This is a genomic window from Paraburkholderia caledonica NBRC 102488, assembly GCF_000685095.1.
Taxonomy (GTDB): Bacteria; Pseudomonadota; Gammaproteobacteria; order Burkholderiales; family Burkholderiaceae; genus Paraburkholderia; species Paraburkholderia caledonica.
The window spans coordinates 1-115,343 of sequence record NZ_BAYE01000018.1 but is presented as its reverse complement, the minus strand read 5'-3'; the positions used below and the strand labels follow the sequence as shown (position 1 = coordinate 115,343).

Genomic DNA, 115,343 nt, shown 5'->3' with positions numbered 1-115,343 from the left:
AGCATTTCCTTCTGCATCGCCTGATAGAGCTGCGCGCGTTTTGCAGTGGACGATTCGGCGAGCGCCGCATTGGTCTCTTTCGTCAGACCGGCGATGTCCCACGAATTGCGCCATGCGAGCATCTTGTACGAGGACTTGTCGGAGTTGTCCGGGTTCCACGCGAAGCCCTGCGCATTGCTGTGCGGGTCGATGTAGTCGGCAGACCATTCGCCGATGTAGATGTCATGCTGGCGCGCGCGATACTTGGCGAGCGTCTGCTTGTTATCGCCGGGGATAATGTCGACCTTGATTCCGCCTTGAGCCAGATTGGCTTGCACCGCCTGCGCGATCTCGTTGTACGGATAGGCGCTACGCACGTCCATGGACACGTTGAAGCCGTTCGGCAAGCCAGCTTTGGCGAGCAGCGCCTTTGCCTTTGCGACGTCCTGGTGATAGGGATTGCTATTGAGCGCGCCGAGAAAGCCTTCTGGCAGAAACGTTTGATGAACCTTATAGGTCGTCTTCACCACGTTCGTCTGAATGCCGTTGTAATCGATCAGCCACTTCATTGCTTCCTGCACTTCGGGCTTCGCGAGATTGGGGTTCTTCACGTTCAAACCGAGATACAGCAACGTGGCTTGCGGCACGGCCGTCACGTGCGCTTTGTTCGACTTCGTCAATGCAGCGAGGTCGTCGGGGCTCAGATTGCGCGCGACGTCGGCATCGCCATTTTCGAGTAGCAGGCGCTGGCTCGATGCTTCAGGAACATGTCGCAGCACGATGCGCTTCATGGCGAGCGGCACGCGGTAATCGTCGTATTTCTGCAGGATGATGCTGTCGTTGGCGGTCCATTTGACCAGCTTGTAAGCGCCCGATCCGGCCTCGTTCGTGCGCAGCCATTCGTTGCCGAAGTCATTGCCTTTCTGATGGGACATCAGCAGTTTTTTATCGAGCACGGAAGCGGGCCACGCGCCCAGAACGTTCAGCACGAAGGTCGGCGCGTACTTCTGATCGGTCGTGATGCTGACCGTTGAATCGTCGATCTTTTTGACCTTGTCGAGCGCGTTCTCTTTGGTGAGCCCGATGCCCTGCAGCACGGCGGCAGCGCCTTTGTCGAGAAGCACGCAGCGCTGAATCGACCATGCGACGTCATCGGCCGTCAGAGGGTTGCCGGAGTGAAACTTGAGACCGGAGCGGATCTTGAAGGTGAATGTGAGTCCGTCGGGGCTCACGGTCCAGGATTGCGCGGCGTCCCCGTTGAATTTCGATGGGTCTTTCAGGTCGACCCGTACCAGGCGGTCATAGGTGTTCGCGACATATTCTTCCGGCACCAGCTCGTAGACCTCGCCGGGATCGAGCGTCGAAAATTCGTCGAGCGTCGTGGCCATGACAAGCATGTCTTTCGGCGTCGCCGCGAGCGCGCTGCCTGTCATCGAGAAGGAAAACGTCAGCGCGGATGCCACCGCGACCGCTGCCAGCGCATTGCGCAAAACCAGATTCATACTTGCTCCGCATGTAAAGGAAGAGAACCTGCAAACGGACAGCCAGAACCTACCAGGTCACATCAACTTCAACGGGCCGCTTTCGCTGTTGTCTATAACCGGCAGCGCACGCGAGCCAGGCAATTCGTAATGCCACCATTCGCTTGCGATATGCGCAAAGCCGGCCGCGTGCATGATGCCCAACAACAGCAGGCGATTGCGCTGCACAGACTGCGGCAGTCCTTGATGGAAATGCTCGGAAGCCTTCACCATCTCGTCGAAACCAGTGCCCATGTCTAGCGGTTGACCGTCGGCGTCTAGCAGCGTGAGGTCGATGGCCGTGCCACGGCTATGATTCGAGCCACGGCCCAGTTCGGCGATATATGTCGGGTCGGGCAGAAAGTCCCACAGCACCTTTTGCGCTTGCGGCGGCCGATAGGCGTCGAAGATACGCAACGTCATGCCTGCGCTGTCCGCGAGTTCGACGGCTTTGCGCAATGCAGCTTCGGCGGGTTCGAGCAGCAGGCAATGCGCTTCGCGGTAGATCGGCTTGCCCGTGAAGTTGCGGGACGTCGCATAAACGAGGTCGATATCCACTCGATGTGTGTCGGGGGTGATAGGTATCAGGCGAGGAGTGTCGGTCATGGCTATCAGAATTCGAATTGATCGAGTTCGCGCTGCAGTTCGCGATTGCGCGCAACGCGCCCGTCGATGGCGGGGCCGAGACATTCAACAATTGAACTCAGCAGAAGATTGAATAGACACGTGAGCGGCGCAAGCGAGTCCCAGAACTGGCCGACGTCCGTCTTGACTTGCAACAGATCGCAATCGAAATCGCGCGCCCAGGGGCAATAGAGATCGGTGACGAGCGCGAAGGCGATGGCGCGCTGCGTCGCGGCTTCGCAATAGCGGCGTGCGATGCGTGAATAGGCGCGCGTGTCCGTCACGATCAGGTAGGGCGATGCAAACTCGGAGTTCAGTGAATCCACATACGAGCCCGACATACCGTCGGAATAGAACACACGTGGTCGCAGATATTCGAGGTAGCTGAAAAACGCATTCGAGATGCCGCGAGTCGATTGAATGCCGACGACATACACGGCGTCAGCCGTGGCAACGCGCTCTGCGACCCGTCCAAATCCTTCGCTCCGTGCGAGCTGGTAGACGTAGCGTACGGCGTCGACCTCCAGCTCCATTGACCGTGCGTGTGAGTCGCCTTCCGAACTCGTGCCTTGCGTGTCTTCTTGACAGCGCTCGCTGCGATAGGCATCGAGGCGATCAGTAATGAACCAGGGACGTGTTTGCGCGCCGCGTAATTCGCGCTTCAGCTCATCGAGATTGCGATAACCGACGCTGCGCAGAAAGCGTCCAACGGAAATGCCGCTCGTTCCTGTCTGCTGTGCGATCTGATCGGCCGTTTCAAGACCGAGCCGGTCGAGGTTCGCCAGCATATAGCTGGCAATGCGCTTGGCCGTCGGCGTGAGCGTCGTAAAGCTCTCTTTGACGGTATGGGCGAACGCAGTGGGCATCGGATCTTGTGCGTTAGTGTGCGTTATTTATCTGTCAGGGCGACGTGCGCTGGTAGCTATCTGACAAGGACAATAAAGCGGACGCTACCTTATATTTTCAATCGAAGCCTTCCGGTCGATAGCCGGTTCGATGTGCGAAGGTGTACGGGCGGCGAAGCTGTTCAAGCATGCGTTCGGGTCGCATTTCGCGTATTGCCGTCCGGTTCAGTGCGTCCCAGATGTGTGACCAACCTGCGGGGTTGACCAGGTTCGGGATCGCGATCCACTGCAAACGCTTCGAACTCTGTTGCGTTTGCTTCGCGTCTGTGTGGAGCGCTTCGCGGCTGCACGTCGTATCTCGACAACGTCCGCTAGTCTTGACTCGCGCCCTCACGTGTCTGCGCTCGCTCTGCTGAGACTGCAGAACTGTCTGGAGGACTCGTCTCGAACAAGGAGCTAGCTGTGTCCAGTATTAAAACGAAACCGAATTTGACGATCAACACGTCGAGCGTCACGCAACGTTCGTCCAAGGGCTCGTCCGAGCCGTTGAGTGCATCACCGTCGGCGCGCGCCAGGAATCCGGCGCTGGCCGCCTTGCCGCCTTCACCAACCAGTCCGCGCGCTTCTGCTGGTCGCCTGTTCCGCGTTGCAGAGGCCGCGCAGAAGTTCAAAGGCAGCGGAAATGTGGGTGTCGAGACCAAGCTGCAGCCGAAACTCGAAGGGGGAAGGGGACATAAGGACGTTCCGTTCCAGGAGGGTGGCGGCTTTGTCGTCAAGAGCACATATACGCACAAGTTCTCCGCTGATGAGATGGCTCAGCGGAACGCAGAACATCAGGCTAAGCTGACAAAACATGAAGCGGATGTCAGCGCCTTTAAGGAGAAGAATCAGCAACTGGGAGGAAAGAAACTTGAGAAGGCCCTCGGCCAGCAGAAATTGGGCAGTGCGCCCAAGCCACCCAAGCCAACCAGACCGCTTGGATCGAATGAAGTCGAATATCACCCGCCTGGCGGCATACATTCGCTGAATCAGTCGGATCTTCCTGGCCAGCCCGGCGAGTTCGGCGGCTCCTATGCGCGCGTCAAGCGCAGTGATGGCGGTTCTTCCTCCGAGGTCGAACGGCTGAGTCGCTTTGGTAAGTTCGGGGACAACCAGACTATCGAGGGCAAGCCGCTCGACGGGCAGAGCAGAGCCGATGCATCCACTATCAGGCGGCAGGCCCCTGAACGACGCAATTCTGAGCCGCCGTCTCCGGCCACGGCCCAGGCCGTTCTGGACAAGTACTACAAAAAGCCCGTCGAGACGATGAAAGAACTCGAGTCGGGCAAGCCATATAAGGACATTGCGCAGGCGTCCTCGTTGGACGAGTAACTTTTCTCACCGCCACGCCTGGCTGTTCGCGGACACGGTGAACTGCGAGCAGACCCGAAAAAGAGAAGCACGATCGCCTCTCTCCGCCTGAACGTATCGACACAAGCAGTCAGCAGCCCCCGATTCTTGCTGCAATACTCGGGAAGCCGCTGTGCGCTCGCGATGTAATTGCGCATTTCAGGCGCCGCTCCCTCCCAGCGTTTTCATGCTCTTCCATTGACCCTGTTGAACCTGGAACAGCGTGTACGGCGGCTTGATCAGATCGCCATACGGGTCGAACGCGATCTGTCCGGTCACGCCCGTGACGTTGACCTTGGACAGACTATCGACGATCTTCGAGCGGTCGAGCGAATTCGCTGTGTGAATTGCCTTCAGCATCGCGAGCGCCGCATCATACGAAAACGGCGCGTACAGTTCCACGTCCTGATTGAAGCGTGCCTTGTAACGCTTGCCGAACTCGAGCGCAGCCGGCTGCTTGTCGAGCGCGGGACCGGGTTCCAGATCCTGCGTGCCGTCGCCCGCCGTGCCGGCGATCTGCAGGAACGCATTGCTCTTCAACGCGCCCGCGCCGAAGAGTTGCGCGTTCATGCCCAGAGAGCGCATCTGCTTGATCAGCATTGCGCCCTGTTCATCGAGACCGCCGAAGAAAATCAGATCGACGTTCCTGCTTTTCAACGTTGTCAGGATGGCGCGAAAATCGACCGCTTTGTCGTTCGTAAATTCGCGAACTACGATGTTGCCGTTCGCTTCCTTCGCGCCTTTCTCGAAGGCGTCCGCGAGGCCCTGGCCGAACGCCGTGCGGTCGTCAATGATGCCGATTCGCTTCGCCTTCATCTGCTCCACCACGAAATGTCCTGCGACCACACCGCCGATGCCATCGTGGCCCATCGTGCGAAACACGTTCTTGTAGCCCTGCTTGGTCAATTGCGGATTGGTCGAGCCCGGCGTGATCATCGCAACATTTGCCTGGTGATAGACCGTCGACGCCGGAATGCTGCAACCCGAGTTGTAATGGCCTATTACGCCGACCACGCCATCGTCGACCAGCTTCTGCGCGACCTGGATCGCAACGCGCGGATCGGCCTGATCGTCCTGCACGTCGAGCACGAATTTGACGGGCTTCCCGCCGACGGTCGGATGTCGTGCGTTTTCTTCGTCAATCGCCAGTTGCGCGCCGTACTGCAGGTCTTTCCCAACCCGTGCAACAGGGCCCGTTAATGGCCCGACAAAGCCGATCTTGACGACTTCCGGATCGGCTGCCGACGCGAACGGCGTCTGCGCGCCGAGTAGGCAGACGGCAAAATTCAACAGCCAGTTGCGGCGATTCATGATGAGCTCCTTGCGAGATGTCACGTCGCGCGTTATGTTGAACGAGCGGTTCGATGCGCGACGCGTCGAAACCGTCCCACGTATGGATAGATGAAACTGAAGCCTGTCGCTGCTGTGTCGGGTGAGTTGTCCGCAGTCTGGTCCTTCGCTAAATGCCAAAACGCGTCGCCGCATATGGCGCAAGATCAAGCGGAGGCGCACGACGCGCAACCAGGTCCGCGACGATTCGCCCGCTCACGCCGGCCAGCGTGAGCCCAAGATGCTGGTGACCGAATGCATAGATCACACGCTCGCTTGCACGCGAGCGCGCGAGCACCGGCACACCGTCGGGCAAGGTGGGACGAAAGCCAAGCCAACTGGTGTCCGGCGTTTCGAGCAGAGGCAACGCGCGTCGCGATGAGAACGTCAACAGGTCGAGCAACGAGCGGTTGCGCGTGTCGCTGAAGCCGCCCAGTTCGACGGTTCCCGCGACGCGGATGCCGTCGCTCATCGGCGTCATGTAAAAACCTCGCTCGGCCCAGCCGACAGGCCGCGAAATGAGTTGCTGCGCGCCCGGGTAACGCACGTGATAGCCGCGCTCGGTGTCGAGCGGCACCACATCGCCGCATTGCCGTGCGAACTGCGCTGAGCGCGCACCCGTAGCGATGACGACATGGCCAAAGCGCCGCGTGACTCCGTCGGCCGTCACGCTCGCGCCATCGCCGGAAGGCTGCACCGCGCTGACAGTTGAACGCTGCAGCGTCAGTCCCTGCGCCGCCAGTTGCTCAAAAAGCGCTTGCAGGAAGCCTTGCGGATCCGAGAAATGCCAGCTGTCGCTGAACAGCACGCCGCGCTCGAAAATCGGCGCGAGCGATGGTTCGAGCGCGCGAATATCGTTGCCGCCCAGCACGTCGAAAATGACACCGAGTTTCTTGCGTAGATCGAGCGCGGGACGCGCCGCGTCGAACGAAGCTGCGCTGGAGTAGAGATACAGGCATTCACGTGATCGCACGAAGCGGGCGAGTTCGGCATTCGCCAGCAACGGCGCATAGCCTTCCTGCGCTTGCGCGAGCAGCGCAGCGAGCGCGCCCGCACTCGCCTCATAGCGGCGCGGCAGCGAACTCAACATGAAGCGCGCGAGCCACGGCACCAGGTGCGGCAGGTACTGATAACGCAGCCTGAACGGGCTGTCGCCCGAAAACAGGTAGCGCGGCAGGTCACGGAACACAGACGGGTTGTTCACCGGAATGCACGCGTAATGCGCGAACGTCCCTGCGTTGCCGAACGATGCGCCTTGCCCGACGCCGGACGGATCGAACAGCGTGACCCGATGTCCGTCGCGCATCAATGAAGCAGCGCTGGCAAGGCCGATAAATCCCGCGCCGATGATGGCGATCTCAGACATTACTTGCGTCCTTCCATTGCCTGTTCACCGATCGGAGACAGGTAGCCCGTTGCGGCCGGCACGCCGACCATCGCGATCGCCACCGCATGCGAGAGCCACGGAAACAGCCGCAGGCCCGCGCCGATGATTCCGCCGAGCGCGATCATCGTGACGTGCCGTTGACGTAAAGCCGCGCCGAGTTTGGGCGTAGCGTCGGAGACCGTGGGATGCGTAACACGCACTGGAACACTCCTGCTGGCTGATTCCTGGACGATGCCGGGCGGCGTCGCGACACGCTCACCACCAGACAAACTCTGACAACTAGGATCACACAATAATTTTTTGTGTGCAATTAAAACGCTTGTTGTGTGGTCCTGGCACTTTCCCTGGATCAGGCGGGCACAATCTTCGCCCCGATCCGCCGCGACGTTGGGATCGTCAGGAAGGCATACGCTCGGGCCTGTCTGGTATAGAATCGCCACACCTCCGCACAATTGCGGACAAAGCCGGTTTGTATGGAGACAGTTGATCTTATGGCTTCTGGCAAAGACGCAGCCCGCGCGGCCAACGGCGCGCCGGAGCAGGCAAAGCGATCGACCTACATCGAAGTGTCAAGCTCGATCGAGAGCGAAATCCGCAGCGGCATCTATCCGCCCGGCAGCCGTCTGCCGCCCCAGCGGCAACTGGCGACTGAACTGGGCATCAACGTGTCGACGGTGTCGCGTGCCTACAAGGAATTGCAGTTGCGCGGGCTGGTGATCGGGAGCAAGCGGCGCGGCTCGCTAGTGACGGGCGGCGCGATGCCGAGCGTTGAACCAGCGCGCGCGACGAACAATGCCGCCATCGACCTGACGGTGAACCGGCCGGCCACGGGCGAATTTCTGGAGTGTCTAGCGCGCACGCTTGCCGAGTTGCCGCGCGATCCACGCTATGCGCAATTGCAGGAATATCAGCCGCCACAAGGCCCTGAATGGGCGCGCGCGGCTGGCGCACGCTGGATGGCGGCGCCCGGATTTACGCCGGATGCCGCGCACGTGGTCGTCACGAGCGGCGCGCAGCATGGCCTGTATGCCGTGCTGAACAGTCTGATCGGCACGGACGGCGTGATCCTCGCCGACCGGCTCACCTACTACGGGCTGAAGGCGCTTGCGCCCGTGTTCCAGTTCGAGATCGTCGGAATTCCGAGCGACGCCGACGGACTGCTGACAGATGAGATCGACGCCGCATGCCGACGCATGCCGGTGAAGGCGATCTTCACGGTGCCCAATCTGCAGAATCCGACTGTCACGACGATGAGTCTCGAACGCCGGATGGCGCTCGTGGATATCGCGCGCAGGCACGGTGTCGCGATCATCGAAGACGACGTATATGGACCACTGGTGTCTCAGCGTCTGCCGACACTCGCGAGCCTGTGTCCGGAGCTGACCTTCCATATCGCCGCGACGTCGAAGATTCTCGCGCCCGGGCTGCGGCTCGGCTATCTGGCGAGTCCGCCCGACAGTTCCGCGCTGTGCGCGGAGGCCGTGCGCACTACCGCGTGGATGCCCGCGCCGATGTCCATGCTGATCGCGTCGATCTGGATCGAGGACGGTACCGCGCGCCACATCATGGATGCGCAACTCGCAGAGATTCGCGCGCGTCAGGCGCTCGCGCGAGAGCTGTTGCCGCAGTCGTTGCTACAGACCGATCCCGCCTGCATGTTCGTCTGGCTCAAGCTGCCACCGCCCTGGCGCGCCGATGATTTTGCCGCCAACGCGAAGGCGCGCGGCGTGGTGGTCATGCCGTCGTCGGCGTTCGCCGTGGATCGCTCGGAAATCGAGCACGGCGTGCGTATCAATCTCGCGTGTGCATCGAGCCGCGATCAGCTCGTGAGCGCGTTGCGATTGCTGGCGGGGACGCTAAAGGATCGGCCGAGGGCGTTGTTCGGGACGATCTGAGTTCTGGCTCGTCGATGTTGCAAAGGCGATTTCGCTTCAAGCTATCTACGACTCGTGCAAACCGTCGAAGCTGACGAGAAGCACATGTTCAACCTCATTGTGCCTGCCGTGATCGCCGTCTCCCCGCGATGATGGGTAACACAACAACCTGCCGGACCATCAATGTGCAACGTGATTGCGTCGAGTCCGTGAACGTTGACTTTCACCTGGCTGTATTTCGCCGGGGTTGCACAAAAATTTAGATGAGTGCGAGAGGTCGAGGAAGCGACCCCATCGTCAGGCAGACGGTGCGGAATTAAAGGACCAGGAACTTTCGCCCAAGGCCGGGCTCAGCGCCGCTCATGGCAAGCGCCTCAGCAAGCGCGAGCCCATCTGGAGCCCGATTAGCGGAAGCCGTAGACAACGATCTTCTTCCCCTCGAAATTTTCTTGCACAGCTTGCTCGCAATACTGCGGGCACGTTACCGAGCCGTCTCCGCTCGAGCCCGAGACAGTGACCGCCCTGTAAACAACGGATTCGACGAGCGTCCCATCCGCAGCGATGACCATGTTCAGGTCAGTCTCGACACCCGCCGGCACGGCTCCTCCGGCGGTATAAATGATTTTCATGGTGCCGGTGCAATCGGAGTTCACCGAGTATGTTCCGTTCTGGTTTGGATTGAAGGTCGTCAGGCCCCCTTTCGGCAGCCCGCCGATCATGCCGAAGTCGGTGCGCGTGAAGCCGCCCGTGCCATCGAACGTCACGAGGGCGACGTCATCAAGAATCGACGTGGACGCATAGGGAGCGACTTTATTGTTCGGTCCTATCAATCCGATAATTTCACCGTGACCGGTAAATGCATACGGTCCTCTGAGTGTTGCGTTCGAACAAAGGCCGCGTGGGCCGCCGTGTCCGTCGTGTCCCTCGTGGCTGTCGTGTCCACCGGGACCCTCGGCCTGCGCGGCGCCGCTGAGTAAGAGAAGCGCCACGGCGGTTGCTGAGAGAATGCTGAATGGTTTGATCTTCACGATAATCTCCTTGTTACCCAATCTGGCGCGAACCATCTCAGCGCAGGGGCCCATTGCTGGCGGGATGAGACGCCCAATTCAAACGGAATGGAATTAGAGAATCGGTGCAGCGATAGCGCTGCCGCTGTTTGCGGAAACGAGCGATGGAGGAAAGAGGGCCGTCCGTGCTATTGGCTTTGGCGCACAGGATGCGAGGATGCTCGTCGTTCGGCAGGTAATTAACTGGCGAAACGCTTCACCAAGCAGTAGTTTTGCCCGGTGTCGGCAGGCACGTGCAGAAGGGGTGCACGACAGTCCGCGAATTTGTGACTTCGTGAGTCAGCCACGCTTTAATGTCGCATGGCAAAGGGGAGCGTAGTCCACAAACTTTGCCGATGCCAAACGAATATCGGACAAAACGCAGGCGCATTCAGAATCGCGTTGAGAGGACGATGGACTTTATCGATTGATTCCCGACGACTCCGAAGAGTCTTCGTTGAAGTGCGCTGTGCCCGAGCCCAAGGTGAATTTGCGCCGGCAGGTGCCTTGCCGGCGCAAACGGCTCTTGTGCGCTGACGGAGCTAGCTCGCTAATTTCTTGCGCCAGGCTTCCTTAGAAGCGGGTGAGTATACCGACCGAACCCATGACCTGATTGCCCGTCGATGAAGCGCCACCTGCGTTGTACATGACTGCGACGTTTTTGTTGCCGGTTGCATGCTGGTACATGGCTTCGGCATAAAGCTCCGTACGCGTCGACAGCGAGTAGCGCGCAATCGCGTTGACTTGATTCCACTTCGGATCGGCGCCGAACGACGTTGCACCACTCAGATGCGCATCGGTGTAGGCATAAGAAACGCCGAGCATGAGCGCTGGCGTAACTGCGTACTTGCCATTGAGTTCGTAGTTGTCGAAATGAGCGCCACCATTTTTCAGCCCGAACGCGTTCGTATTCTGATATTGGCTGTGCGTGTAAACAAAGCCGACCGTCGCAGGGCCGAAGCCGTAGCTCACGCCTGCACCAGCCGTACGCTGCACATCCGACGTCAGGCCACCCTTGAACTCGGTTGGATCAGCGGCACCCGTGGTATTCGGATTCGAAGCGCCCGAACCATTGATCTGCAGGTAGGCGGCAGCCACGTTCAAGCCGCCGAACTTGTAGCTGGCGCCCGCGCTGTACGCACGATCGACAGCAAAGCCTGTCTGGGTGTTACTGAACGCATACATACCGCCAGCCTTGAAGCCCGCATAGTCGAGGCTGGTGAACTTGACCGCGTTGTTGAAGCGAACGCTATGTTGCAGGTTGTCGTTGTCATACGGATGCGCAAAACCCGAGTCACCGAACGGGCCTGCCGTGGCAGACAGCGGTGCGACGAAATCAACCATGGAGTCATACTGGCGGCCCAACGTGACGGTGCCAAAACTGTTGCTGCTCAGGCCGACATACGCTTGACGACCAAACATCCGGCCACCCTGGCCGAGCGTGCCGTTATTGACGTTGAAGCCATTTTCGAGCACGAAGACGGCCTTCAGGCCGCCACCGAGATCTTCCGTGCCACGCAGGCCGAAACGGCTACCGCTGATGTTGCCGCTCGCCAGTGCGACCCGGCTGCTTCCGCCGACGTTATTCGTGTACGTGATACCGGCGTCGATGAGGCCGTACAGCGTGACCGAGGTCTGTGCGTGGGCGGCCGTCGCGCCAAGCGCAACGGAGACAGCGAGGGCGATGCGAATCTTTTTCATGAATTAACTCGAGCGTGTTGGGATTGCGTCAGAAGACAGCGGGGCGAGTATAAAACCGCCCAGGCGGCGCACTTCATTTCCGGTCTGGATTGGACCTTTGCGTATTTCCGAAGTAATTCGCCACAATTTCGCCACAATTCTGGTGGTGTCCCAGCCCGCAAGGCGCAGCGCTTCCGTGCTTCATCCCACGGCTCGAGTCGCTGTTGTATCGAAGTGACGGTATTGGGGTTAGCCGCCGCCGCGAACCAGAGAGAACACGCCCGCGTGCAGGCCCGACTCTCTGACGGCTTGACGCATTGAATGCGGCCTGCGACCGTGCAGTTCGCCGTCAGTGACTTCGCAGGTGCGCTTGAACTTCGCGCGCATCGAGGGCCGAGAGGTCTTCGTTGATCTCTTCGAAAATCATCTGACGCGTCTCCTCGCTCAGGCGCGCGCGCAGCATACCGAGAAACTTCGGCTCGGCGGCTAACCGCAATCGCTGATACCGCTGATGGAGCCGTCCCTGTTCGATATAGTCGGCGACGGTCTTCGCGAACTTTTCGCGATCCTTCTCGCTCAGCGCCGGTCCATGTGGGCCGACATTGACGAGGTCTTCGATTTCACGCAATTCCAGTTTAAGTCCCGGTGTCTCGAAGATTCGTGCACGGCTGCCGTCGGCAACGACAACCCAGGTAGTCCCAACCATGGTGCGCCTCTCAGCAATGATCGATCGCCGACTCTGCGGCCATCGCAAATCGTCGCGTGACGTCAGCGGGCTCGCCGGTCAACGACGGTCTATCTCCAACGCCCGTCGATGACGGACCGCGGGGCCTCCCCGCGCTCCTGCGCAAGCGACGGATAGTCGGTGTATCCGCGCTCGCCGCCGCCGTAGAACGTGGACGGATCCGGCGAATTGAGCGGAGCGTGCAACCGGAGGCGTTCGGGCAGATCGGGATTGGCGATGAACGGGCGTCCGAACGCGATCAGGTCCGCGTTGCCATCCTCGAGCCATCTTTCCGCACTGCTGCCGTCGAACCCGCCTGCGACCATCAGCACACCGCGATAGGTGCGCCGTATCATCTCGCTCATGCGTTTCGCATGCTCCGTGAAAGTGCCGTCTTCACCGGTCGCCGCCAGCGCAGGATTAACGATGTGCAAATAAGCGAGCCGGTATCGATTGAGTTTCTCGATGACGTAAGAGAACGTCGCCTCGGGATCGTCGTCATGCATGTCGTTGAAGGTGCCGAGAGGGGAAAGCCGCACGCCGACCCTATCGGGCCCCCAGACTTCGCAAACCGTCTCGATCACCTCAAACAGCAGCTTCGCCCGGCGCTCGCTCGACCCGCCATATTCGTCCGTGCGGCGGTTTGTGCCCGACAACAGGAACTGGTCGAGCAGATACCCATTCGCTGCGTGCACTTCGACGCCGTCCATACCGGCAGCCTTTGCGTTGCGCGCACCCCTGAAATACTGGCGCACGAGGTATGGCATCTCTTCGATCTGCAGCGCGCGGGGCGTGACGCAGGGCGCGAGGACACCTTCCCCGCGCTCGTTCTCGATGAACGCCTCCGCTTCCGGCTGGAGCGCAGACGGCGCAACAGGCAGCATTTCATCAGGCTGCAACGAAGGGTGCGATATGCGTCCGACGTGCCAGAGCTGCATGAACATCAACCCGCCTGCCTCGTGCACGGCGTTCGCCACGAGCCGCCAGCCTTCGACCTGCTCGCGACTGTGAATCCCGGGCGTCCACGCATAGCCCTGTCCTTGCATCGACACCTGCGTCGCCTCGCTGATGATGAGCGCGGCCGATGCACGCTGCGCGTAATAGCAGGCGTTGAGCTGAGACGGTATGTTGCCTGGCCGGCTCGCGCGCGAACGCGTCAGCGGCGCCATCACGGCACGATGTCGCAGGTTGTACGGCCCCACCTGGACGGGTTCGAACAGCTTGCTCAGCGGGATCTGATCGTCGTGCTGCCCGGCGGCAGCAAACGTGGTTTCCGTATCCGGCATGAATTCGCTCCTTGCGTTTTTGACTCGGCCCGAAAAGTACTGCCATGGACGTTTCCAGGCGTCGGCGTCGGATCACATTGTTCTGATTCCGCTTCTAGCCACTCTAGCCATGGTCCGCGCACGCTTCTTTCCGGTTTCTGCCCAGATCTGTCGCGATCCTGCCGCCACGCGGTCTATCGCTTCATCGGGCGGGTCTGGTCCTCTGCAACGACCCACCCCATGTCCGGCTGCGTTCCGGTCGAGTTCCACGCCGCCGTCATCAGCGTACAGCGTGAGTGCCGCGCACAGATCGTCCGCTTCACTCTCCGAACTCATCGCCCGACCATACAAGCCGTTGTGTGCCCGACCTCGTTCAAGGGAACCGCTCACGCGATCATGCGGCGTTGCAGCGTCAATCCGGCAGAACGAACTCGGTGCGCATGTCTTCGACAATGCGCCGGACCTCGTGGGTGAAGTCGGTGCCCTTCTCGTTGAGCGGCACCATATTCCAGTTCCTGCCGGCGGCATCGGGCGGGTGCCGTTCGGGCAGCGGTATGCGCACGCGCAGTTCTTCCGGCGTATTCGCGCTTATTTTTGCCACGCGACTTTGCGCTTCATCGCGAATCTGCTCGGCTGAGAAAACGGTCTTCGGCATGGGAGTTCTCCATCGCGACGGGCCGCACGGCTTTGTTCTCGCGGGCTGGCGGCCGACATTTCAGTCTAGCTCGTATTGTCGGAATGTTCGCCCGGACGTTCGCGCCGTTGCGCGCGTGTGAGTGCTCGACGCAACTGACGGCCTGCGTCACCGCCTATGGCGCGACGATCTGGCATGAGCAACGCGCAACGTCAATGAAGCGCGGCCAACGCGTCGTCGATCGGTTTGCTGCCACCAGAAAATCCGACGATCGTGTTGACAAGGCCGATCCTGAGTGCTTCGAGCGCGACATCGGCGACATCCTCGCGCGCAACGGGAGCACGAGCGGACTGCGCGTCGGCCACGATCTCAATCTTGCCGGTACCGGGCTCCATAGTCAGTGTGGCGGGACGCAGCACAAGATAATCGAGTCCACTGCCGATCAGATAATCGTCAGAAGCGCGCTTCATCTGGGCGTAATGCCGAAGCGCATCTGGAGCGGATTCAGGGGCGTATGCCAGCAACGTGCTGACGACGATGAAGCGGTCCGCGCCATACTGCTTCGCGCAATCGACCGCCTTGATGATTGCGTCCCGGTCGATCTGACGCTCCTGCTCGGCGCCCTCGGATTCAGCGGAGCCAGCGGCAAAGATAACCGTATTAACCCCCGCAAGCGCCGCGCAAAAGTCCTGCGTCAGGTCGACGATCACGGGGCTCCCGCCGAGGCTTTCGAAGTGGGCCCCCTGCGCCTCGTCGCGCAGCAATGCACGAAACGGAATGCCCGCACGGTGCAATTTTTCCGCGACTAACCGACCGGTGCGGCCGGTGGCGCCAATTAATGCAATGCTCATCGTGTCTCTCCAGGAAGGCATCCGCGGGATGCGCGAGCTTTCGGTGTGCTGACGCTTTCCCGCAAGCCATCAGATAGCGGGGTTGCGGTCAAGGGCGGCATGGTCAGCTTGCATGGGTTCGCGCGCGGTTGGAAGCGATGTCCGGATCGCACTTCAGTTCGTACTCCGCGTCCGGGTGTCGATCCGACCCAACTGCGAGCTTCGACACAACTCACGACCACGACCGTGATGCGGCGCAGTGATGCTCATGCTGTCGTGCCGCTGCTGTTCAGGCTCTCTAGTGCCTTTTTCAGGCGTTCCTCCTGATCGTTGGTGAGAGACGTTTTCAATACTTTTCCGCCGAAAGGCTTCAGCTCAGGCAGGACCTTGTCGAAATTCACTTGACGTACGAGGATGAAGAGTGCCGACGAACCCGGCTCGATGTTCTGGCCCGTCGAACGCATGAAATCATCATCGATTCCATAGTCCGAGAGCGCGCCCGACAGCGCGCCCGTACCAACGCCGATGGCCATGCCTGTAGCCAGTCCGGCGAGCGGATTGAGCAACATGAGACCAACCAGCGCACCAAACAGGCCACCCCACGCCGCGCCACTGAGCGCGCCGATCTTGACGAGATCGACGGCTTGCTTGAGGTGTACCTTGCCATTCGCGCTGCGGACCAGAACACAGGCATCCTCAAGGTCGATCAGGTGCTCCTTTTGCATCTGCTGGAGTTTGGTCAACACCTGGTCGGCCGTTTCTTCGCCTTTAAAGCTTACAACGACTAAATCGCTCATCGATTTGCTCCTTTTCTCTGGAAATAAGCGCAGACCGTTACGCGGCAAGACGGTTGAACTCATGCTCCGTGCCGCGCGCAAGACGTCGACCGCGCCGCAAAACAGCAGCGGTGCCAGCCAACCGTGCATGTCGCGCCCGGCACACACCCTGGAATGTGGACGGGTCATTGACGCGATGACGATGACATCAAGACTAGGTTCTTGACGGTTGCACTTCTTCCTCATTCCTGCGAAGACGTGTCGGATCTCTGCGCTGTGCTGCGCGGCTTTCGAATGTGAACGTAAGGTGGCATTCCGCAAAACTGCGCAGGCGTACGGAAGAAAATGGGCCCGGCGCGTCATACCGTTGCCCTACCGCGGAGCGATGCGTGTGGAGTAGGGCGTGGTCCGCGTGCGCGCGTTAGTCCATCAACAAACCGACGAGGAGCGTGATGAGCGCCGACGAAGACCTCAAGCGAGACGTAGAGAACGAACTGAAGTGGGATCCGGACGTCGATGCATCGGATATCGGGGTTGCGGTCAGGGACGGTGCGGTCACATTGTCCGGTTTCGCGCGCAGCTTCCGGCAAAGGCGCAAGGCCGAAGAGGACGCGACGCGCGTGCGCGGCGTGAGGGGTGTCGCAAACGATGTGGAGGTGCGGTTGCCTTTGATCAACAGGCCGCCCGATCCGGAGATCGTGCGCGAGATCATTGCCCAACTGCAGGTCGAATTGCCTGATGCGGCGGACACCATCAAGGTGGTTGTCAGGGACGGAGATGTGACGCTGAAGGGCGAAGTCGAATGGGACTACCAGCGCCGCCGCGCGGCAGATACGGCGCTACGGGCGAGCGGCGTAACCGGCCTGACGAACGAGATTGAGATCAAGCCGAAGGTCGAGCCCGACGACCTCAAGCGCAAGATCGAGGACGCGTTCAAGCGCAACGGGGAAGTCGACGCACAGAACATCACTGTGGAGGCCGAAGGCAATAATGTCGTCCTGCGCGGCACGGTCCGCTCGTGGGCCGAGCGCGAGGAGGCCGAGCGGGTAGCATGGCTTGCCCCCGGTGTGATGCGGGTCGACAACCGGATCACCGTCGATTACTGACAGGTTCGCGGGTCATAAATCAAGGCGAACCCGCATAGGTCCGCCGCTACGGGGGCATCAATCGCGATCGCGGAAGTACAGCGGTTGTTACCTGTTCGCAACTTCGCTAAACGAATTAATTACCGGAGCTCCGGTGCGAAAGCCGGAATGCGCGCGGCGTCACACCGGTATATCTATGGAACACGTCGGTGAAATGCTGCTGCGTCTGAAATCCCGCGCGTGCGCCAACGTCGACCAACGGAATGGTCTCCTCGCACAACATCGCTCTCGCGAATTTCACGCGTTCGAGTGTCACGTACAGATGGGGCGGGCTTCCTGTCGCCGTTTTGAAAACGCGTGCAAACTTTGAAACACTCATGTTCACCAGAACTGCGAGTTGCTCGACCAGAATGGTTTCGGCGATGTTGTCGTGAACGAAGGCTTGAATGCGAGCCAGCATTTGACGCGTAATAGGCATGTCCGGCTCGATCGCACCAGCACAGTGCCCGTAACGGACAGCGATGTGCACCGAAATGACATCGGCAAAAGCGTCGGCGCACGCAGCGTCGAAAAGATCCGCATTCGCTAAAGCACTCAATGTATCCGCAGCCTCGCGCAAAAAGGGATCCCAAGACTCGGACCATTTCGGGAGGGCCCCAAACGCATCTTGCGAGACTTGGCCCAGTACGCTCGGTCTAAGTGCGATAAGCCATCCGCTGGGATCGTTGTCAGCGTTCGTGGCCAACTGCGCCGCCCCAGTAATAACTGCGACAAATGGAGCACTTATGAGGACCGAGTGACTCGTTCCGAGGTCGTCGGAGCCCACAGCCTGCACAACAGTGTTGCCCGTGGGTATAACGAGCCGAAAACCATGCACCAGATTCAGCTCGCCATTGGTGAAAGCGACGTTCATCGGTTGGCAGCGTGACCCGTGATCAGGAGTCGAATCTATTGCTTGCTTCATGATGAGCAAAGTCTCCTTCTTGCCGCGGCGCATACCTAAGCTTACGCCGAATTGAAGGCTGCTTAAGGCGGGTTCGTAATATGGGCAGAAGCAACCGGCTTCGTTGACGGAGCGCAGTTTTATTGCTGGGCAACCCGGCACCACGTTTGACACGACGATTGAAAACGATACCGACCGGTCTGTGCCACAAGAATGTCATGAATGACGTAATGCACGGACCGTGCGCTGCAAAGTTCATGTTAGAACTCCTCACGGCGAACCGCTATAAGACGCGGCGATGGATCGGGTCATTTCGGTGCATCCGGGATACCAATCTGGATGCTGTTCGCCATGCGTCCTGACTCAACGCAGAATTGCGAAACACATGGCAGAAACGCGAAAGAATCGCGGCTGCGTGGAGCCTAGACTGAAGTTCGTTAACTGACGTTACGGCTCGGAGTCCCACATGGATGAACTACTTGGGCGCGCCTGGTGGATGCTCATTCTGCGCGGCACGGTAGCGCTGCTGTTCGGCATGCTGGCGCTGTTCTGGCCGGGTCTTACTCTGCTACTGCTCATCACTCTCTTCAGTGTCTACGCAATTGCCGGCGGCATTGTCACGATCGTTGCGGCCATCCGCTACCGCTCGACGCACGGCACATGGTGGGTGCTCTTGCTGCTGGGTATCTGCAGCGTCGCAGCCGGTGTGATAGCCGCGTTAGTGCCGGGACTCACCACGCTCGTGCTGATCGCCGTTATCGGCGCAAACGCGATTATCACCGGCGTACTCGATCTGATCGCGGCAACCCGGCTGCATAGGCGTCTGCGCAATGCGTGGATGCTGGTGCTCACCGGAGTGCTCGCCGTGCTGTTCGGCATCTTCGTGCTGGCCTTTCCGGGCGCCGGCGCACTGGCGCTTGTCTGGCTGATCGGCGTGTATGCGTTGTTCACGGGCGCGCTGCTTTTCGTACTCGGCATCACTGCGCGTGCCTGGCACCATGACGGCTTGACCGGCGAGCCACACGCGCCTTTACATCCGTAAGCGCACCGCTTGAGGGACTCGTCGTGGGTCAAAAGGTCTCGCCCGCGGCAAACCTCGCATCCGGAGATCGAGTGGACCGCCCGTCTCCTCCAGTGGTCCAGCCTCAGGTCTGGCACTGGCGTACCTCACGAAGGGAGAATCACATGCTTCTCGATCTCGACAAATGGAACCCGTTCCGGTTCTTGCGCTCGCACCCCGCGCAACAGAGCGCATCGGGGGGCGCCGGCGCGCCGAACACCAGTCAGCAAAGCGCGAGGTCAAATGCGCAACAGACTGGCGGCACGCAAATGGGTAACGGTGCACCGGCGGCAGCCGCTGCTGCGCCGGTAGCACTTTCAGCTGCCGCCTGGCCGCTGCCCGATCCGATTCATCTGTTGGCCGAATTGATACGCGATCCGTTCGGCGGCCGTGGACCGCTCGGAAGCTGGTTCGGCGACTTCAGCGCCAGCGAGTTTCAACCGCGGATCGATGTTACCGACGAAGGCGACGCACTGCGTATCGTCGCCGAATTGCCAGGCATGACCCGTGACGACGTCGAGCTTGAAGTGGTTGAAGACATGCTGATCATCAGTGGCGAAAAGCGCCTGGAATCGACGAGCGTAGAACAAGGATGCTATCGCGTCGAGCGGTCGTTTGGACACTTTCAGCGCGCGGTCCCACTGCCCGCAGGCGTCGATCTCGATCGGGTAGAGGCCAGATTCGAAAACGGCGTGCTGACGCTGCGCGTTCCAAAAGCGGCCGGAGAACCGGCACCGAAGCGGCGCATTGAGATCAAGTGAAGATCCGCACTCCGCAGTCATGCCTGTCGTGAACAACCGGTCAGCTTCCGCGGTCTCGATGAAGCCCGGCGCGCAAACAGGGGCGGCATCGGAATAAGCAGCGGAACAGAGATTTTCCACCCACCCATTACCCGCCCGCAAAGCGATGCGCTCTCGGACGGACAGGAGATCATCATGGCCGAGTGCAGTGTTTGTGGAAAGCCAGCAACCTCGCAGATCACGATCACCGAAAACGGCCAACGCCGTCAGCTGATGCTGTGCGATCAGCACTACATGGAGTTCATGGCGCGTAATCAGCGCCGCCTGTCGCCGCTCGAGTCCCTCTTTCACGGCGGACTTTTCGAAAGTCTGTTCGACGACATGTGGCCGCAGATGGAAGACGACCGCGGCAGCCGGTCACGCATTAGACGCGCGCCGGGACAATCCGGCGGCGCGGAGCAGGATACAGGCACCGGTAGCGGACAAATCGGCGATTCAGCGGGCGGACAGTCGGGCGGCCGGACACGCCGTCATCGCCGGGCGCGTGAAGCGGTGGACCTGCAGACGTACCTGAGCCAGAGCGGTCTGGACCGCCTGCAAGCTGCGGCGCAAGCAGCCGTCGAATACGGCAAGAACGAAGTCGATACGGAACACCTGTTGCTGGCGCTCGCCGATAACAATGTCGTGCAGGAAGTCCTGCGGGAATTCAAGCTCGATCCCGAAGAGATCAAGAAGACCATCGACCAGACGGCGCCGCGCGGCACCCGCAAGGAGCCGAGCGACAACGAGCAGATCGGCGTGTCGCCACGCGCCAAAAGTGCACTGGAAAACGCGTTGAAGGCGTCGCAGGAACTGGGGCACAGCTACGTCGGGCCCGAACATATTCTGATAGGGCTCGTCGAGGAAGAAGACGGCTTTGCAGGTGAATTGCTGCGCAAGCTTGGGCTGTCGTCGCCATCGCTGCGGCAAAAGGCAGTCAAGGTGGTCGGCCAGGGTGCCGAAGACGGCAAGATGGAGGGCCGCTCGACCACGCCCACGCTCGACAAGTACGCGCGCGATCTCAGCGCGCTTGCGCGTCAAGGCAAGCTGGATCCGGTGATCGGCCGTGACAAGGAAATTGAAACCACCATTGAAGTGCTCGCGCGGCGGCGCAAGAACAATCCGGTGCTGATCGGCGAGCCCGGTGTCGGCAAGACCGCTATTGTCGAAGGCCTTGCGCAACGCATTGCTCAGGACCAGGTGCCGGAAGTGCTGCGTGGCAAGCGGGTGGTCGAGCTGAATATCAATAGCGTCGTGGCAGGCGCGAAGTATCGTGGTGAGTTCGAGGAACGCGTCAAGCAGGTGCTGGACGAGATCATCGAGAACCAGGACCGTCTGGTTGTGTTCATCGACGAACTGCATACCATTGTCGGCGCTGGCCAGGGCGGCGGCGAAGGCGGTCTGGATATCGGCAATGTCTTCAAGCCCGCGCTCGCTCGCGGTGAGTTGCACCTCGTGGGCGCGACCACGTTAAACGAATACCAGAAGTACATTGAGAAGGATTCGGCATTGGAGCGGCGCTTTCAGCCAGTCATGGTGCCTGAGCCGAGCGTCGAGGAAACGATCGAGATTCTGCGTGGACTGCGCGACCGGCTCGAAGCGCATCACAAGGTGAAGATCACCGAAGAGGCGATCGATGCTGCTGCAAAGCTCTCGGACCGCTATATCGCCGCACGCTTTCTGCCAGACAAGGCAATCGATCTGCTCGATCAGGCCGCTGCACGCGTGCGCATTTCGTCGAATTCGCGTCCGCAGCCATTGCACGATGTCGAGGCGACCATCCGCCGCATCAAACAGGAACAGGACGCGGCCAGCGCTGCAAAGAAATTCGATAAAGCCAAGGAACTGGAAGAGAAGCTCGTCGCCGAACAGAAACGTTTGCATGAAGGCATTGACACGTGGAAGAAAGAGCGCGGCACCAGTTCGCAGGAAGTCACGGCGGAGGACATTGCGCAGATCGTTTCGTCGCTCACGGGTGTACCGTTGGCTGAACTCACTGCTCAGGACCGTGAAAAGCTGTTGCGACTGGAAGACCGCCTGAAGGAGCGCGTGGTCGGCCAGGATGAAGCCGTCTCCGCGGTCGCCAAAGCAGTGCGGCTTTCGCGCGCCGGTCTGACGGAAGCCGGCAAGCCGACTGCCAGCTTCCTCTTTCTGGGCCCAACGGGCGTCGGCAAAACCGAACTCGCGAAGGCGCTTGCCGCCTCGGTGTTCGGCGACGAGAACGCGCTGGTGCGCATCGACATGAGCGAGTATTCGGAGCGCCACACGGTGGCACGGCTAGTTGGTGCGCCGCCCGGATATGTTGGCTACGAGGAAGGCGGCCAACTCACCGAGCGCGTGCGGCGCAGGCCATATTGCGTAGTGCTGCTCGACGAAATCGAAAAGGCGCACTCGGAGGTGCACAACCTCCTGCTGCAACTGTTCGACGAAGGGCGCCTCACCGACGGCAAGGGACGTCTGGTCGATTTCACCAACACGATCATCATCGCGACCAGCAACGTTGGCTCACAGGTGATCCAGGACAACATGAAAGCCGACTCGAAGCAGCTCGACTATCCTGCACTGCGCGACCGGTTGATGGAAATCCTGAGGCATCATTTCAAGCCGGAGTTTCTCAATCGCGTCGACGAGGTGGTTGTGTTTCATGCTCTCGGCAAGGAGCAGATTCGCAGCATCGTCGACCTGCAACTTGCGCGCGTGCGGCGTACGGCGCTGGCCCAAGGCATCGATCTGTCGTTCGACGATGGCTTGCGCGATCACCTTGCGCAGATCGGCTATGACCCCGAGTTCGGCGCGCGGATGCTCAAACGTAAGATTCGGCTCGAAGTGGAATCGCAACTCGCCGATGCGCTGCTGCGAGGCGACGTGCGCGACGGCGACAAGGTCACAATGACCTACGACTCGGGTACGCATTCGGTGCGTGTGCAAAAAGGAGCAACGCCTGCAGAAGCGCCGAGCGAGGCGCCGAAACAGGCACCGGCGCATGCGTGACGCGGGCATGCCGAAGAACGCAAAACCGGCCGCACGTGCGGCCGGTTTTGCCGTCACGACTCAAGTTCACCTACGACGATCTCGTCGCGATAACACCAGATCCACGTTTCGCCGGGTTCGATTGAACGGACCAGCGGATGGCCGGTCGCGAGAAAATGTTTGCTTGCATGCCGGTTGGGCGACGAATCGCAACAGCCGACGTGTCCGCACGAAAGACAAAGCCTCAAATGTAGCCACGGCTGGCCGAGCTTCACACAGTCCTCGCAATAGTCAATGGGCGTGTGGAAAATGCGGGCCGCGCCTTGGTGCGTGCAACCAGGGGTCATGTTCGTACTCCTCGGACAAGGTACGCGCAGAGGCGCGTGGATCAAGGTTGCGCGTCCGCTCAAGCACTAGTTAGATAGCGATGCACCAGCGCCACAGCCATTGCGCCTTCGCCCACTGCTGACGCCACGCGCTTGATCGACGCGTGACGCACGTCGCCGGCTGCGAATACGCCAGGCATAGATGTTTCCAGATGCAGCGGCGCGCGTTCTAATGGCCAGTTGAACTGCGCCCGGTATTCCTGCAGGTCGGGACCGGTCACGAGGTAGCCGCCTTCATCGCGGACAATGCCGACCTCCTGCGCCCACTCAGTCTGTGGCACACCGCCAATGCATACGAATAGCCAGTTCGTCTTTACCGTGCTTTGCCGGCCGGTACGGATATCGGTCAGCGTGACCTCCTCCAGCATGTCACTGCCTGCGAGCGCGGTAACTTCGGTGCACGTGCGTACTTCGATGTTCGGCGCGGACGTAATGCGATCCACCAGGTAATGCGACAACGTGTTCTTGAGCGATGTAGCACGCACGAGCATGTAGACGCGGTTGGCCGACTGCGAAAAATGCATGGCGGCCTGTCCTGCCGAATTGCCGCCGCCCACCACATATACGTCTTCGCCATCGATCAGCTCGGCTTCACTCGCACCGGCGCCATAGTAGAGACCCGCGCCGAGAAAGCGCTCTTCACCCGCGAGGGCCAGCGTGCGATATGCCACCCCGGTCGCGCAGATAGACGTGCGCGCCGTGATACGTGTGCCGTCTTCCAGAGATACGATGCCACGGCCTGGCGGAAACTCCGCGTGCACGCCGGCGCGCGCCAGCAGGATTTCGGCGCCGAACTTGACGGCCTGAACGCGCGCCCGCTCTGCGAGTTCCGCGCCGCTCAAGCCCTGTGGGAAGCCCAGGTAGTTTTCGATTTTGGAGCTGCTGCCTGCCTGGCCGCCCAGTGCCCAACGCTCCACTAGTACCGTTTGCAGCCCCTCCGATGCACCGTACACTGCCGCGCTCAATCCCGCTGGTCCCGCGCCGTAGATCGCGAGATCGTAGGCCTCACGAGATGGACTTGCGAACCAGCCGAGCTTTTCGGTGATTTGCCGGATGGTCGGACATTCGAGCCGCGTGCCGTCGTGGAAGACGCAAACCGGCAAGCGCGAATCGGAAAGATGCTGAACGTGCGCCAGTTCCTCCGCTTCTTTATCGCTGCGCAGTTCGATCCATTTGAACGGAATGTCGCTCCGATGCAGGAAGTCGCGTATTGCGTAGCCGTTTGCGCTGCGCATGGGTCCATAGATTCTGACCATGAAATGCCATCCGCCTTTGAGGACGTTCACGAGCAGGCGGTCGCGTTGGGATAACCGCGGGCCGCCATATTGGTGCATCGTAAGCACACGGTGAGTGGGCGTCTTTCGCGATACTCCCGGATTTTGTGCGCTTTCCGCCGATCGTTCCTTTACATCGGGTCGCGCTCGACTTCCGCGTCTTCCGATTGAATGACGCATACGCTCTTGTTGCCGCGCATGCGTCTACGATGCTCCAAGTCTAGTCGTTAATCCGGGTATGCTTGGACAATCCGGCCGCTGCGGAGCCAAATCATGGAAAGAAAGAAAAGCTGGCTGCGTAAGGATCTCGATACGTTACGCGTACAGTGGGATCTGCTCACCTTTTATGAAAGATTCGAGCAGATTGTCACGCATGTCCTGAGCGTGGTGATTTCTATCATCATCCTCGTGTCGCTCTGGCAGTTGATTCGCGCGGTGATCTCGTTGCTGGTTTCGAACGCGCTGAACCCGCTGGATCACGCGGTGTATCAGACCGTTTTCGGCATGATCATGACGCTGTTGATCGCTATGGAATTCAAACATTCGATTACGCGCGTGATGGCCCGGCGCGATCACATCGTGCAGGTCAAAACAGTACTTCTGGTTGCGCTGCTGGCTATCGCCCGCAAATTTATTATTCTGGATCCCGCCGGTGCGCCGGCCCAGATCGCGGCGCTTGCGTTTGCGTTGGTGGCGTTGGGGAGCGTCTACTGGCTGATGCGGCAGCGTGATGACCCGATCGACGCAACGGCCGCTGCGCAAGCGGAACGCGATCGCGTTGCGCTCGCGCAGCGACGGCAAAGGGCAGGGGCCGGCGAAGGCGAGCAGGGAGACAATTGATCCGAGTTCCGGCAACACGAGACCGACCGCATATCGATCTACGACGGAACCCGACGGCGCGGATGACCAGATATTTTTGGCATCCTCCTGTCGCGCACATCCAAAACTAATGCATTACGGGTGGTTGTACATCGCGTTCCAGTCCGCATTTGTCACTGACGGGTGTCCTGATTCCGACGAACCCTTCACCTCACCGCCGTAACCGCTTGTCGCACCGTTCTGCGCAGCAACCTTGGCTTCAGCAGCCTGAATGGCTTCGGGATAGTGTGCGTTGTCGCCGTCACCAACGTGATAGCCCGCGTTTTGCAACTGGATCAGTTCGGCGCGTACCTGTGCACGGGTGACTGACCCATTCGATTGCGCGAACGACACTACCGGAGCAGCAAGGGCAGCGGCAACGACAACGGCGTGAATGAGAGACTTCATGATTACCTACCTCCAGACTTGTTTGTCCTGCTACGAACAGCCCTGTTCGTAAACCAGTGATCACAGTCTAAATAAGCAGGCGCTTAAAATTAAGGGTGCTCCGTGCAGAAGATTGTTCTTGGATTTGGGTAAACCTCTCGTTCGCGGGAACTCATTGCGCGTGTGCAAAGGCAGACGCTTCAACACGCCGCTCGTGAGAGACTTCGGTATCTGCAAGGTGTGACAGACCCATGTATGGCACGCTATCCGCGCGGCTTCGCATCGCTGCCGCTATCGGTCCGGCCAATCTCAGCCAGCAAGGCCTCGTCGCGGGCGATCACCTTTGGCAAATGCGCGCGCAAGAACTCCACCCATGTCCTTGTCTTTGCGTCAATAAACTTCCGCGACGGATACAGCGCATAAACGTGCATCTTCTGCAGCGTGTAGTCCGGCAATACGCGTACTAACGTGCCATCCCTCAATCCGGCGATTGCCGCGTAAAGCGGCACCATGCCAATTCCCATCCCTTCCCGGATCGCAACAACTAGCGACTCCGCGATATTCACCTGCACCGGGCCGTCGATCTGCATCGCCTCACTGCCGTTCGGCCCGTCGAGTATCCACTCGTGCGGCGCGAATGCCGGCGTCTGCAGAATCAGGCACTCATGGTCTGCAAGATCCGCCGGCCGCTGCGGCGCACCGTGCGTTCTTACATACGCGTGCGATGCGCACAGTATGCTGAACGTCGTTCCAAGCGGGAACGAAACGAGGTCGGAATCGGGTAGTGCAGAAGCACCAATCACTGCGACATCCGCGCTGCCTTCGAAAAGATCCGGCATGCGCTGCGACAGTGTCAGCTCAACGGTCACGTCGGGATAAAGCGCGCGATAGTGTGCGATGGCGGGCAGCACATAGTGTTGTCCGATACTCGCAAAGCTATGCATACGGAGCGCGCCGCTCGGGCGTTCGTGGGCACAACTCGCTTCTTCTTCCGCTGTGTCGATATCCGCAAGGATTTGTTGACATCGCTTGAGATAACGCTCGCCTGCGGTAGTGAGCGCGAGACGTCGTGTGGAGCGATTGAGCAAGCGCGTACGCAGATGAGCCTCCAGTTCGGAGACTGCGCGTGACATGGCGCCGGTCGTCGAATTAAAAGACTGAGCGGCGGCGGTGAAACTGCCGGCCTCCACTACGCGCACGAAAACACGCATGTTCTGTAATGTGTCCATCGATCACTGACGCGTGCAGCGGAAGTGGGAGTCGGGATTATTTGCTCAAGCGCAGTGGCGTGTTGACTGTGCCTCAGCGCTCAGGCCTTGTGCTGTTGCAAGCATTGCAAGTCGGTCATGGAGAGTGTACTGCGTTCGCTGTCGACATGCTTTCCCGCCGGGTCGATCGGAGAGCATTCGTGTGCACGGTACAACCTGGAACAAACAACAGCCGGGCCGCATTACCGGCCGCATTATCAGCATCACGCAGTTGCAAGCTGAAGTCGCCAACATTAGTTTCAATGGCCCGATGACAACCGCAACATGAATTTGGCCAGGGCCTTCGAGTCAAGCGGCCGGCTCACCAGATAACCTTGAATGGCATCGCACCCGGCGTCCTTCAACTCTTCGGCCTGGTGTTGGCACTCGACGCCTTCCGCGATAGTTTTCATGCCCAGCGAACGTGCGAGACCGACAATGCCTCGAATGACCGTCGACGCCTTCTGTGACTCGGCCAGTGCTCGAACAAACGACTTGTCGATCTTCAGCGTGTCGATAGGCAATCGGACCAGATAGCCGAGGCTGGAGTACCCGGAGCCAAAGTCGTCCAGCGATGTGGATATGCCCGCTTGCTTCAGCGCGGACAGAATGGACGTTGCCTTTTCGATATCGCTTACCAGCGAATCCTCCGTGACCTCAATGTCGAGCATTGCGGGGGAAACGTCGTATTTCGTCGCGATATGGAGAATCTTGTCTGTAAGACCCACGCTCAGAAGTTGCCGAGCCGACAGATTGAGGCTGACCCGCGGTATGTATATGCCCTGCCGTCGCCATTCAGCAATATGCCGGCAAACTGCATCGAGCAGCCATTCGACGAGCGCCCCTTCATAAGGAGACTCAAGTAAGACTGCGAGGAATGCGTGCGGAGTCAGCAGCCCTCGGCCAGGATGACGCCAGCGAAGAAGTGCCTCGACACCGATGGCGGAATTGTTCGTGAGTGATATCTGGGGCTGGAAATGAAGCTCGAACTGGTTCGCCTCAAACGCTTCACGAAGATCCATGCGCAAAGCAAGGCGCTCACGCACGCCTCGGTCGAGGGCTCCATCGTACGAGCGCACCTGAAAACGGCCAGATGACTTCGCTGCGTACATGGCCGCGTCGGAATGATTGAGCAACGTCTCGGCCGAATCCGGCGCTTCTCTTAGCAGCGCGATGCCAATGCTAGCCGACAGCGAGATGGATCTTCCGGATACTTCGAATGGCGCTGCAAGTTCGCGAAGCACCGCATGTGCGAACGCTTCTGCCGCGCTTTCCGTGGTGTTGCGTAACAACAGAACGAACTCGTCGCCCCCTACGCGTGCGGCGAAAAATGCTGGATCGGGAATGGCCATCAGCCTCTTCGCGAAGCCGCGCAGCAGTTCATCGCCGACAGCATGACCAAAGGCGTCGTTGACTTCCTTGAAATGGTCAAGGTCTATAAACAGGACCGCATCTGAAGCATCGTGCGTAGAGCGAGGCGAAGCAGCGTCAGCGACCGCGCGTGACAGAACTTCCATGCACTTGCGCCGGTTCGCCAACCCGGTCAGATAGTCGTGGCTCGCTTCGAATTCCAGTTGCGCCGCGTGCTCGCGTTCACGTGTGACGTCGCGAAAGAGCACGGTAATGCCATCGTCGTGCGCAAATGAACGAACCTCAAACCACGTGCCGAGCGGTGCGTAATAGTCAGTATGCCGGCCGGGAAGACCCGTTGCCGCCGTCTCCTGATAGACGCGATAGTAGCCGGAGCCTACCAGGTCCGGGTAACACTGCCATATGTCGCGTCCGAGCAGGTTTTGCCGTTCCTGCTGCAAGAATCGTTCAGCTGTATGGTTGAGATAGGTGAAGCGCCACGACCTGTCGATCGACATGAGTCCGTCGCTCAAGCTGTCGAGCATGTCAGCGAGGTGGGTCGGTGCAGACTGTCGGTGGCCAGCATCTGTCGGGCGGGGAGGACGAGAGTCGGACTGTCGTTCCATTTTTTGTCCTTCTATTCGCGTCGGATCAAAGGCGTCGCTCGTGCGCAAACCGGGGCTCGTCGCATTCTAATCGTACTTGCCAGCGTTCGAACACTGAAAGCTGTCGCGCCGCGCCGCTGAGCGAGTCGCTCATTCATCGTGCATTGCGTTCGCAATCAATCCGTCGATCAAGCGGGAACACTGTTCCTCGTGATGCGCCGCAAAGTTCTGTGGGAACAGATTCCTCGTGCAAACAACCACCACGATCTCCCCGCTCATCAGGGTAACGTCGATACAGGTATCGGCACTACCACCCAACTCACTGTTTTTTATCGCTTTTTCCCACTGCGGGGCGCCCCGGGGCGAGACTTTGCGTGGCATAATCGACCGACACAGTCAGCCCGCAGTCATTACTACCCCCGCATACCATGGCACAGACTCTCTACGACAAATTGTGGAACACACACGTGATCCACACGGAAGAAGACGGCACGACGATTCTCTATATCGACCGTCACCTGCTGCACGAAGTGACCAGCCCCCAGGCGTTCGAAGGCCTGAAGCTGGCGCAGCGTCCGGTGTGGCGCATCAGCGCGAATCTGGCCGTTTCGGACCATAACGTGCCCACCACGGACCGCAGCCACGGCATCGCCGATCCGGTGTCGAAGCTGCAAGTCGATACGCTCGATTCGAACTGCGACGCCTACGGCATCACGCAGTTCAAGATGAACGACCTGCGTCAGGGCATCGTGCACATCATCGGGCCGGAACAGGGCGCTACGCTGCCGGGCATGACGATCGTCTGCGGCGACTCGCATACGTCCACGCACGGCGCATTCGGTGCGCTGGCGCACGGCATCGGCACGTCGGAAGTCGAGCATGTGCTCGCCACGCAAACGCTCTTGCAGAAGAAGAGCAAGAACATGCTGGTGAAAGTAGAAGGGCCGTTGCCGCGCGGCTGCACGGCGAAAGACATCGTGCTCGCGATCATCGGCAAGATCGGCACGGCGGGCGGCACTGGCTACGCCATCGAATTCGGCGGCTCGACGATTCGCTCGCTGTCCATGGAAGGCCGCATGACAGTCTGCAACATGGCGATCGAAGCGGGCGCGCGTGCCGGCATGGTCGCGGTCGACGACACGACCATCGAATATCTGAAGGGCCGCCCGTTCTCGCCACAAGGCGCGGAGTGGGATCACGCGGTCGAGTACTGGAAGCAGTTCAAGTCCGACGAAGGCGCGCAGTTCGACCGCGTTGTCGAGCTCAACGCGGCGGACATCGTGCCGCAGGTTACCTGGGGCACGTCGCCGGAAATGGTCACCGCGGTGGACGGTCGCGTGCCGGACCCCGAGCGCGAGAAAGACCCGGTCAAGCGCGATGCAATGGAACGCGCGCTCAAATACATGGCGCTCGAACCGAACGCGCCGATCGAGTCGATCAAGCCGGATAAAATCTTCATCGGGTCGTGTACCAACGCGCGCATTGAAGACATTCGCGCCGCGGCTTACGTCGTGAAGAAGCTGGGTCGCCGCGTCGCGCCGAACATCCGTCTCGCCATGGTTGTGCCGGGTTCGGGTCTGGTGAAAGCGCAGGCGGAACGTGAAGGCCTCGACAAGGTCTTTACAGACGCCGGTTTCGAATGGCGTGAGCCGGGCTGCTCGATGTGTCTCGCGATGAACGCCGACCGGCTGGATCCGGGTGAGCGTTGCGCGTCCACGTCGAATCGTAATTTCGAAGGTCGTCAGGGCGCCGGTGGCCGTACCCATCTCGTGAGCCCCGCCATGGCCGCAGCTGCGGCCATCGAAGGGCATTTTGTCGATATTCGCAAGCTGGGATAAATCGCATGATGAAGAACATGAATCGCACCGCTCTTTTGCGCCGCTTCGCGCTCGGTACTCTGGCTGGGCTACTGCTCGGTCTGACCGGCTGCAACACGGTGCACGGATTTGGGCAGGACATGTCGCACCTCGGCAATTCGATCAGCAATCACGCTGAAAAATAACCGGTTTTTGATTTTTGCCGGCGATGCGGCGAGCGGCTTTCATGCCGCCACGCGCATCGCCCGGTCCTGAAACAGGCGCAAGCGTCATGGATAAATTCACCGTACACACCGGCGTCGTGGCGCCGCTCGATCGCGAGAACGTCGACACGGACGCGATTATTCCGAAGCAATTCCTGAAGTCGATCAAGCGCACGGGTTTCGGTCCGAACGCGTTCGACGAATGGCGTTATCTCGACCACGGCGAGCCGGGTCAGGACAATTCGAAACGTCCGCTGAATCCGGATTTCGTCCTGAACCAGCCGCGTTATCAGGGCGCTTCGGTGCTGCTCGCGCGCAAGAATTTCGGCTGCGGCAGTTCGCGTGAGCACGCGCCGTGGGCGCTTCAGCAATACGGCTTTCGCGCGATCATCGCGCCGAGTTTCGCCGACATCTTCTATAACAACTGCTTCAAGAACGGCTTGCTGCCGATCGTGCTGAGCGAACAACAGGTCGATCACCTGTTCAACGAAACGTATGCGTTCAACGGTTTTCAGTTGACCATCGACCTCGAAGCGCAAGTCGTGCGCACCTCGGACGGCGGCACCGAGTATCCGTTCGAAGTCGCGGCGTTCCGCAAGTACTGCCTGCTGAACGGTTTCGACGACATTGGCCTCACGCTGCGTCACGCCGACAAGATTCGTCAGTACGAAGCCGAGCGTATCGCGAAGCAGCCGTGGCTCGCGCATCGCATCGTCGGCTAAGACTTGCGCGCTTGAGTGCTTGAGGCGCGCCTGTTAGCTCAGGCTCGAAGCCTGGAAGAAAAATCATTAAGGAATTCGCATGAAGATCGCAGTGCTGCCGGGCGACGGCATCGGTCCCGAAATCGTCAAAGAGGCCGTGAAGGTTCTGAACGTGCTTGGCGAAAAGTTTGAACTGGAAGAAGCGCCGGTTGGCGGCGCGGGCTACGAAGCGAAGGGTCATCCGCTGCCCGATTCCACGCTCGCGCTCGCTAAGGAAGCCGACGCCATTCTGTTCGGCGCCGTCGGCGACTGGAAGTACGACAAGCTCGAACGCGCGCTGCGCCCGGAGCAGGCGATTCTCGGTCTGCGCAAGCATCTGCAATTGTTCGCGAACTTCCGGCCGGCGATCTGCTATCCGCAATTGACCGGTGCTTCGTCGCTGAAGGAAGAGATCGTTTCGGGTCTCGATATTCTGATCGTGCGCGAGTTGAACGGCGACATCTACTTCGGCGCGCCGCGCGGCGTGCGCGAAGCGCCTGACGGCCTGTTCGCCGGCTCGAAGGAAGGCTTCGACACGATGCGCTACTCGGAGCCCGAAGTGCGCCGCATCGCCCACGTCGCGTTTCAGGCGGCGCAAAAGCGCGGCAAGAAGCTGACCTCGGTGGACAAAGCCAATGTGCTCGAAACGTCGCAATTCTGGAAAGACGTCATGATCGACGTGTCGAAGGAATACGCGGATGTGGAGTTGTCGCACATGTACGTCGACAACGCCGCGATGCAACTCGTCAAGGCGCCGAAGTCGTTCGACGTAATCGTGACCGGCAATATGTTCGGCGACATTCTTTCGGACGAAGCGGCAATGCTGACGGGCTCGATCGGCATGCTGCCGTCGGCCTCGCTCGACAAGAACAACAAGGGCTTGTACGAGCCGTCGCACGGTTCCGCGCCGGACATCGCGGGCAAGGGCGTCGCGAATCCGCTGGCCACCATTTTGTCGGCTGCCATGATGCTGCGTTATTCGCTGAACAAGGCCGAGCAGGCGGATCGCGTCGAAAATGCGGTGAAGAAGGTACTCGAACAAGGCTACCGGACCGGCGACATTCTGACGCCCGGTTGCAAGCAGGTCGGCACTGTCGCAATGGGCGACGCTGTCGTCGCGGCGCTGTAACTACCGCTCGGGCGCGTAGCAGCTTTTGGCTGCTCGCCTGGCTTGACGGAAGATCAGTCAGTTCGCTTAGTCAGTCCGATCAGCCAGGCCATTAATCAGCCTCAAAAACGCGAATCGGCCTTCAAAAAGGCCGATTCGCGCGTAATACGGACGGCAGCGACGGACATTCACGTCGCCGGATTCCGGTTTTCGTGTATATTGTAGCGATGGCACAAACGGCTCAAATCTCCTCGATTTCGAAACTGCACGGCAAAACGGCCCGTGTGGTTAAGCTCGCCATTACCACCGCAACATCCATTAAAACGATTACCCCGAAAACGATCACGAAGCGCTGATCGTCCGTCGTGCCCGCTCATCTTCCCCGCGCGGTCACTGCGGGCAAAGATGCGGGGAAGTTTCCACTCGAAGGGTATGAAGTCATGAACGTAGGTCTCGTAGGTTGGCGCGGCATGGTCGGCAGCGTCCTGATGCAACGCATGCAACAGGAAGGTGATTTCGACTTGATCGAACCGGTGTTTTTCAGCACCAGCAACACGGGCGGCAACGCGCCGTCGTTCGCCAAAAACGAGACCAAGCTCAAAGATGCAACAAGCATCGAAGAACTGAAGAAGTGCGAAGCAATCATCTCGTGCCAGGGCGGCGACTACACGAACGAGGTGTTCCCGAAGCTGCGCGCGGCCGGCTGGAACGGCTACTGGATCGACGCAGCTTCGTCGCTGCGCATGAAGGACGACGCGGTCATCATTCTCGATCCGGTCAACCTCGACGTGATCAAGAACGCGCTTGTGAAGGGGCAGAAGAATTTCATCGGCGGTAATTGCACGGTCAGCCTGATGCTGATGGCGCTCGGTGGCCTGTTCCGCGAGAACCTCGTCGACTGGATGACGGCCATGACGTATCAGGCCGCGTCGGGCGCGGGCGCGCAGAACATGCGCGAGCTGCTGCAACAAATGGGCACGCTATACGGCGCAGCCAAAGAAGATCTGGCTGATCCGTCGTCGGCGATTCTCGATGTCGACCGCCGCGTGTTGTCCGCCATGAATAGCGACCGCATGCCGACCGACAACTTCGGCGTGCCGCTCGCCGGCTCGCTGATTCCGTGGATCGACAAAGACCTTGGCAACGGCATGTCGAAGGAAGAGTGGAAGGGCGGTGCCGAAACCAACAAGATTCTCGGCAAGCCGGCCATGGGCACGCCGGGTTCGATTCCGGTAGACGGCCTGTGCGTGCGGATCGGCGCGATGCGTTGCCACTCGCAGGCGTTGACCATCAAGCTGAACAAAGACGTGCCGCTCGACGAAGTGAACAGCATCCTCGCTTCGGGCAATGACTGGGTCAAGGTTGTCCCGAACGAGCGCGAAGCGTCCATGCGCGACCTCTCGCCGGCAGTGGTCACCGGAACGCTTACGGTGCCGGTCGGCCGGGTGCGCAAGCTGGCTATGGGCGGCGAATATCTGTCGGCGTTCACGGTCGGCGACCAGCTGTTGTGGGGCGCGGCCGAGCCGCTGCGCCGTATGCTTCGCATTGTGCTCGACAAGTAAAGTAAACTACGCGGTCACGACGCGTAGAAAACTCAAGAAGCGTCGCGCTTGCGCGGCGCTTTTTTCATTTGTGTGCTCCGAATATCTTGTCTTTTTATAACCGCAAAAAAGGGCCGCGCGCTGACGCGCCAGGAGTCCCGATGAATCTTCGACTCTCTTCCCTTCGGGCCATGTTTGCGCGCCCAGATACCGGCCGCCTTGCGGTCGCAGCCGCTTTGGCGTTGATGCTGGCTGGCGCCGCTTCGAGCAGCGCCATGGCCGCGCCCGTCGACGCAGCGAGCGCGCCGGACGGCGCTTCCGTATCCGCTTCCGGAACCGCGCCCGTCTCCTCTGCGACTGGCGGCCAATATACGGTGCGGCCCGGTCAGTCGCTGAATGACGTGGCGATTGCCGTCACGCAGTCGCACGACCGCGCCACGCTCGCTCGCGCGGCCCGCGCGCTCTTCGACGCAAATCCGAGCGCCTTCATGGGCCACGATCCGAGCCGCATGCGATTGGGCTCAGTGCTGAACGTGCCGGCGCTGGACGCGTCGGGCGCGGTTGCAGCGTCTGCAACGGGTTCGGCATCGGCGCCGACGGCCGACAACGGCTCGTCGTCGAATGCGGCAGTTGGATCCGGCGCAAGCAGCGCCGCGCCGGGCAATGCAGCAGCGGCGAGTGCGGCAGGCGGGCAAAGCCCCGCTACGCAAGCTGCGACGTCGCCGGCGCCCGCGGTTCAGGGCTCGGCCAGCGACGCAAGCTCCGCTGTGACGAGCGACGCGGCATCGTCGGCTACTGCTGCTACTGCTGCCGGATCGCAAGCTGCATCGGCTGCGAGCGGCACGCATGTGTGGGCCGGCTCGGTCCAGTCTTCGGCGAGCGACGCAGCCGCCACCGCTGGCGCCTCGCAGCCGCGCGCGCAAGTGTCGAGCTTGCAGCAGTTGCTCGCGCTCAAGAATCGCGTGCTGATGGAGTTGCAGAAGCACGGCATCGGCAAGGCCCCCGCAGCGCCGGTCGCGCCTGTTGCAAGCGGCACGCAATCGGCGGGGGGCGCGTCGTCTGCCGCGGTCGTGGCCGGTCATCCGGGCACTGCAACCACTACGTCGAACGACACTGGTATTTCGCAGACGAACCTTGCTATCGCGGCGGCGGTCGGCGCTGCGCTGGTCGTGCTGTTGACCGCCTTGCGTCTTGGCCGGCGCAAGCGTGAGCGTCTGGCGCAGGAGGAACACGCTGCGTCAGCGGACGGCATAGCGGCGTCCGGCGCGGCTGAGCCGTCCAATCCGGTTGTGCCTGCAGACGACGTGGTCGAGCCGAATCTGACCAGCGCGGACGCCGCCGCCGCGCAGCATGCGGCCGCGATGGCAGCCGCCGAGCGCGAAGCTGCCGAGGGCGAAGCCGCCGCTCGCGAAATGTCGGAGCGTCTTGCCGCAGAGCGTGAGGCGGAAATTCGCGCAGCCGCTTCGCGCGAGGCTGAAGCGCGCCAGACGGCAGAGCAGGGAGCAGCAGAGCCGGATACTGCGCAATTCGCTGCCGACGAGGTCGCGGGCGTGCGCGAGACGGCCCAGCCAGCCGCAGAGCACGAGTCATCGGCGGACTTCCCGGCGCCGAACGCTGAGCTGAGCGACGAACACGCCGCGCCCGCGGAAGCCGCTGCACTGGAACGATCCGAACTCCCGCCGGCCCAGCTCCACCACGAACTGGACGACGCGACGACCGTCGCGAGCCTCGACGCCGCCGCCGAGCTAGGCGCCGACGCGCTGCCGCGCGCGCCGCTCGAGCCGCTAGAGCAGGTTAACGAGGCGTGGGAGCCGGAACCGCTTTCGCATCGTCTCGAATGGGACGACGAGCCGCTGCCGGCCGAGCCGATGGAGCCTTTGAGTCCTCAACCGCTGGCGACAACCGCGCAAGTCCACGACGATCAAGTCGACACGCCCGCGCAGCCTGCAGCGGCCGACCAGCCGCGCGTCCAGGCGCCGGCGGACTTCCCGCGCGACGCCCTCGATGCATTCGGCAGTCTCGATATGCCCCTGCCGCCGCGCGTGGAGTCGGCGGCAGAAACCGTTCATGCGCCCGAGTCGCTGAGCACACAGCCCGTCGCGTCTCAGGAAGCAACGGCGCGGCAAGCCGTGCTGCCGCCCGATGCGGAGGAAGCCCCGCATGCGGCCGACGAAATCGCAGCCGGGACCGCCGGCCGTGCTGCCGTGGCAGGTCTCGGTGCCGGCAACCTCGGCACAGCGGGCTTCGGCGCGCTGAAGCTCGATTTCGATCTGGAGTTGCCGCCAAGCCCGGCCCAACCGCTGCCGGCGTTCACGCCTGCTGACCTTGCCCGCATCGCGCGCAACAAGCTGGACCTGGCGGCCGAGTACATCGAACTGGGCGACCTTGCCGGCGCACGTACGCTGATTAACGAAGTGATCGAGTCAAACGATCCGGCCACGCGCAACGACGCCCGCGCGTTGCTCTCGACGCTCGCTCCGTTGTCGTGAAGCGGATTGCTTTAGGCGTCCAGTACGACGGTTCGGCGTTCTGCGGATGGCAGTCGCAGCCGCATGGCAACACGGTTCAGGACGAGCTCGAAAAGGCGCTGCGCGAATTCGCACAGTCGCCGGTGCATACCGTCGTCGCCGGTCGCACGGACACGGGCGTGCATGGGCTCGGCCAGGTCGTGCATTTCGATACGGAGCTGGACCGAGCGGACATTTCGTGGATTCGCGGGACGAACTCGTTTCTGCCGAAAACAATCTCTGTGCAGTGGGCGAAGCCGGTGCCGGAAGCGTTCCACGCGCGGTTTTCGGCGTTCGAGCGCACGTATCACTATCTGTTGTACGTGCATCCGGTGCGCTCGCCGATGCTCGCAGCGCGCGCCGGTTGGGTGCACACGTCGCTCGATATAGACGCGATGCGGGCAGCCGCCGCCCTTTTGATTGGTGAACACGACTTTTCGGCGTTTCGCTCGTCGCAATGTCAGGCCAAGACGCCGGTCAAGCATCTGTACCAGATCGACATTCAGCAACAGGGCGACTTCATCCACTTCCGCTTCCGGGCGAACGCGTTCCTGCATCACATGGTGCGCAACCTGATGGGGTGCCTGGTCTATGTCGGCAAGGGGCGACGCCCGGTCCCGTGGATGGCCGAAGTGCTCGCGAGCCGCGACCGCGAATGGGCGGCGCCGACCTTCATGCCGGACGGGTTGTATCTCGCGCAAGTGGGCTATCCTGAGCACTTCGCGGTGCCCGCGCCGCAGACAGGCAGCGTGCCGTGGAGTACCGTATGGAACGAGCAGGCACATCATGAACTTTGAAAATCACGGGACCGACAGCCTCGCGAATGAAGCCGGCGCTGCCGCGCCTGAGCAAGGCATTCCGCGGCGCACGCGCATCAAGCTGTGCGGGCTGTCGAAACCCGCCGACGTCAGCCACGCGATAGATCTCGGCGCCGACGCCATCGGCCTCGTGTTCTACCCGCCGAGCCCGCGTTCGGTGAGTGTTGCGCAGGCCGTCGAGCTCGTGCATCAGGTGCCGCCGTTCGTGTCGGTGGTCGGCTTGTTCGTGAACCCCTCGCCCGACTGGATGCGCGAGGTGGTCAGCAACGTCGGGCTTTCGCTGTTGCAGTTTCACGGCGACGAGACGGCGGACCAGTGCGAATCGCTCGCCAGCGTTGCGGGTTTGCCTTGGTTGCGCGCGCTGCGAGTTGCGGCGGATACTCAACCGGCCGATTTGGTAAAATCGGCTCTCAACTATTCAGCTGCCAGCGGCTTTCTGTTCGACACCCATGTCGAAGGCTATGGCGGCGGCGGGAAGGTTTTCGATTGGTCACTTATTTCAGCAGAGCTCGCGCGTCGGGCCGTTTTGAGTGGTGGGTTGAACGCGCAAAACGTCAGTGACGCGATCCATCGCGTGCGCCCGTACGCGGTCGATGTCTCGAGCGGCATCGAAGTACCGGGCGCCAGGGGCGTGAAAGATCACGCCCGGATGGCGGCATTCGTGCGCGCGGTGCGCGCGGCGGATGCCGGATGATTTCGCGGCGCGGCACCCGAAAAATGCCGCGCGCCAGATATGAGTGATCACCATGTACAACTTGCCTGACGAAAGAGGCCATTTCGGCCAGTTTGGCGGCGTGTTCGTCGCTGAAACGCTGGTTCACGCGCTCGACGAGCTGCGTGCTGCCTACGAGAAATTCCAGAAAGATCCGGAGTTCGTCGCCGAATACGAGCGCGAACTGAAGTATTTCGTCGGCCGGCCGTCGCCGATTTACCACGCGCAGCGTTGGAGCGAACTGCTGGGCGGCGCGCAGATTTTCCTCAAGCGCGAAGACCTTAATCACACCGGCGCGCACAAGATCAACAATGTGATCGGCCAGGCATTGCTGGCCAAGCGCATGGGCAAACCGCGTGTGATCGCCGAAACCGGCGCGGGCCAGCACGGCGTCGCGACGGCGACCATCGCCGCGCGTTTCGGTATGGAATGCGTGGTCTACATGGGCGCCGAAGACGTGCGCCGCCAGGCTGCGAACGTCTACCGGATGAAGCTGCTCGGCGCCTCGGTTGTACCGGTGGAGTCGGGGTCGCGCACGCTCAAGGACGCGCTGAACGAAGCAATGCGCGACTGGGTGACGAACGTCGAAAACACGTTCTATATCATCGGCACGGTGGCGGGGCCGCATCCTTATCCGATGATGGTGCGCGACTTCCAGCGTGTGATCGGCGACGAGTGCAAAGTGCAGATGCCCGAACTCATTGGGCGGCAGCCTGACGTGGTCATCGCGTGCGTTGGCGGCGGTTCGAACGCAATGGGCATTTTTTATCCGTACATCGACGACACTGCGGTCGAGCTTATCGGCGTGGAAGCAGCGGGCGACGGCATCGAGTCGGGCCGTCACGCCGCCTCGCTGATCGGCGGCAGTCCAGGGGTTCTGCACGGCAACCGTACCTATCTGCTTCAAGACGAGAACGGGCAGATCATCGAGACACATTCGATCTCGGCGGGCCTGGATTATCCGGGCGTCGGGCCTGAGCATGCGTGGCTAAAAGAGATCAACCGCGCCCAATACGTTGGTATCACCGACGAAGAAGCGCTCAAGGCGTTCCACGACTGCTGCCGCATCGAGGGCATCATTCCGGCGCTGGAGTCCAGCCACGCGCTGGCTTACGCCACGAAGCTCGCGCCGACGCTGCCCAAGGACAAGCACCTCCTGGTGAACCTGTCGGGCCGCGGCGACAAGGACATGCACACGGTCGCCGAGCGATCGGGCATCCAGTTCTGAGCGCCGCAACGATGCGTGACGAGTTCGACGAGCCGCAACCGGCGACCACTGAAATAGCGCCGGCCGGCGAGCCTCTGACGCCCGGGGTGCCTGCTCTGCTTTTGCCGCAGGTGCCTGCGGGCATCCAGTTGATGAACCGCGATTTCCTGACCGATGTAGCGAACATTCCTGACGGGTCGATCGACCTGATCTTGTGCGATCCGCCATATGGGCTCGGCAAGGATTATGGCAACGACTCAGACATGCGAACCGGCGACGATTTTCTCGCCTGGACGCGTGGTTGGCTGGAGCTGGCAATCCCGAAGCTCAAGCCGTCGGGCTCGCTTTATATCTTTTGCACGTGGCAGTACGCGCCGGAAATCTTCAGCTTCCTGAAGACAAAGCTCACGATGATCAACGAAATCATCTGGGATCGGCGCGTGCCGAGCATGGGCGGAACGGTGCGCCGGTTTACTTCGGTGCATGACAACATCGGTTTTTTCGCGGTGTCGAAAGATTACTATTTCGACCTCGATCCCGTCCGTATCCCGTACGATGCAGTCACGAAGAAGGCGCGTTCGCGTAAGTTGTTCGAGGGCAGTAAGTGGCTGGAGCTTGGCTATAATCCAAAGGACGTCTGGTCTGTATCGAGGCTGCACCGGCAACACGCCGAGCGCGTCGACCATCCCACGCAAAAGCCTTTGGAGATTGTCGAGCGAATGGTGCTGGCAAGTTGTCCGAAGGGCGGCCGCGTGCTCGACCCGTTCATGGGCAGCGGCACCACCGCAGTCGCTTGCGCCCGTCAGCAGCGCGAATTCGTCGGCTATGAGATCAATGAAAGTTACTGCGCGATAGCGCGCGAACGCGTAAGCGCGGCTGCTTCCGCGCCCGCAACGCGTCGGCCGGCCAAACCCAAGGCTCAGCGGCAAACCGAAGTTCAATGACGCAACGCGCCGAGCGCCAGCGCAGTAGCTTAATCGAGAATAACTCCATGTCCCGTATCAAGAGCACGTTCGACGCGCTGTCAGCGCAAGGCAAGAAAGGCCTGATTCCTTTCATGACGGCCGGCGATCCGGATCCAGCCCGCACGGTCGAGTTCATGCACGCGCTTGCCGCAGGCGGCGCCGATGTGATCGAGCTGGGCGTGCCGTTTTCTGACCCAATGGCGGACGGTCCTGTCATCCAGCAGTCGTCCGAGCGCGCACTCGCACACGGCGTGTCGTTGCGCCACGTGATCGCCGATGTGAAACGCTTCCGCGAGACCAACGACACCACGCCCGTCGTGCTGATGGGCTACGCCAATCCCATCGAGCGCATGGGCGCGGAAGCCTTTGCGAAGGCCGCGAAGGAAGCGGGCGTCGACGGTGTGCTGGTAGTCGACTATCCGCCGGAAGAATGCGCTAACTTCGCCGAAAAAATGCGCTCCGCGGGCATCGACCCGATCTTTTTGCTGGCGCCCACGTCGACCGACGAGCGTATCGCGGAAGTCGGCAAAATAGCCAGCGGCTACGTCTATTACGTCTCGTTGAAAGGCGTAACCGGAGCGGCAAATCTGGACGTTTCCAGCATCGCGAGTAAAATCCCGGCCATCAAGTCGCGCGTGCCCTTGCCGGTGGGCGTCGGTTTTGGCATCCGTGACGCCGAAACGGCGCGTCTCGTGGCCGAAGTATCCGACGCCGTTGTGATCGGCAGCCGTATCGTGCAATTGCTCGAGCAGACGGCTCCCGAAGCCGCCGCCGGGACGCTCACCCGCTTCGTCGCCGAAGTGCGCGAGGCGCTCGATAGCGTCGCGACCGCCCGATAACAGTAATTTTGTCGTCTGTAGTGCGAGCGGCGGGTTTGTCCCGCCGTTTGCTCGACCGTTGACCCCAGAAGGATTGAATATGAGCTGGCTCGATAAGCTGCTGCCGCCGAAAATCAAACAAACCGACCCGAAGAACCGCAAGGGGATTCCGGAAGGCCTGTGGATCAAGTGCCCGTCGTGCGAAGCTGTGCTGTACCGCAACGACGTCGAGGCGAATCTGCACGTTTGCCCGAAGTGCGATCACCACATGCGTATCGGCGCGCGCGAGCGGCTGGACGGCTTGCTGGATCCTGAAGGCCGCTACGAAATCGGTCAGGAAATCGTTCCGGTCGACGCCCTCAAGTTCAAAGACAGCCGCAAGTACCCGGACCGCCTGAAAGAGGCGATGGACGACACCGACGAAACCGACGCAATGGTCGTCATGGGCGGCGCGATTCACACGCTGCCAGTTGTCGTGGCCTGCTTCGAATTCTCGTTCATGGGCGGCTCGATGGGCTCCGTGGTCGGCGAGCGCTTTGCGCGCGGCGCCCAGAACGCGCTCGAGCAAAAAGTGCCGTTCATCTGCTTCACCGCTTCGGGCGGCGCGCGGATGCAGGAAAGCCTGCTCTCGCTGATGCAAATGGCGAAAACCACCGCCATGCTGACCAAGCTGGCCGAAGCCAAGCTGCCGTTCATCTCGGTGCTGACCGACCCGACCATGGGCGGTGTCTCGGCGAGTTTCGCGTTCCTCGGCGACGTCGTGATCGCGGAACCGAAGGCGCTGATCGGCTTCGCCGGCCCGCGTGTGATCGAACAAACCGTGCGTGAAAAACTGCCGGAAGGCTTCCAGCGCGCCGAGTTCCTGTTGACGAAGGGCGCCATCGACATGATCGTGGACCGTCGCAAGCTGCGCGAAGAACTCGCTCAATTGATGGCGTTGCTGAGCCATCAGCCGGCGGACGCCGTCGCGTAAGCGGCGCTTGACCGGCACGGTCCGTCGAACGCCTTTCTCGTCGAAAAGCAGTAAAAACAGCGCGCCGCGTGAGCAATCAAGCGGCGCGCTGTCATTTCCGGGATAATCACGGTCTCACCTGCAGCACCATGTGCCTTCCCGCGCATGTTCGTCGCACCGCTCAATGATTTTCTCGCGATTCACCCGATGACCACATTCCCCACCCTCGACGCGTGGCTCACGCACCTTGAATCCGCGCATCCGGTCGGCATCGACATGGGTCTCACGCGCATCAGTCAGGTGCGCGACGCGATGGAGCTGTCGTTCGCGTGCCCGGTGATCACGGTCGGCGGAACGAACGGCAAGGGCTCGACCTGCGCGATCCTCGAATCGATCCTGCTGCGCGCCGGTTTTACCGTGGGTTGTCATACTTCTCCGCATTTGCTGTCGTTTAACGAGCGCGCGCGGATAAACGGCGAGATGGCGAGCGACGCCGAACTGCTGTCGCACTTCGAAAAGGTCGAAACCGCACGGGCGAGCCTTGCCGAGCCGGTCTCGCTCACTTACTTCGAATTCACGACGCTGGCGATCATGAGTCTCTTTGCGTCGCGCGGACTGGACGCGGTGATTTTCGAAGTCGGTCTGGGTGGCCGCCTCGACGCGGTGAACATTCTCGACACCGATTGCGCGATCATCACGAGCATCGACATCGACCACACCGAATACCTCGGCGACACGCGAGAGAAAATCGCGCTCGAAAAGGCTGGCATTTTCCGGGCGGGCAAGCCGGCGATCTGCGCGGACCCGGTCCCGCCGCAAACGCTGATCGACTATGCCGACCAGATTGGCGCCGAATTGTGGTTATTCGGCCGAGATTTCCGCTACGAAGGGCAGGCCGGCAGCGAGCGCCAGCAATGGAGCTACGTCGGCCCGACGCTGCGGCGGTCCGCGCTCGCCTACCCGGCGCTGCGAGGCGCGAATCAGTTGATCAATACCTCCGCGGCGCTGGCCGGTCTGGAGGCACTCCGCGACCGTCTGCCGGTCTCGGCCCAGGACATCCGGCTGGGTCTCGCGAACGTCGAATTGCCGGGACGTTTCCAGGTCCTGCCGGGCAAACCGGCAGTCGTTCTGGACGTCGGCCACAATCCGCATGCAGCCGCCGTGCTGAGCCAGAACCTCGGCAATATGGGCTTCTTTCCGTACACGTACGGGGTGTTCGGCATGATGGGCGATAAGGATATTGCCGGCGTGCTCGCGCATCTGAAGGGCGAGATCGACCACTGGTGTGTGGCCGATTTGCCGACGCCGCGAGCGGCATCGGCGGAAGAACTGGAAACCGCCTTGCACGCGCAAGGCGTGGGCGACAGCGCCGACAGCACCGTGACGCGCTACGCCACGCCTGCCGAGGCGTACCAAGATGCGCTAAAGCGGGCGTCAGAGAATGATAGAATTGTGGTTTTCGGCAGTTTCTATACGGTAGCCGGCGTTATGGCCTACCGTAAATCGCAGCAACACTGAACGGGCGCCACGCTCGAACCAAGCGATTCATGGGAATTTTCTCGTTCGGCAAGAAAGACGACGCGCCCAGCCGGCGCGACGCAAACACCAGTTCCACCCGGGCTGCCCGTAGCGAGCGCGTGGAGCGGCGGACCCGCCGCACGGAGCGCACCGTCGACGCCGATGCGATGCTGCTCGACCCCACGTTGCCCGAAAAGCAGCGCGCGCGGCGTCGGCTGGTTGGTGCAATCGCAATGGTCGTCGCGGCGGTGGTCGTGCTGCCCATGGTGCTCGACTCGCATCCGAAGCCCGTCACAGACGACATCTCCATCGACATTCCGAGTCGCCCGGCGCCCAAGCTCGCGCGGCGCGAGGAAGACACTCAGGCTGGTGTAGCGCCGGACAATCCGACGCCCGACTCAGCGCTCGCGGCTTCAGGCCTCGCGCCCGCTACTTCGTCTGCGCAAACGCAGTCAGGCGGCGCAAAGAAGAACGCCACGCAGGAAGCAAAGCAGGACGCCAAGCCGGCGGAAGCGAGCACGAATCCTGCGCCCGCCGCCAAGCCGGCTGTGAAGCCGCAGGCACCCGCCGTTGCCGCCAACTCCGCGCCTGCACCTGCGCCAGCCACCGCGGCGCCAGCCGTTGCGGCGAAGCCGGCCAGCAAGCCGGCACCGCACAGCAATGCAACGTCCGCCGCGCCATCGGCGGAGGAATCCAACGCCGTCGCCAATACGGACGCGAATTCGGGCACGCCGGCCTCGCCGCCGGGCAGCCGTTTCGCTGTCCAGCTCGGCGCTTTTGCAAACGAAGCGAATGCGCGCAGTTGGGCAACCAAGTTGAAAGCGGCCGGAGTGCCCGCATATACCGAACATCGGAAACAGGCTGACGGCACGTCGCTCACACTTTTGCGTGCCGGGCCGTTCGCGGACCGGGCAGCGGCAAGTGCCGCGATTGCAAAGGTTCGTGAGGCCGGCCTGGCGTCGGGCGTGAACAACGGCGCTGCACAGTAAGCGAGCGATGTTCACTGCCTTCGACTACGCTGTAATGGCGGTGATCGGTTTGTCGGCCTTGCGCGGCACGTGGCGCGGATTTTTGTCCGAAGTGTTCGGGCTCATCGGCTGGATTGCGGCGTTTTTCATTGCGTGCCGCTTCGTCGGTTATGTCGTGCCGTATATCCCGTCCACGTGGCCGGGCGGCGCGTTGACGCAGTGGCTGCTGGCCTTCGCGTTGGTGGCTATCGGTGCGGTGCTGGTGGCGAGCGTGCTGAACGCGCTGCTTGGCCGCATCGTGCAGGCTACCGGCCTGAGCGGCGTGGACCGCTCGCTCGGTTTGATGTTCGGCCTCGTGCGCGGGGTCGTTCTGGTGCTGATTCTGGTCGCCCTTGCAGGCTTGACCGAATTGCCCCAACAGGAATTCTGGCGCAACGCCTTGCTGCGGCCATATGCGGTAGAGGGCGTGCACGTAATGAAACCGCTGCTTCCGGAGACGCTCGCTGCCTACGTCCGTGTGTGACGGGCAAATGAGTGTCCAAGGAACGCCGCAGGAATCCGGCTCAAACCGGCTGCCTCTACATCATGTCGCGAACCCGCGCGTCATATCGTGCGCTTGCGAGGCACCGGCCGCTCTGACGAATTTCGTACCTTTGAAGGACATGCCATGTGCGGCATCGTAGGCGTAGTTTCCCATTCTCCGGTCAACCAGCTGATCTATGACAGCCTGCTGCTCCTGCAGCACCGCGGTCAGGACGCCGCCGGCATCGCCACGGCGAACGGCAGCAATTTCCACATGCACAAGGCCAACGGCATGGTGCGCGACGTGTTCCGCACGCGCAACATGCGCAGCCTGCCGGGCAACACCGGCATCGGCCAGGTGCGCTACCCGACCGCCGGCTCGGCGTCGAGCGAAGAAGAAGCCCAGCCGTTCTACGTGAACGCGCCGTTCGGCATCATCCTCGCGCACAACGGCAATCTGACCAACTGGCAGCAGCTGAAAGATGAGATGTTCCGCATCGATCGCCGCCACATCAACACGAATTCCGACACGGAAGTCATGCTCAACGTGCTCGCGCACGAATTGCAGCTTTCGAGCTCGGGCCTGCAACTGGATCCGGCCGCGCTCTTCAAGGCCGTATCGGGTGTGCATCGCCGGGTGCGCGGTTCGTATGCGATTGTTTCGCTGATCGCCGGCTACGGCCTGCTCGGCTTCCGCGACCCGTTCGGCATTCGCCCGCTTTGCCTCGGCAAGCAGGAAACGGCGGAAGGCGTCGAGTGGATTCTCGCGTCGGAGTCGGTGGCGATCGAAGGTATCGGTTTCGAGTTCGTGCGCGATATCGCGCCGGGCGAAGCGATTTTCATCGACATCGAAGGCAATCTCCATTCGCAGCAGTGCGCGACGAACCCGAGCCTGAACCCGTGCATTTTCGAGCTCGTGTATCTGGCGCGTCCGGATTCGGTGCTCGACGGCGTGCCGGTCTACAACGTACGCCTGCGCATGGGCGACTATCTCGCCGAGAAGATCAGGCGCGAGCTGCCTGACGTCGCAATCGACGTCGTGATGCCAATTCCCGATTCGTCCCGTCCTGCCGCAATGCAGGTCGCGAAGAAGCTGGGCGTAGAGTATCGCGAAGGTTTCTTCAAGAACCGCTATGTCGGCCGCACGTTCATCATGCCGGGCCAGGCGGTGCGCAAGAAGTCGGTGCGCCAGAAGCTGAATGCCATGGGCATCGAGTTCAAGGGCAAAAACGTGTTGATCGTGGACGACTCGATCGTGCGCGGCACCACCTCGCATGAAATCGTGCAGATGGCGCGCGATGCCGGCGCGAACAAGGTGATTTTTGCTTCGGCCGCGCCGCCGGTGAAATTCCCGAACGTCTACGGTATCGACATGCCGACGCGCGGCGAGCTCGTCGCTCACGGCCGCTCGGACGAAGAAGTGGCACGCATGATCGGCGCCGACCATCTCGTCTATCAGGACGTCGATGCGCTCAAGCAAGCCGTTCGCGACATCAATCCGGCGCTGAAGGACTTTGAAGCGTCGTGTTTCGACGGTAACTACGTGACCGGCGACGTGACCACTGAATATCTCGACCGCATTGAAACGGCGCGTCTCGCACCGTCTTCGCAATCGGATCGCGACGCCGCGAGCGAAGCGATCGACGGCGGCGGGCCAGCGCGCTCGCAGCTGCATTTGCAGTTGTCGGTGGGCTGAGTTCAGAACTGCCGTTCGCGGCATGGCGCGCCTCGGTGCACGCCGCGCCGCGAGCGTGTTAGCATGGCAACTTGCGTCGATTTGATCTCAGCTTGCGGACGCGGGGCAACCCAAAACAGCTAAAGCGAATGGTGGACAAGCAGCAACCATCCGCCTCCGCTCCAGCTTTTTCCCCGCATATGAAGCCCGCTTGTACCGACGCAAAAGCGCCGGCACAGAAGCGGGCTTTTTTGTTGCTGCCGTTCGGCCGCGGTTTCGCTGCATACAACCGCATACCAACCGCGCACCGAACGCAGGCATGGAACATTGGAAACCACAACGAACATGGACGACTCCCTGAACTTCGATACGCTGGCAGTCCGCTCGGGCACGGTGCGCAGCGACTTCAACGAGCATTCGGAAGCCATATTCCTCACGTCGAGCTTCGTCTTCGCGAGCGCTGCGGACGCCGCCGAGCGCTTCAAGAACTCCGAGGACTATTACACGTATTCGCGCTTCACCAACCCGACCGTCTCGATGTTCCAGGACCGTCTTGCCGCGCTCGAAGGCGGCGAAGCGTGCATGGCGACTGCTTCGGGAATGGCCGCGATCATGTCCGTCGTGATGTCCACGCTGCAAGCGGGCGACCACCTGGTCAGTTCGCAGGCGTTGTTCGGTTCCACGCTCGGCATGTTCTCGCAGATTTTCAGCAAGTTCGGCATCACCACCACGTTTGTCGATCCGACGAATCTGGACGCGTGGAAAAACGCCGTGCGTCCGGAGACGAAGATGTTCTTCCTCGAAACGCCGTCGAATCCGCTGACCGAGGTTGCCGACATCGAAGCAATCAGCAAGATCGCCAAAGCCGCCAATGCGTTGTTCGTGGTCGACAACTGTTTCTGCAGCCCGGCCCTGCAACAGCCGCTGAAGCTTGGCGCCGACGTCGTCATGCATTCGGCCACCAAGTTCCTCGACGGTCAGGGGCGTGTGCTGGGCGGCGCGCTGGTCGGCTCGAAGAAGTTCATCATGGAAAAGGTGTTTCCGTTCGTGCGGAGCGCCGGGCCGACCTTGTCCGCCTTCAACGCATGGGTGTTGCTCAAGGGCATGGAAACGCTGTCGCTGCGCGTCGAAAAGCAGTCGGCGAACGCGCTTGAAATTGCACGCTGGCTCGATGACCATCCCGCCGTAAATCGCGTGTTTTATCCTGGCCTCGAGTCGCATCCGCAACACGCGCTGGCCATGCGTCAGCAGAAGGCGGGCGGCGCGATCGTCTCGTTCGAGTTGAAGGGCGACACGCCGGAACAGATGCGAGCGAACGCCTGGCGCGTAATCGACAGCACGAAAATCTGCTCGATCACCGGCAATCTCGGCGACACGCGCACGACCATCACCCATCCGGCGACGACAACGCATGGCCGCGTGACGCCCGAAGCGCGCGCTGCTGCAGGCATCACGGAAGGCTTGATTCGTCTCGCCGTGGGGCTGGAGAACGCAGCGGATATCCGCGCCGATCTGGAGCGCGGTCTGGCAGGCTGAGGCAGTCTGCGTTATCGAAAAGAGTGGGTACATGGCGCGCTGAGATGGTCGGTCAGCGCGCCTTTTTCATTCCGCAATGCGTGGCGTTTCACCGCGTCATTGGGTCAACGCTCAGCGGCGCAACGCTCATTGCCGCAACGCGCGCCACTGACCGGGCGCGAGACCAAACCGTCGCGTGAACGCGTGCGTATAAGCGCTTTGATCGCCGAAGCCGATGTCCAACGCAATGTCAGTCAGCGAAAGCCGCGGATCGGCGAGTAGCGTGAGCGACGTATCGAGCCGCAGCCGCTGCAAATAGCGATGCGGTGTTTCGCCGAACGCTTCGATAAAAAGCTGGTGAAAGCGCCGCATGCCGAAGCCGCAATGCGCGGCGAGATCGGCGATACGTAGCGGCTCTGATAAATGCGCGCGCAGCCAGCGGTCGATTCTCGCGAAGTCGAGTCCAGCGGCCGGGGCTTCGGTGCCCTTCATGGCCGCGCCCGCCACCAGCGCGGCGCCCAGACGTGCGGCAGCGTCCCAATGGAAACGACGGGCGTCGAGATCGTCCGCCGGCGCACCGTTCGCGGCCCGCGACGCAATGCGCTGAATAAGTTCGGTGAGCGGCGCGTCGACGGCGACGGCTCGCGCACGGTCGAACAGACGCTCGGGCACAGCGAGCGTCGTAGCCGGAAGATCCAGCACCAGTTGCCGGTTCTCGCCGAGACCCGCGTAATCGTGCCGCGCGCCCGCGGGAATGAGCCAGGCGCAGTGTGCGTCGATCCGTTGCGCGACACCGTCCACCGACATCACCATCGCGCCATGGAGCCCGAGTACGACCTGGTGAAAGTCGTGCACGTCCGACGCTTGCGCCGCCTCGAAGCGGCGCAGTGAAACGCTCGGTGCGGTAACAGCGGCGTGCGTCATCGGAAAGGCGCCATGGCGAACAGCAAACGACGATTCAGACGTCGAGCAATTCGACTTCGAACACGAGCGTCGCGTTGGGCGGAATCACGCCGCCCGCGCCACGCACGCCGTAGCCGAGTTGCGGCGGAATGGTCAGCTTGCGCGTTCCGCCGACCTTCATGCCTTGCACGCCTTCGTCCCAGCCCTTGATGACCATGCCGCCGCCCAGCACGAACGCAAACGGATCATTGCGGTCCTTGCTCGAGTCGAACTTCTGGCCGTCGGTCAGCCAGCCGGTGTAGTGCACGCTGACGGTCTTGCCAGCAACCGCTTCCGCGCCCGTTCCTTCAACGATGTCTTCATACTTCAAGCCGGATTCGGTAGTCACAGTCGACATATGTCGCTCCTCAGTTCAAAACGTGAAACCGACATTGTAGGCGCGTTGGAGTGGTGCGGTCGAACAATGCCGCGTGGCACGACGATTGCGTTCCAGCCGTCCATCCGGCCAGGGTGATGACGCCCGGCGGCATGCCTATAATGGGGCTCCCCAATCATCATGCATTGCCAGAGAGGTCGATCGTGACAACGTCTTCAACCGGATCCGCTGGCGCTCAACCGGTGACTTCCGGCTTCGCCGTATCCGAACGCACCGCGCATTTGCGCGCTGAAACCGCGCTGTTCATGCGCGACCACGTGCTCTCGCTGGTATCGCACGATCTGCGTGGTCCGTTGAACGCTATCCATAGCTGGGCTTACGTGCTCGAACGTAAGCTCGACGCCAACGATCCCAATTCGCAGCGCGCGGTCACCGGCATCCGCAATGGCGTGGACCAGCAGGTCAAGCTGCTCGAAACGATCGTCGACGCCACGCGCGCCGAAACCAAAACGCTCGCGCTCGTTTATGAGCCGTTCCCGCTTCATCCGCTGCTCGATGAAACCGCCGAAGAGGTACGCTCAGCGCTCGCGCGTTCGCGACGCGTGGAGATCGCGATCAACTCTCAACTCGCCACCGAGCAACTGAATGGCGATCGCGAGCGTCTTGCCGCCGCGCTGTGGCTAATGCTCACGTTCGCCGTCGAATCCAGCGCAGAAGGCGCAACTGTCACGCTGGAATCGCGCGCGGATGCGACCAGCTGGCATGCCGCTGTCACGTACCAGACGAGCGCCGCACTGGACGATCCGTCGCTGCCTCATGTGCTCGAAGCGTTCGCGCGCAAGCAGGCTCGGGAAACGCGGGAAGCTAACCGCATCGCGTGGGTGCTTGCGCTCTGCAAGCGTGTCGCGCAAGCGCACGGCGGCAGCTTCGACCAGCATGACGCCACTGAAGCCGCGCCGGCCACGCTCGCTTTGCGTGTTCCATTAAGCGCGTCGTCGCCCCGATGAATGGCCGCGCCTTGCGCATGTTGTTGGCGATTGACTTTTCGGCGAGCTTTCAACCTCTATACTGACAACTTTTGTCGCCGGAGCTCTCCGCTTTGATCCAGGTTGTCGCCCTTATCGGTGCGTTGTTTCTCGTCGCCCTGAACGGTTTCTTTGTTGCCGCCGAATTCGGCCTGGTCAAACTGCGGCAGACGCGCGTGCAGAGCCTCGCCGAAAGGCACGGCATGCGCGGACGTCTGCTCGCCAAGGTGCATGGCCGCCTCGACGCTTATCTGTCGGCCTGTCAGTTGGGCATTACGCTCGCGTCGCTCGGCCTGGGCTGGATCGGCGAGCCTGCGTTTGCCGAACTGCTCACGCCGCTTTTCAGCCTCGCCGGCGTGGAATCCGAGAAACTAATCCACGGCATTTCGCTTTTCTTCGCGTTTTCGTGTATTTCGTTTCTGCATATCGTAGTGGGAGAACTTGCGCCGAAGTCGCTCGCAATTCGCGAAGCGGAGAAGGTTTCGCTGTGGGCCGCCACACCGTTGTACGGCTTTTATTGGGCGATGTATCCGGCCATCTGGGTGCTCAACACGAGTGCCAATGCAGTGCTGAGGCTCGCCGGTCTGAACGCCGACCATGCACACGACTCGCACTACTCCACCGACGAGCTGAAGCTGATTCTGCGCAGCCGCCGCACCAACGTTGCGTCGGAACGCGGCGCGCCGGAAGACGCATATAGCCAGGACGAGTGGAACACCATTGCGCATTCGCTGGACTTTTCGCGCATGACGGTGTCCGACCTGATGCGGCCGTCGTATGAAATGGTCGGCTTGCGGCTCGACTTGCCGCTGCGCGAGAACATGCAGGTTGTGGCGCGGCATCGCTTCAGCCGCTATCCGTTGTTCGAGGACGCCTCCGGCGAGCGCGTAGCCGGCATGATCCATTTGAAGGACCTGCTGCTGGCGCGCCACGCCGGCAGTACGCTCGACGATCTCACGCAGTACGCGCGCCCCGTTCAATACGTGAAGCCGGAAATGCCGGCGCTCGAACTGTTCCGCCGCTTCCGCAAGGGTGCGCCGCACTTGGCGCTGGTCGGTCACAAGAACTCGAAGCCTATCGGTTTTCTCACGCTCGACAACCTGCTCGGCGCGCTGGTCGGCCAGATTCACGACGAATTCCGTCAGGGCGACGCCGACTGGACCCGCATGGACGACGGCACGTTGATGGGCAAGGGCAGCTTGCCGGTCGTGTCGCTGGAGCGTGCGCTGGGTATCGACATAGATGAAGGCAAGGCCGAATCGGTTGGCGGCCTCGTTATTCAGGCGCTCAACGATCTGCCCACAGAAGGGCAGCGTGTCGAATTCGATCGCTTCGACGTCGTCGTGAAAAAGATGAAGGGTCCGCGCATCGTGCTGGTGCGCGTGTACCCCAAGGTCTTCGACGACGAAGGCGGTTAGCGTCTCACGCCTCCAACACCGCCTTCGTTCCGGTTCGGCAAGCCGGCAATCCCGCCCGCTCTCAATTGCGCGGCACGCCGTCCTCGACGAGCACTGCAATCGGCATCGCGGCAAGGGCATCGCGCAAATACAGCAAGCCGTTTTCATCGACCTTCGGCGCAGCCGGACTCAGCCAGTCGAACAACGCTCGCGCTGACAGATCCGCCGGCATTTCGACCGCCGTGTCTTGCCATTTCTCCGGATCGACCATCGGCAGATCGCCTTCTTCGCCGAGCAAGCCGGCCGCGAGCCGGCTCGCTATGACGACAGCCCACGCATTCCCATGTCGTCGCGCGAACGCAATCACATTCGACGCATGCGCGCCCCGTACGGTCAGCGGCAGGTACGTGCCCTGACTTAGCAACTCCGGCAGATGCGCACGCAGCGCAAGCACTCGCTGCACGACGGCGAGCTTCACACGTCCATTGCGCCACGTCGACAGGAACTCCGAAGGCGGCGCCTGCGCAAGCCAGGTCGCACGCTGCTCGAAATCGACGGGCCGGCGATTGTCCGGATCGACGAGACTGAAGTCCCACAACTCAGTACCTTGATAAAGATCCGGAATCCCAGGCGATGCGAGCCGCAAGACGGTCTGCTGCAAACTGTTGACCGCGCCGGCGCGTGAAATTCGTGCGACGAACGCGGCCAACTCCTTGAGGAAGCCGTCGCGTCGCTGCGGCGCCAGAATGTCGAACAGGAAGTCGCGGCAACCGGCTTCATACGCTTCGTCGGGTGCAAACCAGTTGGTTTGCAACTTGGCTTCGCGCAGTGCTTTTAATTGCCATTGCGCGACGCGCTCAGCCAATGCCTTGACGCCCGCTTCGTCATCGGGCTTGAGGTCCGGTGGCCAGCAACCGACCAGCGTCTGATACAGCATCGCTTCAGCGGCGGGGCCGGGCGCCCAGTCGTAGCTAGTGTCCTGTGCAACGCTGCTGATCGGCGTGCCTTCAGGCGAACGCCGGTGCGGCGCGTTCAACGTCGACCATGCACGCGAGGTCGCGCTCCACTCGTGCGCGATTTCGCTGAGTACCGCGAGCCGTGCGCGCACGTCTTCGCCGCGCTTGTGATCGTGGGTCGCCGTTGCGAGCATTGCATAAGGAAAGCGCTGCGAGCGTTCGACATTGCCCGCATGAAACTGCTCGACCGACAACGCGAATTCTCCCGGATCGGCACCCACCTCGTTACGCGACAACAGCCGCCCGTAGCGATAGCACGCGGTATCTTCGACGGCCTTCGCGGCAACCGGCGCAGTCAACTGCGAAAACAGCGTCTGCGCGGTGCGCCGCGCCGAACCCGCATGGTTCGGCGGTGCACCATTCTGCCCTTGCTGCGGCTGGCCATGACGCCCGGCGGGCGCTTCGTCCACACTGCCGCCGAGCCATGCATTGACCCGCTCGAGCACGCCATGATCGGCGCGAGAAAGTGCCGCCCGCGCGCCGGCCAGCGCCTGCTCGAAGAACACATTGTCGGCGGCACTGCGCAGACCGTTTTGCGGATAAATGCGGTACACCGGAAAATGCACGACCAGTTCGGTCAGCACGCGGCGCAATGTCGTGAAGGTGTAATCGCGCGTGGCAAGCGAGTCGCGCGCAATGCGATGCAGCGCTCGCGCCGCGCGGTCGAGTTCCGCCGAAAGATTTTCCGCAAGAACCTTGCGCCGCGCGACGAGTGCTTCGTCCGCAAAATTCGCGCTGCGTCCCGTGAGTTCGGTCCACGCCTGCGCAAGCGGCTCCGCGCCCGCCGGGTCGTGCAACAGCGCGCCCACGTCGTTCATGAAGTCGTAGCCTGTGGTGCCGTCCACCGGCCAGTCGTCGCGCAGCGGTTCGCCACGCGCAAGAATCTTTTCGACGACTACATACGGTGTGGTGTCGCGCAACTCTGTCAGACGTTGCCGCAGCCGCTGACAGTATTCGCGCGGCTCGGCGAGTCCGTCGACGTGGTCGATCCGCAGACCGTCGATCGTGCCTTCCTGATACAGGCGAAAGACGAGCGCATGCGCGGCTTCGAATACTTCTGGCCGCTCGGCGCGTACCGCGGCAAGCGTCGAAATATCGAAGAAGCGCCGCCAGTTGACTTCGTCGGCGGCGGTGCGCCACCACGCGAGACGGAAGTGCTGACGCTCGAGCAGCCGATGCAGGCGGTCGCGCGTGAGCGGATCTTCGGGGGAATACGTCTGGATCACGGAATCGATTGCCGACTTGCCGTTTTGCGCGACGAACTCACGCAAGGCTTTGCGCCCTTCGGCGCCGCGCGGCTGATCCGCGGGCTGCGTCGTCAGCCCCTGGAAGCGCTCGGCGAGTGCGCTGAGATCGGCGCGGTCGGCGCTCTGCAGAATCGACGCGTAGTCGGTCGGACACACCGGAAAGACGTGCGGCCCGTAGCCGACATAAAAGCGCCCGCTATCTGCCGCGAAGTGCAACGCGATACGGCCCGACGCGAGTTCGTCGCCATACGGGCCGCCGAGTGTCGGCAGCAACACCTTGCCGCGCAAAGCCGGATCGGGCGAATGCCAGTCGACATCGAAGTGACGTGCATAGGCGCTATGTCGCCCCCATTCAAGAATATCGAGCCACCACGCGTTGCTCGATCCGCCGACGCCCATATGGTTCGGCACCATGTCGACGATGAGGCCCATGTCGCGCGCGTGGAGTTTGTCGACCAGGCGCTTCAGGCCAGCCTCGCCGCCGCATTCGGCGCTAACCTGGGTGTAATCGACGGTGTCGTAGCCGTGCATCGAGCCCGGCTCGGCCGTGGTAATGGGCGACGCGTACACATGGCTGATGCCGAGCGCCGCGAAGTAGTCGACGTGCTTCGCGGCGTCGTCGAACGTAAAGCCCCGGTGAAACTGGAGGCGAAGAGTGGAGCGCGGGACGGTCATGGCGTGTCAGGCCCCGAAGAAGTGTTGGCTGATGGAGTGGAAACGGTCGCAATGCTGCGAGCCCGGTCGACGGCGAGAAGCCTGTCGCAGAAATTGTCGTCTTCAAACATCTCGTCTACAGACAGATTCCCGCGACGGCGCCAGTTCGGATGCTCGTCGATCGAACCCGGCAGGTTCGGCTGGTCGGTCTGACCGAGCAGGTCTTCAAGCGGAAATGTGACGAGCGGGCTCGGCGTCGCCGCAACGAATGCGAGGGCTTCATCGACGGGCGGGCTCTCGGGCGGCGGCGCTTCGACATCGGGCGCGGCGACGCCGGCTTGCTGGAACGCGCGCCACAATTCGGCGCGGTCGCTCGCGCGCTCTTCCTGCGCCGCTTCTTCCGGATCGCGGCCGTCGGCGCGCGCCGTCGTCTGCCCAATCTTGTTGCGCCACGTAATGTCGCTGCCGCGCCACCACCCGGCGACGGTCGGCAGATCGTGAGTCGTGGTGGTGCCGACCGCGTTGCGGTCCCAGGACTGCGGCGGCTTGAAGCCGGTGCCGTCTTCGTCACGCTCGAACCACAGCACGCGGATGCCGGCAATGCCATGATCGTCGAGCCGTTCGCGGAAGCCGGGCGGCACGGTCCCGAGATCTTCGCCGATCACAATCGCGCGATGCCGCCACGATTCGAGCGCGATAAGACGCAAGAGGTCTTCGAGCGGATAGCGCAGATAAGCGCCGTCGCGCGCGCTTTCGCCTTCGGGCACGAGCCACAGACGCCGCAAACCGAGAATGTGATCGATGCGAATGCCGCCGGCATGCGCGAATGCGGCGCGCAACATGTCGATGAAAGCGGAGAAGCCCTGCGTGCGCATCGCGCGCGGTGAGAAGGTGGTGAGTCCCCAGCTCTGACCGGCCTGATTGAACAGGTCGGGCGGTGCGCCGACAGACACGCCTTGCAGCATGTCGTCGCGATACGACCATGCATGGCTGCCGGCGCTGTCGCATCCCACCGCGAGGTCGGCGATCAGCCCGACGGCCATGCCTGCCTCGCGCGCTGCGTGCTGCGCGTGCGACAACCCCTTGGCCGCGAGCCATTGCAGGAACAGATGGAAGTCGACTTCATGGCGATTCGCTTCGGCGAACGCATCGACTTCGGGACTGCGCGGATCGCGCAAGGCCTCAGGCCAGTTTCGCCAATGACCGTTGCCGCCTTGTGCGAGTTGCGCTGCCTGTAGCGCTTCGAAACGTGCGTGGTCTTCGAGCGCACGTCCCGCGCGTTCGCAGAATCCGTGAAATTCCAGTGCGCGTGGCGTGTCCTGCTTGCCGCCTTGCGCACGTTCCTGGCTGCAGAAATTCTCGAACAGCGCGCGCAAGACTTTCAGCTTCAGCACCACGGCGTTCGGCCAGTCGATCAGCGGCAAGGCTTCGAGTTGCGTCCACGCGTCGGTGGCTTGCGCGGACTCCATCGCGGCGCGTGCAGCGTCTGCTCCGAAGACGGCGGCCGGATCGATATGCGTGACGTTCAGCCACAAACGCGACGACGGCGAATACGGGCTGAAGCGATTCGGCTCTGCGCTAAACATGGCGTGCGTCGGGCTGACGGCAAGCGCATGCACGCCGTGCTTCGCGCTTTGCGTCGCAAATTGCGAGAGCCCCGAATAATCGCCAATGCCTCCGTCGCCCGTGCGTCGCAGGCCGTACAGCTGCGCGGCGATGCCCCATAGCGGCGGAGTCCTGGCGTCGTCACCTCCGTCGTCGTTGCGCAAGGCGCGCCACGCGTCGTCGACGGTATAGCAGCGCGACGGCGCGACCGCGAGCGTGACGCGCTGTTCGTGAATGACGAGTGTGTGATAGCCGGGTTCGTCGATCGGCGCGAGCAAAGCCTGCTCGCCTTTGGGCGCGGTAAAGCGTCCGTCGATAATCGAGCCGCTTTCCAGCTCGATCCGGTAGTGGCTGCCCGTTTTTAGCGCCGACGCAGGCAATGCTATGCCGCGCCCGACTTCAGCGGTCATGAGCGGTGGCAGCTTGCGGCCCGACAGTTCGGCTTCGAGCGCGGCGGCGCTCTGGCGGATCTGCGTGGCATTGCCGCATGGCAAGCCCATCCGTTCGAGCAGCACTGCAAGCGTGTTCTCGGGCACACGATGCACCTTGCGATGCGCGTCTTCCCACTCCACCTCGAAGCCGGCGCGCGTCGCGAGTGTGGCTATCGTGTCGTTAGGGCGTCGGGTACTCACGTGCGGCGCTCCTCTTTGCCGACAACGCGCGCATCGTGACCGCTCGCGTAGTCGTTGATGTCGCCGGTCAGCCATGCGACGAACGCATTCGGCGGCAACACGTTCGCATCGATCTGTTCGCGCACGCGCGGCGGCGTTTCGAAAATCACCTTGCCCGCGGGCACGTCGTTGAACGGCACACTCTGCTTCGACAGATTGAGCGCGAACGACAACGTCTCGCCGTCGCCGAGTTTCCAGCGCGCAATCAGCGCATTCGCGTCAGCGCCGTTCTCGTCGGTAAGCACCGTTGCGTCGAGCGCCTTGCCGTGTTTCAGTCGCGGCGTAATCAGTTTTGCGCGCACCGTCAGCGCGGACTTGTAGAAGTGCATCCAGTCCAGCCGGTCTTTCGCTTCGTCGTCGCGCGCGGGTGCCGTCGTGGTCTCCGGCGGCGACGATGCGGCGAACGTCCTGGCGTCGTTCGGATCGGGAATCTGCGCACGGCGCTTCTCATCGCTGAACGACGAGAAGCGCGCGAACTCGCGGCGGCGTCCTTCACGCACGGCGTCGGCGAGATCGCCGGTGTAGTCGGTGAAGAACAGGAAGGGCTGCGTGGAGCCGTACTCCTCGTCCATGAACAGCAGCGGAATTTGCGGCGACAGCAGCAGCAACCCCGTCGCCGCGCGCAATGCGTCGTCCGAGGTCAGCTTGCGCAGGCGCTCGCCGAATGCGCGATTGCCGATCTGATCGTGGTTCTGCAGGAACATGACGAACGACGTCGGCGGCAAATGCCCGCTCGATTCGCCGCGCGGCGCACCGTCATGAAGCGGCGACGGATCGCCTTGATACGCAAAGCCTTCGGACAGCACGCGCGCCAGACGGCGAATCGGCTGATCTTCGTAGGCGTGGTAATAGCCTTCCGTTTCGCCGGTCAGCAGCACGTGCAGCGTGTTGTGCGCGTCGTCGTTCCATTGAGCGTCGAAGTGCGTCTCGAGCAGGCTCGCGCTATTGTGCTCGTTTTCGAGCACAAGATGCACGTGGCGGTCGCGCTGGACGTGCGCGCGGATATGGTCGGAAAGCTCGCGCAGCCATGCGTGATTGTCGATGGCATGGACGGCGTCGAAACGCAACCCGTCAATGCGATATTCGTTGATCCAGTAGATGGCGTTGTCGGTAAAGAAATCGCTGACTTCAGTGCGGTCGAAGTCGATTGCGGGGCCCCACGGCGTATGCGTGCCCTCGCGGAAAAACGAGCGCGCATATTCATGCAGGTAGTTGCCGTCAGGTCCGAAGTGGTTGTAGACCACGTCGAGAAACACCATCAGGCCGAGACCGTGGGCGGCGTCGATCAGGGCTTTGAGTTCTTCGGGACGGCCGTATGCGGAGTCGGGCGCGTACGGCAGCACGCCGTCATAGCCCCAATTGTGCTTGCCGGGAAAATCGTTCAACGGCATCAGTTCAATGGCAGTCACGCCAAGCGCAGCGAGCGCCGGCAAGCGCTTCTGCACGCCCGCATAGCCGCCCATTGCGCCGACATGCAGTTCGTACAACACCGTTTCTTCCCACGGACGGCCATGCCAGGCCGTATGTTCCCAACGATACGCGCGCGGGTCGATGACTTCGCTCGGGCCATGCACGTCTTGCGGCTGGAAGCGCGACGCCGGATCGGGCACCGCATTGCCGTCGTCCAGACGAAGGCGATACAGCGTGCCCACGCCGCTTTCCACGCTCGCTTCGAACCAGCCGTTTCCCGCCGGCGTCATTTCATGTGCGCCTTTCGCGGGGCCGTTCTCGATTTCAACCTGAACGCTTTTGCACGACGGCGCCCAGAAACGAAACCGCGTGCGCGGGCTCGTCCCTTTGGGACCCAGCAATTGCGCGCCAAACGGCAGGCAATGAGCGTAATGATGCGCGTGTGGGTCGATTGGATTTTCTGACATGACTCTTCACCATTCGGTTTTGCTGTCGGATTGCTCACGCGCCGTTGGCGGCATCGCCGCCGCGATCTACGTGGTCGGCGACGAGTCGCTCGTCGGCGGATGCTCGCCGGGATCGGGCGGCAGGGCAGTCAACAGACGTGGCCCATGCTGCGCGCCGGCTTTCCAGCCTGCTTGCCAGTCGGCCTCGCCGACCGGTTGCGCGGCCAGTATCACGAGGCCATGCGCGGCGACTTCGATATCCAACGCGGCGAGCCGGCGCGGCGCGCTTTCCGTATCCGCAGTGTCTAACAGCACGTGCCATTCCAGGTGCGGCGCAGGGGGCGTGAATCGCAGACCTTCCGCGCTCGCGTTGAGCATCATCAACAATACTTCCGTTTCGCCATTCAGGCCCGGACCCGCGCGCCGCAATGTGAATGCGCGCCCTTCAGGGTCCTGCCAGGCTTCGATCGTCAGCGGATCGCCTTTCTCGTCGAACCAGCCGATGTCGAAAAGTCCCGGCAATACTTCACGGTCGCCAAACAGAAAACGCGTTTCGCGCAGCAGCGGATGCCGTTTGCGCAGCGCGATCACGCGCGCCACGAATTCGGTCATCTGGCGACCGTCCGGCGCTTGCGCGGCTTCCCAGTCGATCCAGGACAGTTCGTTATCCTGGCAGTACGCATTGTTGTTGCCGTTCTGCGTGCGCAACGATTCGTCGCCGGCCAGCATCATCGGGGTGCCGAGTGCGACGAGCAGCGTGGCCATCATCGAGCGCGCCACGCGTTTTCGGGTTTCGAGAATCGCCGGGTCGTCGGTCGGTCCTTCCACACCCCAGTTGCTGCTGCAATTCTCGTTGTGACCGTCGTTATTGCCTTCGCGATTCGCCTCGTTGTGCTTGTGCTCATACGCAGTAATGTCGGCAAGCGTGAAACCGTCATGCGACGAGACGAAATTGATCGACGCCCAAGGCTTCCTGAAACGCCGGTTGAAGAAATCGGCGGAACCGGTCAGGCGCGCTGCGAGATCCGGCCGCAGGCCCGCGTCGCCGCGCCAGAAACGGCGCACGGTATCGCGGAAACGGTCGTTCCATTCGCCAAAACCCGGTGGATGATTGCCAAGCTGATAACCCCCCGGACCGATGTCCCATGGCTCCGAAATCAGTTTGCGTTGAGAGAGGATCGGGTCCTGGCGCAACGCATCGAAGAAACCCGAGCCCGGATCGAAACCATGCTGCTCGCGCCCGAGCGTTACGCCGAGATCGAAACGGAAGCCATCGATATTGAAGGCCGTCGACCAGTAGCGCAGTGAATCCATCACCATTTGCAGTACGCGCGGATGCGGCACATTCACCGTGTTGCCGCAGCCGGTGTCGTTGATATGGTGCCGTTCGTCGCCGGGAATCAGCCGGTAGTAGCTTGCGTTGTCGAGGCCGCGCCATGAGACGGTCGGGCCCATTTCATTGCCTTCGCACGTGTGGTTGTACACCACGTCGAGAATCACTTCGATGCCGGCCGCGTGCAGCTGGCGCACGGCAATGCGCATTTCGTCGAGCCGGTGCGTGCTGAGATACGACGGCTCGGGCGCGAAGAACGCCGCTGTGTTGTAGCCCCAGTAGTTGCGCAGGCCGCGTTCAATCAGGAAGCGGTCGTTCAGAAACGCATGTACGGGAAGCAGTTCGACGGCGGTCACACCGAGCTTCAGCAGATGCTCGATAAATTCCGGCGACGACAGCGCCGCGAACGTGCCGCGTTCGTGCTGACGCAAATCGGCACGCAGCATCGACGCGCCGCGCACATGCGCTTCATAAATGACGGTTTCGCCCCACGGCACATCAGGGCGCTTGTCGTGCGACCAGTCGAACGCTTCGTCGATCACGACGCATTTGGGCATCGCGGGCGCCGAGTCGCGCCGGTCGATTGAAAGATCCGCGCGATTCGAATGCACGCGATAGCCGAACAACGCATCCGACCAGCGGAAATGCCCGACGAGCTTGCGCGCGTACGGATCGAGCAGAAGCTTGTGCGGATTGAAACGATGCCCATGCTGCGGCTGATACGGGCCGTGCGCGCGAAAGCCGTAAGCGGTGCCCGGATGCGCGTTAGGCAGATAGCCGTGCCACACTTCGTCGGTGCATTCGGGCAGCGGGTAGCGCTTGATTTCCTTGCGACCCGTGGGATCGAACAGGCAAAGCTCGATTTTCTGCGCGTTCGCCGAGAACACTGCAAAGTTGACGCCAAGGCCGTCCCAACTGGCTCCGAGCGGATACGGCGAGCCAGGCAGAAGCCGGTCGGGCATTGCATGCGACATGGTTCCGCTTCCTTGTTCTGTTTGATGCAGCGCTATCGCGGGCCTTCATGCAACGAGCGCGCGGCCGGTTATCACGCGGCCGCGCGCTCGCTTCGGCATGACCGGGCGGCGCCCGATCGCACCCGGTTCCCTGTCAGTCTCCGCTCAATCGGCTCGCAGCACGATCGTCGCCAGCGGCGGCAAGGTCAGGGAGGCGGAATGCGGCCAGCCGTGGCTCGAGATCGCCTCGGTATGAATAAGACCGCCGTTGCCCATGTTCGAGCCGCCGTACACGCCTGCATCCGTATTGAGCACTTCCGACCAGCGTCCTTCGCGCGGCATGCCGACGCGGTAGCCGACGCGCGGCACCGGCGTCATGTTGCACACCACGACGAGTTCGCGACCCGCCCCGTCCGTGCGGCGATACGCGAACACGCTGTTGGCGCTGTCGTCGCCCACCAGCCAGTCGAAGCCGCCAGGTTCGGTGTCGAGCAGATGCAGCGCCGGTTCGTGGCTGTACAGACGGTTCAGGTCGCGCACCAGCAATTGCACGCCATGGTGATGAGCGTCGTCGAGCAGATGCCAGTGCGGCGACGCGTCATGATTGAATTCGGCGATCTGACCGAATTCGCCGCCCATGAAGAGCAGCTTCTTGCCAGGATGGGTCCACATGAAGCCGAAGTACGCGCGCAGATTGGCGAACTTCTGCCACGTGTCGCCGGGCATCTTGCCGAGCAGCGAGCCTTTGCCGTGCACCACTTCATCGTGCGAGAGCGGCAGCACGAAGCGCTCGGAATACGCGTAGACCATGCCGAACGTCATGTTGTGATGGTGGTACTGCCGATAGACGGGATCTTCCTGCATGTAGTGCAGTGTGTCGTGCATCCAGCCCATGTTCCACTTGAAGTGGAAACCCAGGCCGCCGTCTTCGACGCGCGCCGTCACGCCCGGCCAGGCAGTAGATTCTTCGGCGATGGTGATCGCGCCGGGCACGCCCGGCACGTAACCTACTTCATGATTGAGGCGCTTCAGGAACGCGATCGATTCGAGGTTTTCGCGCCCGCCGTAAATATTCGGCACCCACTCGTCGGCGGCGCGCGAATAGTCGCGGTAAAGCATCGACGCAACAGCGTCCACGCGCAGGCCGTCCACGTGATAGCGCTTCAGCCACGCGAGGCCCGAGGCGACCAGAAACGCGCTCACCTCGTTGCGGCCGAGGTTGTAAATCATCGTGTTCCAGTCCTGGTGATAGCCCTCGCGCGGGTCGGCGTGCTCGTAAAGCGGCGTGCCGTCGAACTGGACGAGGCCGTGCGCGTCGTTCGGGAAATGCGCGGGCACCCAGTCGAGAATCACACCGAGTCCGGCCTCGTGCGCCTTGTTGACGAAGGCGGCGAACTGCTCGGGTTTGCCGAAGCGCGCGGACGGCGCAAACTGTCCGAGCGGCTGATAGCCCCACGATCCGCCGAACGGATGTTCCGCGACCGGCATGAACTCCACGTGCGTGAATCCCATGGTCTTCACATAGGGAATCAGGCGCTCGGCGAGTTCGTCCCAATCGAGGCCTCGCTGACCTTCTTCGGCGATGCGCAACCACGATTCCGCATGCACCTCGTAAATGGAAATCGGCGAGCGCGGCGTCTGCTTTGCGCCGCGTGACTGGATCCATTCATCGTCGCTCCACGGAAACTGTTCGATCTCGTCGACATGTGCGACAACCGACGCCGTGCCTGGCGGCTTCTCGGTCTGCATTGCGCAAGGGTCGGCCTTCAGCGGCAGCGGATGGCCGTCGCGCGCGAGCAGCTCGTACTTGTAGCGCGTGCCCGGCCCGACCCGCGGCACGAACAATTCCCACACGCCCGCCTGGTGACGCAGGCGCATCGGATGACGCCGGCCGTCCCACGCGTTGAAGTCGCCCACCACGGAGACGCGCCGCGCGTTCGGCGCCCATACGGCAAAGCGCACGCCGGGCACGCCGTCCACTTCCATGGGGCGTGAGCCGAGGCATTCGAGCACGGCATAAGGATCGCCGCCCGCGAGACGCCCGAGCGGTTCATCGCCGAGAACGGGGCCGAACGAATACGTGTCCTCGATTTCCTGCTCCGTGCCATGCCAGTCGATGCGCAGACGGTACGGCGCCGCCGCACTCACGCGACCCGCAAAAAGGCCCGGACGCAACTCCTGAAGTTCGCCGAGCAGCGAGCCGTCGGCGCGCGAAATCACGCTGACGTGCGCCGCATTGGGCAACAGCGCGCGCACCACGGGACCGCCGTCCGTGTGATGCAGGCCGAGCTGCGAGAAAGGATCGGGGTGACGCGCTTCGACGAGCGCATCCATATCGAGCGGCTGGAGGCCTGCGGCCGGATCGTGTTCACTCATAGTCGCCCTCGGCCGGATGAGGCGGTGTGGTGGCGTCTTGCGCCTGGGTTGACGGATCGTGCGACGTGGTTTTGTCGCCGAGCAAACGGCCTGCGAGCGCGGCTAGTCCGCGCACCGGCAAGCTGAGCCATGCCGGACGGTTGGCCGCTTCATAGCGGATTTCGTACGCAGCCTTCTCGATCAGGAACAGATCGAGTAACGCCTGTTCCGCCTCCGGCGCGACGAGCGGCGTCGGCGCTTCGGCGGTGGCCGCGCGGTATTCCTTCAGGAATGTCTCCGTGGCTCGCACGCGGAAACGGTCGAACAGGGTGCGTTTGCGATCCGCGGTCTGCTGCGGCGCGCTTTCCATCGTGGACTGCGCCGCGGCGCTCGCATACGACAACGAACGCATCAGGCCGGCCACGTCGCGCAGCGGGCTCGACTTCTGCCGACGCTCTTCGAGCGAGCGCGCCGGCTCCCCTTCGAAGTCGATCAGATAGACGTCGCCCTGTGCGACCAGCACCTGGCCCAGATGGAAGTCGCCGTGAATGCGAATCCGCTGCGCTTGCGTGTCGGGCGAAACCAGTTTGTTGACGGCCTCGACCAGCGCGGCGCGCCGGTCGACCAGGCTTTGCGCGAGGGCTTTCGTCTCCGCATCGAGCATCTGTTCGACGCGCGGCGCGAGCAGGTCGAGCGCGCTCGCGAGCATCGACTGTGTGCCGTCGACCCATGCCTTCACTTGCTCGGCGCTCGCCTGTTCGGGTGCGAACGCCGGGTCGTCGGTCGGCGAGGCGAGCGCGACGTGCAACTGTCCCAAGCGTCTGCCGATGATGCCGGCCAACGACGCGTAGCCCTCCAGCAGAAGAGTTTCGTTGCCGCGGTCGGGCGTCGACGACGCGTCCGTATCGACGGCGATCGCCAGTTCGTCCACTGAGCGGCGCAGATGATCGAGCGACCAGTTCCAGGCATCGCCCTGGTTGTCGACATAGCCTTGCACAATCGCGAGCGTATGCGGCACGCCCTCGGGATCGACGCGCACCACTTCGCCAAAGAGCGGCGCCGTGTTCGCGTAGCCGAGCTGCGTCAGATAGCGGCTGATCTCCGCTTCCGGATGAATGCCGCTCACGAGGCGCCGCACCAGTTTCAGTACTGCAGCGTCTGCGATGATCAGCGAACTGTTGCTTTGCTCTGCCGCGAGCCAGCGAATTTCCGGTCGTTCGCCGAGATTTTCGAGTTCAGCGAAACGCTCCGTCGGAATGAACCTGATCTCGCTTTTCTGCACGGTCGGTATGACCGCGCGTTCGCGCAACTTGCGCATCACGCCGTGCGCGAAGATCGGCAACGCAAAAGCGTCGGTGAGATGCCCGACGTTGCGGCCGCGCCGCACACGCGCCAACGCAAGTTGAAGGAACAGCGGCGTGGTCGTCTCGCCACCCCAGGTGATTGCGATCGGCACCACATAACGTTCGGTGTGATCGCCGACATCCGCTTCGATCTCGGTGAAGGCGAAGCCTCCGTTGGGGATCGTCGTCAACGCGGCGAGCCTTACCGCATGCATCTTCTGATCCTTCGATGCAAACCAGCGCCGGCGGCTCAACCACGAAGGCAACACTTCGGATTCGAGCAGCCGCACGTTTTCGGGTGTCGGTCCGACCTGACCCTCGCGTATCACGATCGTGACGAATTCGGGCAACGGCTCGGGGTGCGCCTGCGACCAGGTCGGACGCTGGCCGCCCGGGCACAACATGAACCACAGGAAGCCGTACGGCGGGAACGTCAGCAGATAAGTCAACTGGCCGATAGGAGGGAATACGGAATCGGCGGTCATTTCAATCGGCACCGAGCCGTTGAATTCCGACAGATCGAGTTCTACCGCTTGCGGCGCGCGTGACAGATTCGCGACGCAAAGGATCGGCGGCTCGTTGGGCATCTCACGTAGATACGCGAGAATCTTGCGATTCTCCGGCTTCAGGAAGCGGATCGTGCCGCGTCCGAAAGTCTGTTTCGCGCGACGCGTGGCGAGCATGCGCCGGGTCCAGTTGAGCAGCGAATGCGGATCGCGGCTTTGCGCTTCGACGTTGACCGCGTCGAAGCCGTAAAGCGAACCCATCACGGGCGGCAACACGAGTTGTTCAGGATCGGCGCGCGAGAAGCCGCCATTCCGATCCGACGACCACTGCATCGGCGTGCGCACACCGTCGCGGTCGCCAAGATGGATGTTGTCGCCCATGCCCAGCTCGTCGCCGTAATAGATAACGGGCGTGCCCGGCATGGACAACAGCAGCGAATTGATCAACTCGATGCGGCGGCGGTCGCGCTCCATCAGCGGCGCGAGGCGGCGACGAATGCCGAGGTTGAGGCGCGCGCGGCGATCGCTCGCGTAGGTATTCCACAGGTAATCGCGCTCGGAATCCGTAACCATTTCGAGCGTCAGTTCGTCGTGATTGCGCAGGAAAATTGCCCACTGATTCGTTTCCGCGAGGTCCGGCGTTTGCCGCATGATGTCCGTGATCGGAAAGCGGTCCTCGCTCGCAATGGACATGTAGATGCGTGGCATCAGCGGGAAGTGGAATGCCATGTGGCATTCGTCTTCGTCGCCGAAATATTCCTTCACGTCTTCCGGCCACTGGTTCGCTTCGGCGAGCAGCATACGGTTCGGATATTCCGCGTCGATAGTCGCGCGAATCTTTTTCAGAATGGCATGCGTTTCCGGCAGGTTCTCGTTGTTCGTGCCTTCGCGTTCGACCAGATAGGGCACCGCGTCGAGCCGCAGCCCGTCGATACCCATGTCGAGCCAGAAGCGCATGATCTGCAACACCTCGCGCAGCACGGCGGGATTGTCGAAATTCAGATCGGGTTGGTGCGAGTAAAAGCGGTGCCAGTAGTAAGCGCCCGCGACCGGATCGTGCGTCCAGTTCGACGGCTCCGAGTCGATGAAAATAATCCGTGTTTCCTGATACTTCTGGTCGGTATCGGACCACACATAGAAGTTGCGATGGTTCGAGCCCGGCTTCGCGCGGCGCGCGCGCTGAAACCACGGGTGCTGATCCGACGTGTGGTTGATCACGAGCTCGGTAATCACGCGGATGCCGCGCGCATGCGCCTCCTGAATGAAGCGCTTGACGTCGGAGAGCTGACCGTAGTCAGGATGCACGTTGCGGTAATCGGCGATGTCGTATCCGTCGTCGCGACGCGGCGACGGATAGAACGGCAGCAGCCAGATCGCATTCACGCCGAGTTCGGCGATGTAGTCGAGCTTGGCGATCAGACCGGGGAAATCGCCGACGCCGTCGTTGTTCGCATCGAAGAACGACTTGATGTGCACCTGGTAGATGATTGCGTCTTTGTACCAGAGCGGATCGTCGCTTAATGTCGCGGGCTTGCCGCGGCTGCGCGCGCGAGCTCTTGTTGCGGTGGCGGTTGCCGTGCTTGCCTGGGCTTCCGACGTGCCTTGTGAGGGATCGTCACGCTTCATATCGCACCTTCCGTCGGGGTAGGGTTGCCAGCGTCTGCGTGAAGGGCGCTGGTCGAATCGCTGTCGGCTTCATCGGGACGCTCGGCGGGCAGGCCGCCGAGCGGCGCAATGCGCCAGATAGAAAAAGGCTGGCCCGGGCCGAGCCGCACATGTTGCCAGCGGCCGTGCCATGCGAAACGCGCGCCTGTCATCTGATCGGTCACTTCGAGTGCGCCCTGATCGTGCAGATTCCAATTCTGGAATGTTTCCCACGACAATTCGATGTCCGCGCCCTGTTCGTTGAACGGGTCAAGATTGATGGCGACGACAATCACGTTGTCGCGCGCTTCGGTTGCCTTCTCGAAGAACAGAATGTTGTCGTTGTGCGCGGGCAGGAACGTGAGGCCGAGGTGCGTTTGCAGCGCGGGATTCGCGCGGCGAATGCGGTTCAGCGCGGCGATCTCCGCCGTGATGTTGCCGGGCCGGTTCCAGTCCCACGCGCGCAATTGGTACTTCTCGGAATCGAGATATTCCTCGCTGTTCGGCAACGCAGCCGCCTCGCAGAGTTCAAAGCCGCTATACACGCCCCACAAGCCGGCGAGCGTGGAAGCGAGCGCCGCGCGAATCAGAAAACCTGTGCGTCCCTGCGATTGCAGATGACGTGGGTTGATATCCGGCGTATTCACGAAGAAGTTTGGCCGGTAGAAGTCGCGCGCGCTGGTTTGCGTGAGGTCCGTCAGATACTCGATGAAATCCCGTTTCGACTCGCGCCACGTGAAATACGTGTACGACTGCGAGAAACCGATCTTGCCGAGCCGGTTCATCATGCGCGGACGTGTGAATGCTTCGGCAAGGAAAATCGTGTCCGGATGGCGCGAACGCACGTCGGCGATCACCCATTCCCAGAAGGGCAGCGGCTTGGTGTGCGGGTTGTCGATGCGGAAGATATGCACGCCCGCGTCGATCCAGAACAGGAACACGTCGCGCAATGCGAGCCACAGGTCGGGCTTCGCGTCGTGCGCGTAGAAGTCTGGATTGACGATGTCCTGGTACTTCTTCGGCGGATTCTCCGCATATCGCAGCGTGCCGTCGGGACGCCACGCAAACCACGTGGGATGCTCCTTCAGCCACGGATGATCGGGCGAGCACTGCACCGCAAAGTCGAGCGCGATTTCGAGGCCATGCGCGTGCGCGGCGGCGAGCATCTTCTTGAAGTCGTCGAGCGTGCCCAGTTGCGGATGCACGGCGGTATGTCCGCCTTCTGCCCCACCGATCGCATACGGGCTGCCTACGTCGCCGGGCTGTGCGTTCAGCGTGTTGTTGCGACCCTTGCGATTCGACAGGCCGATTGGATGAATCGGCGGGAAGTACAGCACGTCGAAGCCCATGTCGCGAATGCGCGGCAGCTTCGTCGTGACATCGGCGAACGTGCCGTGGCGCGATTCGTCGTCGCTCATCGAGCGCGGGAAGATTTCGTACCAGCTTGCAAAGCGCGCGGCGGTGCGCTCGGCATCGATCTTGTATGTCACCGGATCGCGACTCAGGAACGGACGATGCCGCGCGGCGGTCATCGCCTTCCTCGTGCCCGCATCGAGAAGCAGCTTGAGCTTCGTTTCGCCGTCGGCTTTGGCGAAATGCTCGACGATATTTTTGAGCGGTTCGATGACCGCACCTTCGGTCGTTTCGACTTCGGCCAGCACGAGCGCGAACAGATGCGCGGCTTCATCCAGTTCGGTCTCGACGGTTTGGCCCGCCTTCAACTTTTTCTCGACATGTTCGACGAGCGAAGCGAAGTCGTCGCGCCAGGCGATCACGGTGAATTCGTGACGTCCCATGCGATCGAGCGGAATGCGCGCCTTCCAGATATCGAGACCCGCGGGCTGGGCCGGGGCCATCAACACTTCGTGCCAGGTGTTCTCGTCGGCGGCACGCCACAGCACGGCGGCGGCGATCTTGTCGTGCCCTTCCGCGAAAATCGCGGCGCTGATTTCGGCGCGCTCACCGACGCTTCGCTTGGCGGGGAAGCGGCCATTGTCCACAGAAGGCGTCACGCTTTCGATCGCCACGCGCGGCGCGTTGATCGCTTCGACCACGGTCTTGCGACCGCTACGCTTGCTGTTGGGCTTGTCGATGGGCGGCGCAAGACAGATCGGCTTCTCCGCCAGGGCCTGGAAGAGGCGCACGGCGCCGGGTGCCAGCGCGAACGGCGTGAGAGCCGCAGGCGAGGCACGGCTGGGTGCATCGAGAGCAACGAAGCGCGTGAAATTGCCGGGCACGCTGGCGAGAAAACGTGCCGGATCGACGCGCACAGGCGCACCGAGTTCCGGATTGATTGCGATGAGAACCGCCTCGGCGGCATCGCGCAGGTCGGGTTGATCGGCGCGCAGCAGCACCGCGGCGGGTGCGCCAGGCCCGCTCAACGCGCGCAATTCCCCGTTCGCGTGCAGCGCTCTTGCCGTGCGTGCAAGTTCATTGGCTCGCGTGATCTGCGGCGTCAGGTCGAATTTTTTCGCCTGGCAAGCTAGTGCGAATTGCGACGCGTCGCCTCGGGTTTGCGACATCGGTTCACTGACGCCGTATTCGAAGCCCATCGGCATCATCCAGCCGGTGCCGATGGCGGACGCCGCATACAGCGCGCGGCGATACGCGCGTTCGACGATGCTCGAATCATGCGGGTCGCTCAACTCGGCGGCGAGGCGAATGCCGTAAGGTGCTTCGGGAAACGCAATCGGTCCGCCGATGCGCGCGAGCACCGCATGCTCCTCCACCATCCAGCTCGCGCGATAGTCCCACCAGCGCACCGACGAGAACACGCTGTCGAAGCCCGCGCCCTGAAGCCCGATCAGATCGCCGCGGGCAAGGCCTGGCGTCGCCGCGAGAAATCGCACGTCGGGATGCGCGGTACGCACGGCGTCGCGTAAATGCCGCCAGACCTCGGCGGGTACGCGATGCGGAGAATCGAAGCGGAAACCGCCAATGCCGGCGTCGGCGAGCGCCAGCAGCTGCTGCGTCCACCAGTCGGCTAGCGCGGCGCGCGTGCCGGCGTCGTTGAAGTTCGCATAGGCGACGTTGTCTTCACGATGCACATGCCGTGGGTCTAGCCGCGCCTCTTCGGATTCCAGCGGATGGAACCAGTCCGCATGCTCCGCGTAGAGTGCGCCATCGGCGGCCACCCGGTCGATCACCAGATCGACCAGCAACGTGAGGCCTTGCTGACGCGCCTCGCCTGCGAGTGTGCGGATGGCATCGACGGCGGGCTGTTCGGTTTCGAACACGGGATGCAGCCGCGCATGGTTGCCGACCACCTGCCCATGGCTCGCCCGGCCCGGTTCGAAGAGGCTGCCGATCAACGCGTGATCGAAGCCCAGTGCGGCCGCGTGGGCGAACTGCCCGGGCCACGCGTCAAGCGGTCCAACCAGAAGTGAATGAAAAAAATAGATCCGCGGCGCGTACCCGTTTGGAGATTCCATCGGTCGTTTCCAGATTTGTCCTGCTGCGGTGTGGATGCAAGTGACATGCGATCACAGCGCTCATTGGGCTTCCAGAGCCGGAGGCCGCGCGGTCCGTAGACTAGGGCGCGTACTGGTCAATGTAGTGCAAAGATCGTCACGCCGCTGGCCAGTTACAGGTGCACAGACGCCAGGCGTCGGGGCGGGCCGGCCAGAACCGTCTGCGGAGGTCAGCAAGGCTTGTGCCACTGAATTGACGCAACGGGCAGTGCAGGGCGACGGAGTGCCCTTACGGGAGGGTGCGCGGCAACGAAGTGCGCGCGCCGCTGGAGAGGGATGCGGGCACGTGTAAAACGGGCCGAGGTGGTCCGCGTTTTACACGAGACTTGTTGTGGGACGGGCAATAGCCGTCACTGGGAGCGGCACACGCGACTCATGGCTCGTCGAGGCGCTCGCGTCGTATTGGTGCGTTGCCGTCTTCGCGCAGTGGCGAACCTCAGGAACCGAGCAGGCCGGCTGCGATGTTCACGCACAAGCCGAGCACGGCGACGTTGAAGTAGAACGACAAGACGGATTGGGCGAGCGCGGCCCGGCGAATGGGACGTGAGCGCAGCACGACATCCGAGGTTTGCGAGGCAACCGCGATCGTGAATGAGAAATAAAGTAGGTCCCAATAGTTCGGCTCGAGTGAATGATCGGGAAACAGAAGCGGCGTCTCCTGTACGTCGGTATCGTAGTAGAGCCGGGCGTAGTGCTGGGTGAAGATGGTGGGAATCAGGAACCACGCGCCCATCAGCGTGAGCCCGGTCAGCGCGTAGTGCCATACCGTCGACGCGCCCGCCGTGCCCTTCGCCGAGGCGAGTTCCAGCACGATCGCGGCAATGCTGGCAATGGTGGCGAGGCAGATCACGAACAGTACGACGCCCGCGTTCTCGTCGTCACGGCGCGCGGAGTCGCGCACGCGGCCTGCATCGGCGGCGGCCATGTGCGCCCAGATCAGCACCAGGTAACTCCACACCGTAGTGTCCCAACCGACCAGCACGCGGACCATCGGACGCATGTGTTGTGACGTCAATATGGCGACGACGACGCCGATCGCGAGTGCGATCAGCATACGCGGACGATTGCGAAGCGTTTGCGGATAATATTTTGTGAGCATGGAAGGCGAGCGGAAGGCGGGCGTGTCGCGGATTCTACCCGTCTGCGTGCGTCGATTGACGAACGTGGCGCGTCGCACTCACAGCCGCTTACAACGGCTTTGCGAGCGCCTTTCAGTCGAAGCCCGGATGTAGGCCCGCAGCACTTGTGCGCGCAACTTCCGTGGTCAGTCCAGGTCGGATTGCTGTTCGCGCGGGCGTGACAGCGGCTTGCGGGCAACGTTAGTTGTCAAAACGCGAAGCCAGCAAGACCGCGCCCGCAAACAGGCTGTTTGCGGCAAACTCTGCCGCGTACGCGCGGGTTTTTGCGTGGTTTCCTGTCAACTTTGCGCTTTCTCCTGCCGCGCTACGAGAGGCAGCGCGCATACGCATTGGAGATTGCGCATTATCATGAACGTATGGCTTCCGTACTCGACACCTCTGTTCAGCACCATTCGGCCAACCGGAGCGGCCGCGACTTCGTAGTCGGCGACTTGCACGGTTGTGTCGACGCGTTGCGCTATCTGCTGCGCCTCGTCTCGTTCGATCCTGCATGTGACCGGCTCTTTTCGGTCGGCGATCTGGTGGATCGCGGCGAGCATTCCGAACAGGCGTTGGCTCTGCTCGACAAGCCGTGGTTTTTCGCCGTGCTCGGCAATCACGAAGACGCGCTGTGCGCCGTCGCCGATGGCCGGTTGCGGCGGCAATGGTGGTATGGCATTGGCGGCGCGTGGGCAGCGAATCTGCCCGACGAGAGTTTGCGTCGCTACGCCGAGCGGCTGCGCACGCTGCCGCTCGTGCGCGTGGTGGGCAGCGGGCCTGAGCGTTTCAATGTTCTACATGCCGAATTTTTCGGCACCGACGCCGAACTCGACGCCGGCAGTTTCTCGGCGGAAACGCGCCAGCAGTTGCTGTGGGGACGTGATCTCGCGATGGGCAACGGCGATCCGCAACGGCAACGTGGTTTGTCGCTCACGTACTGCGGTCATACTCCGATGCGCGACATCAAGCAGGTTGGCGCGCAAGTGTTTATCGACACCGGCGCATTCGGTCCGGGCGGCAGGCTGACTATCGTCGAGCCCAGAGCGCTACGGCGCTGGTCGATTTCAGTGGAAGAAGCGCGCGCCGAAGGTGCGGCGGCGCTGACGCTGCCCTGACGAGGCGCTCATCGAGGCGCTCTTAGCCGACTTGGTTGAGCTCGAACACCATATCCACGCTCGTGCCGTTCCAGTTGTATTCCAGATACGCCGCGTGGTGACAGTCGCGCAACAGCGTTGTCCTGAATGCAGCGAGGCATTCGCCCTCAGTATCCCGCACCGATGGATATGCGATGCCCGGTGCTCCCGCCTCACGCACTGCACGGCCGAGCGATTGACCGGCGAGGTAGTCGTCGGGAGAGAGCACTGCAAGATCGAGCTTCGGATCGCCGCGAAGGTCGAGCACCTCCCCTTGCGCCACGACGGTGTAGAGGCGCATTTGCTGACGCATTGGCGGCTCTGCGGTGGCTTCGAGAAATCTGGCCGTGTGATACCGCGTTTCAGCGATGGCCGTGACGCGCGAACGGGCGCAATAGAACACGCCGTAGGTGCCGTCGGAAAACCTGCTGCCTAGCGGATTCAGATGCGTGAGCGCGGCCATGATCGGTCCGTAGCCCGGCCCAAAGCGGCGTTCTTCGCGCGGCACGAGATCGAGTTCTCCGACTTCGGTGCGCAGACGGTCGTTGGTCATTGCTTCGAGCGCGTATAACGCGTCGAAATCTTCCGGCGATGCAACCCGATCGAACAGATTGACGGCCGGAAAGCGAGTGGGAATCACGCGATACGCGGGCGACCAATCCAGAGACGCGCTGCGCCAGCGGTCCTGCCAATGCGGTTCTGTCACGCCCAGCCGCCTCGCATTGCGTCGAGATACTGGCGCACGGCCACGAGGTCGCTGACATTGCCCGCCAGCATGCGGTCGAGCGCGCGACGGCCGCCGAACGGAGGTGCGCTGTTAGGGCGTTTGATCCAGGTGTCCGCTGTGCCCGGTTGCGGCAACAGGATTTGCAGCGCCTTGTAGATGCCGAGCAGCAGAGACAGGCGCTCCAGCGTATCGCGACCGACGCGCGCCGTTTCCGGCGCCTGCTTCCACTTGAAGTAAGTGGAGCGGCCCGGCGAACCGAGCAGCATGATCTGCTCGTCGGCGCTTAGATCCCAGTCTTGCGCAATTCTGAAGAACGCGCGCAAACCCGCCGCAGACATTTCTGCAAACGATGGTTCCGAAGTCGACCGACGCAGAGGCGCTTCGGGCTGGGTGGCGCGGGCGGCATGAGCCATGAGCGGGTAAGTCCTTATATGTACTTATTGCATATGTTAGTCCAAATATGGATTTTTGCAAGGGAATATAATCCCCGCTCGTCATGAAAGTCAAAGATTCAGGAGATGCGGCAGATGTGGTTTCGAGTAGTAGCAACGGCGCTCGCCGTGTGGTGCGCGTCTGGAGCGGCCATGGCGGCCGGTTATACAGAAGTGTGGAATCCGCCCGAGGTGAGCGCGCATGGCAAGCACGGCGCGGTTTCCGGGCAGTCCGTGCGAGGTGGGAAGGGCGCTTCGAAGTCGGCGACCGCGGCCGGTCGCGTAGTGAAGTCCGCCGATCACGGCGGTAGCCAACGCGTGGCGGCCACAGGCGCCAACAAAGCTTCCCACACGGCGGAAGGCAAGTCGAAGCACAAGGTAGCGGTCACCGCCCCAGTCACGAAAGGCCGCGCCCCAGTGGCGCAGACGCAACCCGGTCAGTCAAAGGCCGCGCACGCCGCTACGACTCAAAGTCACGCCGCCGCGGACGGCGCGATGAGCGACAGCGGGAGCAAGCGAAGTGCGGCGAAAACATCGGCGACGCTCGAGCCTCATGCCTCCGCGCCCTCGCCAAATACCAGCACGAATCAGACGGCAGCAACCGCGGACCCGGCGACAGCCCGCAGCGGCTCACTTCCGCCGATTTTGCACTGAGTCGCTGGACCGCCAACGCACCCACAACGCGTCCCTCCAGCCAGCTCACCCGCTCGCCAGCCCGTTCGTCACCAGCCGCAGCGTTTCCTTAGAACGCTCGTCCCGCACGCGGGAGTGCAGCGTCACGCGAGACTCCGGCAGTCGCGGCAGTCCAAGCCGCCCGCCGACATCGATCAAACCGCGCGGCGCTACTCTGCGCGCAAGTGGCGACACCGCGAGTCCCGCGGCCACCGCCGCGCCGACAGCCGCGACGCCGCCGCCGACGAAGACCTCCTGCCATGCCACCGACGCCTCCGTCAGCGTACGCAGCGCGACATCGCGCACGTTGCACGGCGGGCTCAACAGTGCGAGCGCCAATGGCTCGCCCATTCGTGGCAGCCAGGCCGGCGTTGCGAGCCATTCGAGCGGCTCGCTGAACAATACCTGGGCGTCGTCGCGCGGCGGCTCGTCCGCGCCATACCGGATGATCACCGCATCGAGACGGCGTTCGTCGAAATGGGCGAGCAACGCAGCGGACGTGCCCAGGTGCAGTTCGACCACGAGCCCCGGGTCGTGCGCGTTCAGTCGCGCCAGCAGTTGCGGCAGGTCGGGCCCCGCGACATGTTCGCTCAGGCCGAGCGAGAGCCGCCGACGCTCCGCCAATAGCGACCCCAGCGCCCGCTCATGCGCGTTCAACAGGTCGCGGGCAGCGCTCAGAAACGCCTTGCCGTCGACGGAAAGACGCACCACGCGGGGCGTGCGCTCCAGCAACTGCTTGCCCAGATGCACTTCCAGGCGCTTGAGCTTGAGGCTGACCGCGGATTGCGTGGTGTCGAGCGCAGCGGCGGCGCGCGTGAAGCTGCACAGATCGGCGACAAGCACGAACGCACGGACGGCATCCAGATCGAGGACTTTCATTTCAGTTGAATATAGATGAAATAGCCAGCAATATCTGTTCATTATGTACCGGCCCACCTAAGCTGTGTGCACGTATTCACACACTTGAGGAGTCAGTCATGCCACTTACCCAAATCGCTTTGCGCGCCGGCAAGCCCGCCGAATATCGGAAGGCAATTGCGGACAGCACTCAGCGGGCGCTCGTTGCCACATTCAACGTGCCGAAAGACGACATCTTCATGTTGATCACCGAGCACGAAGCGGACAACTTCGTGTACGACAACCAGTACCTGAATGTGCAGCGAACCGACGACCTCGTGATGATTCAGATAACGCTGAACAACACGCGCACGCTGGAGCAGAAGAAGGCGCTTTACAAGCGCATGGTCGATGAGTTGCATGAGTCGCCCGGGCTGAGGCGAGAGGATGTGCTGATCAACCTCGTCGAAGTTTTGAAAGAGAACTGGTCGTTCGGCAACGGGATCGCCCAATACGCGCTTTGAGCGGCGGCGCTCGCTTCAACCGGTTCCGTCCGGGCGTTGCGGCAGTTTTGCCGTTGCGGCTTGCCTGGCTCGCACAGCCTTCAGCCTCCGAGGGGCGCAGCACCGGTCGCTATAATGGTCCGTTGTTCCCGATCATTCACTGACCGCTCCTCGCCATGGCACCCGAGCTCACCGATCCGTCTCACGAACCGCTGGAAGTCGGCGGTTCGGTCTGGTTCCAGGCGGGCGCCAATACGCTCGGCGGCGCGTCGCGAATCGCGCTTCTCGCGGCGATCGGCGAAACCGGCTCCATCACCAGCGCGGCGAAGGCCGTCGGCATGAGCTACAAGGGTGCGTGGGACGCCGTCGATGCAATGAACAACCTCGCCGGCGAGCCGCTCGTCGTGCGTCTGACTGGCGGCAAGGGCGGCGGCGGCACTACGCTGACGCCGCGCGCACTCAAGCTCATCGATACCTTTCGCGCGGTCGAGCGCGAACATCGGCGCTTTCTCGAGCGTGCGGGCGCCGCAATCGAAGGTTTCGCGCCGGACTGGGATCTGATCGGCCGTATCGGCGTGAAAACGAGCGCACGCAATCAGCTGTACGGCACCGTAGCGCATATCGCGCGCGGCACGATCAACGACGAAGTCTCGCTGACGCTTCCCGGCGGGCATACGATCGTCGCCGTCCTCACGCACGAAAGCACTGAAGCGCTTGGCCTTGCAGTCGGCTCGGCGGCGTTCGCGCTGATCAAGGCGTCGTGGGTCGTGCTGCTAGTCGAACGTGAAAACGGCGCGCCGCTGAAGCTGTCTGCTCGCAACCAGCTGCGCGGCATCGTGCAATGCGTGAAGCGGGGCGCAGTTAGTGCCGAGGTGTCGCTCATGCTCGAAGGCGGCGCGATCATCACAGCCGTGGTCACGAACGAAAGCGCCGAATCACTCGGCCTCGCACAAGGCGCGAGCGCCGTCGCGGCATTCAAGGCGTCCAGCGTGATACTCGGCGTGAAAGACTGAGCGTTCGTGCGAGAGAGAGGGCAAGGGCAAGGGCGCGCGCCAATCAGGTTTCGCTGCGTGCGTAGCCGCTGAATGCCTGGTTTTCGCGAACGCGGCCGTCGTTGATCTGCACGACCTGATCGCCGAAGGCGGCCACGTCGTCGGGATCGTGCGTGATAAGCACCATCGGAATATCAAGCCGTGTCTGCAAGTCGGATAACTCCAGCCGCATGCGCTGACGCAGCGTGCTGTCCAATGCCGAAAACGGCTCGTCCAGCAACAGCAGTTGAGGTTGCGCGACGAGCGCGCGCGCAAGCGCGACGCGCTGTTTCTGCCCACCCGAAAGCTGCGCCGGAAAATTGCCGACGACACCGCGCAACTCCAGCGCGTCGAGCCAGTAATCGATCTGTGCATGGCTGCTGCGCGCGCGAGGATTGAACCAGCCGCGCTGCAAGCCGAAACCGATGTTTTGACGCACGTTCAGATGCGGAAACAGCGCATAGTCCTGGAAAAGGTACGCGACCTTGCGCGCCTGCGGCTTCAGATCGACATTGAGCTTGCTGTCGAACAGCGCATTGCCGTGCAGCGTGATCTTGCCTTCGTCGGGACGCAACAGGCCGGCGATCGCCTGCAGCGTCAGACTCTTTCCCGCGCCGGACGGACCGAACAACACCACGCGCTGCGTGGTCGCAGTAAAAGCGACGTCGAGCGTGAAGCGGCGTTCGGCGCTCACGAATGTCTTTTGGATGTCGACTTCGATCGGCATATCAGCGGGAAACCAGAAGCGTGCGCTGCGGCACGAGGCGGCCGGCGACCAGCAGGATCACGACGCACGTGACCGAGGTCACGATCACGAGGAAATTCGCCGTGGCGTCGTCGCCCGCTTGCACGGCTGAGTAGACCGCGACCGAAAGCGTCTGCGTGCGGCCCGGCAAGTTGCCCGCGATCATAAGCGTGGCACCGAATTCGCCGAGCGCCCGCGCGAATGCCAGCAGGCCGCCGGCGAGAATTCCTCGCGCGGCAAGCGGCAGGCTCACGCGAAAGAAAACCGCCGGTTCGCTGACGCCGAGCGTGCGCGCGGCGCGTTCGAGTTGCGGATCGACGGCTTCGAAGGCGGCGCGCGCCGATTTCAGCACCAGCGGGAACGCCACCGCCGTCGACGCGATCACCGCGCCTTGCCAGGTGAACACCAGTTGAATGTCGAAGCGGTCGAGCCAGGCGCCGATCACACCGCGTCGCCCGAGCAGGACGAGCAGGTAGTAACCGAGCACCGTGGGCGGCATGACGAGCGGCAGCGTCAGCAACGAATCGACGACGTCGCGCGCTCCAGAGCGCCAGCGCGACAGGCCGAAACCGGCGGCAACACCGAACACCAGATTCAGCGCGGTCGCCCAGCCTGCCACCTTGAGTGACAGCATCAGCGGAATCCAGGCTTGTTGCATGATCGTGTGCGGTCCGTTGTCGACGTTGATGGAGGTAGAGCGATCGGGAGTTAGTGGGCCGGTTTGAAACCGTACTTCGCCAACACCGCCTGGCCGGCCGGCGACAAAACGAAGCTTACGAAGGCCTGCGCGTCCGCTGCATGACGGCTGCTCTCCACTTGCGCGATCGGGTAGGTGATCTGGGTTTGCGTCGGCACCGTCAGCGCGACCTTCACCTTGCCGGGGACGATTGCGGCATCGGTGCCGAACACGAAACCGGCGTCCACTTCACCACGCGACACATAATCGAGGCTTTGACGCACATTCGCCGCAAGCACGGCCTTGGCGCTCACGGCATCCCACACGCCGGCGGCTTGCAACGCACCTTGCGTGTAGCGGCCGACCGGCACGGAGGCCGGGTCGCCATACGCAATCCGTTTTACATTCGACGACGTCAATTCGTTGAGACTGGACGGCGCAAAACGGCTGTCCGCCGGGACGATCAGAACGAGCGAATTGGCAGCGAAGTCCTTGCGCGTGGCCGGTACGATGACTTTCTCCGCTGCGGCCTTGTCCATGGCCTTCTGGTCGGCTGACGCAAAAACGTCGGCGGGCGCGCCTTTGACGATTTGCTGCATCAATACGTCGGACGCGCCGAAATTGAGCAGGACCTTGGTGCCGGCGTGCTGCTTTTCAAAGGCTTCGCTCACTGCGGTGAACGCATTGGTCAGGCTGGCGGCCGCGGACACGACCAGTTCATCGGCGCGGGCGTTGACGCTAAAGACAATAAAGACCGCGCTGGTCATAAGCAGCGCTTGTTTCAGCAGGCGGCGGGACAGTGTCATGAACGTGTGGAAGTCCGGCGCGCGCCGGAACGGTGATTGGAAACCCGTATCGTAATATAGACGAGGTTATAGCGCTGGCGCGACGAGCATGCCGCCGGGCGAAGAAGGCGGATGGCGAGGCCAGAAAACGGCTTAGACGTTCAGTGAGTGCGGCGGCGCGAGGCTGTTTCGCGTCTGCGAGAGTGGCGCGGCGGCCGGCCGGACATCGCGCGCGGCCTTCCACTTAGCCCGAATGAACGGTCGGTCGTGGCCGGACACTTTTAGCGCGATGTGCGTCACCCAGCGCTGAGTCGGCACGTGAACGCCGTGCATCAGCACGGCAAGCGCCATCAGACTGACCGCGACTGGGAGCACGGAAAGGCGCTCGGGAACGGCGTTCCACGCCATCCGCACGAACAAAAGCGCGGCTAGCGCGCCGACGAGGCACCCAGTGATTGCTTCCGAAGGCGAGTGCGCGCTCAGCACGACACGTGACAATCCAACCGCCATTCCGGCAGCCAACCCGAGTACAACGCCCAGCACGCGGACGGACGGCCGCGTGCGCAAAAGCATCAGGAAGAGGGCGACTGGATAGACGGCCGTCGAGAGCATGGCATGGCCGCTGACGCCCGTGAAATCGAACTCGCGCACGCCTACGCCCCAGCCCAGGAACGCCAGCTTCGTCACCGTCACCACGCCGATTGCCGCGCCGAGCAGCAGCAGCCAGCCGGCTGCCATGCGCCACGTGTAGCCGACCCCGAGCCACATCGCGATGGCGAACGCTAGCGGCAGCGTCATGCCGGCGCCGCCGAGGCTGGTGATCGAGTACCACAGTTGGGATGGTAGGTCGGGCATCGCGAAAAGGCGGTCAGAGCCGCATAGAATCATTGATATCTCACTAGCGCGCGAGCAAGGCAAAGCGCCGACGCGTTCGGTAAGCGCCTAGTATAGACGGCGCCTGCTGACGGCTCTCGCCGCGTAGACAAGCTTTTTGCTTGGGGATGTTAGGCGGCTAACAGGCGCCAGCAGCCTTTAATGGCGGTCGGGGACAAGGTTTAGTGCGGCAAGCGGTACCGGCGGTCGCCAGGCGGCTTCTGCATCGCCTGAGGATTGATGTTATTGTGCATTGCACAAGAAACGCATGTGCGTTCGTCAATCCTGCCCTTTTTGCGAGGTTTAGCGCCGATGGCAAAAAGTCTATCGAAAATCTGGCTCCGCGGCCTCAAGCGCCTGCTCGCTATTCAGACCGAGCACGCCCACACGACCGCCAAGCGCGCAACTAAGCGCCCGACCCGCGCGGCATCCAGCAAGCCGTCGACGAAGGTCCGCCCGCTGAAGTCTGCCGCACTGCGTTCGCCCGTCAAACGCGAAGCGCCGCACGCGGCCGCACGCGAATCGCGGGTGCGGCCACGGGCGGCAGCGTGGGCGAGCGGATCGTGGACACGTTCGTTCCATTCGGCGCCTGCTGCGCCCGGCCGGCTGGTCAATCATCTTCAATACGGCCTCTACGTTCCGTCGGGCCACGCTCTCGAAACCATGCCGCTGCTTGTAATGTTGCACGGCTGCACGCAATCCATAGACGAATTTGCGCAAGGTACACGGATGAACGTGCTGGCGGACCGCTACGGTTTTGCTGTCGTCTATCCGGAACAGTCGAAGCACGCGCATTCGCACCGCTGCTGGCATTGGTACGACTCGGGCGAAAGCGCGGGTGGTGCCGAGGCGCGGGCGGTGGTGTCGCTGGTCGATGCGCTGGTCGCCCAGCATGGTTTTGACAGCGAGCGCGTGTATGTCGCTGGAATTTCTGCGGGAGCGGGGCTCGCGGCGCTGCTGGCGCTGCGTTTTCCGGACCGCTTTGCGGCGGTCGCGCTGCACTCTGGACCGGCTTTTGGCGAAGCCCGCTCCGGCATTACGGCGATGGACGTGATGCGGCGCGGCGCGCGGCGCGATCCTGCTGAACTCGTAGACGAGGTCGCGGACGTCGCGCACTACCCGGGCATGCCGGCGCTCATCATCCACGGCGACGCCGATCATGTGGTTGCGCCGGTCAACGCCGACCAGCTTGCGACGCAATTTCTGCGTCTGAATCGGATGATCGATCCCAAAGGCGCGCGCAAATCCGGCGAAATGCGCGAAGAGCGCAAGGGCGGCATGACGCTACGCGACTATTTCCGTAGCGGCCGGCGCGTCGTGCGCGTGTGTCACGTGCAAGGCGTGGCGCATGCCTGGAGCGGCGGGGACGACTCTGTGCCGTTTCATTCCGCGAAGGGCCCGGACGCCAGCACCATGGTGTGGGAGTTCTTCAAGCACCAGCGGCGCGTGGGCGCGGGCGTCGCCGAGAGCACTTCGGCCGACGCCTCTGCGTACGCACGGTGACTTTTGAGCAACAACCGAAAATGATTGTTGGCGTAATCCTAGGGTTTTCCCTATAATACGGGTTATCCCCTAGGCGTAATGCCTGCACTCATTACCGAGGTTCTCATCATGTACCTGCTTACCCGCCTGTTCCTGTTTTTGACCAAGTCGCCCGAACAACTCGCAAAAGAACGCGCTGATGCGTTCCTGGCCGAAGCCACCGACCTGTATGACCTCGAGTTCCGCATGCACAAGCTGGATCGCGACGCGAACTTTCGTCAGCCGTCGTGGATGAGCCAGCACTAAGCTGACTCTGATTGAAGCATCGGTGGTAGCAAACGACGCCGGTGCTGGCGACGGGCTGAGTTTCGGCTCCCCAGCTAGTAGTGCTGCTACAAAGGCCGGTTTCCGGCTGCGTTACAAAAACACCGTGAGCGCGTGCTCACTTTCCGAAACGAGCCAGCGTCCGGGCTCTCGCCTGCGCGTGGTCGACGATCGGCGCCGGGTAATCCTTGCCTAACACAACGTCGTGTTGTGCGAGCCGTTCCGCGCCCGCCAGCCACGGCGCGTGGAGCCATTTAGCCGGCAGTTTCCCCAACTGCGGCAAATAGCGTTTGATGAACCGGCCGTCGGCATCGAATTTTTCCGATTGCGTGACTGGGTTGAAGATCCGGAAATAGGGCTGGGCATCGCATCCTGTCGAAGCCGCCCATTGCCAGCCGCCATTATTTGCCGCGAAGTCGAAATCGTTCAGTTGGTCGGCGAAATAGCGCTCGCCGAGCCGCCAGTCCACGCCCAAGTCCTTCACCAGAAAACTAGCGGTCACCATGCGCAGACGGTTATGCATGTAGCCCGTGCTGTTGAGCTGCAACATGGCCGCGTCGATAAGCGGATAGCCGGTGCGGCCTTCGCACCATGCGGCGAACGCTTCATCCGCTTCCGGGCCCCGCTCCCAACGCAGACGGTCGTACTCTTCCTTGAACGAGGCGCCGCCCGCGAGCCTGGGGTGATGCGACAGGATCATGAAGTAAAAATCCCGCCAAATCAGTTCCGAGAGCCACGTCGCTGAGCCCAGGCCGTCCGGTTGCAGAGACATCTCATGAGCGAGCCGCGCGAGCGTGCGAATCGACACGGTGCCAAAGCGCAAGTGCACCGACAGATAGCTAGGCCCCTTGGCCGCCGGAAAATCCCGCCGTTCAGCGTAGCTGTCGATACGCGTGAGAAAGTCGTCGAGCAGCAGCCGCGCGCCGCTCATGCCGGTGGGCAACTCGAGCTCTCCGAGATTGCTGGGCGCGAAGCCCAGTTGATCGAGCGTCGGTAGATGCCGGTCTAGTTTTGCCGGCAGCTTGGCCAGGTGGTTTGCGTAGGTTTCGACCGGATAAGGCTTCAGATCGAAGCTCGTCAGTTGCTTGAGCCACGCGTTCTTGTACGGCGTGAAAACCGTGAATGGCTTGTTCTGGCCAGTCAACAGTTCCGCGCGCTCGAAAATCACCTGATCCTTGAAAGTCAGCCATTGGCGTCCTGCCTCGGCGAGACGCTCGCGCACCTTCTCGTCCCGCTCGATCGCGGCGGGTTCGTAGTCGTGGTTCGCAAATACCGCATCGACCTGCAACTCGTTGGCGAGCTTCGGAACGAGATCGGCCGGATCACCGCTCAGCACGACGAGCCCGCCACCCTGAGCGCGCAGCGCTTCGTCAAGTTCGCCCAGCGACGCAAGAATGAACTCGACACGGCGATCTTGCGCCTGCGTGCCCGGATGAAGCGTCAGCCACTTATCAACGAGCGGTTGCAGGATCGTCGTATCGAACACGAACACGCACCACACGCGCTCGCAATGCTTGAGCGCATAGTACAGCGCGGCGTTATCGGTGCTGCGCAGGTCGCGGCGAAACCAGACCAAGCCGGTGTCGAAGGTGTCGTTCAGTCGTCGGACGCGTGTCATCGGCAAGTTGAGATGTAAATGGCTGCGCGCCCGCCCTCGGCGTCGAGGGGCGGGCGCGGATGAAGTCGGCACTTGAAGTGCCGCGCCCTTCCGGCGAGCCGTGAGCGACCCGCCGACGTGGCAGCTTACGCGACTTGCAGACGAACTGCGACGTTGTTGCGCGTAGCGTTCGAGTACGGACAAACCTGGTGAGCGGCGTCGACCAGTTCTCTGGCTGCATCTGCATCCAGACCCGGCAGCGAGATACGAAGATCGATGTCCAGTGCGAAGCCGCCCTTGTCGTTCGGACCGATACCGACTTCTGCAGTGACCTGAGTATCGGCAGGCAACGTCTGCTTGTGCTGACCCGCGACAAACTTCATTGCGCTGAGAAAACATGCCGAATAGCCAGCCGCGAACAACTGCTCGGGGTTCGTGCCGGCTGCGCCGTTGCCTCCCAATTCGCGCGGGGCAGCGAGCTTAACGTCCAACGCATTGTCCGACGATACTGCACGGCCGTCGCGGCCACCGGTGCTCGTTGCACTTGCTTTGTAGAGGATGTTCATCGCGCTGCTCCTTGATCTGGGTTGTAAGGGTCTGCATGTTGCCGCTTCGCGCTACCTGCCGTTGTGGCGCGGTGCCAGTGAAGCGGCGTGTGATAAATATAGTACACAAATCATTTGTGTACAAATGAAATTTTGCATAGCGTCGATAGGTCAGCGTTTTGCATCGGCGCGTCTAGTTATCCATGTAGTCGTTAAGCGTGGTGCGCAGGCGAGTCAGATCGTCGCGCAATCGCAGCAGGAATTCGGGCGTCTGTTGGGTGGCGCAGAAGATTTCGGCGGGCACCTCGCGGGCCTGACGCTTGAGCGCTGCGCCAGCCTTGGTGAGCCGAACGTAGACGAGACGTTCGTCTTCTACTCCCCGCACCCGTTCTACTAGACCTTGCGTCTCGAGGCGCTTGAGCAGGGGCGTGACAGTCGCCGAATCGAGGTTCAGGCGCGCGGCCATACCCTTGACCGTGACGTCGTCGCTTTCCCATAGCACCAGCATCGCCAGATATTGCGGATACGTAAGACCGAGCTTGTCGAGAAGCGGCTTGTAGGCCTTGGTCATCGCCAGCGACGTGGAGTAGAGGGCGAAGCACAGTTGCTCGTCGAGCGTGAAGGGCAAAGCGGGGCGCTGGGTCATGATGCATCTCGTGTCAAAGGAGTGCACGCAAATAGATTGAGTGCAAACCATTGTGCCGCAAATCGGCGCACATTGACGACTATGAGATGCAAAGGCGGACTACGAGAAACGGGCGCCGCGGTGGATGGCAGCCCCGCCAAACAGGCAACAGAGCGCCCGTGCCGCGAGCGGCAGTTGGCGCCAGGCGTCAGGCTGCCGGTGTAGTCGGCAGATCAGGCGTTTGCGGTGTCTGCACGCCGTAGCAGCCGCGATATGTCGCGTAGAACGAGCAATACAGCATGGTCGTGACGATCATCGTCGCGGGCATCAGCACGGCGAACGCGAAGTCGCCCGCGCCGAGCGCCTGCATCAAGGCCGACAAGCCGAGCGACACCGTCATGGCCACGGCAAACCACAGCGCGCCAAACACGATGAATGCGCCGCGGTTGCGCCAACAACTGACAAGGCTGAAGAACATCGCCTTGACGGGCGGTACATCGTGCCACGCCGCGAGAATGGGCGAGAACCAGAACAGCATGGCCACTGGAATGTAGAACGCAAAGGCCGTAACCACGGCCAGCGGCATATTGCTGTTGGCGACTGCCTGAGGGTCCATTGCGGCGCCCGCGCCAAGCATCACCTTCAGCAACATGCCGCCGTCGGCGAGTGCCGAACCCGCGAGCACCACCGCCATCGCGATTACGTAGAACACGCCGAGCACGATCAGCCGACGGGCGACCACTGGTCCGTACGAACGGAAGCCATCCACGAGGATTGTTGGAAAGACGGGCTTGCCCGCGATCGTATTGCGGCATGCGGCCATGAAGCCGACGGCGACGCCTGGGATAAACGCGAGCGGCAACACGCTGCCGATCAGCGGGATTTGCGCAACCAGCGTCATCACTAGCAGATAGGTGAAGAAGAGTGTGAGAAACGCGAGCGGATTCTTGCGGAACAGCCAGATACCTTGCCGGAACCATACATAGCCAGTTTTCGCGGGGACTTCGATCAGTTGCATGAGGTGTGAATGCCTGGAAGTGCGACGCCGGACAGGCGCTCGCGCAGAATGCGTTCGAAATGGCCGGGATCGTGCGGTTTAAGCAGTTCGGCCGCGCGCGGCAAATGAAAATCATACAGGCGCGAGACCCAGAAACGGTACGCGCCCGCCCGCAGCATGTCGCCCCAATGACGGTTTTCTTCGACGGTAAAAGGACGCACCGTCTGATACGCGCGCAGCATGGCTTCGGTGCGAGCCTCGTCGAGCCTGCCCGTGGCGAGGTCGACGCACCAGTCGTTGACTGTGACGGCGACGTCGAACAGCCACTTGTCGCAGCCGGCGAAGTAAAAATCGAAGAAACCGCCGAGACGTACTTCGTGACCGGTCTCCGGCGCGGCATGCGCAAACATGGCATTGTCGCGGAACAGGTCGGCGTGACAGGGCCCCTCAGGCAGCGCGGCGTAATCCGCCGACGCGAAGAATGCCTCCTGATACGCGAGCTCGGACGACAGCAAGTCACGCTGTTCGCCTTCGAGAAACGGCAGGATGGTCGGCACTGTTTCCTTCCACCACGGCAGACTACGCAAGTTCGGCTGATAGCCGGTGTAATCGCGCCCGGCGAGATGCATGCGCGCAAGCATCTGTCCGACTTCGATGCAATGTTCGACGCCCGGCGCCAGTTCCGGCGCGCCTTCGAGTTTCGTCACGATAGCGGCCGGCTTGCCGTGCAGGATGCCGAACAGCGACCCGTCCTCGCGCGGCATGGGGTCCGGCACAGGCACGCGGTGCTCCGCAAGATGGCGCATCAGGTTCAGATAGAACGGCAACTGCCCGGCCGTGAGCTTTTCAAAAATGGTAAGGACGTATTCGCCGCGCGTGGTCGTGAGAAAGAAGTTGCTGTTTTCGATGCCGGACGTAATGCCGCGAAATTCGACGACTTCGCCGAGATCGTAATGGCGCATCCAGCCTGCTAGTTGGGATTCGGTGACAGCGGTGAAGACAGCCATGCGGGAAACGTCAGGTCAGGTTGGTCGGGCTGGCGCGATGCGGCCAGCGGGCTACGTGCGGTGGTGAAAGCAGTGCGGAGCGTGCGTTCAGGCAGGTCGGCGGAACAGTTGCGAGGCTCGGCGCACCGCCGCGCGATGCGGAATTCAAACTCACAGCACCGGCGACGTGCGCCGGCGCAGGGCATTGATCAGGAGCGGCGCCGGCGCCCCGCCAGGCGTCAGTACCTCAGGTTCACCGAGGGCAGACGCGTGCTCGCGCGTCCGTTGTCGCGCACGGTGGGCGACGTATCGAGTGGCGCGCTCATCTGGTAGCGCGTGCCAAGGTTCGAGCGGACGTTGATTTCGACGGGCTTGCCTTTGTCGCGGTATTCAGTAATTTCTGTGCCGTTCCCGCTGCGCTCGTGGAAGCTCGGCGTGCGCGGGACGTTGATTTCCACCTTCGAGCTGACCTCGGCTGCCGGCCGGTTGATCTTCTCCAGGTCGGGCAGGCCGGCTCGTTCGTTGGCGGACTGCGGCGCGCCCGGGGGCGGAGTGTCGTCGACAGGCTGGGCAGCCATCGCGGCGTTGCCAAAGGCAAGGGCCAGTGCAACGGCGACGGGAAGGAGCGGCTTCATGGTGATTCTCCGGAATGGTGCCCCGATTCTAGCAAATCCAGCTTCTGCCACGGGCGCAATCGCCTTATTTTGCGCCGCTTTCCCGCAGCGCGCCCACAATCTCGCTCGCCCCCCGGCGGCGCGTGCTGCGCGCGCCTCGACGTCATTTGGCGATCATGGGTTCCGTGGTAATGTCGTCTCATCAATAGAGGCGAATGAAGATGAACAACGATACCAATCAACGCGCGGTGCAAACTCCCGCCAACAGCTTCCCGACCGAATCCTTCGACGACGCTGCCGAGGCCGTTACACGCCTGTCGGCCATTTACGAAGCCAACACGTCTTTCTTGCGCGACGCCTTCGCGCGCTATCGCCGCAACGAGCTGTTCGAACGCCGGGTACGTGCGTGCTACCCGTTCGTGCGCGTCTGCACCGAAGTCAACACGCATATCGACTCGCGCCGCTCGTACGGTTTTGTCGCTGGCCCCGGCGTGTTCGAGACAACTGTCACGCGCCCCGATCTGTTCGGCAACTACTATCGTGAGCAGTTGCGTCTGCTCGCGAAAAACCATCATGTGAAGATCGAAGTTGGCGTGTCGAATCAGCCGATCCCCATTCATTTTGCGTTTGCCGAGGGCATTCACCTCGAAGGCGATCTGGATCGCGAGCGCCTCTTCCTGATGCGCGACGTGTTCGACACGCCCGACCTGGCGCTGCTCGACGACCGTATCGTCAACGGCACATACGAGCCATTGGCGGGCGAGCCGCATCCGCTTGCGCTGTTCACGGCGGCGCGCGTGGATTTCTCGCTGCACCGGCTGAAGCATTACACGGCGACTTCGCCCACGCATTGCCAGAACTACGTGCTGTACACGAACTACCAGTTTTACATCGACGAATTCGTCAAACTTGGCCGCACCATGATGGCCCATACAGACGACGAGGAACTGCGCGCCTATCGCAGCGAATACACGTCGTTTGTCGAACCGGGCGATGTGGTCATGTACAACGAGAATCTCGGTGAGCAGGCGCAGGAAGGCACGGCGCCGCCGCGTCTACCGCAAATGCCCGCGTATCACCTGAAGCGCGCCGATGGCAGCGGCATCACCATGATCAACATCGGCGTCGGGCCGTCGAACGCGAAGACCATTACCGATCACATCGCCGTGCTGCGTCCGCATGCGTGGATCATGCTGGGCCACTGCGCGGGCCTGCGCAACACGCAGCGCCTCGGCGACTATGTGCTCGCGCACGGCTACGTGCGCGAAGATCACGTACTCGACGCCGATCTGCCGCTGTGGGTGCCGATTCCGGCGCTCGCCGAAGTGCAGGTCGCGCTGGAGCGCGCCGTCGCGCAAGTCACGCAGCTCGACGGCGTGGAACTTAAACGGGTTATGCGCACGGGCACGGTCGCGAGTGTGGACAACCGCAACTGGGAGTTGCGCGATCATCGTGAGCCGGTTCAGCGGCTGTCGCAAAGCCGCGCGATCGCGCTCGACATGGAAAGCGCGACCATTGCGGCAAACGGATTCCGCTTCCGCGTGCCTTACGGCACCTTGTTATGTGTGTCCGACAAGCCGCTGCACGGCGAGCTGAAGTTGCCCGGCATGGCCGATCAGTTCTATCGCGCGCAGGTCGACCAGCATCTGCAAATCGGCGTGAAAGCCATGGAGCTTTTGCGCGAGAACGGGCTGCATCGTTTGCATAGCCGCAAGCTGCGCAGCTTTGCAGAGGTGGCGTTCCAGTAAACGGAGCGTCGGGGCGGGCGGTTTTTGCTATGGGCGGTTCTTCCGTCGGCGGGTAGGTCCGGCCGGCAGAGGAGCAAGGGCATCAACCGATGCGTCTACTGCCCAAAGCCGGTCAGCCCGATCACGCTCCCCGCGGCAAGCAGCCATAGCGGATGAATGCGCGTCTTCAATGCGATTGCGGCTGTGGCCGCCGTGACTGCCCACGCAATCGCCGTCGAATCCGACGCCTCCGCGATCAGCGCCGCGCTCGCCGCGACGATGCCTGCCGTAACCGGCACCAGCCCCAACTGGGCATAACGCCGCCACGGCCGGTCCTTGAAGCGGTCCCACGCGTGGAGCGCGAGTATGGTCACGATTGACGACGGCCCGAACTTCGCGATCGACGTCACCAGCATGCCAGGCCAGCCGGCCACGTGCCATCCAATCAGTGTGACGATCATCAGGTTGGGCCCCGGCGCGGCTTGGGCAAGCGCGAAGAGCGCACTGAATTCGCTGGCCGGCATCCAGTGATGCACCTCGACCACCTGACGCTGCATCTCCGGAAGAATGGTGTTGCCGCCGCCGAATGCGAGCAGCGAAAGCTGACTAAAAATGATGGCGAGAGAAACGAGCGTGTCGTTCATTGTGCGCTCCTCGATGCAACGTAGATGCTGAGCGGCGTGAGCACAAGCATGGTGGGCAACAGCGGCAGCCGCATGATCGCGATAGCAACGAAGCCGAGGGCGGCGATGAGTGCGGCCATCGGTTTATTGCGCAGCGGCAGCAAGATCTTTACCGCCATCGAAATTAGAAGCCCCGCCGCGGCCGCCGCAAGTCCCGCAAATAGATGACGCACATGCGGATCGTCCTGCGTGCGCTCGTACAACACGCCAAGACCGATCACCACCAGCGACGGCCCGGCGATCAAGCCGAGCAATCCAGCGAGCGCGCCTGGGATTCCGCGAAAGCGCATGCCGACGGCTACTGAGAGATTGATCACATTGCCGCCCGGCAGAAACTGGCAAAGCCCAAGCAGATCGGTGAACTCTTCCGCGTTCAACCAGCGGCGTTGCTCGACAAGCGCGCGGCGCGCGAGCGGCAACGCTCCGCCGAATGAGATGAGTCCCAAGCCCAGAAAACCGCCGAAAATTTCCCGCAGAGTGGGCCTCGGCCCTGCGGCGGAGTCGAGTGAGGTGAGGTTGTGGTCCATGGCGCTTCGCTTTCGGTTCAAGCTCAGGAGGTTAGCGCCGAAACGCCATGCGGCAAAACGATTTTTGCGCGCGCCTTTGTGATCTACAATCACAAGCATGGCCCGTAATCTCCCTCCGTTCCCGGCGCTGCGCGCCTTTGAAGCCGCGGCGCGACACGAAAGCTTCACCGCTGCGGCGAACGAACTGCATGTGACGCACGGTGCAATCAGCCGGCAAGTCGCGGCGTTCGAGTCGTGGCTAGGCGTGCAAGTGTTCCAGCGTCATGGCAAGCGCGTTCGCCTGACGGCGGCCGGTCGCCGCTATCTGTCCACCGTGCAGGCCGCGTTCGACAGCATCGCGCACGCCACTGACCAACTGCGCGACACCGGCGTCGTTCACGTTCTGCGGGTGAATGCATTGCCCACGTTCGCGATGAAATGGCTGCTGCCGCGCCTGCATCAATTCCAGCGCAAGGTGCCGAACGTCGAATTGCGATTGGCGACGTCGAACGCGCCGGTCGAAACATTGGATAGCTTCGACGTCGCGGTGAGGCGAGGCCCCGCTCATTGGCCAAACTGTGTGAGCGGCCACTTTCTTGGCGAGAGCGAGCTTCCTGTGTGCAGTCCCGCGCTACTGCAGCGCTCGCCAATCAAGACGGCCGACGACCTCGCGCGACATGTTCTCCTGCATTCCGATACGCGGCCCGATGCTTGGGGCAACTGGTTGTCGGCCGCGGGCGTGACGGCGAAATGTCGGAAGAAGCAATCGTTCGATCACTTCTATCTGGCCTTGCAGGCCGCAGTAGATGGACTCGGCGTGGCGCTGGGCCCCTTGCCGTTACTTGCCGACGAACTCGCGTCCGGCCGGCTCGTGATGCCGCTGGCGGCGCCGCGCATCGACGCGCGCGGCTATTGGTGGGTGGCAAGAAGAGAGGTCGCCCACGCGCCGCTCGTCGCGCAATTCTGCGAATGGTTGCAGGCGCAAGGCGATCAGACTGATCAGGCGCAAACGCAAACGGGCAGCCCCGAGGCCGCCCGCTTGAATGATTGATCCAGCAGTGTTGCGCGCGAGCGCTGCGCTCGCACGTTACAGATAGAACATGCGGTCTTCTTCAGACTTGGTGGGCTGCGGCTCAGTGCCTTCGCGATCTTCGTAGAACTTGAGCACCGCTTCGAGCACCTGGTCCGGGTCGTCGATCACCTGCATCAGGTCGATGTCTGTCGGATTGATGAGGCCCATAGGCGTGAGCGAGTTCTTGAACCACGCAAGCAGACCTTCCCAGAACTCTGCGCCCACCAGAATGATCGGCACGTGACGCGACTTCTTGGTTTGAATGAGCGTGAGTACTTCCGCGAGTTCGTCGAGCGTGCCGAAGCCACCGGGCATCACGATCACGGCATCTGAATTCTTCACGAACGTAACCTTGCGCGTGAAGAAATGACGGAAGCGCAGCGAGATGTCTTGCCACTGGTTACCGGACTGCTCGTGCGGCAACTCGATATTCAACCCGACCGAAGGCGCCTTGCCTGCATGAGCGCCTTTATTTGCGGCTTCCATGATGCCTGGGCCGCCGCCGGAGATCACGGCGAAGCCTGCATCGGAGAGCTTGCGCGCGATTTGCGTGGCGAGTTTGTAGTACGGCGAGCTGGGTTTCAGGCGCGCTGAACCGTAGATGCTGACAGCGGGGCGGATCTCCGAGAGGTACTCGGTCGCCTCGATAAACTCTGCCATAATCGTGAACATCTGCCACGATGCGCGGGCCTTTTTTGCCGTTGCGCGCTCTTGATCTGCGAGTGATCGCAGACTCGGAATCACTTTTCTCTTAGTCATAATGCCTGAAGAACGAAGCCTTGAAGGTAAGACCCTGCTATTGGTCGACGGTTCGAGTTATCTGTACCGGGCCTACCATGCGATGCCTGATCTGCGCGGGCCCGATGGTGGTCCCACAGGTGCGCTCTACGGGATGATCAACATGCTGCGGCGCATGCGCAAGGAAGTCACAGCAGAGTATAGCGCGTGCGTGTTCGACGCCAAGGGCAAAACGTTTCGCGACGACTGGTATCCCGACTATAAGGCGAATCGTCCATCCATGCCGGACGATCTCTCGCGGCAGATCGAGCCAATTCATGTGGCCGTGCGTGCACTCGGCTGGCCGCTTCTGATGATCGACGGCGTGGAAGCCGACGACGTGATCGGCACGCTTTGCACCGAGGCGGAAAAGCGTGGCATGAACGTGATCGTGTCGACTGGGGACAAGGATCTGGCGCAGCTCGTGTCGGATCATGTCACCCTCATCAATACGATGACCAACGAAAAACTCGACCGCGCCGGCGTTCTTGCGAAGTTCGGCGTCCCCCCGGAGCGCATTGTCGACTACCTGTCGTTGATCGGCGATACCGTCGACAACGTGCCCGGCGTCGAGAAATGCGGGCCGAAAACCGCGCTCAAATGGCTGTCGCAATTCGAGTCGCTAGATGGCATCGTCGCACATGCAGACGAGATCAAAGGTGCGGTAGGAGACAATCTGCGACGTGCTCTGGATTTTCTGCCGATGGCGCGCAAGCTCGTCACCGTGGAGCGTCATTGCGATCTGACCGAGCATCTCACGTCGATCGAGGAGAATTTGCAGAGCCGGCCCGAATCGCGCGAAGAATTGCGCGATGTCTTCACGCGTCACGGGTTCAAGACCTGGCTGCGCGAGGTCGAAATTGCCGATGCGGTCGAAGGGCCGGAAACCGACGTGCCGCCCGCGCTCAGCGTCGATCACGAGCGCCACTACGAAACCGTGCAAACGTGGGAACAGTTCGACGCGTGGCTGCAAAAAATCAACCCAGCTGAACTGACCTCGTTCGACACCGAAACCACGTCGCTCGATCCGATGACCGCGCAAATCGTGGGCCTGTCCCTGTCGGTAGAAGCGGGTCATGCGGCTTATGTGCCGCTCGCGCATCGCGGCCCCGACGCGCCCGTGCAACTGCCGCGCGACGAAGTGCTTGCGAGGCTCAAGCCGTGGCTCGAAAGCGCGGAGCACAAGAAGGTCGGTCAGCATCTGAAGTACGACGAGCAGGTGCTGGCCAATTACGGTATCGAGATGCGCGGCGTCGAACACGACACGCTGTTGCAATCGTACGTGCTGGAGTCGCATCGTCCGCATGACATGGACAACCTCGCCTTGCGCCACCTCGGCATCAAAACGATCAAGTACGAAGACGTCGCGGGCAAGGGTGCCCAGCAAATCGGTTTCGACGAAGTCGCGCTGGACAAAGCCGCCGAATATGCCGCAGAAGACGCCGACGTAACGTTGCGTCTGCATCAGGCACTGCATCCGCAGCTTGCTGCGGAAGAGGCGCTCGAGCATGTCTATCGCGACATCGAAATGCCCACGTCGCGCGTATTGCGCAAGATGGAGCGTACCGGCGTTCTGATCGACGCGGAAAAACTGCGTCAGCAAAGCAGCGAAATCGCCGCGCGTCTGATTCAGCTGGAGAGCGAGGCGTATGTGCTCGCCGGCGGCGAATTCAATCTCGGCTCGCCGAAGCAGATCGGTCAGATCTTCTTCGAGAGACTCGAATTGCCGGTCGTGAAGAAGACGCCGAGCGGCGCGCCGTCCACCGACGAAGAAGTACTTCAGAAGCTCGCGGAAGATTATCCGCTGCCTAAAATCCTGCTGGAACACCGCGGCTTGTCGAAGCTTAAGTCGACCTACACCGACAAGCTGCCGCGCATGGTCAACGCAACAACCGGTCGCGTGCACACGAATTACGCGCAGGCCGTTGCGGTCACGGGCCGCCTTGCGTCGAACGATCCGAACCTGCAGAACATTCCGGTGCGCACCGTCGAAGGCCGCCGTATTCGCGAGGCCTTCATTGCGCCACCGGGGCACAAGCTCGTCTCAGCGGATTACTCGCAAATCGAACTGCGCATCATGGCGCACATTTCCGGCGACGAATCGTTGCTGCGCGCGTTCTCGCAAGGAGAAGACATTCACCGCGCGACGGCGGCCGAGATTTTCAGCGTGACGCCGCTCGAAGTGTCGAACGATCAGCGGCGCGTGGCGAAGGTCATCAACTTCGGTCTGATCTATGGCATGAGTTCGTTCGGCCTCGCGTCGAACCTGGGCATTACGCGCGACGCCGCGAAGCTCTATATCGACCGCTATTTCGCGCGCTATCCGGGCGTCGCTCGCTATATGGACGAAACGCGTCTGAGCGCGAAGGCGAAGGGTTATGTCGAAACGGTGTTCGGCCGCCGGCTGTGGTTGCCGGAAATCAACGGCGGCAATGGTCCGCGCCGCCAGGCCGCGGAGCGCGCGGCCATTAATGCGCCAATGCAAGGTACGGCCGCCGATCTGATCAAGTTGTCGATGATCGCGGTGCAGAAATGGATCGAACAATCCAGGATCGGCACCCGCATGATCATGCAGGTCCACGACGAACTGATTCTCGAAGTGCCGGACGCCGAACTGTCTGAAGTGCGCCAGCGTCTGCCCGAGTTGATGTGCGGCGTCGCCGCGCTGAAAGTCCCGCTGGTCGCTGAAGTGGGCGCGGGACTCAACTGGGAGGAAGCGCATTGACGCCTGTGCGACGGCGCGCGATATCGTCGTGTGCATGTCACATATGCGTATTGGCGGCTTGTGACAAACCATGCTGCTCGCGGACAATCGGTAAAGACGCGTGCCTCTCGCGCGCGATCACGACGCACAACCCATTGGCAAATACGGAGAGTTCAATGCATCGGTTTATCGTCGTTGGCGGAGGCGCAGGAGGACTGGAGCTGGCAACTCGCTTAGGCGATCGCTATGTTCACAAGAACAAAGCCGGTACGCGGGCGCAGGTCACGCTCGTCGACCGCAATCCAACCCACATCTGGAAGCCGCTGCTGCACGAAGTGGCGGCCGGCAGTATGGACCCGTTCACGCAGGAACTCGAATATGCCGCGCAAGCGCGCTGGCACGGCTTCGAGTTCCAGCAGGGCGAACTGACGGGCCTTGACCGCGCGAACCGGCGTCTTACCCTTGGCACAGTGCTCGACGACGACGGCGCCGAACTCCTTCCCGAGCGCCAGCTCGAGTACGACACGCTGATCATCGCAATCGGCAGCACGACGGCATTCTTCGGCGTGAAAGGCGCGCCCGAGTTCTCTCTCGCACTCGACACCGTGAGTCAGGCGGAGCGCTTTCGCAAGCGTCTTATCGCGGCTTGCATGCGGGCCGAGCATCAGGCGCACGAGCCGGTCGAATCGGGGCTGGGCACGTCGCCTTCGTCCGAGCCGCGCATTCAGGTGGCGATTGTCGGCGGCGGCGCGACGGGCGTCGAACTCTCCGCGGAGTTGCGCAATACGGCTCAGGTGTTGTCCGCGTATGGTCTGCACAAGCTCGATCCTCGGCATGACGTGGGCATTGTGTTGATCGAGGCAGGGCCGCGCATTTTGCCGGCTCTGCAGGAACGCGTGTCGACGGCCACCGCCGAGCTGCTTACCAAGCTCGGCGTAAAGCTCATGACGAGCGAGACCGTGGCCGAGGTCGCGCCCGGCATTATCCGCACCGCGAGCGGAAAAACCGTGCGTGCCGATCTGACGGTGTGGGCGGCGGGCATCAAGGCTCCGGCTATTCTGAGCCAGCTCGACGGCTTGCCGGTCAACCGGCTCGGTCAGCTCAACGTGCGCCGCACGCTGCAAACCGAGATCGACGACAACGTCTTCGCGCTCGGCGATTGTGCTGCTTGCCCTTGGCCCGGCAACGAAAGGAACGTGCCGCCGCGCGCGCAAGCCGCGCATCAGCAGGCGAGTTTTCTGCTGAAAGCGCTCGCAGCGCGGCTTGAAAACAGGCCGCTGCCGGAATTTACCTATCGCGACTTCGGCTCGCTCGTGTCGCTCGGTCACTTCAGCGCGGTCGGCAATCTGATGGGCGGCGTGATCGGCGGCAATATGCTGATCGAAGGACTGTTCGCGCGTTTCATGTACATGTCGCTGTACCGGCTGCATATCGCCGCGCTACACGGCTACGCCCGAATGGTGCTCGACACCTTTGCGCACTGGCTGCGACGCACCACCTTACCGCGCGTCAAGCTGCACTGACGGCGCGCCTCGCGAAGAGGTTGCATCTGCAACAGGACACGCGTGAGGCGTATCCTGTTGCCTCCAACGTTCAACGAGGAGCGCCCGCATGCTGAATCCCGATGTCGACAGCCTGGTCCCGCACGTTCCCTTCAACCGGCGCACTTTCATCAAGGCCGCGATCGGCACTGGTTTTGCTGCCGCCGTGTTGCCCGTGTCGGCGCAAACCATCCATACCGACAGCGAAGGTCTCGAAGCCGGCGAGATCGCCGTGCGTTCAGGCGGCACGCTCGTGCCGGCCTACCGCGCGCAGCCGAAGGGCAAGACGCATCTGCCGGTGATCATCGTCATTCATGAGGCGTTCGGCGTGCACGAGCATATCGCCGACGTGTGCCGGCGTTTCGCCAAGCTCGGCTATCTGGCAATCGCGCCGGATCTGTTCGTCCGCGAAGGCGATCCGATGGCGCTTCCGACCATCCAGCAAATCAGTCAGCAGATCTTGAACAAGGTGCCGGACGAACAGGCGCTGGCCGATCTCGACGTGACAGTAGCGTGGGCCGGCGAGCACGGCGGCGATCTGAACCGGCTGGGCGTGAATGGGTTCTGTTGGGGTGGGCGCATCGCGTGGCTGTACGCAGAGCACAATCCGCGGCTCAAGGCAGCGGTTGCGTGGTATGGGCGTGTTATCGGCGATCGAACGGCGACTACACCCACGAACCCGCTCGACCGCGTGGCGGATCTGCATGCGCCGGTGCTCGGTCTTTACGGGTTGCAGGACCAAAGCATTCCGCAGGACTCGCTCGAGCAGATGAAGCAGGCGATTGCGCAAGGGCCGCAGGTAGCGCGCGGTTCGCAATTCGTTGTGTACGACGATGCGGGCCACGCGTTTTTCGCGGACTACCGGCCGAGCTACAAGAAGGCCGACGCGGAAGACGGCTGGCGTCGGACGCTGGCCTGGTTCAAGCAGCACGGAGTGGTTTGAGCTTCGACAGTGCGGCTTCTGCTTCTGCTCCGCGTGTGAGCTTGCCGCTGCGACTCGTTCGGGCCGCCCAGTCCCCGCCGCATGCAACACATAAAAAGGCCGTTGCCGCTTATGAGCAGCAACGGCCTTCCGCTTTGCTGGCGGCGCTTTGCTTCGCTTAGGGATTCGGGCCGGTTGCGACGGGCCGCTTCGGATCAGAACTCCATTCGCTCCAGGAGCCCGCGTAGAGCGCTGCACCGTGCAGGCCGGCGACTTCCATCGCCAGCGCATTGACGCACGCCGTCACGCCCGAGCCGCATTGCAGGACGACATGCTCAGGAGGCGTATCGCCGAGTAGTGCGGTGAACTCGTCGCGCAGGGTGTGAGCCGGCTTGAAGCGGCCGTCAGGCGTCAGGTTGTCTTTGAAGAAGCGATTGAGCGCGCCCGGAATGTGACCGCCCACCGCATCCAGCGTCTCGTTCTCGCCGCGATAGCGATCGGCCGAGCGCGCGTCGACCACCACGCGCTCTTTTGAACCGAGATTGCGCTCGACCATGTTTGCGTCGACGGTGACGGAAAGCGGGGCGCCCGCTTTGAAGTCGCCGGTGTTTTGCGGCGGCACGTCTTGCGTCAACGGCTGGCCGGCGGCTTCCCAGGCTTGCAGGCCGCCGTCGAGCAACGCCACCGCGTCGTGGCCAAGCCAGCGCAGCAGCCACCAGGCGCGCGCCGCGTACATGCCGCCTTGCGCGTCGTAGGCGACGACTTGCTGGCCTTGCTTCAACCCGCGTGATTCCAGCGTTTCAACGAGCCGCGCACGATCGGGCAACGGATGGCGCCCGTTCGTGCCGTTCTTCGGCCCGGACAGATCGCGGTCCAGATGCAGATAATGCGCGCCGGGCAGATGCCCTGCGAGATAGGCTTTTTCACCGGCTTCCGGGTCGGCCAGGTCAAAGCGGCAGTCGATGACGAACACGCTGCCCGGCGCCTCGGCGAGTCGTTCGGCGAGATTCGTCGCAGAGATCAAAGTGGTGTAGTGAGTGTGGGGCATGACGTCTCCTCGATGAGGGCGATGGCGGCTCCGTTGCCGGCGGTCTCGTGACGCGACCGGATGGCCGGGCTACCTCGTTAGTCTAAACAAAAAAGACGGGCCGAAGCCCGTCTTTCCGTGTGTTGATGCAAAGGCAAGTGAGTTGCAGCGAGGCTGCAATCAGATCGTGCCGAGCTCGCGCCGCAGGAACTCGTGGAAGTGCTGCATGCCGTCTTCCATTGGGCTCTGGTATGGGCCAACCTGTGATTCGCCGCGCTCCATTAGCGCGCGGCGACCAGCGTCCATGCGTTCGGCGATTTCGTCGTCTTCGCGGGCCGTTTCCATATAGGCGGCACGTTCCGCTTCGACGAAATCACGCTCGAACAGCGCAATTTCCTCAGGGTAATAGAACTCGACCACGTTCGTGGTCTTCTGCGCACCGCGCGGAATCAGCCACGACACGACCAGCACGTGCGGATACCATTCGATCATGATGCCGGGGTAGTACACCATCCAGATCGCGCCGAACTCCGGCGGAGTGCCGCCGCGGAAACGCAACACTTCGTCGTGCCATTTGCGGTAGGTCGGACTGCCCGGCTGCTCGAGGTCCTTGTGAACGCCGACCGTTTGCACGCTGTACCACTCGCCGAATTCCCACGTGAGGTCGTCGCAATTGACGAAGCTGCCGAGGCCCGGATGGAACGGCGCGACGTGGTAGTCCTCCAGATAGACCTCAATAAAGGTCTTCCAGTTGTAGTTGCACTCGTGCACCTCGACATGGTCGAACATGAAGCCTGAGAAGTCGAAATGTCGTTTCGTGCCGAGGTTGGCCAGGTCGCGTGCGACGTTGCGGCCCTGCGCTTCGAAGAGCAGCCCTTGCCAGTTTTGCAGCGGCGTGGCGCCCAGGTTCAGGCAAGGGTTGTCCGCAAAATGCGGAGCGCCGAGAAGCTGGCCGTTCAGATCGTACGTCCAGCGATGCAGCGGACAGACGATATTCTCCGCGTGGCCGCGGCCGTTGAGCATGATGGCCTGCCGGTGGCGGCACACGTTCGACAGCAGTTCGACTTGCGACTGCTGGTTACGAACGAGCACGCGCCCCTCGCTCTCGCTGGGCAAGGCAAAATAATTCCCCGCTTCCGGCACCATGAGATCGTGCCCGACGTAACGAGGACCTTTCCGGAAAAGGGTTTCGATTTCGCGCGTTAAAAGCGCTTCGTCAAAGTAAGCCGTGACTGGCAGTTGGCTGTGAACAGACCGCAACTGCAATGCATTGCTCAGATTGGACATTCCCACTCCCGATGAAGACGTGAAAGCAGTGAACAACCCAACCATCGAAGATTCGATTTAGGGAGCCCAAGATTATACCTGTTTCCCCCTCCTTGGGACAGTTAAGTCACTGATTTGGGTCAAAAATGTCGAGAAAGTTCGGTCTTTTCGCCGCAGACCAATCGTTTTTTTTCTGCGAGACTGACAGGGCGGCGAGGGGCGGACGGGCGGCCCGAAGGTCGGCTGGCGAGTCGGATTTGTCTCTTTTGCCGTAGAATGTCCGACTTGTTTTAATTTTGCGACTATTCATGGCGAAGACCGCGTCGAACGATACTGCTGCGGCGCCGGCCGAAGGCGTCGATAGCACGCCGCTGCCTGAGAACTACGAGGCGGCGCAGGCAGAGCTTGAAGGGCTTGTTGCACGCATGGAAAGCGGCAATCTCAGCCTCGAAGAATCGCTCTCCGCCTATCGGCGCGGCGCGGCTCTGGTGGCGTTTTGCCAGCAGCAGCTCGAGAAAGTCGAGCAGCAGGTGCGGGTGCTCGACGGCGAGACGCTCAAGCCACTGCCCGTGAATACCGCAGGAACAGCCGCTACTGAAAGCGGGGACGACCTATGACATTCGAACAATGGACGCGCTCGGTGCTCGAGCGCGTCGAAACGGCACTCGAACACTACCTGCCGGCTGAAACAACGGAGCCGGCCAGGCTGCATGAGGCGATGCGCTACGCCGTGCTGGGCGGCGGCAAGCGGGTTCGCCCGCTGCTGTGCCATGCAGCCGGCGAGCTGACCGGCGCGCGCGCCGAGTGTCTCGACGCGGCAGCGGCGGCGCTCGAAATGATCCACGTGTACTCGCTCGTGCACGACGACATGCCGTGCATGGACGACGACGCGCTGCGCCGCGGCAAACCCACGGTACACGTCAAATATGACGAAGCCACGGCACTGCTGGTCGGCGACGCGTTGCAGTCGCAGGCGTTCGTCGCGTTGACTTCCGAGGTTCTGGCGCCGGCGCAGCAGGCGGCGCTTGTGCGCGAGCTGGCTCTTGCTAGCGGTTCGATCGGCATGTGCGGCGGTCAGGCAATCGACCTTGCCAGCGTCGGTCACACGCTCACGCGCACGCAACTCGAAACCATGCACCGCATGAAGACCGGCGCGTTGCTGCGCGCCGCGGTGCGCATGGGCGCGCTGGCGGGTGAAGCGCCGGACGCGAACGCCATGCGTTCGCTCGATGCATACGCGGCTGCGGTCGGTCTCGCGTTTCAGGTCGTCGACGATATTCTCGACGTCACGACCGACTCGGCGACGCTCGGCAAGACAGCAGGTAAAGACGCGAAGGACGGCAAGCCGACCTACGTGTCGATTATTGGGCTCGACGCATCGCGTTCGCTGGCAGCGCAGCTGCGCAGCGACGCGCACGCCGCGCTGGCGCCGTTCGGCGCGCGCGCGCAGCGTCTTGCCGAATTGGCAGATCTGGTGGTGAACCGGGTCAGCTGAACGCGAAAGCCCGCCGCCGCGCGCCGTCCCCACCAGGCGCATGTATGAAGTGCGGGCGCGTAAGTTTTCCTACAATGGAACGACGATGTACGACTTGCTGAAAACCATCGACGACCCGGCAGCCCTGCGCCGCCTCGATCGCCGCCAATTGCAACCGCTTGCCGACGAGTTGCGCGCCTTTGTGCTCGACAGCGTGTCGCAGACGGGCGGCCATCTTTCGTCAAACCTCGGCACGGTCGAGTTGACCATTGCGCTGCATTATGTGTTCGACACGCCGCACGACCGCATCGTGTGGGACGTCGGCCATCAGACGTATCCGCACAAGATCCTGACGGGTCGGCGCGACAGAATGCACACGCTGCGCCAGTTGGGCGGCATCTCCGGTTTCCCTAAACGCGACGAGTCGGAATACGACACGTTCGGCACCGCGCATTCGAGCACGTCGATTTCGGCGGCACTCGGCATGGCGGTCGCCAGCAAGCTGCAGGGCGATAACCGCATGGGCATCGCCGTGATCGGCGACGGCGCAATGACGGCGGGCATGGCCTTCGAGGCATTGAACAATGGCGGTGTAGAAGACGACGTGCCTCTGCTCGTCATCCTGAACGACAACGACATGTCGATTTCGCCGCCGGTCGGCGCGCTCAATCGCCATCTCGCGCGTCTCATGTCGGGCCGCTTTTACGCCGCGGCGCGTGCGGGCGTCGAGCGCGTGCTGCGCGTCGCGCCGCCCATGCTCGATCTGGCCCGCAAGCTCGAAGAGCACGCGAAGGGCATGATCGTGCCGGCCACGCTGTTCGAAGAATTCGGCTTCAACTATATCGGCCCGATCGACGGTCACGACCTCGATTCTCTGATCCCCACGCTGCAAAACATCAAGGAACTGCGCGGTCCGCAATTCCTGCACGTGGTCACCAAGAAGGGCCAGGGCTACAAGCTCGCCGAGGCTGATCCGGTGCTGTATCACGGCCCGGGCAAGTTCAATCCGGCTGAAGGCATCAAGCCGGCTGTCGCGCCGTCGAAGAAAACCTACACCCAAGTATTTGGCGAGTGGCTTTGCGACGCGGCCGAACTGGACGCGCGCGTGGTCGGCATCACGCCGGCCATGCGCGAAGGTTCCGGCATGGTGGAGTTCGAGAAGCGCTTCCCGGACCGTTATTTCGATGTGGGTATCGCCGAGCAGCACGCGGTCACCTTCGCTGGGGGGCTCGCGGCCGATGGCATGAAGCCTGTCGTCGCGATCTACTCCACGTTCCTGCAACGCGCCTACGATCAACTGATCCACGACGTCGCGCTGCAAAATCTGCCGGTCGTGTTCGCGATCGACCGCGCAGGTCTGGTCGGCGCGGACGGGGCTACGCACGCGGGCGCTTACGACCTCGCGTTCATGCGCTGCATCCCGAACATGATGGTGATGGTCGCGTCCGACGAAAACGAATGCCGTCAGATGTTGTACACGGCGTTGCAGCAATCGTGTCCGACGGCCGTGCGTTATCCGCGCGGCGCCGGCACCGGCGTGGCCACCGTCAAGCAAATGGTTGCACTGCCCGTCGGCAAGGGTGAGGTGCGCCGGGAAACGTCGCAACCGGCGGGCAAGCGCATCGCGATTCTGGCGTTCGGTACGATGGTCGCGCCGTCTCTGGCAGCTGCCGAACAACTCGACGCCACCGTGGCCAACATGCGTTTCGTGAAGCCGCTCGACGCTGACCTCGTGCGTCAACTCGCTGAAACGCATGACGCCATCGTCACCGTCGAAGAAGGCTGCGTGATGGGTGGTGCGGGCTCGGCATGCGTCGAGGCCCTGCTGGCGAGTGGGGTTACGCGGCCGGTACTGCAATTGGGCTTGCCCGATCGCTTCATCGATCACGGAGATCCGGCCAAGCTGCTCGCCGCGTGCGGCCTCGACGCCACGGGCATTGCGAAGTCGATTCGCGAACGCTTTTTGTCGAGCGGTGCCGTGGGCGGCCAGTCGTCGGTCAAGCGCGTCGCTTAAGCGTGCCGATTAGCCGGTCGGCGAGCCAGGCGATAGAAAACATATCGACTGGCACGCCGTAAACCCCGGCACCGCGTATTGCGCCGTCCGTTGCCATGGAGGCAATAGAAGTCGCTAACTTGAGTCGATGGGCCCGTGCGTGGCTCATCATCGAACGCCGGCAGGGGCCGGCGTTTGCCGTTGCGGTTTCTGCTCCGCACGGTCGCTGAGGACTCCCGAACCCGTCGCTCCGCAAAGCCCTTTGCGGGCAGCCTTAACGACCGGCAAGTTTTCTCCGGCGCAGGGCTATCTGCGGAGCCGCAAACCTGAGGCGGGTCGGCGTCTTCCTGAAAGGACAAGAACATGAATCAGATGAATCCCGCCTTTGTGATGCCAGACGTGCAAAGCACGCCCGATACTCGCCAGATTCCAATCCAGCGGGTCGGCGTCAAGGCGGTCCGCCATCCACTGACGGTGCGCACGCCAAGCGGTGAGGCCCAGCCGACGGTCGGCACATGGAATCTCGACGTGCATTTGCCCGCAGAGCAAAAGGGCACGCATATGTCGCGCTTCGTCGCGTTGCTGGAAGAGAACAAGGCGCCGCTGGAACCCGCCACGTTCCGCAAGATGCTCGCCGCGATGCTCACGAAACTCGAGGCCGAGGCGGGCCGCATCGAAGTGTCGTTCCCTTACTTCGTGAACAAGACCGCGCCGGTGTCCGGCGTGCAGAGCCTGCTGGATTACGAAGTGACGCTGACTGGCGACACGCGTAGCGGCGAAACCCGTCTGTTCCTGAAAGTGCTTGTGCCGGTCACGAGCCTCTGTCCGTGTTCGAAGAAAATTTCGCAGTACGGCGCGCACAACCAACGCTCGCATGTGACGATCAACGCGGAACTGGCGGGCGAGGTCGCGGTGGAAGACCTGATCCGTATCGCCGAGGAAGAGGCGTCGTGTGAGCTATGGGGCTTGCTCAAGCGTCCGGACGAAAAATTCGTGACCGAGCGCGCATATGAAAACCCGAAGTTCGTCGAGGATCTGGTGCGCGACGTCGCGCAGCGTCTGAACGCGGATGAGCGAATCGTCGCATACGTGCTGGAAGCTGAGAACTTCGAGTCGATTCACAATCACAGCGCGTATGCCGTGATCGAGCGTGATAAGCGGTTGGTTTGACGCTTTGCCTCGAAATCCTGATTGCATGAAAAAAGCCGCTCTGAACAAGCGGCTTTTTGGCGGCGTAACGCGCGGTTCGCGAAACGTTCAGCGTGCGAGTGACGTCAGATCCCAGCGGGGCTTGACGGTGAACGCGTAGTCCTTGCCCGACTGATCGGGCCAGCGTTGCAGCCGCAACGCGCCTGCGAGCGCAATCATCGCGCCGTTGTCCGTGCACAGCGAAAGATCCGGGTAATGCACGTAGAAGTTGCGCTTTTGCGCGGCGGCCGAAAGGGCCTCGCGCAACTGCCGGTTCGCACCCACGCCACCCGCCACGACTAGCCGGTTGAGCTTCGTGCGCTTGAGCGCGGCGAGCGACTTTGTTGCGAGCACTTCGACGGCAGCGTCCACGAAGCCGCGCGCCAGATCCGCTTTCGCCTGCTCGCAGATATTCGCGCCCCCAAGCTTTTTTGCGTGCGTAAGCACGGCCGTCTTAAGGCCGCTGAAGCTGAAGTCCAGATCGCCTGAATGCAGCATGGGGCGCGGCAGCACCACCGCGCCCGGCGTGCCGAATTCGGCCATGCGCGAAACCTCCGGGCCGCCGGGATAGCCAAGGCCGAGTAGCTTGGCGGTTTTGTCGAAGGCCTCGCCCGCTGCGTCGTCGAGTGTTTCGCCCAGCGTTTCGTAGACGCCCACGTCGGTCACGCGCATCAATTGCGTATGGCCGCCCGATACCAGCAACGCGACGAACGGAAACGGCGGCGGCTCGTCGACAAGCAACGGCGACAGCAAATGCCCTTCGAGATGATGAATCCCGATGGTCGGCTTGTCCCAGGCCATGGCGAGCGAATTGGCGACGCTCGCGCCCACCAGCAGGGCGCCCGCGAGCCCCGGCCCTTGCGTGTAGGCGATCGCGTCGATGTCGCCGCGTGCCGTGCCAGACCGCTCCATCACCTCTTCGAGCAAGGGCAGCGCGCGCCGGATGTGGTCGCGGGACGCCAGTTCGGGCACCACGCCGCCGTACTCGCGATGCATCGCAATCTGCGAATGCAGCGCGTGCGCGAGCAGGCCGCGCTCAGTGTCGTAGAGCGCGAGGCCGGTTTCGTCGCAGGAGCTTTCGATGCCGAGAACGAGCATGTCTGGTGGGCTGAAACGGGCGCTTAGACGCACCCGAAATGCAAAAAGGTAAGCGTTAAAGTATAGCAGTGCGAGCCAAGGCGCCGCAGGCGCGCAGGTACAATGCGGCCCCATGGAATCCTACGATATTGCAGTGATCGGCGCGGGCGCGGCCGGCATGATGTGCGCGGCGGTGGCCGGACAACTCGGCCGGCGCGTTGTGCTGATCGATCACTCGCAGCGCCTCGCGGAGAAGATCCGGATCTCGGGCGGCGGCCGCTGCAACTTCACGAACCTGTATGCGGGCCCGGCCAATTATCTGTCGGCGAATCCGCATTTTTGCCGCTCGGCGCTCGCCCGCTATACGCCGCGCGACTTCATGGCGCTGCTCAAGCGGCATCATGTGACGTGGCACGAGAAGCATAAGGGGCAGCTTTTCTGCAACGAGTCGAGCGACGCCGTCATCAACGTGCTGAAAAACGAGTGCGACGCGGGACGCGTCGCATGGCGTGCGCCGCTTTCGGTCGAGCATGTGAGGCAGGACGTGGAGGGCCGCTTCACGCTCGACACCAACGCGGGTTCAATCGCGGCGCGGGCGCTTGTCGTCGCTACGGGCGGCTTGTCGATTCCGAAGATCGGCGCCACCGACTTTGCCTATCGTCTTGCCAAGCAGTTCGGCCACAAGCTCATCGACACGCGTCCCGCGCTCGTTCCGCTCACGTTCGCCGCCGCCGACTGGGAGCCCTTTTCGGCGCTCTCCGGCGTGTCGTTGGAGGTGCGGATCGCGACGGGCAACAAGAAGTCCGGCGCTGAATTCGAAGAAGACCTGCTGCTGACGCACCGCGGCCTTTCGGGGCCGGGCGTGCTGCAAATCTCCAGTTACTGGCAGCCGGGCGAGCCAATCCACATCAACCTGCTGCCGGACCGGGACGCCGCCGCGGCGCTACTTGAAGCGAAGACCGGAACGCGGCGTCAGATTGCGAATCTGTTGTCGGAATGGGTGCCGCAGCGGCTTGCCCACGTGTGGCTCGAGACCCATCAGATTCCTGCCGAAGCACGCGTGGCCGACCTGCCGGACAAGGTGCTTCGCCGTGTCGGCGAAGCCTTGTCGCGCTGGACGCTCACGCCCAACGGCACCGAAGGCTTCCGCAAGGCGGAAGTGACCCGCGGTGGCGTGGATACGCGCGACCTTTCGTCCACCTCGATGATGAGCGCCCGCGCGTCGGGCCTGTACTTCATCGGCGAGGCGGTCGACGTAACGGGCTGGCTCGGCGGCTACAATTTCCAGTGGGCCTGGGCGTCAGGCGTAGCGGCCGGCGAGGCCGCTGCGGAGTATGCCCGGGGGGCTTGACGGCGCAATAGCTTTGTGCGAAAGCTCTGCTATACTCCTGAACCTTTACAAAGTTCCGTTGTTGAAAAATGACGACCATCCGCGTAAAAGACAACGAGCCGTTTGAAGTCGCCATGCGCCGTTTCAAGCGCACCATGGAGAAAAACGGTTTGTTGACGGAACTTCATGCGCGCGAGTTTTACGAAAAGCCTACGGCTGAGCGTAAGCGCAGGAAGGCGGCTGCGGTGAAGCGTCATTTCAAGCGTCTGCGTGGCCAGATGCTGCCAAAGAAATTCTACTGATTCTGGCGTTGTCGCTGTTTCGCTCAAACGGAGCCGCGACATGCAACCGGTGACGGCACGACAGATGCTGCCACGGAAAACAAGGTCTTTTCGGACCAGCCGGCAGGGTCGCATCCACTACGCACATTGCGCCAACCCGCTTGAGGAAGCTGTCCCAAGCGGGTATTCGTGTTGGTGAATGTCGATGCAGTCCACTCGGCCGGTTTTTCAATTTTCAACGCATTCAGGTGAGTAATGAGCCTCAGAGACCGGATCAACGACGATATGAAAGCCGCCATGCGGGCACGTGAAACGGAGCGTCTCGGCACGATTCGCCTGTTGCTCGCCGCGATCAAGCAACGTGAAGTCGACGAGCGCATAACGCTGGACGACACTGCAATCACTGCTGTGATCGACAAGATGATCAAGCAGCGTAAAGACTCGATCAGCCAGTTCGAAGGCGCCGGCCGCACGGACCTCGCGGACAAGGAAAAGGCCGAACTGGCTATTCTGTCGGCGTACATGCCCGCGCAGATGTCAGAGGAGGAGATCGTCGCCGAGGTGCAGGCCGCCGTCGCGCAAGCCGGTGCGGCCGGCCCGCAGGACATGGGCAAGGTGATGGGCGTGCTGAAGCCGAAGCTCGCCGGTCGTGCCGACATGACCGCCGTTTCCGCGCAAGTGAAAGCCGCGCTCGCGAAGTAAACCGCGCGTTGTGGCCCGCGCGGCCGCCATAGGCGGCGCGCGCGGTATCGAGCTCCTAAGCTGGCGTCATCTCCCGTGATTCCTCCGTCATTCCTGCAGGATCTGCTCAACCGCGTCGATATCGTCGACGTGGTGGGGCGGTATGTGCAGTTGAAGAAGGGCGGCGCGAACTTCATGGGGCTGTGTCCGTTTCATAACGAGAAAAGCCCGTCGTTCACCGTGAGCCCGACCAAGCAGTTTTATCACTGCTTCGGCTGCGGCGCGCATGGAACGGCCATTGGCTTCCTGATGGAACACGTCGGCGCCTCGTTCCCCGAGGCGGTCAACGAACTCGCTCAATCGGTCGGGTTGACGGTGCCGAACGAGCCTTCGCCGGGCTACGGAGGCGGTGGTTCCGGCGGCTATGCGCCGGCGGCCTCGAAAGCAGTGACTACCGCGCTTTCCGACGTCATGCAGACGGCTTGCGACTACTACCGCAAGCAATTGCGCGGCGCGCCTGTCGCGATTCAATATCTGAAGAAACGCGGCCTGACCGGCGAGATCGCCGCTCGCTTCGGGCTGGGCTACGCGCCGGACGGCTGGCAGAACCTGGAAGCGGCTTTTCCGAACTATCGCGACGATTCCCTGGTCGAATCGGGTCTGGTAATCGTCAGCGAGAAGTCGGACGCGCAGGGCCAGAATCGCCGCTACGACCGCTTTCGCGAGCGGATCATGTTCCCTATACGCAACGTGAAGGGGCAGGTAATCGGCTTCGGCGGCCGGGTGCTGGACGGCGGCGAGCCGAAGTATTTGAATTCGCCGGAAACGCCTCTATTTAACAAAGGCAGCGAGTTGTACGGGCTTTTCGAGGCCCGTCTTGCGATCCGGGAACAGCACTACGTGCTGGTCGTCGAAGGTTATATGGACGTGGTCGCGCTGGCCCAATTGGGGTTTCAGAACGCGGTCGCGACGTTGGGCACAGCCTGCACGCCGATTCACGTGCAGAAACTGATGCGCCAGACCGACACGGTCATCTTCAGTTTCGACGGCGATTCAGCCGGCCGGCGCGCCGCGCGGCGCGCATTGGACGCCTGTTTGCCGCACGCGGCTGACAACCGGACCATTCGCTTCCTGTTTCTGCCGGCTGAACACGACCCGGACAGCTATGTCCGCGAGTTTGGTACCGAGGCGTTCGCCGAGCAGGTGGAACGCGCTATGCCGCTCTCGCAGTTCATGCTCAACGAGGTGCTCGCCGGCAAGGAGCTGGACCAGCCGGAAGGCCGTGCGCGCGCGCTGTTCGACGCCAAGCCGCTGCTGCAGGCGCTGCCGGCCAATGCACTGCGCGCGCAGATCATGCATATGTTCGCCGATCGGCTGGATGTGCCGTTCGACGAGGTTGCCGCGCTCTGCGAGGTCGACTCGCGCATTGCGGCGGCGGCGCGTTCGGCGCCGGCCCGTAAGGACCGGCGCAGCGTGACTGGCATCGAAGAAAAGACGCTGCGCAATCTTGTGATGTATCCGCGCACGGTCGCGGTGCTCGACGAAGAAGCCGAACAGGCGCTTCTCACCGTGACGCGGCACGGCGAACTATTTGAGGAAGTGACGACGCATGCGCGCGCACTCGGCGATTCGGCGGAGTTTCAATTGCTCTCCGACCTATTGCGAAACGGCGCAAACGCCCCAACTTTCGAGGAAATCTTTCGCAAAATTCTGGACTATGATGAAAATGTCCGGGATTTGTTGCTGAAGGACCCGGAAGATGCGACCGTCATAGAAGAGCGGCGCGAGCAGGAGAGGATCGTCGGAGAGGAGCTGAAAGCGGCGATTCTGAAGATGCGATACGACGCTTATTGCGATCGTCTCGAGCAACTTTCACGACAATCCCGGCACACGCCGGAGGAGTTCGCGGAGCTTGCGGAGCTCAACAGGAAGCGGGCTGACATGAAGCGCCAGCTCGGCTTGTAGGCGGAAGCGCAGAAACCTCAGTGGTATAATAAAAGGTTTCCAGCGGTTTGTTTTTCAAAGGGTTTTCCTAGCAAAGGCGAAAAGGCGATGCGATGGCAAAGACTACAGGCGGAAAGAACACACCCGGCTCACGCTCCACGGAGCAGACCAGAAAGGTCACTTCGGCCAGGTTAGATTCTTCCGTCAGGAAAGCCTCTGCCGTCGGCGTTACACCGGCTGCCGGGAAGAAGTCTTTAGCCAGTCCGGCCGCGCGAGCGGAGCCGGCTCAGATGGCAAAGGCGGTCGCAAAGGCGGCGAAAACGGTACCACCTCCGGCCGCGAAACGACCGGGTGTCAGAAGCGCAAGGGAAGCGGCTGTCGCGCAGGACGATGCGGCAGTGCGCGAGACTCCAGTATCCACGGTTCAACCGGCTGTTGTCCACCAGCCGCGAGTCGAGACTACAGCCGGTACGGCGAACTCCATGACGAAAAAGCTGAATGAAGTACCCGTCGATGACGACGCAACCCAGAGCGAAGAAACCCCTGTGGCCGCTTCCGGCAAAGTGGAAAAGGCCAAGGCTCGCGACCGCCGTGCCAAGGAAAAGGCGCTTCTGAAAGACGCGTTCTCTTCGTCGGCGCCCGGCACGGTGGAGGAACTCGAGGAGCGCCGCTCCAAATTGCGCGCGCTCATCAAGCTCGGCAAGGAGCGCGGTTTCCTCACGTACGCTGAAATCAACGATCACCTGCCGGACAACTTCACCGAGACCGAGGCGATCGAAGGCATCATCAGCACGTTCAACGACATGGGCGTGGCTGTGTACGAGCAGGCGCCCGACGCCGAAACGCTGCTGCTGAACGACAACGCGCCCGCCGCTTCGTCTGACGACGAAGTCGAAGAAGAAGCGGAAGTTGCGCTTTCTACCGTCGACTCGGAATTCGGCCGCACGACCGACCCGGTGCGCATGTACATGCGCGAAATGGGCACGGTCGAACTGCTGACGCGCGAAGGCGAAATTGAAATTGCCAAGCGCATCGAAGACGGCCTGAAGCACATGGTGATGGCCATTTCCGCGTGCCCGACCACGATCGCCGACATTCTCGCCATGGCAGAGCGCGTCGCGAACGAGGAAATCCGCATCGACGAACTGGTCGACGGCCTGATCGACGCCGACGCGGAAGACGCGGACGGCTTCTCCGTGCAGGAAGCGGAAGCGATCGAGAGCGAGGACGAAGAAGCCGAGGAAGAAGACGAAGAGGACGAAGAAGAAGACGACGGCACCGCGCAGGCCACGGCCAACGCAGCGCAAATGGAAGCGCTCAAGCGTGCGTCGCTCGAAAAATTCGCCCTGATCAGCGAATGGTTCGACAAGATGCGTCGCGCGTTCGAGAAGGAAGGCTACAAGTCGAAGTCGTACCTGAAAGCGCAGGAAACCATCCAGAACGAGCTGATGACGATCCGCTTCACCGCGCGCACCGTCGAACGTTTGTGCGACACGTTGCGTGCGCAGGTGGACGAAGTGCGTCAGGTCGAGCGCCAGATTCTGCATACGGTGGTCGACAAGTGCGGCATGCCGCGTGCGGAGTTCATCGCGCGTTTCCCGGGTAGCGAAACGGACCTCGAGTGGGCCGACAAGATCGTCAGCGAAGGTCATGCGTACAGCGCGATCCTCACGCGGAACATTCCGGCCATTCGCGAGCAGCAACAACGCCTGCTGGATCTGCAGGCGCGTGTGGTGCTGCCGCTGAAGGACCTGAAGGAAACCAACCGTCAAATGGCAGCCGGCGAATTGAAGGCGCGCCAGGCGAAGCGCGAGATGACCGAGGCAAACCTGCGTCTCGTTATCTCCATTGCGAAGAAGTACACGAACCGCGGTCTGCAGTTCCTCGACCTGATTCAGGAAGGCAACATCGGCCTGATGAAGGCGGTGGACAAGTTCGAATATCGTCGTGGCTACAAGTTTTCCACGTATGCAACGTGGTGGATCCGTCAGGCCATCACGCGTTCGATCGCGGACCAGGCGCGCACGATCCGTATTCCGGTTCACATGATCGAAACGATCAACAAGATGAACCGCATCTCGCGTCAGATTCTGCAGGAGACCGGCCTCGAGCCGGATCCGGCAACGCTGGCCGAGAAGATGGAAATGCCGGAAGACAAGATCCGCAAGATCATGAAGATCGCGAAAGAGCCGATCTCGATGGAAACGCCGATTGGTGACGACGACGATTCGCATCTGGGCGACTTTATCGAAGATACGAACACCGTGGCGCCGGCAGACGCTGCGTTGCACGCGAGTATGCGCGACGTCGTCAAAGACGTGCTCGATTCGTTGACGCCGCGCGAAGCGAAGGTGTTGCGCATGCGTTTCGGTATCGAGATGAGCACCGATCACACGCTTGAAGAAGTCGGCAAGCAGTTCGACGTCACGCGTGAGCGGATTCGTCAGATCGAGGCAAAGGCGCTGCGTAAGCTGCGTCATCCGAGCCGCTCGGACAAGCTCAAGTCGTTCCTTGAGGGCAACTGATCGGCAGGTGTGGCCGTAGTGAGTAAGTAGCAGTTTGAAGGGGTCTCCCAGTTGTTCCGTCAAAGCGGAGCGGTCGCGGAGGCCCCTTTTTCGTGTAGTATGGCGGCCAATCGACGAACGGGCATGCGCATCATGCTGTACGTTGATAGCTTCAGATACGGTAAAATCTTGAGTTCTCGGGGCCTCTAGCTCATGCTTGGTTAGAGCAGCGGACTTAGCAAAGACTCACCTAAACCACGCAGCACGGCATGGTGAGTCATGAATGGGTTGCCTTGGGGTAAGTTAGCTCTGCCCCTTGGTAGAACTGCTCAAATTCGGGGAAACCTCTGCTGTTCTCGCAGCGTGGCAATCCCGAGCGAAGCTCTCTTTTGAGAGAACGTGTAGAGACTGAACGGGCAGGTCGTAAAGACAAGAGACAGTCCAGACCACAAACCCGAAAGGGGCGGCGAAAGCCGTAGCTGGTTAGCATAATCCGTTGGTGCCGTGTTCGACTCACGGGAGGCCCACCAAACATTGAAAAGCCACCCTTCATGGGTGGCTTTTTCTTTGCATCAAACTTTGCGTTTTCTTGCGATGCCGCGTGTGCCAGTACAATTGGCGCACCATCGACTTCGCGGATTTGCGAGGCAGCAATGAAGATTCGGATGGCGTACCTGGAAGAACCTCCGTTTGGATGGAGCGGACCGGACGGCGCGGCTATGGGCGCCGATATCGATCTGGCCACGGTTGTTCTTCGTGCCATTGGTGCGACGGAGATCGAGCATTGCCTCACGACGTTTAGCGAGTTGCTTGATGGCGTAGCAACCGGCCGCTGGGATATGAATGTTCCTCTGTTCATCACGCCGGAGCGGGCACAGCAGGTGGCCTTCAGCGTCCCCGTCTGGGCAATGGCAGACGGCTTTCTCGTTCGGACAGACAACGACAAGGCGCTGGACAGCTACGCGTCGGTCGCCGGGCGGCGCGATGCCCGGCTTGGCATCATCGCAGGACAGGTGCAGCACGAGTCGGCCAGAGCGGCTGGCGTAAGCGAGGACCAGATTGTCATCTTTCGGCAGCAGGCCGAAGCGATAGAGGCAGTTCGTTCAGGCACCGTGGACGCTTACGCGAGCACCGCCCTTGGAAATCGCATACTGGCTGCGCGCATTGGCGGCTCGGTGCTTCGCGCAGTCGAGCATCGACCCGTGACAGGCAGCGCGCTCAAAATACCTTTTGGTGCATTTTCGTTCAGCAAGAACAGCGATGATCTGCGCCATGCGGTGGACCGGGAATTGCGATCGTATTTGGGCTCGGCCGCGCATCGCGAGCAAATGGCGACGTTCGGCTTCACGCACAAAGAGATCGATCCCGTTCTCTGTGCCTGTTGATGGAACGGTCGTGATTTGCGTAATCTCGCACGTGTTGAAACCAGCGGTATTCGCAGTGTTCCGATTGCACTGCTTTGGATAACCAGATTTGGAGCGATCTACACCATGTCATTGAAGACGGATGTCGAATTCTTCCGCCTCCTCACAAATAGCTATCGCCGTTTGCTCGGTAAATCGCTGGTGCCGTCCGACATTAGCGACACCGAGGGCGCTGCGTGGCTCTATTCGTCAGCGCCGTTCGGCCTTCTCGCGCACGATACGCAGACCGACCCGATGTTTATCTATGGCAACTCAAAAGCGCAGGCATCTTCGGATACGACTGGGACGAGATCACGTCTCTGCGCTCGCGGCTTTCAGCGGAACTTCCGGAGCGCGGGGAGCGCCAGGGGTTTCTGGATCAGGTGGCGCGCGACGGTTTCGTCACCGGGTATCGCGGCATTCGCATTACGAAGTCCGGGCAGCGTTTCTGGATCGAGCAAGCAACAGTGTGGCAGTTATTCGACGACTCAGGCGTGGTGCGTGGCCAGGCGGCCATGATTCCGCAGGTTGCGAAGTTCTAAGATCCTATGCCAGCCCGAAAGCAACGACATAATCGCTTCTTCAGGCCGTGAGCCCGCGACATGAACCAGATCTTTTTGTGCGGTGATATTCAGGCGCTGAAAATAATGCAACGGCAGGCTGAGGGGTGTTAAGGCGGTAGCACATCAAGACTTCGAAAGACGCACGTGATAAGCCCCTGTTTTAGAAGGCCCAATTCGTTGAGCTAATGTCCTTGAAAAGCATGGAATGTTGATTAGTCTTCCGCCATCGCATCGATTTCAGGGCGTGGGGCTACTATGAGTTCGCTTAAGACCTTCGGGCATTTTCTTTGGCTTGTGCGGAAAACGTGGCTGACACGGGGCGCACGCTTGTATTATTCCCAGTTCGGAGAAGATGCTGTGCTGCGCGAGATAATCAGCCCTGCGTGCTCCAAGGGCGTCTATGTGGATGTGGGTGCTTATCACCCGATCAAGTTTTCAAATACGTATGCGTTGTACAAGCGCGGCTGGCGGGGCATCAACATTGATATGGACCCCATCAAGATCGAGGCCTTCAGACTCGCGCGGGCGTCCGATACCAATGTGTGCGCGGCTATTTCAAGCGAAAAGGCTGTGAAGAACGTCTACAACTTCTCGAACTATGGGTTGACCTCCACTCTCGATCCTGAAGTAGCCGCAAATGGAACGGCGACGCCCACATCCGTGCGCAGCGTCGAGACTACGACGTTGGACGACGTGCTCGAACACAGCCGTTACTCCGATCATGAGATCGACCTGCTTTCCATCGACGCTGAAGGTCACGATTATCAGGTGTTGATGTCGATCAATATTGAAAAATACAAGCCGAAAATCATCATTGTCGAATCCTCGTCTACTTCAATGCGGGATGTCGTTGGATCGAGAGTGTATGACTATCTTGAGAAGCGTGGTTATAGGCTCGTCAGCTGGACGCATCTTTCGCTGATTTTCAGGGTGGATAAGTCCAGAATCTTCCGCTACCAGCTATAAGGGCGGCGCGAATGCGGACTTCGCGGCGTCTCTTACCAGGATGCCGGGCCGCGCAGCCGCATGCATGAAGTTTCGCTCACGTGCCGATCCTGCCACTGAGTCGCGGAAACAAACAGGCGTTTGTGCGCGGGCTCGCAAACGCATTCCTTGCATTTTCCTTTATGCCCGCTTGCACGCCGCCCGCTAAGGCTTCGCCGCGAGGTGAGCGCCGCGATCCATCAATTACG

96 protein-coding genes and 1 pseudogene (1 of these 97 running past the window's edge) are annotated in these 115,343 nt (G+C 61.9%); 49 read left to right on the top strand and 48 right to left on the bottom strand.

The window, feature by feature from the left end; genetic code table 11:
- The 3 genes in view from BCA01S_RS27145 to sapR are tightly spaced (at most 57 nt apart) and all read right to left on the bottom strand, a layout consistent with a single transcriptional unit that may run on beyond the window.
- A protein-coding gene (locus BCA01S_RS27145) for an ABC transporter substrate-binding protein (protein ID WP_027779602.1) crosses the window boundary here: on the bottom strand, window positions 1-1,481 show its 5' portion. The gene continues 127 nt to the left of window position 1, outside the view; only the first 1,481 of its 1,608 coding nucleotides appear in the window; the start codon lies at window positions 1,479-1,481; its stop codon lies off the left edge, out of view.
- Between the two features lie 57 nt (window positions 1,482-1,538).
- Window positions 1,539-2,105: a D-alanyl-D-alanine dipeptidase gene (gene ddpX / locus BCA01S_RS27140; RefSeq protein WP_027779601.1), complete on the bottom strand. Its 567-nt coding sequence runs from the start codon at window positions 2,103-2,105 to the stop codon at window positions 1,539-1,541.
- A gap of 5 nt (window positions 2,106-2,110) precedes the next feature.
- Window positions 2,111-2,989: a sap1 transcriptional regulator SapR gene (gene sapR, locus BCA01S_RS27135; RefSeq protein WP_027779600.1), complete on the bottom strand. Its 879-nt coding sequence runs from the start codon at window positions 2,987-2,989 to the stop codon at window positions 2,111-2,113.
- 441 nt (window positions 2,990-3,430) lie between these two features.
- Here sapR and BCA01S_RS27130 point away from each other — a divergent pair, with 441 nt between their 5' ends.
- Complete coding sequence (locus tag BCA01S_RS27130; RefSeq protein ID WP_152035591.1) at window positions 3,431-4,339, top strand: hypothetical protein; 909 nt, start codon at window positions 3,431-3,433, stop codon at window positions 4,337-4,339.
- A 177-nt stretch (window positions 4,340-4,516) separates the two neighbouring features.
- Here the strand turns inward: BCA01S_RS27130 and BCA01S_RS27125 are convergent, their stop codons facing one another.
- The 3 genes from BCA01S_RS27125 to BCA01S_RS27115 form a co-directional block, all read right to left on the bottom strand.
- On the bottom strand, window positions 4,517-5,668 hold the full coding sequence (locus tag BCA01S_RS27125; RefSeq protein ID WP_027779598.1) for a branched-chain amino acid ABC transporter substrate-binding protein: 1,152 nt from the start codon (window positions 5,666-5,668) through the stop codon (window positions 4,517-4,519).
- Between the two features lie 148 nt (window positions 5,669-5,816).
- Window positions 5,817-7,052: an NAD(P)/FAD-dependent oxidoreductase gene (locus tag BCA01S_RS27120; protein WP_027779597.1), complete on the bottom strand. Its 1,236-nt coding sequence runs from the start codon at window positions 7,050-7,052 to the stop codon at window positions 5,817-5,819.
- A complete protein-coding gene (locus BCA01S_RS27115; RefSeq protein WP_027779596.1) occupies window positions 7,052-7,273 on the bottom strand; it encodes a hypothetical protein in 222 nt (73 codons plus the stop codon). The genes BCA01S_RS27120 and BCA01S_RS27115 overlap by 1 nt, the downstream gene beginning before the upstream one ends.
- 291 nt (window positions 7,274-7,564) lie before the next feature.
- Here BCA01S_RS27115 and BCA01S_RS27110 point away from each other — a divergent pair, with 291 nt between their 5' ends.
- Window positions 7,565-8,968, top strand: a complete 1,404-nt coding sequence (locus BCA01S_RS27110) for an aminotransferase-like domain-containing protein (RefSeq protein ID WP_027779595.1) — start codon at window positions 7,565-7,567, stop codon at window positions 8,966-8,968.
- Window positions 8,969-9,351: 383 nt separating this feature from the next.
- Here the strand turns inward: BCA01S_RS27110 and BCA01S_RS27105 are convergent, their stop codons facing one another.
- From BCA01S_RS27105 to BCA01S_RS27075, 7 genes are all read right to left on the bottom strand, one after another.
- Window positions 9,352-9,975: a hypothetical protein gene (locus BCA01S_RS27105; protein WP_027779594.1), complete on the bottom strand. Its 624-nt coding sequence runs from the start codon at window positions 9,973-9,975 to the stop codon at window positions 9,352-9,354.
- Window positions 9,976-10,566: 591 nt separating this feature from the next.
- Complete coding sequence (locus tag BCA01S_RS27100; protein WP_027779593.1) at window positions 10,567-11,694, bottom strand: porin; 1,128 nt, start codon at window positions 11,692-11,694, stop codon at window positions 10,567-10,569.
- Between the two features lie 328 nt (window positions 11,695-12,022).
- Window positions 12,023-12,379, bottom strand: a complete 357-nt coding sequence (locus tag BCA01S_RS27095; protein WP_027779592.1) for a host attachment protein — start codon at window positions 12,377-12,379, stop codon at window positions 12,023-12,025.
- Between the two features lie 89 nt (window positions 12,380-12,468).
- Entirely contained in the window at window positions 12,469-13,683 is a 1,215-nt protein-coding gene (locus tag BCA01S_RS27090) for an alkene reductase (RefSeq protein ID WP_027779591.1), read from the bottom strand.
- Window positions 13,684-14,074: 391 nt separating this feature from the next.
- Window positions 14,075-14,317, bottom strand: coding sequence for a hypothetical protein (locus BCA01S_RS27085; RefSeq protein WP_020071074.1), 243 nt, complete (start codon window positions 14,315-14,317; stop codon window positions 14,075-14,077).
- 191 nt (window positions 14,318-14,508) lie between these two features.
- On the bottom strand, window positions 14,509-15,147 hold the full coding sequence (locus tag BCA01S_RS27080; RefSeq protein WP_042319540.1) for an SDR family oxidoreductase: 639 nt from the start codon (window positions 15,145-15,147) through the stop codon (window positions 14,509-14,511).
- A 245-nt stretch (window positions 15,148-15,392) separates the two neighbouring features.
- A complete protein-coding gene (locus BCA01S_RS27075; protein WP_020071072.1) occupies window positions 15,393-15,923 on the bottom strand; it encodes a DUF1269 domain-containing protein in 531 nt (176 codons plus the stop codon).
- 431 nt (window positions 15,924-16,354) lie between these two features.
- On the opposite strand from BCA01S_RS27075, the gene BCA01S_RS27070 reads away from it, so the two are divergent.
- Window positions 16,355-17,008 (top strand): BON domain-containing protein, encoded by a 654-nt coding sequence (locus BCA01S_RS27070; RefSeq protein WP_027779589.1) that lies wholly within the window; start codon window positions 16,355-16,357, stop codon window positions 17,006-17,008.
- 115 nt (window positions 17,009-17,123) lie between these two features.
- Here the strand turns inward: BCA01S_RS27070 and BCA01S_RS27065 are convergent, their stop codons facing one another.
- Window positions 17,124-17,951 carry a helix-turn-helix domain-containing protein gene (locus BCA01S_RS27065; RefSeq protein WP_027779588.1) on the bottom strand — a complete coding sequence of 276 codons (828 nt, stop codon included), beginning with the start codon at window positions 17,949-17,951 and terminating at the stop codon, window positions 17,124-17,126.
- 445 nt (window positions 17,952-18,396) lie between these two features.
- Here BCA01S_RS27065 and BCA01S_RS27060 point away from each other — a divergent pair, with 445 nt between their 5' ends.
- From BCA01S_RS27060 to BCA01S_RS27050, 3 genes are all read left to right on the top strand, one after another.
- The gene (locus BCA01S_RS27060; RefSeq protein WP_027779587.1) at window positions 18,397-18,972 is read left to right on the top strand and encodes an HdeD family acid-resistance protein; all 576 of its coding nucleotides are present in this window, start codon (window positions 18,397-18,399) and stop codon (window positions 18,970-18,972) included.
- Window positions 18,973-19,115: 143 nt separating this feature from the next.
- Entirely contained in the window at window positions 19,116-19,751 is a 636-nt protein-coding gene (locus BCA01S_RS27055; RefSeq protein WP_027779586.1) for an Hsp20/alpha crystallin family protein, read from the top strand.
- 174 nt (window positions 19,752-19,925) lie between these two features.
- Window positions 19,926-22,760 (top strand): ATP-dependent Clp protease ATP-binding subunit, encoded by a 2,835-nt coding sequence (locus tag BCA01S_RS27050; protein WP_027779585.1) that lies wholly within the window; start codon window positions 19,926-19,928, stop codon window positions 22,758-22,760.
- Window positions 22,761-22,813: 53 nt separating this feature from the next.
- On the opposite strand, the gene BCA01S_RS27045 is transcribed toward BCA01S_RS27050, so the two are convergent.
- On the bottom strand, window positions 22,814-23,086 hold the full coding sequence (locus BCA01S_RS27045) for a UBP-type zinc finger domain-containing protein (protein ID WP_027779584.1): 273 nt from the start codon (window positions 23,084-23,086) through the stop codon (window positions 22,814-22,816).
- A gap of 59 nt (window positions 23,087-23,145) precedes the next feature.
- A complete protein-coding gene (locus BCA01S_RS27040) occupies window positions 23,146-24,381 on the bottom strand; it encodes an NAD(P)/FAD-dependent oxidoreductase (protein ID WP_027779583.1) in 1,236 nt (411 codons plus the stop codon).
- Between the two features lie 291 nt (window positions 24,382-24,672).
- Between BCA01S_RS27040 and BCA01S_RS27030 the strand changes: the two genes are divergently transcribed.
- On the top strand, window positions 24,673-25,239 hold the full coding sequence (locus BCA01S_RS27030; protein ID WP_027779582.1) for a phosphate-starvation-inducible PsiE family protein: 567 nt from the start codon (window positions 24,673-24,675) through the stop codon (window positions 25,237-25,239).
- Window positions 25,240-25,353: 114 nt separating this feature from the next.
- Here the strand turns inward: BCA01S_RS27030 and BCA01S_RS27025 are convergent, their stop codons facing one another.
- The 3 genes from BCA01S_RS27025 to BCA01S_RS35355 all read right to left on the bottom strand — a co-directional run bounded on the left by BCA01S_RS27025 (window position 25,354) and on the right by BCA01S_RS35355 (window position 28,867).
- Entirely contained in the window at window positions 25,354-25,665 is a 312-nt protein-coding gene (locus tag BCA01S_RS27025; RefSeq protein ID WP_027779581.1) for a DUF4148 domain-containing protein, read from the bottom strand.
- Window positions 25,666-25,907: 242 nt separating this feature from the next.
- Complete coding sequence (locus BCA01S_RS27020; protein WP_027779580.1) at window positions 25,908-26,873, bottom strand: LysR family transcriptional regulator; 966 nt, start codon at window positions 26,871-26,873, stop codon at window positions 25,908-25,910.
- A gap of 278 nt (window positions 26,874-27,151) precedes the next feature.
- Complete coding sequence (locus BCA01S_RS35355) at window positions 27,152-28,867, bottom strand: putative bifunctional diguanylate cyclase/phosphodiesterase (RefSeq protein ID WP_244146024.1); 1,716 nt, start codon at window positions 28,865-28,867, stop codon at window positions 27,152-27,154.
- Between the two features lie 407 nt (window positions 28,868-29,274).
- Between BCA01S_RS35355 and leuC the strand changes: the two genes are divergently transcribed.
- The 17 genes from leuC (at window position 29,275) to BCA01S_RS26925 (ending at window position 48,453) form a co-directional block, all read left to right on the top strand.
- Window positions 29,275-30,684 (top strand): 3-isopropylmalate dehydratase large subunit, encoded by a 1,410-nt coding sequence (gene leuC / locus BCA01S_RS27005; RefSeq protein WP_027779578.1) that lies wholly within the window; start codon window positions 29,275-29,277, stop codon window positions 30,682-30,684.
- Window positions 30,685-30,689: 5 nt separating this feature from the next.
- Entirely contained in the window at window positions 30,690-30,848 is a 159-nt protein-coding gene (locus BCA01S_RS27000; protein ID WP_020071059.1) for an entericidin A/B family lipoprotein, read from the top strand.
- A gap of 86 nt (window positions 30,849-30,934) precedes the next feature.
- Window positions 30,935-31,588, top strand: coding sequence for a 3-isopropylmalate dehydratase small subunit (leuD, locus tag BCA01S_RS26995; protein WP_020071058.1), 654 nt, complete (start codon window positions 30,935-30,937; stop codon window positions 31,586-31,588).
- A 79-nt stretch (window positions 31,589-31,667) separates the two neighbouring features.
- Window positions 31,668-32,735: a 3-isopropylmalate dehydrogenase gene (gene leuB / locus BCA01S_RS26990; RefSeq protein WP_027779577.1), complete on the top strand. Its 1,068-nt coding sequence runs from the start codon at window positions 31,668-31,670 to the stop codon at window positions 32,733-32,735.
- Window positions 32,736-33,154: 419 nt separating this feature from the next.
- On the top strand, window positions 33,155-34,276 hold the full coding sequence (gene asd / locus BCA01S_RS26985; RefSeq protein ID WP_027779576.1) for an aspartate-semialdehyde dehydrogenase: 1,122 nt from the start codon (window positions 33,155-33,157) through the stop codon (window positions 34,274-34,276).
- A 140-nt stretch (window positions 34,277-34,416) separates the two neighbouring features.
- Window positions 34,417-36,744 (top strand): FimV C-terminal domain-containing protein, encoded by a 2,328-nt coding sequence (locus tag BCA01S_RS26980; RefSeq protein WP_027779575.1) that lies wholly within the window; start codon window positions 34,417-34,419, stop codon window positions 36,742-36,744.
- Window positions 36,741-37,559, top strand: a complete 819-nt coding sequence (truA, locus tag BCA01S_RS26975; protein WP_027779574.1) for a tRNA pseudouridine(38-40) synthase TruA — start codon at window positions 36,741-36,743, stop codon at window positions 37,557-37,559. Before BCA01S_RS26980 ends, truA begins: the two co-directional genes overlap by 4 nt.
- Window positions 37,549-38,274: a phosphoribosylanthranilate isomerase gene (locus BCA01S_RS26970; protein ID WP_027779573.1), complete on the top strand. Its 726-nt coding sequence runs from the start codon at window positions 37,549-37,551 to the stop codon at window positions 38,272-38,274. The genes truA and BCA01S_RS26970 overlap by 11 nt, the downstream gene beginning before the upstream one ends.
- Before the next feature lie 52 nt (window positions 38,275-38,326).
- Window positions 38,327-39,520 carry a tryptophan synthase subunit beta gene (gene trpB / locus BCA01S_RS26965; protein ID WP_027779572.1) on the top strand — a complete coding sequence of 398 codons (1,194 nt, stop codon included), beginning with the start codon at window positions 38,327-38,329 and terminating at the stop codon, window positions 39,518-39,520.
- Between the two features lie 11 nt (window positions 39,521-39,531).
- Window positions 39,532-40,443, top strand: a complete 912-nt coding sequence (locus BCA01S_RS26960; protein WP_027779571.1) for a DNA-methyltransferase — start codon at window positions 39,532-39,534, stop codon at window positions 40,441-40,443.
- 47 nt (window positions 40,444-40,490) lie between these two features.
- Complete coding sequence (gene trpA / locus BCA01S_RS26955) at window positions 40,491-41,303, top strand: tryptophan synthase subunit alpha (RefSeq protein ID WP_027779570.1); 813 nt, start codon at window positions 40,491-40,493, stop codon at window positions 41,301-41,303.
- Between the two features lie 79 nt (window positions 41,304-41,382).
- Window positions 41,383-42,255 carry an acetyl-CoA carboxylase, carboxyltransferase subunit beta gene (accD, locus tag BCA01S_RS26950; RefSeq protein ID WP_012428630.1) on the top strand — a complete coding sequence of 291 codons (873 nt, stop codon included), beginning with the start codon at window positions 41,383-41,385 and terminating at the stop codon, window positions 42,253-42,255.
- Between the two features lie 186 nt (window positions 42,256-42,441).
- Window positions 42,442-43,752, top strand: a complete 1,311-nt coding sequence (gene folC, locus BCA01S_RS26945) for a bifunctional tetrahydrofolate synthase/dihydrofolate synthase (protein ID WP_027779569.1) — start codon at window positions 42,442-42,444, stop codon at window positions 43,750-43,752.
- A 29-nt stretch (window positions 43,753-43,781) separates the two neighbouring features.
- Window positions 43,782-44,741, top strand: coding sequence for an SPOR domain-containing protein (locus BCA01S_RS26940; RefSeq protein WP_027779568.1), 960 nt, complete (start codon window positions 43,782-43,784; stop codon window positions 44,739-44,741).
- 7 nt (window positions 44,742-44,748) lie between these two features.
- The gene (locus tag BCA01S_RS26935) at window positions 44,749-45,243 is read left to right on the top strand and encodes a CvpA family protein (protein ID WP_027779567.1); all 495 of its coding nucleotides are present in this window, start codon (window positions 44,749-44,751) and stop codon (window positions 45,241-45,243) included.
- Between the two features lie 144 nt (window positions 45,244-45,387).
- Entirely contained in the window at window positions 45,388-46,938 is a 1,551-nt protein-coding gene (gene purF / locus BCA01S_RS26930; protein WP_027779566.1) for an amidophosphoribosyltransferase, read from the top strand.
- Window positions 46,939-47,262: 324 nt separating this feature from the next.
- Entirely contained in the window at window positions 47,263-48,453 is a 1,191-nt protein-coding gene (locus BCA01S_RS26925; protein WP_027779565.1) for an O-succinylhomoserine sulfhydrylase, read from the top strand.
- Between the two features lie 126 nt (window positions 48,454-48,579).
- Here the strand turns inward: BCA01S_RS26925 and BCA01S_RS26920 are convergent, their stop codons facing one another.
- Window positions 48,580-49,356, bottom strand: coding sequence for an AraC family transcriptional regulator (locus tag BCA01S_RS26920; protein WP_027779564.1), 777 nt, complete (start codon window positions 49,354-49,356; stop codon window positions 48,580-48,582).
- 34 nt (window positions 49,357-49,390) lie between these two features.
- Window positions 49,391-49,732 (bottom strand): FKBP-type peptidyl-prolyl cis-trans isomerase, encoded by a 342-nt coding sequence (locus tag BCA01S_RS26915; RefSeq protein ID WP_006047612.1) that lies wholly within the window; start codon window positions 49,730-49,732, stop codon window positions 49,391-49,393.
- Between the two features lie 182 nt (window positions 49,733-49,914).
- On the opposite strand from BCA01S_RS26915, the gene BCA01S_RS26910 reads away from it, so the two are divergent.
- Both BCA01S_RS26910 and BCA01S_RS26905 read left to right on the top strand, forming a co-directional pair.
- A complete protein-coding gene (locus BCA01S_RS26910) occupies window positions 49,915-50,718 on the top strand; it encodes a sensor histidine kinase (RefSeq protein ID WP_027779563.1) in 804 nt (267 codons plus the stop codon).
- Between the two features lie 92 nt (window positions 50,719-50,810).
- Window positions 50,811-52,154 (top strand): hemolysin family protein, encoded by a 1,344-nt coding sequence (locus BCA01S_RS26905; protein ID WP_027779562.1) that lies wholly within the window; start codon window positions 50,811-50,813, stop codon window positions 52,152-52,154.
- A 61-nt stretch (window positions 52,155-52,215) separates the two neighbouring features.
- Here the strand turns inward: BCA01S_RS26905 and treY are convergent, their stop codons facing one another.
- From treY to BCA01S_RS26865, 8 genes are all read right to left on the bottom strand, one after another.
- Window positions 52,216-55,071 carry a malto-oligosyltrehalose synthase gene (gene treY, locus BCA01S_RS26900; RefSeq protein WP_027779561.1) on the bottom strand — a complete coding sequence of 952 codons (2,856 nt, stop codon included), beginning with the start codon at window positions 55,069-55,071 and terminating at the stop codon, window positions 52,216-52,218.
- On the bottom strand, window positions 55,068-57,287 hold the full coding sequence (gene malQ, locus BCA01S_RS26895; protein ID WP_027779560.1) for a 4-alpha-glucanotransferase: 2,220 nt from the start codon (window positions 57,285-57,287) through the stop codon (window positions 55,068-55,070). The genes treY and malQ overlap by 4 nt, the downstream gene beginning before the upstream one ends.
- Window positions 57,284-59,203 carry a malto-oligosyltrehalose trehalohydrolase gene (gene treZ, locus BCA01S_RS26890; protein ID WP_027779559.1) on the bottom strand — a complete coding sequence of 640 codons (1,920 nt, stop codon included), beginning with the start codon at window positions 59,201-59,203 and terminating at the stop codon, window positions 57,284-57,286. Before treZ ends, malQ begins: the two co-directional genes overlap by 4 nt.
- A 66-nt stretch (window positions 59,204-59,269) precedes the next feature.
- Window positions 59,270-61,489 (bottom strand): glycogen debranching protein GlgX, encoded by a 2,220-nt coding sequence (gene glgX, locus BCA01S_RS26885; RefSeq protein WP_027779558.1) that lies wholly within the window; start codon window positions 61,487-61,489, stop codon window positions 59,270-59,272.
- A 144-nt stretch (window positions 61,490-61,633) separates the two neighbouring features.
- Window positions 61,634-63,844, bottom strand: a complete 2,211-nt coding sequence (glgB, locus tag BCA01S_RS26880; protein ID WP_027779557.1) for a 1,4-alpha-glucan branching protein GlgB — start codon at window positions 63,842-63,844, stop codon at window positions 61,634-61,636.
- The gene (gene treS, locus BCA01S_RS26875; RefSeq protein ID WP_027779556.1) at window positions 63,837-67,298 is read right to left on the bottom strand and encodes a maltose alpha-D-glucosyltransferase; all 3,462 of its coding nucleotides are present in this window, start codon (window positions 67,296-67,298) and stop codon (window positions 63,837-63,839) included. The genes glgB and treS overlap by 8 nt, the downstream gene beginning before the upstream one ends.
- Window positions 67,295-70,747 (bottom strand): maltotransferase domain-containing protein, encoded by a 3,453-nt coding sequence (locus tag BCA01S_RS37380; RefSeq protein ID WP_084166942.1) that lies wholly within the window; start codon window positions 70,745-70,747, stop codon window positions 67,295-67,297. Before BCA01S_RS37380 ends, treS begins: the two co-directional genes overlap by 4 nt.
- Before the next feature lie 475 nt (window positions 70,748-71,222).
- Window positions 71,223-71,885 (bottom strand): DUF1345 domain-containing protein, encoded by a 663-nt coding sequence (locus BCA01S_RS26865; protein ID WP_027779555.1) that lies wholly within the window; start codon window positions 71,883-71,885, stop codon window positions 71,223-71,225.
- A gap of 396 nt (window positions 71,886-72,281) precedes the next feature.
- On the opposite strand from BCA01S_RS26865, the gene BCA01S_RS26860 reads away from it, so the two are divergent.
- Window positions 72,282-73,019, top strand: a complete 738-nt coding sequence (locus tag BCA01S_RS26860; RefSeq protein WP_027779554.1) for a metallophosphoesterase — start codon at window positions 72,282-72,284, stop codon at window positions 73,017-73,019.
- Between the two features lie 22 nt (window positions 73,020-73,041).
- Here the strand turns inward: BCA01S_RS26860 and BCA01S_RS26855 are convergent, their stop codons facing one another.
- Together BCA01S_RS26855 and BCA01S_RS26850 are read right to left on the bottom strand one after the other, a co-directional pair.
- Window positions 73,042-73,743, bottom strand: coding sequence for an RES family NAD+ phosphorylase (locus BCA01S_RS26855; protein WP_027779553.1), 702 nt, complete (start codon window positions 73,741-73,743; stop codon window positions 73,042-73,044).
- Window positions 73,740-74,177 carry an MbcA/ParS/Xre antitoxin family protein gene (locus BCA01S_RS26850; RefSeq protein ID WP_027779552.1) on the bottom strand — a complete coding sequence of 146 codons (438 nt, stop codon included), beginning with the start codon at window positions 74,175-74,177 and terminating at the stop codon, window positions 73,740-73,742. Before BCA01S_RS26850 ends, BCA01S_RS26855 begins: the two co-directional genes overlap by 4 nt.
- A 114-nt stretch (window positions 74,178-74,291) precedes the next feature.
- On the opposite strand from BCA01S_RS26850, the gene BCA01S_RS26845 reads away from it, so the two are divergent.
- Entirely contained in the window at window positions 74,292-74,849 is a 558-nt protein-coding gene (locus tag BCA01S_RS26845; protein ID WP_027779551.1) for a hypothetical protein, read from the top strand.
- 45 nt (window positions 74,850-74,894) lie between these two features.
- Here BCA01S_RS26845 and BCA01S_RS26840 read toward each other — a convergent pair whose 3' ends face one another.
- Window positions 74,895-75,746, bottom strand: a complete 852-nt coding sequence (locus BCA01S_RS26840) for a LysR family transcriptional regulator (RefSeq protein ID WP_027779550.1) — start codon at window positions 75,744-75,746, stop codon at window positions 74,895-74,897.
- Between the two features lie 98 nt (window positions 75,747-75,844).
- Here BCA01S_RS26840 and BCA01S_RS26835 point away from each other — a divergent pair, with 98 nt between their 5' ends.
- Both BCA01S_RS26835 and BCA01S_RS26830 read left to right on the top strand, forming a co-directional pair.
- Entirely contained in the window at window positions 75,845-76,228 is a 384-nt protein-coding gene (locus tag BCA01S_RS26835; protein ID WP_027779549.1) for a tautomerase family protein, read from the top strand.
- A 155-nt stretch (window positions 76,229-76,383) separates the two neighbouring features.
- Window positions 76,384-77,220, top strand: coding sequence for a TOBE domain-containing protein (locus BCA01S_RS26830; protein WP_027779548.1), 837 nt, complete (start codon window positions 76,384-76,386; stop codon window positions 77,218-77,220).
- 43 nt (window positions 77,221-77,263) lie between these two features.
- On the opposite strand, the gene BCA01S_RS26825 is transcribed toward BCA01S_RS26830, so the two are convergent.
- The 4 genes from BCA01S_RS26825 to BCA01S_RS26810 all read right to left on the bottom strand — a co-directional run bounded on the left by BCA01S_RS26825 (window position 77,264) and on the right by BCA01S_RS26810 (window position 80,299).
- Entirely contained in the window at window positions 77,264-77,965 is a 702-nt protein-coding gene (locus BCA01S_RS26825; protein WP_027779547.1) for a sulfate/molybdate ABC transporter ATP-binding protein, read from the bottom strand.
- A 1-nt stretch (window position 77,966) separates the two neighbouring features.
- Window positions 77,967-78,641, bottom strand: a complete 675-nt coding sequence (modB, locus tag BCA01S_RS26820) for a molybdate ABC transporter permease subunit (RefSeq protein ID WP_027779546.1) — start codon at window positions 78,639-78,641, stop codon at window positions 77,967-77,969.
- Between the two features lie 50 nt (window positions 78,642-78,691).
- Window positions 78,692-79,465, bottom strand: coding sequence for a molybdate ABC transporter substrate-binding protein (gene modA, locus BCA01S_RS26815; RefSeq protein ID WP_027779545.1), 774 nt, complete (start codon window positions 79,463-79,465; stop codon window positions 78,692-78,694).
- A 132-nt stretch (window positions 79,466-79,597) separates the two neighbouring features.
- A complete protein-coding gene (locus BCA01S_RS26810; RefSeq protein ID WP_027779544.1) occupies window positions 79,598-80,299 on the bottom strand; it encodes a phosphatase PAP2 family protein in 702 nt (233 codons plus the stop codon).
- A 330-nt stretch (window positions 80,300-80,629) separates the two neighbouring features.
- Here BCA01S_RS26810 and BCA01S_RS26805 point away from each other — a divergent pair, with 330 nt between their 5' ends.
- Window positions 80,630-81,820: an extracellular catalytic domain type 1 short-chain-length polyhydroxyalkanoate depolymerase gene (locus BCA01S_RS26805; protein ID WP_027779543.1), complete on the top strand. Its 1,191-nt coding sequence runs from the start codon at window positions 80,630-80,632 to the stop codon at window positions 81,818-81,820.
- Window positions 81,821-81,928: 108 nt separating this feature from the next.
- The gene (locus BCA01S_RS35345; protein WP_084166948.1) at window positions 81,929-82,105 is read left to right on the top strand and encodes a DUF3563 family protein; all 177 of its coding nucleotides are present in this window, start codon (window positions 81,929-81,931) and stop codon (window positions 82,103-82,105) included.
- Window positions 82,106-82,241: 136 nt separating this feature from the next.
- On the opposite strand, the gene BCA01S_RS26795 is transcribed toward BCA01S_RS35345, so the two are convergent.
- The 6 genes from BCA01S_RS26795 to BCA01S_RS26770 all read right to left on the bottom strand — a co-directional run bounded on the left by BCA01S_RS26795 (window position 82,242) and on the right by BCA01S_RS26770 (window position 87,508).
- Entirely contained in the window at window positions 82,242-83,741 is a 1,500-nt protein-coding gene (locus tag BCA01S_RS26795; protein WP_027779542.1) for a cryptochrome/photolyase family protein, read from the bottom strand.
- Window positions 83,742-83,866: 125 nt separating this feature from the next.
- Window positions 83,867-84,286 (bottom strand): organic hydroperoxide resistance protein, encoded by a 420-nt coding sequence (locus BCA01S_RS26790; RefSeq protein WP_027779541.1) that lies wholly within the window; start codon window positions 84,284-84,286, stop codon window positions 83,867-83,869.
- A 172-nt stretch (window positions 84,287-84,458) separates the two neighbouring features.
- Window positions 84,459-84,911 carry a MarR family winged helix-turn-helix transcriptional regulator gene (locus BCA01S_RS26785; RefSeq protein WP_027779540.1) on the bottom strand — a complete coding sequence of 151 codons (453 nt, stop codon included), beginning with the start codon at window positions 84,909-84,911 and terminating at the stop codon, window positions 84,459-84,461.
- A 187-nt stretch (window positions 84,912-85,098) separates the two neighbouring features.
- Window positions 85,099-85,908, bottom strand: coding sequence for a BPSS1780 family membrane protein (locus BCA01S_RS26780; protein ID WP_027779539.1), 810 nt, complete (start codon window positions 85,906-85,908; stop codon window positions 85,099-85,101).
- On the bottom strand, window positions 85,899-86,894 hold the full coding sequence (locus BCA01S_RS26775) for a homoserine kinase (RefSeq protein WP_027779538.1): 996 nt from the start codon (window positions 86,892-86,894) through the stop codon (window positions 85,899-85,901). The genes BCA01S_RS26780 and BCA01S_RS26775 overlap by 10 nt, the downstream gene beginning before the upstream one ends.
- 218 nt (window positions 86,895-87,112) lie before the next feature.
- Window positions 87,113-87,508: a hypothetical protein gene (locus tag BCA01S_RS26770; protein ID WP_020071014.1), complete on the bottom strand. Its 396-nt coding sequence runs from the start codon at window positions 87,506-87,508 to the stop codon at window positions 87,113-87,115.
- 200 nt (window positions 87,509-87,708) lie between these two features.
- Between BCA01S_RS26770 and BCA01S_RS26765 the strand changes: the two genes are divergently transcribed.
- Entirely contained in the window at window positions 87,709-89,235 is a 1,527-nt protein-coding gene (locus BCA01S_RS26765; protein WP_027779537.1) for an AMP nucleosidase, read from the top strand.
- Between the two features lie 95 nt (window positions 89,236-89,330).
- On the opposite strand, the gene BCA01S_RS26760 is transcribed toward BCA01S_RS26765, so the two are convergent.
- Together BCA01S_RS26760 and BCA01S_RS26755 are read right to left on the bottom strand one after the other, a co-directional pair.
- Entirely contained in the window at window positions 89,331-89,858 is a 528-nt protein-coding gene (locus BCA01S_RS26760; RefSeq protein WP_027779536.1) for a chromate transporter, read from the bottom strand.
- Window positions 89,855-90,424 (bottom strand): chromate transporter, encoded by a 570-nt coding sequence (locus BCA01S_RS26755; RefSeq protein WP_027779535.1) that lies wholly within the window; start codon window positions 90,422-90,424, stop codon window positions 89,855-89,857. Before BCA01S_RS26755 ends, BCA01S_RS26760 begins: the two co-directional genes overlap by 4 nt.
- Window positions 90,425-90,521: 97 nt before the next feature.
- On the opposite strand from BCA01S_RS26755, the gene BCA01S_RS26750 reads away from it, so the two are divergent.
- Entirely contained in the window at window positions 90,522-91,454 is a 933-nt protein-coding gene (locus BCA01S_RS26750) for a transcriptional regulator GcvA (protein ID WP_027779534.1), read from the top strand.
- 36 nt (window positions 91,455-91,490) lie between these two features.
- Here BCA01S_RS26750 and BCA01S_RS26745 read toward each other — a convergent pair whose 3' ends face one another.
- A complete protein-coding gene (locus BCA01S_RS26745; RefSeq protein WP_027779533.1) occupies window positions 91,491-92,234 on the bottom strand; it encodes an LOG family protein in 744 nt (247 codons plus the stop codon).
- 1 nt (window position 92,235) lies between these two features.
- Here BCA01S_RS26745 and polA point away from each other — a divergent pair, with 1 nt between their 5' ends.
- From polA to BCA01S_RS26730, 3 genes are all read left to right on the top strand, one after another.
- On the top strand, window positions 92,236-94,977 hold the full coding sequence (gene polA, locus BCA01S_RS26740; RefSeq protein WP_027779532.1) for a DNA polymerase I: 2,742 nt from the start codon (window positions 92,236-92,238) through the stop codon (window positions 94,975-94,977).
- Window positions 94,978-95,132: 155 nt separating this feature from the next.
- Window positions 95,133-96,479 (top strand): NAD(P)/FAD-dependent oxidoreductase, encoded by a 1,347-nt coding sequence (locus tag BCA01S_RS26735; protein ID WP_027779531.1) that lies wholly within the window; start codon window positions 95,133-95,135, stop codon window positions 96,477-96,479.
- Between the two features lie 88 nt (window positions 96,480-96,567).
- A complete protein-coding gene (locus tag BCA01S_RS26730; RefSeq protein ID WP_027779530.1) occupies window positions 96,568-97,440 on the top strand; it encodes a dienelactone hydrolase family protein in 873 nt (290 codons plus the stop codon).
- Window positions 97,441-97,597: 157 nt separating this feature from the next.
- Here the strand turns inward: BCA01S_RS26730 and BCA01S_RS26725 are convergent, their stop codons facing one another.
- Both BCA01S_RS26725 and BCA01S_RS26720 read right to left on the bottom strand, forming a co-directional pair.
- A complete protein-coding gene (locus tag BCA01S_RS26725) occupies window positions 97,598-98,467 on the bottom strand; it encodes a sulfurtransferase (RefSeq protein ID WP_027779529.1) in 870 nt (289 codons plus the stop codon).
- A gap of 159 nt (window positions 98,468-98,626) precedes the next feature.
- The gene (locus BCA01S_RS26720; RefSeq protein WP_027779528.1) at window positions 98,627-99,733 is read right to left on the bottom strand and encodes an aromatic ring-hydroxylating oxygenase subunit alpha; all 1,107 of its coding nucleotides are present in this window, start codon (window positions 99,731-99,733) and stop codon (window positions 98,627-98,629) included.
- A gap of 287 nt (window positions 99,734-100,020) precedes the next feature.
- On the opposite strand from BCA01S_RS26720, the gene BCA01S_RS26715 reads away from it, so the two are divergent.
- From BCA01S_RS26715 to folE2, 4 genes are all read left to right on the top strand, one after another.
- Window positions 100,021-100,329, top strand: coding sequence for an exodeoxyribonuclease VII small subunit (locus tag BCA01S_RS26715; RefSeq protein WP_027779527.1), 309 nt, complete (start codon window positions 100,021-100,023; stop codon window positions 100,327-100,329).
- Window positions 100,326-101,207: a polyprenyl synthetase family protein gene (locus tag BCA01S_RS26710; RefSeq protein WP_027779526.1), complete on the top strand. Its 882-nt coding sequence runs from the start codon at window positions 100,326-100,328 to the stop codon at window positions 101,205-101,207. Before BCA01S_RS26715 ends, BCA01S_RS26710 begins: the two co-directional genes overlap by 4 nt.
- Window positions 101,208-101,292: 85 nt before the next feature.
- Entirely contained in the window at window positions 101,293-103,200 is a 1,908-nt protein-coding gene (gene dxs, locus BCA01S_RS26705) for a 1-deoxy-D-xylulose-5-phosphate synthase (protein WP_027779525.1), read from the top strand.
- Window positions 103,201-103,542: 342 nt separating this feature from the next.
- A complete protein-coding gene (gene folE2, locus BCA01S_RS26700) occupies window positions 103,543-104,349 on the top strand; it encodes a GTP cyclohydrolase FolE2 (RefSeq protein ID WP_027779524.1) in 807 nt (268 codons plus the stop codon).
- Between the two features lie 87 nt (window positions 104,350-104,436).
- Here the strand turns inward: folE2 and tsaD are convergent, their stop codons facing one another.
- Complete coding sequence (tsaD, locus tag BCA01S_RS26695) at window positions 104,437-105,465, bottom strand: tRNA (adenosine(37)-N6)-threonylcarbamoyltransferase complex transferase subunit TsaD (RefSeq protein WP_027779523.1); 1,029 nt, start codon at window positions 105,463-105,465, stop codon at window positions 104,437-104,439.
- 112 nt (window positions 105,466-105,577) lie between these two features.
- On the opposite strand from tsaD, the gene BCA01S_RS26690 reads away from it, so the two are divergent.
- The 8 genes and pseudogenes from BCA01S_RS26690 (at window position 105,578) to BCA01S_RS26655 (ending at window position 115,116) form a co-directional block, all read left to right on the top strand.
- Window positions 105,578-106,795, top strand: coding sequence for a BaiN/RdsA family NAD(P)/FAD-dependent oxidoreductase (locus BCA01S_RS26690; protein WP_027779522.1), 1,218 nt, complete (start codon window positions 105,578-105,580; stop codon window positions 106,793-106,795).
- A gap of 68 nt (window positions 106,796-106,863) precedes the next feature.
- Complete coding sequence (rpsU, locus tag BCA01S_RS26685) at window positions 106,864-107,076, top strand: 30S ribosomal protein S21 (RefSeq protein ID WP_027779521.1); 213 nt, start codon at window positions 106,864-106,866, stop codon at window positions 107,074-107,076.
- 234 nt (window positions 107,077-107,310) lie between these two features.
- Window positions 107,311-107,757: a GatB/YqeY domain-containing protein gene (locus BCA01S_RS26680; RefSeq protein ID WP_027779520.1), complete on the top strand. Its 447-nt coding sequence runs from the start codon at window positions 107,311-107,313 to the stop codon at window positions 107,755-107,757.
- 75 nt (window positions 107,758-107,832) lie between these two features.
- Window positions 107,833-109,701 (top strand): DNA primase, encoded by a 1,869-nt coding sequence (dnaG, locus tag BCA01S_RS26675; protein ID WP_020070994.1) that lies wholly within the window; start codon window positions 107,833-107,835, stop codon window positions 109,699-109,701.
- Window positions 109,702-109,793: 92 nt separating this feature from the next.
- On the top strand, window positions 109,794-112,205 hold the full coding sequence (rpoD, locus tag BCA01S_RS26670) for an RNA polymerase sigma factor RpoD (protein ID WP_084166940.1): 2,412 nt from the start codon (window positions 109,794-109,796) through the stop codon (window positions 112,203-112,205).
- A gap of 632 nt (window positions 112,206-112,837) precedes the next feature.
- The gene (locus tag BCA01S_RS26665) at window positions 112,838-113,569 is read left to right on the top strand and encodes a transporter substrate-binding domain-containing protein (RefSeq protein ID WP_027779518.1); all 732 of its coding nucleotides are present in this window, start codon (window positions 112,838-112,840) and stop codon (window positions 113,567-113,569) included.
- A gap of 105 nt (window positions 113,570-113,674) precedes the next feature.
- Window positions 113,675-114,129 (top strand): annotated as a pseudogene (locus BCA01S_RS35340) (MEKHLA domain-containing protein).
- Window positions 114,130-114,405: 276 nt separating this feature from the next.
- The gene (locus BCA01S_RS26655; protein WP_042319520.1) at window positions 114,406-115,116 is read left to right on the top strand and encodes an FkbM family methyltransferase; all 711 of its coding nucleotides are present in this window, start codon (window positions 114,406-114,408) and stop codon (window positions 115,114-115,116) included.
- The last annotated feature ends 227 nt before the right edge of the window (window positions 115,117-115,343 follow it).

What these genes read in the sequence shown, in the direction of transcription:
- ddpX (WP_027779601.1), bottom strand. Translation starts at nt 2,105, where the DNA reads ATGACCGACACTCCTCGCCTGATACCTATCACCCCCGACACACATCGA.
- sapR (WP_027779600.1), bottom strand. Translation starts at nt 2,989, where the DNA reads ATGCCCACTGCGTTCGCCCATACCGTCAAAGAGAGCTTTACGACGCTC.
- BCA01S_RS27125 (WP_027779598.1), bottom strand. Translation starts at nt 5,668, where the DNA reads ATGAATCGCCGCAACTGGCTGTTGAATTTTGCCGTCTGCCTACTCGGC.
- BCA01S_RS27120 (WP_027779597.1), bottom strand. Translation starts at nt 7,052, where the DNA reads ATGTCTGAGATCGCCATCATCGGCGCGGGATTTATCGGCCTTGCCAGC.
- BCA01S_RS27110 (WP_027779595.1), top strand. Translation starts at nt 7,565, where the DNA reads ATGGCTTCTGGCAAAGACGCAGCCCGCGCGGCCAACGGCGCGCCGGAG.
- BCA01S_RS27100 (WP_027779593.1), bottom strand. Translation starts at nt 11,694, where the DNA reads ATGAAAAAGATTCGCATCGCCCTCGCTGTCTCCGTTGCGCTTGGCGCG.
- BCA01S_RS27095 (WP_027779592.1), bottom strand. Translation starts at nt 12,379, where the DNA reads ATGGTTGGGACTACCTGGGTTGTCGTTGCCGACGGCAGCCGTGCACGA.
- BCA01S_RS27090 (WP_027779591.1), bottom strand. Translation starts at nt 13,683, where the DNA reads ATGCCGGATACGGAAACCACGTTTGCTGCCGCCGGGCAGCACGACGAT.
- BCA01S_RS27085 (WP_020071074.1), bottom strand. Translation starts at nt 14,317, where the DNA reads ATGCCGAAGACCGTTTTCTCAGCCGAGCAGATTCGCGATGAAGCGCAA.
- BCA01S_RS27080 (WP_042319540.1), bottom strand. Translation starts at nt 15,147, where the DNA reads ATGAGCATTGCATTAATTGGCGCCACCGGCCGCACCGGTCGGTTAGTC.
- BCA01S_RS27075 (WP_020071072.1), bottom strand. Translation starts at nt 15,923, where the DNA reads ATGAGCGATTTAGTCGTTGTAAGCTTTAAAGGCGAAGAAACGGCCGAC.
- BCA01S_RS27070 (WP_027779589.1), top strand. Translation starts at nt 16,355, where the DNA reads ATGAGCGCCGACGAAGACCTCAAGCGAGACGTAGAGAACGAACTGAAG.
- BCA01S_RS27065 (WP_027779588.1), bottom strand. Translation starts at nt 17,951, where the DNA reads ATGAAGCAAGCAATAGATTCGACTCCTGATCACGGGTCACGCTGCCAA.
- BCA01S_RS27060 (WP_027779587.1), top strand. Translation starts at nt 18,397, where the DNA reads ATGGATGAACTACTTGGGCGCGCCTGGTGGATGCTCATTCTGCGCGGC.
- BCA01S_RS27055 (WP_027779586.1), top strand. Translation starts at nt 19,116, where the DNA reads ATGCTTCTCGATCTCGACAAATGGAACCCGTTCCGGTTCTTGCGCTCG.
- BCA01S_RS27050 (WP_027779585.1), top strand. Translation starts at nt 19,926, where the DNA reads ATGGCCGAGTGCAGTGTTTGTGGAAAGCCAGCAACCTCGCAGATCACG.
- BCA01S_RS27045 (WP_027779584.1), bottom strand. Translation starts at nt 23,086, where the DNA reads ATGACCCCTGGTTGCACGCACCAAGGCGCGGCCCGCATTTTCCACACG.
- BCA01S_RS27040 (WP_027779583.1), bottom strand. Translation starts at nt 24,381, where the DNA reads ATGGTCAGAATCTATGGACCCATGCGCAGCGCAAACGGCTACGCAATA.
- BCA01S_RS27030 (WP_027779582.1), top strand. Translation starts at nt 24,673, where the DNA reads ATGGAAAGAAAGAAAAGCTGGCTGCGTAAGGATCTCGATACGTTACGC.
- BCA01S_RS27025 (WP_027779581.1), bottom strand. Translation starts at nt 25,665, where the DNA reads ATGAAGTCTCTCATTCACGCCGTTGTCGTTGCCGCTGCCCTTGCTGCT.
- BCA01S_RS27020 (WP_027779580.1), bottom strand. Translation starts at nt 26,873, where the DNA reads ATGGACACATTACAGAACATGCGTGTTTTCGTGCGCGTAGTGGAGGCC.
- BCA01S_RS35355 (WP_244146024.1), bottom strand. Translation starts at nt 28,867, where the DNA reads ATGGAACGACAGTCCGACTCTCGTCCTCCCCGCCCGACAGATGCTGGC.
- leuC (WP_027779578.1), top strand. Translation starts at nt 29,275, where the DNA reads ATGGCACAGACTCTCTACGACAAATTGTGGAACACACACGTGATCCAC.
- BCA01S_RS27000 (WP_020071059.1), top strand. Translation starts at nt 30,690, where the DNA reads ATGATGAAGAACATGAATCGCACCGCTCTTTTGCGCCGCTTCGCGCTC.
- leuD (WP_020071058.1), top strand. Translation starts at nt 30,935, where the DNA reads ATGGATAAATTCACCGTACACACCGGCGTCGTGGCGCCGCTCGATCGC.
- leuB (WP_027779577.1), top strand. Translation starts at nt 31,668, where the DNA reads ATGAAGATCGCAGTGCTGCCGGGCGACGGCATCGGTCCCGAAATCGTC.
- asd (WP_027779576.1), top strand. Translation starts at nt 33,155, where the DNA reads ATGAACGTAGGTCTCGTAGGTTGGCGCGGCATGGTCGGCAGCGTCCTG.
- BCA01S_RS26980 (WP_027779575.1), top strand. Translation starts at nt 34,417, where the DNA reads ATGAATCTTCGACTCTCTTCCCTTCGGGCCATGTTTGCGCGCCCAGAT.
- BCA01S_RS26970 (WP_027779573.1), top strand. Translation starts at nt 37,549, where the DNA reads ATGAACTTTGAAAATCACGGGACCGACAGCCTCGCGAATGAAGCCGGC.
- trpB (WP_027779572.1), top strand. Translation starts at nt 38,327, where the DNA reads ATGTACAACTTGCCTGACGAAAGAGGCCATTTCGGCCAGTTTGGCGGC.
- BCA01S_RS26960 (WP_027779571.1), top strand. Translation starts at nt 39,532, where the DNA reads ATGCGTGACGAGTTCGACGAGCCGCAACCGGCGACCACTGAAATAGCG.
- trpA (WP_027779570.1), top strand. Translation starts at nt 40,491, where the DNA reads ATGTCCCGTATCAAGAGCACGTTCGACGCGCTGTCAGCGCAAGGCAAG.
- accD (WP_012428630.1), top strand. Translation starts at nt 41,383, where the DNA reads ATGAGCTGGCTCGATAAGCTGCTGCCGCCGAAAATCAAACAAACCGAC.
- folC (WP_027779569.1), top strand. Translation starts at nt 42,442, where the DNA reads ATGACCACATTCCCCACCCTCGACGCGTGGCTCACGCACCTTGAATCC.
- BCA01S_RS26940 (WP_027779568.1), top strand. Translation starts at nt 43,782, where the DNA reads ATGGGAATTTTCTCGTTCGGCAAGAAAGACGACGCGCCCAGCCGGCGC.
- BCA01S_RS26935 (WP_027779567.1), top strand. Translation starts at nt 44,749, where the DNA reads ATGTTCACTGCCTTCGACTACGCTGTAATGGCGGTGATCGGTTTGTCG.
- purF (WP_027779566.1), top strand. Translation starts at nt 45,388, where the DNA reads ATGTGCGGCATCGTAGGCGTAGTTTCCCATTCTCCGGTCAACCAGCTG.
- BCA01S_RS26925 (WP_027779565.1), top strand. Translation starts at nt 47,263, where the DNA reads ATGGACGACTCCCTGAACTTCGATACGCTGGCAGTCCGCTCGGGCACG.
- BCA01S_RS26920 (WP_027779564.1), bottom strand. Translation starts at nt 49,356, where the DNA reads ATGACGCACGCCGCTGTTACCGCACCGAGCGTTTCACTGCGCCGCTTC.
- BCA01S_RS26915 (WP_006047612.1), bottom strand. Translation starts at nt 49,732, where the DNA reads ATGTCGACTGTGACTACCGAATCCGGCTTGAAGTATGAAGACATCGTT.
- treY (WP_027779561.1), bottom strand. Translation starts at nt 55,071, where the DNA reads ATGACCGTCCCGCGCTCCACTCTTCGCCTCCAGTTTCACCGGGGCTTT.
- treZ (WP_027779559.1), bottom strand. Translation starts at nt 59,203, where the DNA reads ATGTCAGAAAATCCAATCGACCCACACGCGCATCATTACGCTCATTGC.
- glgX (WP_027779558.1), bottom strand. Translation starts at nt 61,489, where the DNA reads ATGTCGCATGCAATGCCCGACCGGCTTCTGCCTGGCTCGCCGTATCCG.
- glgB (WP_027779557.1), bottom strand. Translation starts at nt 63,844, where the DNA reads ATGAGTGAACACGATCCGGCCGCAGGCCTCCAGCCGCTCGATATGGAT.
- treS (WP_027779556.1), bottom strand. Translation starts at nt 67,298, where the DNA reads ATGAAGCGTGACGATCCCTCACAAGGCACGTCGGAAGCCCAGGCAAGC.
- BCA01S_RS37380 (WP_084166942.1), bottom strand. Translation starts at nt 70,747, where the DNA reads ATGGAATCTCCAAACGGGTACGCGCCGCGGATCTATTTTTTTCATTCA.
- BCA01S_RS26865 (WP_027779555.1), bottom strand. Translation starts at nt 71,885, where the DNA reads ATGCTCACAAAATATTATCCGCAAACGCTTCGCAATCGTCCGCGTATG.
- BCA01S_RS26860 (WP_027779554.1), top strand. Translation starts at nt 72,282, where the DNA reads ATGGCTTCCGTACTCGACACCTCTGTTCAGCACCATTCGGCCAACCGG.
- BCA01S_RS26850 (WP_027779552.1), bottom strand. Translation starts at nt 74,177, where the DNA reads ATGGCTCATGCCGCCCGCGCCACCCAGCCCGAAGCGCCTCTGCGTCGG.
- BCA01S_RS26845 (WP_027779551.1), top strand. Translation starts at nt 74,292, where the DNA reads ATGTGGTTTCGAGTAGTAGCAACGGCGCTCGCCGTGTGGTGCGCGTCT.
- BCA01S_RS26840 (WP_027779550.1), bottom strand. Translation starts at nt 75,746, where the DNA reads ATGAAAGTCCTCGATCTGGATGCCGTCCGTGCGTTCGTGCTTGTCGCC.
- BCA01S_RS26835 (WP_027779549.1), top strand. Translation starts at nt 75,845, where the DNA reads ATGCCACTTACCCAAATCGCTTTGCGCGCCGGCAAGCCCGCCGAATAT.
- BCA01S_RS26830 (WP_027779548.1), top strand. Translation starts at nt 76,384, where the DNA reads ATGGCACCCGAGCTCACCGATCCGTCTCACGAACCGCTGGAAGTCGGC.
- BCA01S_RS26825 (WP_027779547.1), bottom strand. Translation starts at nt 77,965, where the DNA reads ATGCCGATCGAAGTCGACATCCAAAAGACATTCGTGAGCGCCGAACGC.
- modB (WP_027779546.1), bottom strand. Translation starts at nt 78,641, where the DNA reads ATGCAACAAGCCTGGATTCCGCTGATGCTGTCACTCAAGGTGGCAGGC.
- modA (WP_027779545.1), bottom strand. Translation starts at nt 79,465, where the DNA reads ATGACACTGTCCCGCCGCCTGCTGAAACAAGCGCTGCTTATGACCAGC.
- BCA01S_RS26810 (WP_027779544.1), bottom strand. Translation starts at nt 80,299, where the DNA reads ATGCCCGACCTACCATCCCAACTGTGGTACTCGATCACCAGCCTCGGC.
- BCA01S_RS26805 (WP_027779543.1), top strand. Translation starts at nt 80,630, where the DNA reads ATGGCAAAAAGTCTATCGAAAATCTGGCTCCGCGGCCTCAAGCGCCTG.
- BCA01S_RS35345 (WP_084166948.1), top strand. Translation starts at nt 81,929, where the DNA reads ATGTACCTGCTTACCCGCCTGTTCCTGTTTTTGACCAAGTCGCCCGAA.
- BCA01S_RS26795 (WP_027779542.1), bottom strand. Translation starts at nt 83,741, where the DNA reads ATGACACGCGTCCGACGACTGAACGACACCTTCGACACCGGCTTGGTC.
- BCA01S_RS26790 (WP_027779541.1), bottom strand. Translation starts at nt 84,286, where the DNA reads ATGAACATCCTCTACAAAGCAAGTGCAACGAGCACCGGTGGCCGCGAC.
- BCA01S_RS26785 (WP_027779540.1), bottom strand. Translation starts at nt 84,911, where the DNA reads ATGACCCAGCGCCCCGCTTTGCCCTTCACGCTCGACGAGCAACTGTGC.
- BCA01S_RS26780 (WP_027779539.1), bottom strand. Translation starts at nt 85,908, where the DNA reads ATGCAACTGATCGAAGTCCCCGCGAAAACTGGCTATGTATGGTTCCGG.
- BCA01S_RS26775 (WP_027779538.1), bottom strand. Translation starts at nt 86,894, where the DNA reads ATGGCTGTCTTCACCGCTGTCACCGAATCCCAACTAGCAGGCTGGATG.
- BCA01S_RS26770 (WP_020071014.1), bottom strand. Translation starts at nt 87,508, where the DNA reads ATGAAGCCGCTCCTTCCCGTCGCCGTTGCACTGGCCCTTGCCTTTGGC.
- BCA01S_RS26765 (WP_027779537.1), top strand. Translation starts at nt 87,709, where the DNA reads ATGAACAACGATACCAATCAACGCGCGGTGCAAACTCCCGCCAACAGC.
- BCA01S_RS26760 (WP_027779536.1), bottom strand. Translation starts at nt 89,858, where the DNA reads ATGAACGACACGCTCGTTTCTCTCGCCATCATTTTTAGTCAGCTTTCG.
- BCA01S_RS26755 (WP_027779535.1), bottom strand. Translation starts at nt 90,424, where the DNA reads ATGGACCACAACCTCACCTCACTCGACTCCGCCGCAGGGCCGAGGCCC.
- BCA01S_RS26750 (WP_027779534.1), top strand. Translation starts at nt 90,522, where the DNA reads ATGGCCCGTAATCTCCCTCCGTTCCCGGCGCTGCGCGCCTTTGAAGCC.
- BCA01S_RS26745 (WP_027779533.1), bottom strand. Translation starts at nt 92,234, where the DNA reads ATGACTAAGAGAAAAGTGATTCCGAGTCTGCGATCACTCGCAGATCAA.
- polA (WP_027779532.1), top strand. Translation starts at nt 92,236, where the DNA reads ATGCCTGAAGAACGAAGCCTTGAAGGTAAGACCCTGCTATTGGTCGAC.
- BCA01S_RS26735 (WP_027779531.1), top strand. Translation starts at nt 95,133, where the DNA reads ATGCATCGGTTTATCGTCGTTGGCGGAGGCGCAGGAGGACTGGAGCTG.
- BCA01S_RS26730 (WP_027779530.1), top strand. Translation starts at nt 96,568, where the DNA reads ATGCTGAATCCCGATGTCGACAGCCTGGTCCCGCACGTTCCCTTCAAC.
- BCA01S_RS26725 (WP_027779529.1), bottom strand. Translation starts at nt 98,467, where the DNA reads ATGCCCCACACTCACTACACCACTTTGATCTCTGCGACGAATCTCGCC.
- BCA01S_RS26720 (WP_027779528.1), bottom strand. Translation starts at nt 99,733, where the DNA reads ATGTCCAATCTGAGCAATGCATTGCAGTTGCGGTCTGTTCACAGCCAA.
- BCA01S_RS26715 (WP_027779527.1), top strand. Translation starts at nt 100,021, where the DNA reads ATGGCGAAGACCGCGTCGAACGATACTGCTGCGGCGCCGGCCGAAGGC.
- BCA01S_RS26710 (WP_027779526.1), top strand. Translation starts at nt 100,326, where the DNA reads ATGACATTCGAACAATGGACGCGCTCGGTGCTCGAGCGCGTCGAAACG.
- dxs (WP_027779525.1), top strand. Translation starts at nt 101,293, where the DNA reads ATGTACGACTTGCTGAAAACCATCGACGACCCGGCAGCCCTGCGCCGC.
- folE2 (WP_027779524.1), top strand. Translation starts at nt 103,543, where the DNA reads ATGAATCAGATGAATCCCGCCTTTGTGATGCCAGACGTGCAAAGCACG.
- tsaD (WP_027779523.1), bottom strand. Translation starts at nt 105,465, where the DNA reads ATGCTCGTTCTCGGCATCGAAAGCTCCTGCGACGAAACCGGCCTCGCG.
- BCA01S_RS26690 (WP_027779522.1), top strand. Translation starts at nt 105,578, where the DNA reads ATGGAATCCTACGATATTGCAGTGATCGGCGCGGGCGCGGCCGGCATG.
- rpsU (WP_027779521.1), top strand. Translation starts at nt 106,864, where the DNA reads ATGACGACCATCCGCGTAAAAGACAACGAGCCGTTTGAAGTCGCCATG.
- BCA01S_RS26680 (WP_027779520.1), top strand. Translation starts at nt 107,311, where the DNA reads ATGAGCCTCAGAGACCGGATCAACGACGATATGAAAGCCGCCATGCGG.
- rpoD (WP_084166940.1), top strand. Translation starts at nt 109,794, where the DNA reads ATGGCAAAGACTACAGGCGGAAAGAACACACCCGGCTCACGCTCCACG.
- BCA01S_RS26665 (WP_027779518.1), top strand. Translation starts at nt 112,838, where the DNA reads ATGAAGATTCGGATGGCGTACCTGGAAGAACCTCCGTTTGGATGGAGC.
- BCA01S_RS26655 (WP_042319520.1), top strand. Translation starts at nt 114,406, where the DNA reads ATGAGTTCGCTTAAGACCTTCGGGCATTTTCTTTGGCTTGTGCGGAAA.